Annotated in this window: 103 protein-coding genes and 2 pseudogenes (2 of these 105 running past the window's edge); 60 read left to right on the forward strand and 45 right to left on the reverse strand. The window is 44.7% G+C overall.

What is annotated here, in order from left to right; all coding sequences use genetic code 11:
- From HFV01_RS29405 to HFV01_RS29440, 9 genes and pseudogenes are all read right to left on the reverse strand, one after another.
- Nucleotides 1-336 carry the 5' portion of a Uma2 family endonuclease gene (locus HFV01_RS29405; protein WP_006670567.1) on the reverse strand. 303 nt of this gene lie to the left of the window's left edge, so the window shows 336 of its 639 coding nt (coding positions 1-336); it begins with the start codon at nucleotides 334-336; its stop codon lies off the left edge, out of view.
- Between the two features lie 118 nt (nucleotides 337-454).
- Complete coding sequence (locus HFV01_RS29410) at nucleotides 455-1,282, reverse strand: Uma2 family endonuclease (RefSeq protein WP_318286053.1); 828 nt, start codon at nucleotides 1,280-1,282, stop codon at nucleotides 455-457.
- A 118-nt stretch (nucleotides 1,283-1,400) separates the two neighbouring features.
- The gene (locus tag HFV01_RS29415) at nucleotides 1,401-2,144 is read right to left on the reverse strand and encodes a Uma2 family endonuclease (RefSeq protein ID WP_193520684.1); all 744 of its coding nucleotides are present in this window, start codon (nucleotides 2,142-2,144) and stop codon (nucleotides 1,401-1,403) included.
- Nucleotides 2,145-2,262: 118 nt separating this feature from the next.
- A pseudogene (locus HFV01_RS29420) lies at nucleotides 2,263-2,900 on the reverse strand (Uma2 family endonuclease).
- A 118-nt stretch (nucleotides 2,901-3,018) separates the two neighbouring features.
- The gene (locus tag HFV01_RS31540) at nucleotides 3,019-3,156 is read right to left on the reverse strand and encodes a hypothetical protein (protein WP_318286054.1); all 138 of its coding nucleotides are present in this window, start codon (nucleotides 3,154-3,156) and stop codon (nucleotides 3,019-3,021) included.
- Complete coding sequence (locus HFV01_RS29425; RefSeq protein WP_318286055.1) at nucleotides 3,119-3,820, reverse strand: Uma2 family endonuclease; 702 nt, start codon at nucleotides 3,818-3,820, stop codon at nucleotides 3,119-3,121. Before HFV01_RS29425 ends, HFV01_RS31540 begins: the two co-directional genes overlap by 38 nt.
- A gap of 118 nt (nucleotides 3,821-3,938) precedes the next feature.
- Nucleotides 3,939-4,598 (reverse strand): Uma2 family endonuclease, encoded by a 660-nt coding sequence (locus HFV01_RS29430; protein ID WP_108615192.1) that lies wholly within the window; start codon nucleotides 4,596-4,598, stop codon nucleotides 3,939-3,941.
- 118 nt (nucleotides 4,599-4,716) lie between these two features.
- Nucleotides 4,717-4,854 carry a hypothetical protein gene (locus tag HFV01_RS29435; protein WP_157234563.1) on the reverse strand — a complete coding sequence of 46 codons (138 nt, stop codon included), beginning with the start codon at nucleotides 4,852-4,854 and terminating at the stop codon, nucleotides 4,717-4,719.
- An 83-nt stretch (nucleotides 4,855-4,937) separates the two neighbouring features.
- Complete coding sequence (locus tag HFV01_RS29440) at nucleotides 4,938-5,336, reverse strand: response regulator transcription factor (protein ID WP_006622844.1); 399 nt, start codon at nucleotides 5,334-5,336, stop codon at nucleotides 4,938-4,940.
- Between the two features lie 504 nt (nucleotides 5,337-5,840).
- Between HFV01_RS29440 and HFV01_RS29445 the strand changes: the two genes are divergently transcribed.
- From HFV01_RS29445 to HFV01_RS29460, 4 genes and pseudogenes are all read left to right on the forward strand, one after another.
- The gene (locus HFV01_RS29445) at nucleotides 5,841-6,515 is read left to right on the forward strand and encodes a lecithin retinol acyltransferase family protein (protein WP_008056100.1); all 675 of its coding nucleotides are present in this window, start codon (nucleotides 5,841-5,843) and stop codon (nucleotides 6,513-6,515) included.
- A 22-nt stretch (nucleotides 6,516-6,537) separates the two neighbouring features.
- A complete protein-coding gene (locus HFV01_RS29450) occupies nucleotides 6,538-7,818 on the forward strand; it encodes an ABC transporter substrate-binding protein (RefSeq protein WP_006622847.1) in 1,281 nt (426 codons plus the stop codon).
- Nucleotides 7,819-7,899: 81 nt separating this feature from the next.
- Nucleotides 7,900-9,620, forward strand: a pseudogene (locus tag HFV01_RS32260) (GUN4 domain-containing protein).
- A 200-nt stretch (nucleotides 9,621-9,820) separates the two neighbouring features.
- A complete protein-coding gene (locus tag HFV01_RS29460) occupies nucleotides 9,821-9,994 on the forward strand; it encodes a CAB/ELIP/HLIP family chlorophyll-binding protein (protein WP_006622850.1) in 174 nt (57 codons plus the stop codon).
- Nucleotides 9,995-10,120: 126 nt separating this feature from the next.
- Here the strand turns inward: HFV01_RS29460 and HFV01_RS29465 are convergent, their stop codons facing one another.
- The 6 genes from HFV01_RS29465 to HFV01_RS29490 all read right to left on the reverse strand — a co-directional run bounded on the left by HFV01_RS29465 (nucleotide 10,121) and on the right by HFV01_RS29490 (nucleotide 15,254).
- Complete coding sequence (locus HFV01_RS29465; protein WP_006670563.1) at nucleotides 10,121-11,197, reverse strand: D-alanine--D-alanine ligase family protein; 1,077 nt, start codon at nucleotides 11,195-11,197, stop codon at nucleotides 10,121-10,123.
- Between the two features lie 193 nt (nucleotides 11,198-11,390).
- Nucleotides 11,391-11,798: a DUF309 domain-containing protein gene (locus HFV01_RS29470; RefSeq protein WP_006622852.1), complete on the reverse strand. Its 408-nt coding sequence runs from the start codon at nucleotides 11,796-11,798 to the stop codon at nucleotides 11,391-11,393.
- 139 nt (nucleotides 11,799-11,937) lie between these two features.
- The gene (locus tag HFV01_RS29475; protein ID WP_006617433.1) at nucleotides 11,938-12,303 is read right to left on the reverse strand and encodes a ferredoxin thioredoxin reductase catalytic beta subunit; all 366 of its coding nucleotides are present in this window, start codon (nucleotides 12,301-12,303) and stop codon (nucleotides 11,938-11,940) included.
- 114 nt (nucleotides 12,304-12,417) lie between these two features.
- A complete protein-coding gene (locus HFV01_RS29480; RefSeq protein ID WP_006622854.1) occupies nucleotides 12,418-12,960 on the reverse strand; it encodes a cyclic nucleotide-binding domain-containing protein in 543 nt (180 codons plus the stop codon).
- 150 nt (nucleotides 12,961-13,110) lie between these two features.
- Nucleotides 13,111-13,929, reverse strand: a complete 819-nt coding sequence (locus tag HFV01_RS29485; RefSeq protein WP_193520685.1) for a tetratricopeptide repeat protein — start codon at nucleotides 13,927-13,929, stop codon at nucleotides 13,111-13,113.
- A 53-nt stretch (nucleotides 13,930-13,982) separates the two neighbouring features.
- Nucleotides 13,983-15,254, reverse strand: a complete 1,272-nt coding sequence (locus tag HFV01_RS29490) for a glycosyltransferase family protein (RefSeq protein WP_006622856.1) — start codon at nucleotides 15,252-15,254, stop codon at nucleotides 13,983-13,985.
- Nucleotides 15,255-15,357: 103 nt separating this feature from the next.
- On the opposite strand from HFV01_RS29490, the gene HFV01_RS29495 reads away from it, so the two are divergent.
- The 4 genes from HFV01_RS29495 (at nucleotide 15,358) to HFV01_RS29510 (ending at nucleotide 17,945) form a co-directional block, all read left to right on the forward strand.
- Nucleotides 15,358-16,593, forward strand: coding sequence for a DUF4336 domain-containing protein (locus HFV01_RS29495; RefSeq protein WP_193520686.1), 1,236 nt, complete (start codon nucleotides 15,358-15,360; stop codon nucleotides 16,591-16,593).
- 312 nt (nucleotides 16,594-16,905) lie between these two features.
- Nucleotides 16,906-17,151 carry a type II toxin-antitoxin system RelN family antitoxin gene (locus tag HFV01_RS29500; protein WP_006622858.1) on the forward strand — a complete coding sequence of 82 codons (246 nt, stop codon included), beginning with the start codon at nucleotides 16,906-16,908 and terminating at the stop codon, nucleotides 17,149-17,151.
- Nucleotides 17,141-17,500, forward strand: a complete 360-nt coding sequence (locus HFV01_RS29505) for a type II toxin-antitoxin system RelE family toxin (protein WP_006622859.1) — start codon at nucleotides 17,141-17,143, stop codon at nucleotides 17,498-17,500. The genes HFV01_RS29500 and HFV01_RS29505 overlap by 11 nt, the downstream gene beginning before the upstream one ends.
- A 178-nt stretch (nucleotides 17,501-17,678) precedes the next feature.
- Nucleotides 17,679-17,945: a hypothetical protein gene (locus HFV01_RS29510; protein ID WP_193521349.1), complete on the forward strand. Its 267-nt coding sequence runs from the start codon at nucleotides 17,679-17,681 to the stop codon at nucleotides 17,943-17,945.
- Nucleotides 17,946-18,104: 159 nt separating this feature from the next.
- Here HFV01_RS29510 and HFV01_RS29515 read toward each other — a convergent pair whose 3' ends face one another.
- A complete protein-coding gene (locus tag HFV01_RS29515; RefSeq protein WP_193520687.1) occupies nucleotides 18,105-18,602 on the reverse strand; it encodes a hypothetical protein in 498 nt (165 codons plus the stop codon).
- A gap of 350 nt (nucleotides 18,603-18,952) precedes the next feature.
- Here HFV01_RS29515 and HFV01_RS31555 point away from each other — a divergent pair, with 350 nt between their 5' ends.
- The 15 genes from HFV01_RS31555 to HFV01_RS29585 all read left to right on the forward strand — a co-directional run bounded on the left by HFV01_RS31555 (nucleotide 18,953) and on the right by HFV01_RS29585 (nucleotide 30,917).
- Entirely contained in the window at nucleotides 18,953-19,081 is a 129-nt protein-coding gene (locus HFV01_RS31555) for a hypothetical protein (RefSeq protein ID WP_280949152.1), read from the forward strand.
- 2,594 nt (nucleotides 19,082-21,675) lie between these two features.
- Nucleotides 21,676-24,972, forward strand: coding sequence for a DNA-directed RNA polymerase subunit beta (gene rpoB / locus HFV01_RS29520; RefSeq protein WP_193521327.1), 3,297 nt, complete (start codon nucleotides 21,676-21,678; stop codon nucleotides 24,970-24,972).
- A 77-nt stretch (nucleotides 24,973-25,049) separates the two neighbouring features.
- On the forward strand, nucleotides 25,050-25,244 hold the full coding sequence (locus HFV01_RS29525; protein ID WP_193521350.1) for a hypothetical protein: 195 nt from the start codon (nucleotides 25,050-25,052) through the stop codon (nucleotides 25,242-25,244).
- Between the two features lie 337 nt (nucleotides 25,245-25,581).
- Complete coding sequence (locus HFV01_RS29530; RefSeq protein ID WP_160162578.1) at nucleotides 25,582-25,740, forward strand: hypothetical protein; 159 nt, start codon at nucleotides 25,582-25,584, stop codon at nucleotides 25,738-25,740.
- 217 nt (nucleotides 25,741-25,957) lie between these two features.
- Entirely contained in the window at nucleotides 25,958-26,269 is a 312-nt protein-coding gene (locus HFV01_RS29535; RefSeq protein ID WP_318286314.1) for a PIN domain-containing protein, read from the forward strand.
- Nucleotides 26,259-26,471: a hypothetical protein gene (locus HFV01_RS29540; RefSeq protein WP_193520688.1), complete on the forward strand. Its 213-nt coding sequence runs from the start codon at nucleotides 26,259-26,261 to the stop codon at nucleotides 26,469-26,471. The genes HFV01_RS29535 and HFV01_RS29540 overlap by 11 nt, the downstream gene beginning before the upstream one ends.
- A 243-nt stretch (nucleotides 26,472-26,714) precedes the next feature.
- Nucleotides 26,715-26,963, forward strand: a complete 249-nt coding sequence (locus HFV01_RS29545) for a UPF0175 family protein (protein WP_193520689.1) — start codon at nucleotides 26,715-26,717, stop codon at nucleotides 26,961-26,963.
- Nucleotides 26,956-27,453 carry a PIN domain-containing protein gene (locus HFV01_RS29550; RefSeq protein ID WP_193520690.1) on the forward strand — a complete coding sequence of 166 codons (498 nt, stop codon included), beginning with the start codon at nucleotides 26,956-26,958 and terminating at the stop codon, nucleotides 27,451-27,453. The genes HFV01_RS29545 and HFV01_RS29550 overlap by 8 nt, the downstream gene beginning before the upstream one ends.
- A gap of 361 nt (nucleotides 27,454-27,814) precedes the next feature.
- A complete protein-coding gene (locus HFV01_RS29555; RefSeq protein ID WP_193520691.1) occupies nucleotides 27,815-28,003 on the forward strand; it encodes a hypothetical protein in 189 nt (62 codons plus the stop codon).
- Between the two features lie 290 nt (nucleotides 28,004-28,293).
- The gene (locus tag HFV01_RS29560) at nucleotides 28,294-28,587 is read left to right on the forward strand and encodes a type II toxin-antitoxin system HigB family toxin (RefSeq protein ID WP_006622881.1); all 294 of its coding nucleotides are present in this window, start codon (nucleotides 28,294-28,296) and stop codon (nucleotides 28,585-28,587) included.
- Nucleotides 28,588-28,600: 13 nt separating this feature from the next.
- Entirely contained in the window at nucleotides 28,601-28,903 is a 303-nt protein-coding gene (locus tag HFV01_RS29565; protein ID WP_193520692.1) for a helix-turn-helix domain-containing protein, read from the forward strand.
- A gap of 577 nt (nucleotides 28,904-29,480) precedes the next feature.
- Nucleotides 29,481-29,849: a nucleotidyltransferase domain-containing protein gene (locus tag HFV01_RS29570; RefSeq protein WP_035760019.1), complete on the forward strand. Its 369-nt coding sequence runs from the start codon at nucleotides 29,481-29,483 to the stop codon at nucleotides 29,847-29,849.
- On the forward strand, nucleotides 29,849-30,178 hold the full coding sequence (locus HFV01_RS29575) for a HEPN domain-containing protein (RefSeq protein ID WP_318286062.1): 330 nt from the start codon (nucleotides 29,849-29,851) through the stop codon (nucleotides 30,176-30,178). Before HFV01_RS29570 ends, HFV01_RS29575 begins: the two co-directional genes overlap by 1 nt.
- A gap of 191 nt (nucleotides 30,179-30,369) precedes the next feature.
- On the forward strand, nucleotides 30,370-30,654 hold the full coding sequence (locus HFV01_RS29580) for a UPF0175 family protein (RefSeq protein ID WP_081587669.1): 285 nt from the start codon (nucleotides 30,370-30,372) through the stop codon (nucleotides 30,652-30,654).
- Between the two features lie 62 nt (nucleotides 30,655-30,716).
- Nucleotides 30,717-30,917, forward strand: a complete 201-nt coding sequence (locus HFV01_RS29585; RefSeq protein WP_318286063.1) for a PIN domain-containing protein — start codon at nucleotides 30,717-30,719, stop codon at nucleotides 30,915-30,917.
- 153 nt (nucleotides 30,918-31,070) lie between these two features.
- Here HFV01_RS29585 and HFV01_RS29590 read toward each other — a convergent pair whose 3' ends face one another.
- Nucleotides 31,071-31,457 (reverse strand): type II toxin-antitoxin system VapC family toxin, encoded by a 387-nt coding sequence (locus HFV01_RS29590; protein ID WP_193520694.1) that lies wholly within the window; start codon nucleotides 31,455-31,457, stop codon nucleotides 31,071-31,073.
- Nucleotides 31,457-31,681 carry a DUF2281 domain-containing protein gene (locus tag HFV01_RS29595; protein WP_318286064.1) on the reverse strand — a complete coding sequence of 75 codons (225 nt, stop codon included), beginning with the start codon at nucleotides 31,679-31,681 and terminating at the stop codon, nucleotides 31,457-31,459. The genes HFV01_RS29590 and HFV01_RS29595 overlap by 1 nt, the downstream gene beginning before the upstream one ends.
- 183 nt (nucleotides 31,682-31,864) lie before the next feature.
- Between HFV01_RS29595 and HFV01_RS29600 the strand changes: the two genes are divergently transcribed.
- The 6 genes from HFV01_RS29600 to HFV01_RS29625 all read left to right on the forward strand — a co-directional run bounded on the left by HFV01_RS29600 (nucleotide 31,865) and on the right by HFV01_RS29625 (nucleotide 41,040).
- The gene (locus HFV01_RS29600) at nucleotides 31,865-32,074 is read left to right on the forward strand and encodes a transcriptional regulator (RefSeq protein WP_193520695.1); all 210 of its coding nucleotides are present in this window, start codon (nucleotides 31,865-31,867) and stop codon (nucleotides 32,072-32,074) included.
- Nucleotides 32,071-32,475 (forward strand): type II toxin-antitoxin system VapC family toxin, encoded by a 405-nt coding sequence (locus tag HFV01_RS29605; protein WP_193520696.1) that lies wholly within the window; start codon nucleotides 32,071-32,073, stop codon nucleotides 32,473-32,475. Before HFV01_RS29600 ends, HFV01_RS29605 begins: the two co-directional genes overlap by 4 nt.
- Nucleotides 32,476-32,601: 126 nt before the next feature.
- The gene (locus HFV01_RS29610; RefSeq protein WP_193520697.1) at nucleotides 32,602-36,009 is read left to right on the forward strand and encodes a CHAT domain-containing protein; all 3,408 of its coding nucleotides are present in this window, start codon (nucleotides 32,602-32,604) and stop codon (nucleotides 36,007-36,009) included.
- A 32-nt stretch (nucleotides 36,010-36,041) separates the two neighbouring features.
- A complete protein-coding gene (locus HFV01_RS29615) occupies nucleotides 36,042-36,416 on the forward strand; it encodes a hypothetical protein (protein ID WP_318286065.1) in 375 nt (124 codons plus the stop codon).
- On the forward strand, nucleotides 36,413-38,056 hold the full coding sequence (locus HFV01_RS29620; RefSeq protein ID WP_193520698.1) for a hypothetical protein: 1,644 nt from the start codon (nucleotides 36,413-36,415) through the stop codon (nucleotides 38,054-38,056). The genes HFV01_RS29615 and HFV01_RS29620 overlap by 4 nt, the downstream gene beginning before the upstream one ends.
- 140 nt (nucleotides 38,057-38,196) lie before the next feature.
- Entirely contained in the window at nucleotides 38,197-41,040 is a 2,844-nt protein-coding gene (locus tag HFV01_RS29625; RefSeq protein ID WP_233497509.1) for a DEAD/DEAH box helicase, read from the forward strand.
- 181 nt (nucleotides 41,041-41,221) lie between these two features.
- Here HFV01_RS29625 and HFV01_RS29630 read toward each other — a convergent pair whose 3' ends face one another.
- Nucleotides 41,222-41,791, reverse strand: coding sequence for an REP-associated tyrosine transposase (locus HFV01_RS29630; RefSeq protein ID WP_046318755.1), 570 nt, complete (start codon nucleotides 41,789-41,791; stop codon nucleotides 41,222-41,224).
- A 621-nt stretch (nucleotides 41,792-42,412) separates the two neighbouring features.
- On the opposite strand from HFV01_RS29630, the gene HFV01_RS29635 reads away from it, so the two are divergent.
- The 7 genes from HFV01_RS29635 (at nucleotide 42,413) to HFV01_RS29665 (ending at nucleotide 61,848) form a co-directional block, all read left to right on the forward strand.
- Nucleotides 42,413-47,251, forward strand: a complete 4,839-nt coding sequence (locus tag HFV01_RS29635) for an Eco57I restriction-modification methylase domain-containing protein (protein WP_193520699.1) — start codon at nucleotides 42,413-42,415, stop codon at nucleotides 47,249-47,251.
- A gap of 607 nt (nucleotides 47,252-47,858) precedes the next feature.
- Nucleotides 47,859-54,161, forward strand: coding sequence for a DEAD/DEAH box helicase (locus HFV01_RS29640; RefSeq protein ID WP_193520700.1), 6,303 nt, complete (start codon nucleotides 47,859-47,861; stop codon nucleotides 54,159-54,161).
- A gap of 73 nt (nucleotides 54,162-54,234) precedes the next feature.
- Nucleotides 54,235-54,591, forward strand: coding sequence for a four helix bundle protein (locus tag HFV01_RS29645; RefSeq protein WP_006622930.1), 357 nt, complete (start codon nucleotides 54,235-54,237; stop codon nucleotides 54,589-54,591).
- A gap of 822 nt (nucleotides 54,592-55,413) precedes the next feature.
- Nucleotides 55,414-57,573 (forward strand): UvrD-helicase domain-containing protein, encoded by a 2,160-nt coding sequence (locus HFV01_RS29650; RefSeq protein WP_006668285.1) that lies wholly within the window; start codon nucleotides 55,414-55,416, stop codon nucleotides 57,571-57,573.
- A 306-nt stretch (nucleotides 57,574-57,879) separates the two neighbouring features.
- Complete coding sequence (locus HFV01_RS29655; RefSeq protein WP_046318747.1) at nucleotides 57,880-58,431, forward strand: hypothetical protein; 552 nt, start codon at nucleotides 57,880-57,882, stop codon at nucleotides 58,429-58,431.
- A gap of 519 nt (nucleotides 58,432-58,950) precedes the next feature.
- Entirely contained in the window at nucleotides 58,951-61,323 is a 2,373-nt protein-coding gene (locus tag HFV01_RS29660; RefSeq protein ID WP_187757651.1) for a CBS domain-containing protein, read from the forward strand.
- A 117-nt stretch (nucleotides 61,324-61,440) separates the two neighbouring features.
- Entirely contained in the window at nucleotides 61,441-61,848 is a 408-nt protein-coding gene (locus HFV01_RS29665; RefSeq protein ID WP_006622943.1) for a phosphomannose isomerase type II C-terminal cupin domain, read from the forward strand.
- Here HFV01_RS29665 and cdf31 read toward each other — a convergent pair.
- Nucleotides 61,845-62,792 carry a CDF family zinc efflux transporter Cdf31 gene (gene cdf31 / locus HFV01_RS29670; RefSeq protein ID WP_006622945.1) on the reverse strand — a complete coding sequence of 316 codons (948 nt, stop codon included), beginning with the start codon at nucleotides 62,790-62,792 and terminating at the stop codon, nucleotides 61,845-61,847. The genes HFV01_RS29665 and cdf31 overlap by 4 nt on opposite strands.
- Nucleotides 62,793-62,937: 145 nt before the next feature.
- On the opposite strand from cdf31, the gene HFV01_RS29675 reads away from it, so the two are divergent.
- Both HFV01_RS29675 and HFV01_RS29680 read left to right on the forward strand, forming a co-directional pair.
- Nucleotides 62,938-63,288, forward strand: coding sequence for a hypothetical protein (locus HFV01_RS29675; protein ID WP_006622947.1), 351 nt, complete (start codon nucleotides 62,938-62,940; stop codon nucleotides 63,286-63,288).
- A 123-nt stretch (nucleotides 63,289-63,411) separates the two neighbouring features.
- Nucleotides 63,412-63,810: a hypothetical protein gene (locus HFV01_RS29680; RefSeq protein ID WP_006622950.1), complete on the forward strand. Its 399-nt coding sequence runs from the start codon at nucleotides 63,412-63,414 to the stop codon at nucleotides 63,808-63,810.
- A 79-nt stretch (nucleotides 63,811-63,889) separates the two neighbouring features.
- Here the strand turns inward: HFV01_RS29680 and HFV01_RS29685 are convergent, their stop codons facing one another.
- Together HFV01_RS29685 and HFV01_RS29690 are read right to left on the reverse strand one after the other, a co-directional pair.
- Nucleotides 63,890-66,121 (reverse strand): GumC family protein, encoded by a 2,232-nt coding sequence (locus HFV01_RS29685; RefSeq protein ID WP_006622951.1) that lies wholly within the window; start codon nucleotides 66,119-66,121, stop codon nucleotides 63,890-63,892.
- A gap of 114 nt (nucleotides 66,122-66,235) precedes the next feature.
- Nucleotides 66,236-66,673: a Tery_1686 family protein gene (locus HFV01_RS29690; protein WP_006622953.1), complete on the reverse strand. Its 438-nt coding sequence runs from the start codon at nucleotides 66,671-66,673 to the stop codon at nucleotides 66,236-66,238.
- A 239-nt stretch (nucleotides 66,674-66,912) separates the two neighbouring features.
- On the opposite strand from HFV01_RS29690, the gene ccsB reads away from it, so the two are divergent.
- Both ccsB and HFV01_RS29700 read left to right on the forward strand, forming a co-directional pair.
- On the forward strand, nucleotides 66,913-67,962 hold the full coding sequence (gene ccsB / locus HFV01_RS29695; protein ID WP_008055904.1) for a c-type cytochrome biogenesis protein CcsB: 1,050 nt from the start codon (nucleotides 66,913-66,915) through the stop codon (nucleotides 67,960-67,962).
- A 149-nt stretch (nucleotides 67,963-68,111) separates the two neighbouring features.
- The gene (locus HFV01_RS29700; protein WP_006668289.1) at nucleotides 68,112-68,459 is read left to right on the forward strand and encodes a KGK family protein; all 348 of its coding nucleotides are present in this window, start codon (nucleotides 68,112-68,114) and stop codon (nucleotides 68,457-68,459) included.
- Nucleotides 68,460-68,541: 82 nt separating this feature from the next.
- Here the strand turns inward: HFV01_RS29700 and HFV01_RS29705 are convergent, their stop codons facing one another.
- Nucleotides 68,542-70,761: a S8 family serine peptidase gene (locus HFV01_RS29705; protein WP_035759016.1), complete on the reverse strand. Its 2,220-nt coding sequence runs from the start codon at nucleotides 70,759-70,761 to the stop codon at nucleotides 68,542-68,544.
- Nucleotides 70,762-70,979: 218 nt separating this feature from the next.
- Between HFV01_RS29705 and HFV01_RS29710 the strand changes: the two genes are divergently transcribed.
- Genes HFV01_RS29710 through grxD form a run of 3 tightly spaced genes read left to right on the forward strand, consistent with a single transcriptional unit; the run spans nucleotide 70,980 to nucleotide 72,308 of the window.
- A complete protein-coding gene (locus HFV01_RS29710; protein ID WP_006668291.1) occupies nucleotides 70,980-71,645 on the forward strand; it encodes a hypothetical protein in 666 nt (221 codons plus the stop codon).
- Nucleotides 71,646-71,684: 39 nt separating this feature from the next.
- Nucleotides 71,685-71,942 carry a BolA family protein gene (locus tag HFV01_RS29715; protein WP_006622964.1) on the forward strand — a complete coding sequence of 86 codons (258 nt, stop codon included), beginning with the start codon at nucleotides 71,685-71,687 and terminating at the stop codon, nucleotides 71,940-71,942.
- A 42-nt stretch (nucleotides 71,943-71,984) separates the two neighbouring features.
- The gene (grxD, locus tag HFV01_RS29720; RefSeq protein WP_006622965.1) at nucleotides 71,985-72,308 is read left to right on the forward strand and encodes a Grx4 family monothiol glutaredoxin; all 324 of its coding nucleotides are present in this window, start codon (nucleotides 71,985-71,987) and stop codon (nucleotides 72,306-72,308) included.
- Between the two features lie 60 nt (nucleotides 72,309-72,368).
- On the opposite strand, the gene HFV01_RS29725 is transcribed toward grxD, so the two are convergent.
- Entirely contained in the window at nucleotides 72,369-72,620 is a 252-nt protein-coding gene (locus HFV01_RS29725; RefSeq protein WP_006622967.1) for a DUF6761 family protein, read from the reverse strand.
- A gap of 418 nt (nucleotides 72,621-73,038) precedes the next feature.
- Here HFV01_RS29725 and HFV01_RS29730 point away from each other — a divergent pair, with 418 nt between their 5' ends.
- Nucleotides 73,039-73,794 carry a response regulator transcription factor gene (locus tag HFV01_RS29730; protein WP_006622969.1) on the forward strand — a complete coding sequence of 252 codons (756 nt, stop codon included), beginning with the start codon at nucleotides 73,039-73,041 and terminating at the stop codon, nucleotides 73,792-73,794.
- A gap of 210 nt (nucleotides 73,795-74,004) precedes the next feature.
- On the opposite strand, the gene HFV01_RS29735 is transcribed toward HFV01_RS29730, so the two are convergent.
- Complete coding sequence (locus HFV01_RS29735; protein WP_006622970.1) at nucleotides 74,005-75,384, reverse strand: aldehyde dehydrogenase; 1,380 nt, start codon at nucleotides 75,382-75,384, stop codon at nucleotides 74,005-74,007.
- 231 nt (nucleotides 75,385-75,615) lie between these two features.
- Between HFV01_RS29735 and HFV01_RS29740 the strand changes: the two genes are divergently transcribed.
- Nucleotides 75,616-77,652: an NAD(P)/FAD-dependent oxidoreductase gene (locus HFV01_RS29740; protein WP_039932214.1), complete on the forward strand. Its 2,037-nt coding sequence runs from the start codon at nucleotides 75,616-75,618 to the stop codon at nucleotides 77,650-77,652.
- Between the two features lie 10 nt (nucleotides 77,653-77,662).
- Here HFV01_RS29740 and HFV01_RS29745 read toward each other — a convergent pair whose 3' ends face one another.
- From HFV01_RS29745 to HFV01_RS31580, 12 genes are all read right to left on the reverse strand, one after another.
- On the reverse strand, nucleotides 77,663-78,607 hold the full coding sequence (locus HFV01_RS29745; RefSeq protein WP_318286067.1) for an SPFH domain-containing protein: 945 nt from the start codon (nucleotides 78,605-78,607) through the stop codon (nucleotides 77,663-77,665).
- Nucleotides 78,577-78,855 (reverse strand): hypothetical protein, encoded by a 279-nt coding sequence (locus tag HFV01_RS29750; RefSeq protein WP_193520701.1) that lies wholly within the window; start codon nucleotides 78,853-78,855, stop codon nucleotides 78,577-78,579. Before HFV01_RS29750 ends, HFV01_RS29745 begins: the two co-directional genes overlap by 31 nt.
- A 232-nt stretch (nucleotides 78,856-79,087) precedes the next feature.
- The gene (locus HFV01_RS29755) at nucleotides 79,088-80,290 is read right to left on the reverse strand and encodes a ShlB/FhaC/HecB family hemolysin secretion/activation protein (RefSeq protein WP_193520702.1); all 1,203 of its coding nucleotides are present in this window, start codon (nucleotides 80,288-80,290) and stop codon (nucleotides 79,088-79,090) included.
- A 71-nt stretch (nucleotides 80,291-80,361) separates the two neighbouring features.
- The gene (locus HFV01_RS29760; RefSeq protein WP_006622976.1) at nucleotides 80,362-80,832 is read right to left on the reverse strand and encodes a POTRA domain-containing protein; all 471 of its coding nucleotides are present in this window, start codon (nucleotides 80,830-80,832) and stop codon (nucleotides 80,362-80,364) included.
- A gap of 142 nt (nucleotides 80,833-80,974) precedes the next feature.
- Nucleotides 80,975-81,358, reverse strand: a complete 384-nt coding sequence (locus HFV01_RS29765) for a response regulator (RefSeq protein WP_006622978.1) — start codon at nucleotides 81,356-81,358, stop codon at nucleotides 80,975-80,977.
- A 510-nt stretch (nucleotides 81,359-81,868) separates the two neighbouring features.
- Nucleotides 81,869-84,901: a PAS domain S-box protein gene (locus tag HFV01_RS29770; RefSeq protein WP_193520703.1), complete on the reverse strand. Its 3,033-nt coding sequence runs from the start codon at nucleotides 84,899-84,901 to the stop codon at nucleotides 81,869-81,871.
- 107 nt (nucleotides 84,902-85,008) lie between these two features.
- Nucleotides 85,009-85,140, reverse strand: coding sequence for a hypothetical protein (locus tag HFV01_RS31560; protein WP_006622980.1), 132 nt, complete (start codon nucleotides 85,138-85,140; stop codon nucleotides 85,009-85,011).
- Nucleotides 85,141-85,280: 140 nt separating this feature from the next.
- Complete coding sequence (locus tag HFV01_RS31565) at nucleotides 85,281-85,412, reverse strand: hypothetical protein (protein ID WP_006622981.1); 132 nt, start codon at nucleotides 85,410-85,412, stop codon at nucleotides 85,281-85,283.
- Nucleotides 85,413-85,552: 140 nt separating this feature from the next.
- Entirely contained in the window at nucleotides 85,553-85,684 is a 132-nt protein-coding gene (locus HFV01_RS31570; protein WP_006622981.1) for a hypothetical protein, read from the reverse strand.
- A gap of 140 nt (nucleotides 85,685-85,824) precedes the next feature.
- Nucleotides 85,825-85,956, reverse strand: a complete 132-nt coding sequence (locus tag HFV01_RS31575) for a hypothetical protein (RefSeq protein ID WP_006622981.1) — start codon at nucleotides 85,954-85,956, stop codon at nucleotides 85,825-85,827.
- 112 nt (nucleotides 85,957-86,068) lie between these two features.
- A complete protein-coding gene (locus HFV01_RS29775; protein ID WP_193521351.1) occupies nucleotides 86,069-86,227 on the reverse strand; it encodes a hypothetical protein in 159 nt (52 codons plus the stop codon).
- 141 nt (nucleotides 86,228-86,368) lie between these two features.
- Nucleotides 86,369-86,500 carry a hypothetical protein gene (locus HFV01_RS31580; RefSeq protein ID WP_006622982.1) on the reverse strand — a complete coding sequence of 44 codons (132 nt, stop codon included), beginning with the start codon at nucleotides 86,498-86,500 and terminating at the stop codon, nucleotides 86,369-86,371.
- 62 nt (nucleotides 86,501-86,562) lie between these two features.
- Between HFV01_RS31580 and HFV01_RS29780 the strand changes: the two genes are divergently transcribed.
- A complete protein-coding gene (locus tag HFV01_RS29780; protein WP_187757655.1) occupies nucleotides 86,563-87,291 on the forward strand; it encodes a M15 family metallopeptidase in 729 nt (242 codons plus the stop codon).
- A gap of 94 nt (nucleotides 87,292-87,385) precedes the next feature.
- Here the strand turns inward: HFV01_RS29780 and HFV01_RS31585 are convergent, their stop codons facing one another.
- The gene (locus HFV01_RS31585; protein WP_318286068.1) at nucleotides 87,386-87,514 is read right to left on the reverse strand and encodes a hypothetical protein; all 129 of its coding nucleotides are present in this window, start codon (nucleotides 87,512-87,514) and stop codon (nucleotides 87,386-87,388) included.
- Nucleotides 87,515-87,785: 271 nt separating this feature from the next.
- Here HFV01_RS31585 and HFV01_RS29785 point away from each other — a divergent pair, with 271 nt between their 5' ends.
- From HFV01_RS29785 to HFV01_RS29800, 4 genes are all read left to right on the forward strand, one after another.
- Nucleotides 87,786-88,856 (forward strand): esterase-like activity of phytase family protein, encoded by a 1,071-nt coding sequence (locus HFV01_RS29785; protein ID WP_318286069.1) that lies wholly within the window; start codon nucleotides 87,786-87,788, stop codon nucleotides 88,854-88,856.
- Nucleotides 88,857-89,011: 155 nt separating this feature from the next.
- Nucleotides 89,012-89,608 (forward strand): chromophore lyase CpcT/CpeT, encoded by a 597-nt coding sequence (locus HFV01_RS29790; RefSeq protein WP_193520704.1) that lies wholly within the window; start codon nucleotides 89,012-89,014, stop codon nucleotides 89,606-89,608.
- A gap of 72 nt (nucleotides 89,609-89,680) precedes the next feature.
- Entirely contained in the window at nucleotides 89,681-90,856 is a 1,176-nt protein-coding gene (locus tag HFV01_RS29795) for an NAD-dependent epimerase/dehydratase family protein (protein ID WP_006622986.1), read from the forward strand.
- 93 nt (nucleotides 90,857-90,949) lie between these two features.
- Nucleotides 90,950-91,789, forward strand: coding sequence for a GUN4 domain-containing protein (locus HFV01_RS29800; protein WP_193520705.1), 840 nt, complete (start codon nucleotides 90,950-90,952; stop codon nucleotides 91,787-91,789).
- Here HFV01_RS29800 and HFV01_RS29805 read toward each other — a convergent pair.
- Nucleotides 91,760-92,038 (reverse strand): MoaD/ThiS family protein, encoded by a 279-nt coding sequence (locus tag HFV01_RS29805; protein ID WP_006622988.1) that lies wholly within the window; start codon nucleotides 92,036-92,038, stop codon nucleotides 91,760-91,762. The two genes, HFV01_RS29800 and HFV01_RS29805, sit on opposite strands and share 30 nt — an antisense overlap.
- 201 nt (nucleotides 92,039-92,239) lie before the next feature.
- Between HFV01_RS29805 and HFV01_RS29810 the strand changes: the two genes are divergently transcribed.
- The 3 genes from HFV01_RS29810 to HFV01_RS29820 are packed head-to-tail and all read left to right on the forward strand — an operon-like array spanning nucleotide 92,240 to nucleotide 96,948.
- Nucleotides 92,240-94,075: an NAD(P)H-quinone oxidoreductase subunit F gene (locus tag HFV01_RS29810; protein ID WP_006622990.1), complete on the forward strand. Its 1,836-nt coding sequence runs from the start codon at nucleotides 92,240-92,242 to the stop codon at nucleotides 94,073-94,075.
- A 21-nt stretch (nucleotides 94,076-94,096) separates the two neighbouring features.
- A complete protein-coding gene (locus tag HFV01_RS29815) occupies nucleotides 94,097-95,608 on the forward strand; it encodes an NADH-quinone oxidoreductase subunit M (protein ID WP_006668300.1) in 1,512 nt (503 codons plus the stop codon).
- A gap of 35 nt (nucleotides 95,609-95,643) precedes the next feature.
- On the forward strand, nucleotides 95,644-96,948 hold the full coding sequence (locus HFV01_RS29820) for a CO2 hydration protein (RefSeq protein WP_006668301.1): 1,305 nt from the start codon (nucleotides 95,644-95,646) through the stop codon (nucleotides 96,946-96,948).
- Between the two features lie 494 nt (nucleotides 96,949-97,442).
- On the opposite strand, the gene HFV01_RS29825 is transcribed toward HFV01_RS29820, so the two are convergent.
- Together HFV01_RS29825 and HFV01_RS29830 are read right to left on the reverse strand one after the other, a co-directional pair.
- Nucleotides 97,443-97,874 (reverse strand): universal stress protein, encoded by a 432-nt coding sequence (locus tag HFV01_RS29825; protein ID WP_006622993.1) that lies wholly within the window; start codon nucleotides 97,872-97,874, stop codon nucleotides 97,443-97,445.
- Nucleotides 97,875-97,880: 6 nt separating this feature from the next.
- On the reverse strand, nucleotides 97,881-99,044 hold the full coding sequence (locus tag HFV01_RS29830) for a YihY/virulence factor BrkB family protein (RefSeq protein ID WP_006622994.1): 1,164 nt from the start codon (nucleotides 99,042-99,044) through the stop codon (nucleotides 97,881-97,883).
- Nucleotides 99,045-99,299: 255 nt separating this feature from the next.
- On the opposite strand from HFV01_RS29830, the gene HFV01_RS29835 reads away from it, so the two are divergent.
- Nucleotides 99,300-99,779, forward strand: a complete 480-nt coding sequence (locus tag HFV01_RS29835; RefSeq protein WP_006622995.1) for a hypothetical protein — start codon at nucleotides 99,300-99,302, stop codon at nucleotides 99,777-99,779.
- 84 nt (nucleotides 99,780-99,863) lie between these two features.
- On the opposite strand, the gene thrC is transcribed toward HFV01_RS29835, so the two are convergent.
- Entirely contained in the window at nucleotides 99,864-100,955 is a 1,092-nt protein-coding gene (thrC, locus tag HFV01_RS29840) for a threonine synthase (RefSeq protein ID WP_006668302.1), read from the reverse strand.
- Nucleotides 100,956-101,063: 108 nt separating this feature from the next.
- Between thrC and HFV01_RS31590 the strand changes: the two genes are divergently transcribed.
- The 5 genes from HFV01_RS31590 to trpD all read left to right on the forward strand — a co-directional run bounded on the left by HFV01_RS31590 (nucleotide 101,064) and on the right by trpD (nucleotide 106,633).
- Nucleotides 101,064-101,243 carry a hypothetical protein gene (locus HFV01_RS31590; protein ID WP_071776771.1) on the forward strand — a complete coding sequence of 60 codons (180 nt, stop codon included), beginning with the start codon at nucleotides 101,064-101,066 and terminating at the stop codon, nucleotides 101,241-101,243.
- A 366-nt stretch (nucleotides 101,244-101,609) separates the two neighbouring features.
- Nucleotides 101,610-101,825 (forward strand): hypothetical protein, encoded by a 216-nt coding sequence (locus HFV01_RS29845; protein ID WP_008055771.1) that lies wholly within the window; start codon nucleotides 101,610-101,612, stop codon nucleotides 101,823-101,825.
- 325 nt (nucleotides 101,826-102,150) lie between these two features.
- Nucleotides 102,151-103,221, forward strand: a complete 1,071-nt coding sequence (locus tag HFV01_RS29850; protein ID WP_006623001.1) for a fatty acid desaturase — start codon at nucleotides 102,151-102,153, stop codon at nucleotides 103,219-103,221.
- A gap of 679 nt (nucleotides 103,222-103,900) precedes the next feature.
- Nucleotides 103,901-105,370 (forward strand): glycolate oxidase subunit GlcD, encoded by a 1,470-nt coding sequence (gene glcD, locus HFV01_RS29855; RefSeq protein ID WP_006623002.1) that lies wholly within the window; start codon nucleotides 103,901-103,903, stop codon nucleotides 105,368-105,370.
- 192 nt (nucleotides 105,371-105,562) lie between these two features.
- The gene (trpD, locus tag HFV01_RS29860; RefSeq protein WP_193520706.1) at nucleotides 105,563-106,633 is read left to right on the forward strand and encodes an anthranilate phosphoribosyltransferase; all 1,071 of its coding nucleotides are present in this window, start codon (nucleotides 105,563-105,565) and stop codon (nucleotides 106,631-106,633) included.
- A 178-nt stretch (nucleotides 106,634-106,811) separates the two neighbouring features.
- On the opposite strand, the gene HFV01_RS29865 is transcribed toward trpD, so the two are convergent.
- The gene (locus tag HFV01_RS29865; RefSeq protein ID WP_193520707.1) at nucleotides 106,812-110,612 is read right to left on the reverse strand and encodes a helicase-related protein; all 3,801 of its coding nucleotides are present in this window, start codon (nucleotides 110,610-110,612) and stop codon (nucleotides 106,812-106,814) included.
- Between the two features lie 489 nt (nucleotides 110,613-111,101).
- Here HFV01_RS29865 and HFV01_RS29870 point away from each other — a divergent pair, with 489 nt between their 5' ends.
- Nucleotides 111,102-111,260 (forward strand): hypothetical protein, encoded by a 159-nt coding sequence (locus HFV01_RS29870; RefSeq protein WP_006622681.1) that lies wholly within the window; start codon nucleotides 111,102-111,104, stop codon nucleotides 111,258-111,260.
- Between the two features lie 200 nt (nucleotides 111,261-111,460).
- Here HFV01_RS29870 and HFV01_RS29875 read toward each other — a convergent pair whose 3' ends face one another.
- Together HFV01_RS29875 and HFV01_RS29880 are read right to left on the reverse strand one after the other, a co-directional pair.
- Nucleotides 111,461-113,470 (reverse strand): DEAD/DEAH box helicase, encoded by a 2,010-nt coding sequence (locus HFV01_RS29875; RefSeq protein WP_193520708.1) that lies wholly within the window; start codon nucleotides 113,468-113,470, stop codon nucleotides 111,461-111,463.
- Nucleotides 113,471-113,533: 63 nt separating this feature from the next.
- Nucleotides 113,534-115,343, reverse strand: partial view of a hypothetical protein gene (locus HFV01_RS29880; protein ID WP_193520709.1) — the 3' portion only. The gene runs 1,301 nt beyond the window's last position; only the last 1,810 of its 3,111 coding nucleotides appear in the window; the start codon falls outside the window, past its right edge — the gene reads right to left on this strand; its stop codon occupies nucleotides 113,534-113,536.

Here is a 115,343-nt window from a genome sequence, read left to right on the forward strand (position 1 = left end):
CATTTCGCTCATGGTGTTACTGGGAGAGAGGATCTCAAACACCACTTGCGGCGGAATGTTGTCTTCTTCCCACTGTTTATAACTACCGCGCGCGCCATCAGGACGACCTAACACCACCATCGCATCAGGGGCTTGTCTGGGAGCGGGGGGACGTTCTACCTGGACGGGATACCAGAGTAAATCCCCCGCCACAAAAGCTACCTGTGACTTGAGAAGTTGTTTAAGGTTGCTGACTAGCCGGACAATCCAGCCATACTGGAGGGTATTTTCCGCCATCGGTTTACCATCAGAGTCGGGGTAGAGGATATGAGGGGGGATAGGAGTTTGAACCATCATTCAGTACCCGGATGAATCAATATTCACCTATTATATAGCGACCCTAGAACGGTTGTGGAATCAGCCCTCGCCCTCAATCTGAATCCCAGAGAGGGACAGGAACTTTTGCTCACAATTATCAGAGGGTTTCTGGATCGATACCCAATTCCCGGAGTTTCGCTAAGGCGCGATCGCGTTCTTGTTGTGCCTTATCCCGTTCTTGTTTTGCCTCATTGCGTTCTTGTTTTGCCTCATTGCGTTCTTGTTTTGCCTTATCCCGTTGTTGTTGTGCCTCATTGCGTTCTTGTTGTGCGCGATCGCGTTCTTGTTTTGCCTTATCCCGTTGTTGTTGTGCCTCATTGCGTTCTTGTTGTGCGCGATCGCGTTCATCAAACAAATCCCCCGGTTCTTTGAACAATTCCCCATTAGGATGATACACAGCTAAACCATCATCAAACAGTTCAAAGCGAATGTTCAACAGTGGGGAAGTCCAGGGGAAATCTAGGGGGGTAATTAACACCAAGCTATCTTCGGGGGTAGCCCGTTGAAAACCCCAAAAATTATGGGATTGGGGATTATAAAAATACATCTCCAGCACGCCATACTGTTGATAAAATTGTTGTTTGGCAGCCATTTCGCTCATGGTGTTACTGGGAGAGAGGATTTCAAACACCACTTGCGGCGGAATGTTGTCTTCTTCCCACTGTTTATAACTACCGCGCGCGCCATCAGGACGACCTAACACCACCATCGCATCAGGGGCTTGTCTGGGAGCGGGGGGACGTTCTACCTGGACGGGATACCAGAGTAAATCCCCCGCCACAAAAGCTACCTGTGACTTGAGAAGTTGTTTAAGGTTGCTGACTAGCCGCACAATCCAGCCATACTGGAGGGTATTTTCCGCCATCGGTTTACCATCAGAGTCGGGGTAGAGGATATGAGGGGGGATAGGAGTTTGAACCATCATTCAGTACCCGGATGAATCAATATTCACCTATTATATAGCGACCCTAGAACGGTTGTGGAATCAGCCCTCGCCCTCAATGTGAATCCCAGAGAGGGAGAGGAACTTTTGCTCACAATTATCAGAGGGTTTCTGGATCGATACCCAATTCCCGGAGTTTCGCTAAGGCGCGATCGCGTTCTTGTTTTGCCTCATTGCGTTCTTGTTGTGCGCGATCGCGTTCTTGTTTTGCCTTATCCCGTTGTTGTTGTGCCTCATTGCGTTCTTGTTGTGCGCGATCGCGTTCATCAAACAAATCCCCCGGTTCTTTGAACAATTCCCCATTAGGATGATACACAGCTAAACCATCATCAAACAGCTCAAAGCGAATGTTCAACAGTGGAGAAGTCCAGGGGAAATCTAGGGGGGTAATTAACACCAAGCTATCTTCGGGGGTAGCCCGTTGAAAACCCCAAAAATTATGGGATTGGGGATTATAAAAATACATCTCCAGCACGCCATACTGTTGATAAAATTGTTGTTTGGCAGCCATTTCGCTCATGGTGTTACTGGGAGAGAGGATCTCAAACACCACTTGCGGCGGAATGTTGTCTTCTTCCCACTGTTTATAACTACCGCGCGCGCCATCAGGACGACCTAACACCACCATCGCATCAGGGGCTTGTCTGGGGACGGGGGGACGTTCTACCTGGACGGGATACCAGAGTAAATCCCCCGCCACAAAAGCCACTTGTGACTTGAGAAGTTGTTTAAGGTTGCTGACTAGCCGCACAATCCAGCCATACTGGAGGGTATTTTCCGCCATCGGTTTACCATCAGAGTCGGGGTAGAGGATATGAGGGGGGATAGGAGTTTGAACCATCATTCAGTACCCGGATGAATCAATATTCACCTATTATATAGCGACCCTAGAACGGTTGTGGAATCAGCCCTCGCCCTCAATCTGAATCCCAGAGAGGGAGAGGAACTTTTGCTCACAATTATCAGAGGGTTTCTGGATCGATACCCAATTCCCGGAGTTTCGCAAAGGCGCGATCGCGTTCATCAAACAAATCCCCCGGTTCTTTGAACAATTCCCCATTAGGATGATACACAGCTAAACCATCATCAAACAGCTCAAAGCGAATGTTCAACAGTGGAGAAGTCCAGGGGAAATCTAGGGGGGTAATTAACACCAAGCTATCTTCGGGGGTAGCCCGTTGAAAACCCCAAAAATTATGGGATTGGGGATTATAAAAATACATCTCCAGCACGCCATACTGTTGATAAAATTGTTGTTTGGCAGCCATTTCGCTCATGGTGTTACTGGGAGAGAGGATCTCAAACACCACTTGCGGCGGAATGTTGTCTTCTTCCCACTGTTTATAACTACCGCGCGCGCCATCAGGACGACCTAACACCACCATCGCATCAGGGGCTTGTCTGGGAGCGGGGGACGTTCTACCTGGACGGGATACCAGAGTAAATCCCCCGCCACAAAAGCTACCTGTGACTTGAGAAGTTGTTTAAGGTTGCTGACTAGCCGGACAATCCAGCCATACTGGAGGGTATTTTCCGCCATCGGTTTACCATCAGAGTCGGGGTAGAGGATATGAGGGGGGATAGGAGTTTGAACCATCATTCAGTACCCGGATGAATCAATATTCACCTATTATATAGCGACCCTAGAACGGTTGTGGAATCAGCCCTCGCCCTCAATCTGAATCCCAGAGAGGGACAGGAACTTTTGCTCACAATTATCAGAGGGTTTCTGGATCGATACCCAATTCCCGGAGTTTCGCTAAGGCGCGATCGCGTTCTTGTTGTGCCTCCTCTTTTGCCTTGCGTTCTTGTTTTGCCTCATTGCGTTCTTGTTTTGCCTCCCTGTTGTGCCTCATTGCGTTCTTGTTGATCGCGTTCTTGTTTTGCCTTATCCCGTTGTTGTTGTGCCTCATTGCGTTCTTGTTGTGCGCGATCGCGTTCATCAAACAAATCCCCCGGTTCTTTGAACAATTCCCCATTAGGATGATACACAGCTAAACCATCATCAAACAGTTCAAAGCGAATGTTCAACAGTGGGGAAGTCCAGGGGAAATCTAGGGGGGTAATTAACACCAAGCTATCTTCGGGGGTAGCCCGTTGAAAACCCCAAAAATTATGGGATTGGGGATTATAAAAATACATCTCCAGCACGCCATACTGTTGATAAAATTGTTGTTTGGCAGCCATTTCGCTCATGGTGTTACTGGGAGAGAGGATCTCAAACACCACTTGCGGCGGAATGTTGTCTTCTTCCCACTGTTTATAACTACCGCGCGCGCCATCAGGACGACCTAACACCACCATCGCATCAGGGGCTTGTCTGGGAGCGGGGGGACGTTCTACCTGGACGGGATACCAGAGTAAATCCCCCGCCACAAAAGCTACCTGTGACTTGAGAAGTTGTTTAAGGTTGCTGACTAGCCGCACAATCCAGCCATACTGGAGGGTATTTTCCGCCATCGGTTTACCATCAGAGTCGGGGTAGAGGATATGAGGGGGGATAGGAGTTTGAACCATCATTCAGTACCCGGATGAATCAATATTCACCTATTATATAGCGACCCTAGAACGGTTGTGGAATCAGCCCTCGCCCTCAATGTGAATCCCAGAGAGGGAGAGGAACTTTTGCTCACAATTATCAGAGGGTTTCTGGATCGATACCCAATTCCCGGAGTTTCGCAAAGGCGCGATCGCGTTCTTGTTGTGCGCGATCGCGTTCATCAAACAAATCCCCCGGTTCTTTGAACAATTCCCCATTAGGATGATACACAGCTAAACCATCATCAAACAGTTCAAAGCGAATGTTCAACAGTGGGGAAGTCCAGGGGAAATCTAGGGGGGTAATTAACACCAAGCTATCTTCGGGGGTAGCCCGTTGAAAACCCCAAAAATTATGGGATTGGGGATTATAAAAATACATCTCCAGCACGCCATACTGTTGATAAAATTGTTGTTTGGCAGCCATTTCGCTCATGGTGTTACTGGGAGAGAGGATCTCAAACACCACTTGCGGCGGAATGTTGTCTTCTTCCCACTGTTTATAACTACCGCGCGCGCCATCAGGACGACCTAACACCACCATCGCATCAGGGGCTTGTCTGGGGACGGGGGGACGTTCTACCTGGACGGGATACCAGAGTAAATCCCCCGCCACAAAAGCCACTTGTGACTTGAGAAGTTGTTTAAGGTTGCTGACTAGCCGCACAATCCAGCCATACTGGAGGGTATTTTCCGCCATCGGTTTACCATCAGAGTCGGGGTAGAGGATATGAGGGGGGATAGGAGTTTGAACCATCATTCAGTACCCGGATGAATCAATATTCACCTATTATATAGCGACCCTAGAACGGTTGTGGAATCAGCCCTCGCCCTCAATCTGAATCCCAGAGAGGGAGAGGAACTTTTGCTCACAATTATCAGAGGGTTTCTGGATCGATACCCAATTCCCGGAGTTTCGCCAAGGCGCGATCGCGTTCTTTTTGGCAGGGGGATTTAGGGTAATGGATAATGATATGATGATGCGGGAGGCTAAAGCTGTTAATTACATTGACCACCTACCATATTAATCAACCCGCCTTAACCCCCATTTTGGGGGCGACTTATTACTTAGTATATATTGATAAGTATCTCTATGTAACTACTGCATTTGTCCGGCTACAGTCAGAATTTTATGCACAGTTATTTGTAGTTGTTCTGGGTCAAAAGGTTTAGTTAAATATTCAGTAGCGCCGGCTAAACGCCCTTCAATTTTATCGCAGACAGTATCCCTAGCAGTTAACATGATAATCGGTAACTTTTCTAAATGGGGAGTCCGCCTAATAATTCGACATAATTCTAAGCCATCTACACCCGGCATAGCAATATCTAACAACATTAAATCAATCGAATCATGATGTAATTGTCCCAAGGCTTCTAGGGTATTGCTGGCTACTAAAATTCGATAATTTTCCCCTAGGGTTTGTCGCACCATTTTTTGGATTACTAGACTATCATCCACTGCGAGAATGGTAGCTGGGGAGGTTTCATTAAGACACATAATTATTCTCCTTGATGCTTATTGAAATCTGGGTTAAATTCAATAATATAATAGAGTGAAATATTAGCTTTGTGCAGCCCAATTATGGCGATCGCCTATATACCAAAAAACTCTATGGACTGGCCAAAATTACCCGACTGGCTTACCTCATCAATTCACTGAGGGACTCGCGCCCTTTGATGGTTTGTCAATGGGCGTATTCAGCCCTTGACCTGTTCAAAAGTTTAAGTATAATGTCAAAAGCCTTTCCTCCCATTATATAACAATGATTCCCTGTCAAAACTAAAGATTTATTTAATGGTATAATCTTGTTAACCAAGTCTTGACGGTTAACCCTCGAATCTAAATCACCTCCCTGATAGTATATTGTTGAGGAAATCCCCCAGTAAATGAGGCGATCGCAGTTGACTGTTTTCACTGTTTGTGGTATAATCACCAATTCGCTGTCAACTCAACTAAATTATGTCAAACTATGAAGGATAATGGTTTGTTAGGTGGAGTCCTATGGCGCGAGGAGATCAGATTTATGTTTACCGGGAATTTCTGAATATGGATGGAGTCTACGAACATCACGGTATTGACTGTGGAGACGGGACAGTTATCCATTACCGCAAACCCAGCGAAACCATTGAACGAACATCCTTGAGAACTTTTAGCAAAGGTAAACCAGTTTATATTCGCAGTTATCCAGTCCGCTATATTCCCGAGACCACCATACAAAGGGGAGAAAGTAGGCTAGGGGAACGCAAATATAATCTACTATTTAATAACTGTGAACATTTTGCCACCTGGTGTGTAACCGGAGTGAGTGATAGCCGACAAATTCGTGATTTTATTCCAGTCATCAACCATATAAATGTTGACAGTTTAGAGGACCCGATCGCCAAAGCCTTACGAACAGCGCCCAACGATAATTTACCGCAGTTAATTAATAATGCCTTAACCGATATTAGAACCGCGTGGAATGATATTCAACCCCAATATCAAGAAGCCTTAGCCGAAATGAAATCCTGGCATCAAGTAGCAATTAACGCCATGAAGCAAAACCGGGAAGACCTAGCCAGGGAGGCACTAAAACGTAAACAAACCTATAAACAAAGGGCGCGGGAATTAGAAGCGGACTTAAAAAAACTAGCAACTCTGACTGAAGATTTAGTACAACAACAAACCCAACTGTAGCCCAAAAACGAGGCATAAAACCATGGCAAAATCTCCAGATAATCACCGTTCAAGTAGCCCGTTAAAATGGTGGAGTAAAATTGTCCTAATTTTAGGTTTATGTATATTAGTGGGTGGTTGTCAATTTCAACCCCCGACAACAGAGGGAGTGATTAACCTAACTTTGTGGCATGGAATTAATCCCCCACCCAACCGGGATGTTTTCCAAAAGTTAGTCGATCGCTTTAATCAAGACCATCCCCATATTCAGGTAGAAGCGCTTTATATAGGTCAACCTGATCAACAAATGCCGAAAATCTTAACCGCAGTAGTCGGAAATGCGCCGCCAGATATTTTATGGTATACACCAATTATTACAGGTCAACTGGTAGAACTAGATGCCATTAAACCGATTCAAGATTGGTTAAATAACTCCCCGGTAAAGGCAGAAATTGATCCGGCTTTATGGACAGGAATGGAATTAGAAAATCAGATTTGGTCTGTACCTATGGCAACTAATAATACAGCCATTTTTTATCGTCCGAGTTTATTTGCAGCCGCCGGAATTGAGACCATACCTTCCACTTGGTCAGAGTTCCGAGAAACCGCCGCCAAATTGACAGCAGCAGGGGAGAAGTATGGGATAGTATTACCCCTAGGTAAAGGGGAATGGACGGTATTTACCTGGCTACCATTTATGTATAGTGCGGGTGGAGAATTAGTCAGAAATGGTGAAGCCAATTTAGTTAATCCTGGGGCGATCGCCGCCTTAGAATTTTGGTCAAATTTGATAGAAGATGGTTCAGCAATTCTCTCCGCACCGGAAAGAGGTTATGAACAGGATAACTTTATTTCTGGTAGGGTAGCGATGCAAATTACCGGACCTTGGACTTTAGGTTATCTCGACCAAATTGGTATTGATTATGGAGTGTTTCCTATTCCGGCGGAAAATCAACAGGCGGCGGTAGTTGGGGGTGAAAATTTGTTTGTGATGAAAACCACCCCAGACCGAGAAAAAGCCGCCTTAGAGTTTCTCGAATATGTAGTCGGATCGGAATTTCAAACGGAGTGGAGTTTAGGAACCGGATATTTGCCGATTAATTTAACAACTCGCCTTGACCCCCGTTATCAAGAATATGTGGCTAAACAACCAGCTTTGAATGTCTTTTTACAGCAGATGAATTGGGCGGTATCTCGTCCGAATATTGCGGGATATAGTCGCATTTCCGAAAATTTGGGTAGAGCGATCGAGGCTACACTATTAGGACAATCGCCCCAGTCCGCCCTCAAAGCCTCTCAAAACCGCCTGAGACTAGCGTTATAACCGACAGCCGAAATTTTCCCGTCCCGCCGTAAATTTGGATAAATTGCCTGATTAGAAAATGCTGTTAACACCCACAAAAACATGAGTTATTGTATTAACCCCAAGTGTTTACAACCCCAAAATTCTGACCAGGAAAAATACTGTCAGAGTTGTGGATTTTCCCTGTTGTTACACAACCGTTATCGCCCCCTACAGCCCATTGGACAAGGAGGATTTGGTCGGACTTTTTTGGCGAGAGATGAAAGCAGACCATCCCATCCTCATTGTGTAATTAAAGAGTTTGATTTTCCCGAAAAAAATGCCAGCTATAATCATGCTGTCAAGTTATTTAATCAAGAGGCGGTGCGCTTAGATTGTTTGGGGGAACATCCTCAAATTCCCCGGCTATTAGCTTATTTTGAAGAACATCAACTTTTGCTATTAGTTCAAGAGTATATTCCGGGGAAAACGTTATTACAAGAATTTGAACACGATGGATTATTTGATGAACCCAAAATTTGGCAGATATTACGAGATTTATTACCAGTGCTTAAATTTGTTCACGATCGCGATATTATTCACCGAGACATCAAGCCAGCTAACCTCATTCGTCGCAGTCTTAGACACCCTTTACCACCCTCTCCCATAGGTTTTAATAACCCAGATACCATAGGGGAAACTCGCACCAGTGCAGCGATAGGTAATTTATCCTCAAAGTCAATTCGCGATCGCCCTGTACCATTACCGCCGCCACCCCCTCGACCCTCGGGAAAATCGATAAATTCGGAATCTCAAATAATCGAAAATGGTCTGATAGTATTAATTGATTTTGGCGTGGCTAAGTTACTAACAGCCACCACCATTAGTCGCACAGGAACTATTATCGGTAGCCCCGAATTTATGGCACCAGAACAAACTCGCGGGCGAGTATTTCCAGCTAGTGATTTATATAGTTTAGGCGCAACTTGTTTATATTTACTTACCGGAGTTTCCCCCTGGGATTTATATGATACCGTCCTCGAAAAATGGGTTTGGCGCGATTTTTTATCTCCCGAACGTATGGTTAGCGATAAATTAGGAAAAGTCCTTGATAAATTAGTCAATAATCAAATCCTACAGCGCTATAATTCGGCGGCATGGAAGTGTTAGCGGCTATCTCCACATCACCCCCCAAGACCTCCCCTCCCACCCAGAAAGTTCTCAAACCTCAGTCCCCACCTAAAACCGCCCATAAAGCCTCAAAAACTAGGAAGCATAAAACCTCCCCCCCATCATCGGAACCCGCGAATTTAACTGACAATTTAAAGGATAATTTTCAGGCAATGTTAGGGCGAATCATACCCGCCTTAACTCAACCCCCAGATGATGAATATTTGGCTTCCGAGAGGGGTGGAGACTATGGACAGTTACAGAAATTATTAGCGACCCATAGATGGCGAAAAGCTGACCGAGAAACCTGGATTATGTTATGTCGCGCGTTAGGTAAAGGCGGACGACCCTACTTACATTATAGCGATTTGAATAAGTTACCTTGTGAAGATTTGACCATCTTAGATAACTTATGGGTTAAGTATAGTAATCATCGCTTTGGGTTTAGTATTCAAGCCCAAATTTATCTACAGGAAGAGTCAGACTATGGGAAATTTTGCGATCGCGTCGGTTGGCTAAAGTCTATCGGACACGACCCCTCACTCGGCTTTCGCTATAATTTGAATATTCCTACAGGACACCTTCCCACCCGCATTTGGGTAATGAATGGGGGTAAATGGTGGCTACACTTGGAAACCATCACCCAACGACTAAAAGACTGTGGTTTAATTTAATCGGCTGCGGTGGGGGTGTGGTTGGCTCCCGATTTTTGTTTGATCACCTGATGGGATATAGTTAAATCTAATCATCCTAATAATGACTATCTATTGATGGGTTATTCTATCCTCCCCCTCTATGTTTGTCTGTTCTCTGTCGCCAAGACACAAATTATTATATTATAATTGAATGTGATGCTCTCAGGACTCAACATCTAATGACAGAAACCCCTCAACCAACTACAACCCCCAACTTACAAGAACCCAAATTTGGGTTTAACTCCTATTCGGAACGCCTCAATGGTCGCGCGGCGATGATTGGGTTTGTGATTACTTTGGCGATCGAATATTTCACCAAACAGGGACTACTAGCTTGGCTAGGGTTAAGCTAAATTGCGATTTTCCGCCCTGAATCCGGCGATTTAACGACCACTAACCCCCCCAGCTAAGGGGGGGGGATGATTACCACCTTACCAGGTCTTTCAAGGCAGATTTATGGGGGGTATTTGGGCAGTAAATTAGCGGGCTTCAGCGGCTTGGGTATGCCTTTCTAGGGCTAATTCAATGAGTTGATTTACCAATTCTGGAAAGCTGATTCCTGTGGCTGACCACAGTTGCGGATACATACTTAAAGCGGTAAAACCGGGGAGGGTGTTGATTTCATTCAGCAAGACTTCTCCGGTTTTTTCGATATAGAAGAAATCTACCCGCGCTAGTCCAGCAGCATCGACGGCGAGGAAGGCTTCGATCGCCATATCTCGGACTTTAGAAGCGATCGCTGTATCAATAGGCGCTGGAATCATCAGATTAGCTTTGCCATCAGTATACTTAGTTTCGTAGTCGTAGAAATCGCTGTTATAGCTAATTTCTCCCACCACGGACGCTTTCGGATAATCATTGCCTAAAACAGCACATTCTAGTTCTCTGGCTTCGACTCCTGCTTCCACAATAATTCGCCGATCATAGGTAGCCGCAGCATCTAAAGCCGCTTCGAGTTCCTGACGCGATCGCACTTTGGAAATGCCAACAGAAGACCCTAAATTAGCAGGTTTCACAAAGCAGGGATAACCCAAAGCCGCATCAAGGTCATCGCATAATTTCGGGAAAATACAGGGGTTAGACCATACTTGACTACGCCGCACTGCTTGATAACGCACTTGCGGAATTCCCGCCTGAGAAAAAGCCATTTTCATGGCGATTTTATCCATACCAACCGCAGAACCGAGAACTCCCGAACCCACATAAGGCACTTGCATTAAGGTTAACATACCCTGAACTGTGCCATCTTCCCCATTAGGACCGTGAAGAATGGGAAACCAAAGGTCTATATCCTTTACAGTGGCGGGGTCAGGAATGCGATCGCTTGGTATCACTTCCCCTGTCACTGTTAGGGGTTGACCCGACTCTAAAACCGCTTCCGCCTCGGTCCCTCTATGCCACACCCCATTTTTTTCTATATATATGGGGACTACCTCATATTTACTGGGGTTTGGGTCTATAGAGAGTGCATTGGCGATCGCCTTAGCCGAGGTAATGGACACCTCATGCTCTCCCGAACATCCACCAAATAACAGTGCAACCCGGAGTTTTGTCATATTACCCTACAACCTAATTTCCCGATTCACTTTGACACAATCTCTGGAAAAATCCAAGCTAATGGCGGGATATTTTCTGATTTTACCGTGTATGGCAACCAGTATTACGTCAGTTTCTTTCTGATAGTCAACAGAATCTTCCTGAGAGCAGCTTGCTGTTGTCCAAGTGGTTTTTCAATCCATTACGCTCAACCTATAAAGACGTAGTATCTAAAATTTCAATGGTTGGCAAAATCCCAGTTTTATGGTTTTCCAAACCTTCTCTAAAATCCTGCACATTTTCCTTACCTGATTCTTGCAAAGCCTTTAATAGGGTCGCCGTTTCCGTCACTAATTTCTCGACATTAATATCAAAATAACTCGGCTGATAGTAACCCAGGCGAGAAATTCCTTCCCCCATCAAAATAACTGCTCCTTGCCAATTATCATTACTGAGATGATACAGAGAAACAGCAATTTGTAAAATGCCTTGATAAAACCGCTTTTCGGGTTCTCCGGCTTCCATCCAGATAGCTTCTAAAGTATCATGGCAGGCGTAAAATTCCCTTTGATTAAACTCATTAATTCCTTGCCAAAACTCAGGAGGAATATCTTTAACCATTGTCTTATCCTTACCTATAGCACAACCCGCGACATTACATAAATAATATAATCCCCCTGTGAATAAGGGGGAGTTAGAGGGAGTTAGAGGGGGGTAAAATAACTTTTACCTGTTCCCTAGTTACTGGTGATATGGTAGCTCAAACCATGCTTTTTCTGGCTTCTTCTAACACTTCCATCTCAATGGTTTGCTGATCTCCGGCAAAATCATTATCTGGGGTTAAGAAAAGCATACAATGGCACTCTTTGCGTTCCCGCATAGGGATGCAAGGACAATTCCAGAAAGCATCTTTGACCTCTGCCTCTTTATCTTCATAGTGGCGGCAGGGACATAGGGGAGAACCTAAATCATCCTTATGCTTGGCAAGTCCTTCAATCACTACGGCTGTCACTGAAGGTTCCGCACAAAAATAGGTTCCAGTTCGTTTAGCATACTGTTCGGCGAATCGCTTCATCGCCTCTAGGCTTTTGGGAGTGGAGAGTTTTTCGTTGATCTGCTCTGTCATTATGGAAGCACTCTTGACTAAATCCGCTTTTAATATTTTAACCCAAAACCGGATCTTGTTCAAATTCTACCTAGGGCGATCGCCAAGTTTCTCCATGGGTCTTAGGCATCCCGTTTAGGTTGGCACTACATATTCACCTCGCAGACGTTGTATAATTTCCCGAAACCGATATCCGTCCTCATCGAGAGATTGCTCAATTTCTGTGGTAGAACTATTAGTTTCAGAAGGTAATGGTTTTTGTTGACCAAACTGGGTCACAGTATTTCGGAGACGATAGGACAAAAACTTACTTACTGCTCGATAAAATCTCAGAGAAAACAAAGCATCCCACTCCAATTTTTCTGATAATTTTTCACGAGGAACCGATAAGACTAAACAAGGTTCTTTGGCGCTAACTGTTGCTGAAGGCATACGACCATCAACAAAAGACATTTCTCCGATAACTTCTCCTATACCCAGTGTAGCCACTTCTCGATTTCCCAAGGCGGCTACTGATGCCACCAATGTACCATCAAGAACGATATAAAGGGCTTCAATTAGCTGACCTTCTGTAATTAAAACCATGCCAGACTCAAGTTGCTGTTGCTGACCATTAGCAATAATCCAGTCCAGGTCACGATCGCTCAATTCTCCCAGAATAGCTAGTGTTTTATTCATAGATCATCACGAAGGTAATTATTAACAATTTAGGATAGCTGCCTAACCAGTTACCACCTCACCCGTGAATCAATTAATTACTACTCCTCACTATTTGGCTATTTTTGGACACCCTGACTGCTTTAACTGTTGATAGCCTATCCAGCACCATCAATACAATTGTAGCATAAGCTGCTTACGATACTGAGGGATAAGTGGATGATCTGGTCCGAGAAGGTCAAACACTGCGATCATAGCTTTTCTAGCGCCATCTTCGCGATATTTACGACTAATGCCGACAATCTTTAGAAATAATGAAAGACCCGCATCATATTCCTCATTAATGATATGCTGGCAGGCTTGAGCATAAAGCTGTTCTATTTCGGTTTCTCCAGGGTTTTCAGCAGCGACTCGAAATTCAATCAATTTTTCGACAGCACGCGCCTTAGCATGAAACTCTCGGTTATCGGGTCTAATAGTTGCCAACATTTTTTGGGCGGCTTCAATTTCATTAACGGCAATGAAAAACTGAGCAGCTTTAATAATTAGTTCGGGATGATTGGGATATTTCTCAAACAAAAAATCAAACAAATTTTTAGCTTGTTTGAGATTACCGGAATGAGTAGCATTGTCAATAGCGGACAATCCATTTTCTAACTCTGATTTAAGGTTAAACCCCGCCAACAATTCCCGCAGTTGCGGTTCAGCGATCGCCCCCACAAAACCAGGTTTAACCTCTCCTTTGGTAACCATACGAACATCAGGAACTCCCTGAATACCATATTGACTAGCTAATTCAGGATTCTGATCTACATCGACCTTGGCTAAGATAAAATCGTATTCGGTGGTCAGTCGCTCTAGTATGGGTTTCATGATTTGACAAGGGCCGCACCAGGTAGCAAAAAAATCGACCATCACCAATGTTTCCCAAGACTTATCAATAACTTCTGCCTGAAAATTATCCTGATTAACGTCAATGGCATATCCCATATTAACCTATCTCCTGTTGCTGATATAGATACTAATTTATCCCAATTTACCAACTATTGTGACAAGGTTTCAAGTACCATATTAGCCAATTTTTGAGAGGCTCCAGGTTGTCCCCGGACTTGTCGCAAGCGATCGCGAATAGTTTGGAGACGGTGGGGGTTTTGCAAATATTCCAAAATGCGATCGCCAATAAATTCTGGTTGTAGCCTCCCCAAAAATTCCGGGACGATTTCGGAACCGGCCCAAATATTCGGCCAAGCCAATAATTTACCAGTACGTTGTATATACGATAGTGCTAGGCTATTAATTCCCTTAGCCAGGAAGCCACCAACACCAGGTAAATTGGCTAAAATCCCTGGGATACCATCCCACGCACGCATAGCATCAAGTTGATAACTAGGAAGCAAAACCACCATAGGTATAGCTAAAGCACCCAATTCCGCAGTATTAGCCCCCACGGTGGTGACAGCGAAACAGCAGCGGGAAAGTAGGGGATAAGCGGGGTTTTGAGTATACAGACTCACGTTTAAGCCAGTTTTGGTTTGTAGGATAAATTGATCACCTATCTGTTGGAGATCCGCCGCCACACCGGGGAAATAACTAAGGATGGGGTTATATTCAGGATTAGCCAGTTGTGCAATGGTAGAGACCTCGACCGTGGGAGCGACAGGAATGATAAATTGAGTTTGAGGGCGGCGCTGGTGGATATATTGAGCGATCGCCAAAGTCAAAGGCACACCCTGAACCAGTTTAGCCATTTTCGAGCCAGGAAGCAGAGCGATAAGTTCGGTCAGAGGTGGCTGTAGCAGCGAGTAAGGCTGGATTGGCTCCTGGGTGGGGGGGGAAACATCAGCCATCAAGTCGCCTATAACAGTGCATTTTGAGGCGTATAAGTGAGGTATACGGCTAATGGTTTCGGGTTTCATGACGGCAAATTTGTCAATCCATCGCCACCAACGGATATCCCATTCTGCGTAAACTATACTTTGATATGCCAGGCGGCGGGCAATAATCGGGGTAAAGGCTTGGTCGCCGCCCAAAAATAAGACTAAACCCTTTTCTCGCCAATCCCAATTTTGGGCAGTTTTTCCTGAGAGTAAAAATTTCCAGAAGTGTTGGGGACCCTGAATGCGGTCAATAGCTAAAAGCGATCGCCCGATTTCTACTTCGTTACCGGTAGCGTTAGGACAAGGTGATAGAATCAGGGAGGTTCTCAGATCCAGATGGCTATTTTGAGATCTAATAGCTTCTAGGACTGGTCGCACCCAGGTAGTTAGTTCTCCCGGACCGTTGGAGAGGATAAGGATATCGGCGGCTGTGGACATTGGTAGGGCGATCGCTTAGTTATCATGATTGAGTATTATCTAATTTTCCCCTAGAAACCAGGTTTCTGATAACCTCTAATAAGTGCTATGAACCGTAATACCAGTGGAAAGTCAACCGGAACACCCTAACCCCCTCAGTCACTCTTCAGACTGGCGTTGGCCATGGTGGCCCTTAGTCCCCCTCTACCCATTTAGTCAGCGTCGGACTATTCGCCGGGAAGTAGTCAGCGATCGCATTTGGACTTTTGAACAGGTCCAAGGTATTCTGTATGTGGTGGTTCCCATTCGCATGACCGTCATTCGGTTGGATATGGGGGGATTATTAGTTTATGCTCCTGTGGCTCCTACTCCTGAATGTATTAGACTGGTGAATGAGTTAGTAGCTGAATATGGAGAGGTGCGCTATATTATCCTCCCCACCACCTCCGGTCTTGAGCATAAAGTGTTTGTCGGTCCCTTTGCGCGGAAGTTTCCGAAAGCTCAGGTTTTTGTGGCTCCAGATCAATGGAGTTATCCGTTAAAATTACCCCTAAGTTGGTTAGGTTTACCCCCGAAACGTACCCATATTTTACCAGCAGATTGTTCTGAGACTCCGTTTTCCCGCGAGTTTAGTTATGCGATTTTAGGCCCGATTGATTTGGGATTAGGAACCTTTGAGGAAGTCGCCTTTTTCCATTGGCGATCGCAAACTTTATTACTGACAGATACGATAATTTCTATTCCCGAACAACCCCCAGCCATAGTGGAACTAGATGCCTATCCTCTGTTATTCCACGCGCGAGATAATGCCTTTCAAACCGTGGCAGATCACCCGACCACCCGCCAAAAAGGATGGCAGCGAATCACCCTATTTTCCCTGTATTTCCAACCAGATACATTAGAGCCAGTGCCATTCAAAGAAGCTCTCAGTGATGCTTTAAAAGCAAGCGATCGCTCTCGAAAAGCCTATTTTGGTTTATTTCCCTTCCAGTGGCGATCGGGCTGGGAAGAAGCCTTTAACACCCTCCGAAGAGACGGCAATATATTAGTGGCTCCCATTCTGCAAACCCTGATCTTGAATCGTTCGCCACAACTGACCCTCGCCTGGGCGGATCGTGTTTGCGAGTGGAATTTTAACCGGATTATTCCCTGCCATTTTGACGCACCGATAACAGCCACCCCCCCGGCTTTTCGGCAGGCTTTCAGCTTCCTAGAATCCCAGGAAGCGCCGCCAAATGGTTATTTAGGCAGTTCGAGTCATCCCCTCCCCGCCGGAGATTTTACCATCCTCCAAAATATAGATAAACGCCTAAACCAATGGGGAATTACTCCCCCACCAGCATCAGCCAAAATCCGTTAAATTTATCTAATAGCTAACCCTGATATTGGTCAAATCTCATCAGGATCTGAATGCCTAAGCATACCTATAACTCCGATATAACTCGGATGCGATCGCCACATCCCAGATTAATATATGACTGTGACATTCCCCGACCCCCAGAAACCCGGTTTCAGACTTGACTGAGTTTTGGGGAGGGTGGGGAGGGAAAAGGAGAGAACGGAACCGTATTTGTGAGTGATAAATGTGCTAAAATCAAATCATAACAGACATAAAAATGTTGGGTTACTTTTGCCCAGGTAGCATTGGTATGACATATTTTGAGGTAAGACAATGAAGGCATTTGAGGTATTGGGAAAAGTCAATCATCAGGGTCACATTTTGCTAGATGAACCTTTAGAAGTTAAACCTGATATTCGGGTCAAAGTTATCGTTTTGATATCTGATGAAGATGAATTGGATGCTGACGATACTCCGGTTGAGGAAATTCAAGCCAGTTTAATCCGAGCGTTGCAAGATGCTCAAGCCGGAAGAAGAATTCCCCTAGAACAAATGTGGGAGGGAATTGATGCCGAATAATCCTGAATTAGTGAACATTTATTTCACACCTGAATATCGTGATAACCTCAAAAAATTAGCCAAAAAATATCGAAATATTCGCTCTGATACTCAGGGGTTAATAGAGGAACTCCAAAAAGGCTCGGTGTTAGGCGATCGCCTTTCGGGTTTTGGTGATCATCTTTATGTTTACAAGGTCAGAGCTAAAAATAGTAATATCCAAAAAGGCAAAAGTGCTGGATATCGCATTATTTATTTACTGGAATCAGAAACCAGCATTTTGTTATTGACGATTTATAGTAAATCGGAGCAGGAAGATATTACTAAGGAGCAAATTAAAAGTATTTTAGATAATTTTCATCAAGCATAGTAAAGTGGGTGGGGTTCAAGAAATCGGTTTTCTTACAGCATCTATATCTGGTTCAATAAGATTTAAGCAATCAACCTATTTTCTGAGTCTCTGTGTAGTCAAGAAACAGGGTTGATAAAATCCCTTAAATTTATCTAATAGCTAACCCTGATATTGGTCAAATCTCATCAGGATCTGAATGCCTAAGAATACCTATAACTCGGATATAACTCGGATGCGATCGCCACATCCCAGATTAATATATGACTGTGACATTCCCCGACCCCCAGAAACCCGGTTTCTTTGGGGTAAAATGGGGATGGTATTCTCTACCCGGTGTGTGGCGATGGATGAAAAGCGATCGCAGTCTTATCTCTCGCGGATTCGAGAACTCCTTACCTGTGCCAATGGGATGGAGTTGTCTGGGAGGGGGGACTATCTCGGTAATGGTGGGAAACCCAAATAAAATCTCTATTGTTACCCAGGAAATCACCATGAATATTAGGCAATTGATTGATTTCGCCGACCCGGTTAATTCGTGAGGGGGAAACGTGATCAACGGGATTCAATGTGGGGGGGATAGGGTAAAATTGGGGTGCGATCGCTCTAACAATTTGAAATTCAGTCAATCCATCCCTTCAACTCGTAATGTTCCGATAAAACTTTTCCAGTCATCGACCTTTGAAACGGTAATATCTAAAATGGGGATATTAACGGTCGTAGTTACTCTGTAATAAGTGATTATGGTCGGTTCCGCTTGTCCTAAACCGTAGCGATTGGCAACCCTTCTCGCCTCTTGACAGTTAATGCTGTAGGCTCCCATTTTGATATTTCCGCCCCCCGCATAATATCGCCAAATAATTATGTCTAAAGGTCGCCTGCCGGAACTTAAACTTTGCAGACATTCATGGCGGGTAATTTCAAACATTTTGGCAATATGCACATCATAACGGCTCAACTGCCCTCCGTAAGCCGATGTTTCCCTGGGGCGGCGATCGGGAACAACAAAATCAGCGACACGGATTTCCTGTTCCGGAGAGGGAAAAAATACGATCCGGGTAATGGGAACCGCAGTAGACTGGGCGATCGCCTCTTGCAATATCCCCAAAGTTGAGCAGGTCACAGTTAAACTGACCCCTATCACTTTTTGTATGAATGCCATTATATCTATAGGTTTAACTTGAGTTGATTTGATTCTAGCCAACTCCCTATTCAGAGTCAATCCTACCCCCTCACCAAGGGAACGCCACCTCCAAGGTAGGGGATAAAATGGGGATGCGATCGCATTTTCACTGACCTGCTTATCTGTACTAATAGCTAACCCTGATGTTCGTCAAATCTCATCAGTATCTGAATGCCTAAGCATACCTATAACTCCGATATAACTCCGATGCGATCGCCACATCCCAGATTAATATATGACTGTGACATTCCCCCACCCCCAGAAAACCGGTTTTTTGGGGTATAATGGAGATGGTATACCCTACCCCGTGTGTGGCTATCGATGAAAAGCGTGTGCAGGCTTATCTCTTGCTGATTCAAAAACTCCTCGCCTGTCCGGGTGTGGAAGAACCGCAAATCCTCAAACGTCATCTGGAGTAGCTGGATAAGGGGTTTGTGCAGGTGTGCGAGTTGGTGGCGGCACAGTTGCAGGAGGTGAGACTGGAAATCTGAATTTTAACAGTTTCTCTGTTCCTCGGGGTAAACACATCAAAATATGGAATTTACTGGAATCTCTTAGATTCTTAACAGATATGGTACATTTATTTGGCTTCGACTCAAATATTCATTTTTTGATTTTCCTAAATCAGCTCGTTTATAGACCATTTTTATGGCTAAAAAATACTGTAGTATCATTATTTATAATGTTCGGGAAAATCGTATTATTTTTGGTATTATTCTCAATAGTAGTATGGCTAATAGGCTTTTTATTTAATAAGGTGAGGAAAGTTTTAGATCCGCCTCGCTTGAAAAAATTGAAGCTAAATGTTGAGCAATCGAAATTGTATGGTGGTGAGCGTGTGCCTTTGTCGGCTCAAGGGTACGATCAGTATGACGATAAGTTTCCTATTTATGAAGTCAATTGGCAGTGTTCTGAAGGATTAGGGCGAATTGAAAATAATGTTTTCATTGCCGGCTCAAGATGGGGAAAATGTACAATCACGGCATCAGTAGGAGATGTAAAGGAACAGGTGGTGGTTCAGGTTTTAGAGCCGCCTCGCTTGAAAAAATTGAAGCTAAATGTTGCTCAATCGAAATTGTATGGTGGTGAGCGTGTGCCGTTGTCGGCTCAAGGGTACGATCAGTATGACGATAAGTTTCCTATTTATGAAGTCAATTGGCAGTGTTCTGAAGGATTAGGGCGAATTGAAAATAATGTTTTCATTGCCGGCTCAAGATGGGGAAAATGTACAATCACGGCATCAGTAGGAGATGTAAAGGAACAGGTGGTGGTTCAGGTTTTAGAGCCGCCTCGCTTGGCAAAATTGAAGCTAAATGTTGCTCAATCGAAATTGTATGGTGGTGAGCGTGTGCCGTTGTCGGCTCAAGGGTACGATCAGTATGACGATAAGTTTCCTATTTATGAAGTAAATTGGCAGTGTTCTGAAGGATTAGGGCGAATTGAAAATAATGTTTTCATTGCCGGCCCAAGATGGGGAAAATGTACAATCACGGCATCAGTAGGAGATGTAAAGGAACAGGTGGTGGTTCAGGTTTTAGAGCCGCCTCGCTTGGCAAAATTGAAGCTAAATGTTGCTCAATCGAAATTGTATGGTGGTGAGCGTGTGCCTTTGTCGGCTCAAGGGTACGATCAGTATGGAAATTCAATTGCAGTTGACAATATAGAATGGTCAAGTTCATCGGGTCGCATTGTCAAAAATCAATTTGAAGCAGGAGAGCAGTCTGAAACAGTTGTGATCACGGCAAAATCTGGGAGTATTACTGATACAACTTCGCTACGAGTAACTGAGCGACCTAGGTTGGTTAAAGTGGCGATCGCCAAACCAAAATCAACAGAAATTGATTCAGGGGAAAGCTATACCTTTGAAGCCTACGGTTTAGATCAGTATGGCGATCGATATAAACTGGAGCAACTCCGCTGGTCAATTAAAGTTAATCCTCATCTCGGTTTAATCAATCAGGATGGTCACTTCCAAGCAAATAGCACAAGTTTTGGGCAGTGTACTATTCAAGCTCAAGTTGACCAGTTTGTGGCGACGCAAGAAAATGTTATTCCTCGAAGATTAACTGAGATCAAAATTCTCCCGGCTCACAGTCAGCTCCAACCCGAAGAGTATGAGTATTTTAGGGTTGAAGGTTATGATCAAAGTGGTCTTAATTTTGAATTAAGTGATGTGTCATGGAGTTGCGATCGCGGCGGGAAGATTAACCAGCAAGGTATTTTTCGCGCGGGTTACGATGCGCGTTTTGTCAAGGTAGAAGCAACGTTTGGGGAGTTGACTGATGCCATTCAAGTTGAATTATTACCCGTTTTACGGAGTTTAGAATTAAAACCTTCTTCTGTTACCTTGGCACCGGGGGCAAACAAACAATTTGAAGTGATAGGGCGCGACCAGTTTGGTGAGCGAATTGACCCGGGTTATCTAGTTTGGAATGCCGAAGTTGGGACGATTACTCAATCGGGTTTTTATCAAGCCGACCCAAGCGCTCAAGGTAAGTATTCCGTGGAGGTGGCATCGACAACTGCACCCAAGTGGACAAGAACACCAAGACATATTTTTCTCAGTATTTCAATCATCAGCAAAATTGCCTCTTTTCTTTTGAAAGTTGGGGATGGTGATATAAATCTACTCCTTGGTAATCAGGATACTGAAAAGATGTTGATGCCTGTTGATCAAGATGCCCAGGGGGAAACATCTGATTTGGCAAAGACAGAGCAGATTATTCGTGACTATGAAAGTTTTTTTTACAAGCAGTTGGCGCGATTATTTTCCACGGTGGGGCGTTTTTGTGAGGGGGAAGCTAATGCCAAGGTCAACTCAAAAGCTGTTGTTGTCATTGAAATCAACTCCCCAATTTACCCAATGGCCCGACCAGCCATTGATGAGCAATTGCCCAGCAGAGCTGTAAAAACCACGACCAACACAACCCAAGACAAAAAAGACAAACTCAAAACCCAAGACAAAAAAGACAAAGACAAAGACAAAAAATTTGAACTTCCTGATTTCAGTGAAATTCAGCGATCGGGATTTGAACTTCCTGATTTAATTGAAATTCAGCGATCGAGTTTTCGTTGGTTTTTAGAAACCGGGCTAATTGAAGAATTAGAAAGTTTCTCGCCCATCAGTGATTATACAGGGAAACTAGAACTGCATTTCTTAGCCAGAGATTACAAGCTGAAACAGCCCAAATATGACGTAGACGATGCCAAACGGCGGGATAGTACATACTCCGTGCAGATGTACGTCCCTACCCGACTAATTAACAAAGAAACCGGGGAGATTAAGGAGCAGGAAGTTTTTATCGGAGACCTGCCCTTAATGACCGAACGTGGCACGTTTATTATTAACGGAGCCGAGCGAGTTATTGTTAACCAAATTGTGCGGAGTCCGGGGGTATACTACAAATCGGAAATCGATAAAAATAAACGACGTACCTATAGCGCCTCCCTCATCCCGAACCGAGGCGCTTGGTTGAAATTTGAAACCGATAAAAATGATCTAGTTTGGGTAAGAATTGACAAAACTCGCAAACTGTCGGCTCAGATACTTCTGAAAGCCCTAGGATTGACGAATAACGAAATATTTGACGCATTGCGGCACCCAGACTACTTCCAAAAAACCATCGAAAAAGAAGGGGAATTTAGCGAAGAAGATGCCCTGATGGAGTTGTATCGAAAACTGCGACCAGGGGAACCTCCCACCATCACCGGGGGAGAACAACTTTTGCAGAATCGCTTCTTTGACCCGAAACGCTATGATTTGGGTCGGGTAGGACGGCATAAACTGAACCGGAAACTAAGGCTAAGTGTGCCAGATAGCACCAGAGTCCTAACTCCCACTGATATTCTATCGGCGATCGACTACCTGATTAACCTAGAATACGACATCGGCGAAACCGATGACATTGACCACCTGGGTAATCGTCGGGTGCGTTCAGTAGGGGAACTATTGCAAAACCAAATCCGAGTAGGTTTAAACCGTTTAGAAAGAATTATTCGGGAACGGATGACCGTTGGCGATGCCGAAACCCTAACCCCCGCCTCCCTAGTGAACCCGAAACCTTTGGTAGCAGCCATCAAAGAATTTTTCGGGTCTAGCCAACTGTCCCAATTTATGGATCAAACTAACCCCCTAGCGGAATTAACCCATAAACGGCGTTTATCTGCCCCTAGTCCCGGTGGCTTAACACGAGAACGGGCTGGCTTTGCTGTGCGTGATATTCACCCAAGCCACTATGGTCGTATCTGTCCCATCGAAACCCCAGAAGGACCGAACGCGGGTCTAATTGGCTCCCTGGCTACCCACGCCCGGGTTAACCCCTACGGCTTCATCGAAACCCCTTACTATCCCGTAGAAAATGGACGAGTGCGCCGAGATTTGTCTCCGGTGTATATGACGGCTGACGAGGAAGACGATTTACGGGTAGCACCAGGAGACATTAGCTATGACTCCGAGGGATATATCCTCGGCGACCTAGTTCCGGTGCGTTATCGTCAGGACTTCACCAAAACCAGCCCCGACCAAGTGGACTATGTAGCGGTTTCCCCGGTGCAAATTGTCTCGGTAGCTACCTCCCTAATTCCCTTCCTAGAACACGATGACGCTAACCGTGCGCTGATGGGTTCCAATATGCAGCGCCAAGCAGTTCCGCTGCTGCGTCCTGAACGTCCGTTTGTAGGAACGGGACTAGAAGCCCAGGCGGCGCGGGACTCAGGTATGGTGATTGTATCTCGTACTGATGGAGAAGTCAGTTATGTGGATGGCGCGAAAATTCGGGTGATTGACCCGGAAGGTTGGGAAATCGAATATGAACTGCAAAAATACCAACGGTCTAACCAAGATACCTGCTTAAACCAGCGCCCCTTAGTCTATGAAGGCGACCAAGTAGTGGCAGGTCAGGTGTTAGCTGATGGTTCCTCGACGGAAGGGGCAGAATTGGCTCTGGGTCATAACGTTTTAGTGGCCTATATGCCCTGGGAAGGCTACAACTATGAAGACGCAATCCTAATTAGTGAACGTCTGGTTTATGACGATGTTTATACGTCAATCCATATCGAAAAATTTGAGATTGAGGCGCGACAAACCAAACTAGGACCCGAAGAAATTACCCGCGAAATACCCAACGTCGGGGAAGACTCCCTGCGACAACTGGACGCTTCCGGGATTATTCGCATTGGCGCTTGGGTAGAGTCGGGAGATATTCTGGTAGGAAAAGTTACCCCGAAAGGAGAGTCGGACCAACCCCCAGAAGAAAAACTGCTGCGGGCTATCTTTGGAGAAAAAGCCAGGGATGTGCGGGATAACTCGCTGCGGGTTCCTAATGGTGAAAAAGGGCGGGTGGTCGATGTGCGGGTGTTTACCCGAGAACAAGGCGATGAACTGCCCCCAGGAGCTAATATGGTGGTGCGGGTCTATGTGGCACAAAAACGTAAAATTCAGGTGGGAGACAAAATGGCGGGCCGCCACGGTAATAAGGGGATTGTCTCGCGTATTCTTCCCATTGAAGATATGCCCTATCTCCCTGATGGTCGGCCAATGGATATCGTCCTGAATCCCCTGGGTGTGCCTAGTCGTATGAATGTAGGTCAAATCTTTGAGTGTTTGATGGGATGGGCGGGAGAAAACCTGAAACGGCGGTTTAAGGTGATCCCGTTTGATGAAATGTTTGGTCAAGAAATGTCCCGTGAGACAGTCCACAGTAAACTTAAAGAAGCCCGCGAAAAACTCAAAAAGGATTGGTTATTTAGTGAGGAATACCCAGGCAAAACTATTGTTTATGACGGCCGCACGGGAGAAGCCTTTGACCAACCGGTAACGGTGGGTATCGCTTATATCCTCAAGTTGGTTCACTTGGTGGATGATAAGATTCACGCCCGGTCTACTGGTCCATATTCTTTGGTGACTCAACAGCCGTTGGGTGGAAAGGCACAACAGGGCGGTCAGCGGTTCGGAGAAATGGAGGTGTGGGCATTGGAAGCGTTTGGGGCAGCTTATACTTTGCAAGAGTTGCTAACGGTTAAGTCTGATGATATGGCAGGCCGTAATGAAGCTCTAAATGCGATCGTTAAAGGCAAAGCTATCCCTCGACCAGGTACGCCAGAATCGTTTAAAGTGCTGATGCGGGAGTTGCAATCTTTGTGTTTGGATATTGCAGTCCATAAGGTGGAAACTAACAAAAAGGATGGTGCTAGTAAAGATGTGGAGGTGGACTTGATGGCTGATGAGCCTCACCGGGTCAGACCACCTTCTAAGCCTACATACGATTTGAGCGTCATTGATGACGACGACGAGCAGGGTAGCTGGTTGTAGGTCAATTTATCTGCTGGGGCGGGTTCATACAAGCACCTGCCCCTCTCCGCGCACCGGCGACGATGGAACGGTTTTTTGTGTTAGCATTCAATGCAATGGATGGGTTGTTCTGTGAGCGCATTTTGGGACGGGCTAAGGACTGGGAATGTCACGGTGGTAAATATAAACGAGTCCGACATCGGGGGATTGTTTGCGAACGTTGCGGGGTAGAAGTTACAGAATCGCGGGTGCGACGACATCCCATGGGCTTTATTAAGCTGGCGGTTCCTTGACCAGGAGAGTTCGAGAAGATAAGGAGGGGAACATGATTTCCCAATATGTGCGGACAACGGCTGGTCGAATTATCTTCAATAAAACTGTGCTAGATGCTCTAGTTTAACAATACAAGGCGGCTTGGGGAGAGATTTACTCAGTAGATAATATCCGAAAACCCGCCGATGCCTGAAAATTTTAACTTTGACTGTGAACTGCTCCCTGGTCAGATAATCGAGGTGATAATGTGCATCCTTTTACTATTGCTGTCTTGCTCAGTATGCTGGATGGGGTGCGGTAAAAAAAGGCGATCGCCTTAAAGCCAGAAACCGCCTTTCTGTCAACATCTGTGTTTCTGTGGCAAAAATTTGGTCAAGAAACCCGGTTTTTGCGGTGCGGGGATGGGGTAAAATGGGGATGGTATTCTCTACCCGGTGTGTGGCTATGGATGAAAAGCGATCGCAGTCTTATCTCTCGCTGATTCAAGAACGCCTCAACGTTCAGGGCAGGGACTAAAATACTAGGGTGTGTAGGAACACTCAGTCGTCAGTAGAAACTGAGACTCTAAACTTGCCCACCAATCCTTGACTGGAGATAGATGTCTGGTATGCGTATTTACCTAGACACAAGCGTTTTAAATCGTCCCTTTGACGATCAATCACAGGTCTAAATATTTTTAGAAACCCAGGCGTTTCTTCTAATTCTAACCCTGATTGAAAGTCAGAAAATTGCTCTGGTCAGTTCCAGTGTTTTAGACTATGAAAATAGTCGTAACTCTCGTCTTGACCGTGCCAATGCTGTCAAGATCTGGCTTAGTTTGTCCAAGACCTATCAGAAACTGACACCTGAGATTCGCCTTCGAGCAAAAGCACTGGAAGAGATGGGTGTTAAGTCTTTAGATGCTTTACACATTGCCAGCGCGGAAGCGTCTGGGAGTGATTATTTTCTCACCTGCGATAAACGTCTGATTAATCGCTGCCAAGCCCTAGATTTACCAGTTATGAATCCCACCTATTTTATCACGGAGGTTGATTATGAAGGTTAATTTACCAACAGAACAACAAGTTATCGAAGAGGCGCTAAAAATTCTATCCGCCCACATGGAACCTGTCAAATTTGCTAGATTTGTTGTGGCTTGTCAACTGGGGGCAGGCGATTATTTGTTGAGTAAAGATGACACCTTTGCGGATGAAACAGTGGATAGTTTATATGATAAAATTCGGGATTTTGAGCAGAAAAAAACTTGAGTTAGCCTTTACAAATGGGTGTTAACTATCCAGTTTCTGGGACAAGTTTTGTGAAAGATGAGTCGGTGGAAGCAACCCGGTTTCTGGATTGTGGTGTAAAATGGGGATGGTATTCTCTACCCCCTGTGTGGCGATGGATGAACCATGAGTGCAGTCTTATCTCTCGCGGATTCAAGAACTCCTTACCTTTGCCAAGCGGCTGCTGGGGAATGAATGTCTTTTGAAATGATGAGGTGATGGTAGATGCAAGCAATTAACATACAAATTCCCATAGAATTAATTGAGCAAGGTGAGACGGCAGTTTTAGAACAAATTGCCATGCAGCTTTACGAAAATAAGGTGTTTACCTTTAGTCAAGCCCGTCGGTTGTTGAATTATTCCGTGTGGGAGTTTCAAAAACTGTTGGGAGAAAATCATGTTGTTCGGCAATACGACCAAGATGATTTAGCAGAGGATATCGAAGCGATTAAATCAGGATTGTGGGATGGTTAAAGTCATTTGCAATGCTACGCCTTTGATTAATTTTGCAAGTATTAATCACTTAGATATATTAAAATACCTGTTTGCCGAGATAGTCATTCCCCAAGCGGTTTACTCGGAAACCGTTGAATCAGGATTTCCTAACTCGGAAACCATTGTTAATGGAATTGAAGCGGCTTGGCTTAAAGTTAAGTCGGTGCAGGAGATGCCAGAATCCATCCCTTTAGAATTAGATGCTGGGGAAAGGGAGGTGATTGCTTTAGCACTGAGCGAACAAACAACCAGGGTTGTATTGGATGAAAAAAGAGCTAGAAAAGTGGCTCAATCTTTAAAATTGAATGTGATTGGCACGTTAGGGATTTTGATGTTAGCCAAACAAAACCAGATTATCCCCAAGGTGAGACCCCTATTGGATGCAATGATGACAGAAGCCCAATACTGGGTTAATGAATCTCTGTATGACAATGTTTTGCAAGCTGTTTCTGAGGATGAAATCGAGTAGGGTGGGCGACTCTCCCGATTACTCTCGGTGGGGGAAAAGAAACCCGGCTTCTAGCAGCATCTGGTGTTTCTTCACAAAAATTCAACAAAGAAACCCGGTTTCTCAGTCGCAGGGATGGGGTAAAATCGGGATGGTATCCCCTACCCCGTGTGTGGCGATGGATGAACATAGAGTGCAGTCTTATCTCTCCCTGATTCAAGAACTCCTTACCTGTGCCAATGGGATGGAGTTGTCTGGGAGGGGGGACTATCTCCGTCATGGTGGGAAACCCAAATAAAATCTCTATTGTTACCCAGGAAATCACCATGAATATTAGGCAATTGATTGATTTCGCTGGGTTAATTTATGAGGAAAAATAGTCATGAAAGGAATTAAATTTGTGGTGAATGAAGCCGGAGAAAAACAGGCGGTATTAATTGATTTGGCTGAGTGGGGTGAGTTATGGGAAGATTTCTATGATGTGTTGGTGGCTCATGCTCGTGAGCAGGAGGAGGAGGTGTCTTGGGAGGAGTTAAAACAAGACATCCAGGCAGAAGCGAATCGCAAATGAAGGGTATGCTGTCCGGTTTAAGAAGTCGGCGGCTGGGGTGGTTCGGATTGTGCGCGTGAGGCATCGTCGGGATGTCTATCGGAGTTGATTTAAGGATGCCGATTAGTCTCCAGTCACAAGGGGATGGCAGGCGGGAAAAGAAACCGGGTTTCTAGCAGCATCTGGTGTTTCTTCACAAATATTTAAGAAAAAAATTGGGTTTCTCAGTCGCGGGGATGGTGTAAAATGGGGGTGCTATCCTGAGCTATTGCGTTGCAATTGATGATTAATGATTGAGGGAAAACGTTGTTGTGAGGATTATTGCTCGCAGTACATTACGAGAGTTTTGGCAGTTGCACGCCGATGCTGAACAACCATTAAAGGCTTGGTTTCAGGATGTCCGTAGCATGAACTGGACAAGCCCAGCAGATATTAAAGCGATTTATGGTAATGCCAGTATTCTTCCTAATAATCGGGTGGTTTTTAATATAAAAGGAAACAATTACCGGATAATTGTTCATGTTCGTTATGATTTGGGGATTGTCTTTATTCGCTTTATTGGTACTCATAAGGACTATGATAATATTGATGCAACCACGATTTAAAGAGGTGAAACCCATGAAATTAAAACCCATTAAAACTGAGGCGGATTATCGTGAAGCTTTAGCAGAGGTTGAACGGTTATTTGATGCGCCTATAAATACGGATGATGGGGATAGGCTTGAGGTTCTGACAGCCCTGATTGAAGTCTATGAAGAACAACATCATCCCATTGAGTTACCATCACCTTATGAGGCTATTTTATACTATCTGGAAAGTCGCCAGCCACCTGTTTTAAGTTTTATTGATGGATTGAAGCGGCGCGGGGTAAGTGAGCAGGTGATTCAAGAGGCTTTAAATGAATCGATAATGGAGAATTGAGGAAAAGGAGCAAATTTAAGGGCTAGTCTGCGGGGAAAAGCCACGGGTCTTCTATAGGGTGGGATTGGTTGCAGGGAATACAAAATTGTAGAGGCGAAAAATTTTTCGCCCCTACCGCAACGGGTGTAATCTGCTATCAATTTTACTTATCATCTTGAACCCAGAACACCCTTGATTACTTAGATTAGGGCAAAGAAACCGGGTTTCTAGTAGCATCTCTGTTCTTTAACAAAGGTTTAGGAAAGAAACCCGGTTTCTGGGTGGTTTATGGGAGGTTTGTGAGTCTCGGTGGGGGAAAAGAAACCGGGTTTCTAGCAGTATCTCTGTTTATTCACAAAAATTTAACAAAGAAACCCGGTTTCTCAGTGGCGGGGATGGGGTAAAATGGTGATGGTATTCTCTACCCCATGTGTGGCTATGGATGAAAAGCGATCGCAGTCTTATCTCTCGCGGATTCGAGAACTCCTTACCTAGATACTTGGCGGATGATGCGGTTAAGCTACCATCGATCAGCTTTGGGAGAGCGGTTAATCATTGTTCTCGATCAACCTTTTGGGCTAGGGATGAATATTGTGTAATGAAACATCAAAATTTATCGGAAATTATCGAGTTAATTAAAAGTTGGTTTGGGGTACATTATGGCGATCGCGTGAGTCAAATTGTCTTATATGGTTCTCAGGCGAGAGGGGAAGCCAAACCTGATTCTGATATTGATATATTGATTGTTCTGAGGCAGGGTTTTGATTATGCTCAAGAAATTGAGAGGACGAGTGAGTTTATTCAGGAATTATCTTTAAGGTATGATACGGTTATTTCCCGTGCTTTTATTTCGGATTTTCGGTTTAATCATGAAAAAAGTCCTTTTTTACTGAATGTTCATCGAGAGGGAATTGATTTATCAAGGATGAACAGCGGTTATTGTGGGAGAAGGCGCGGCGGAGTTTAGTGGGGGCAAGTTTATTGTTAGAAAATAACCTGTCTGAACTGTCAATGTCTCGTGCCTATTATGCGATGTTTTATGTGGCTTGTGCATTTTGGCTCCGTAAGGATTTAAGTTTTTCGAGCCATTCTGCTGTCATCAGTGCTTTTGGTCGGGAATTTGCCAAGGATAATCAAAGGTTTCGAGAATTTCACAGATATTTGATTGATGCCCAGGATTTGCGAAACCGTAGTGATTATGATTTAGATGTTGGCATTGGTGCATCTGAGGTGAGGGTACAGATTCAAATAGCTGAAAGTTTCATGGATTTTTTTGAGAATTATCAGGAGGGTTAAAGGGCAAGAAACTGGGTTTTTGAGATAATTTAGGGGTAAAATGAGAGAATGAGCGCAACCAGGTTTCTCCGTTAGGGGGGGAGAAGTGAGGGATGCAAGAAACCCTGTTTCAAGATGGTAAGGAAAAATTTAACAAAGAAACCGGATTTCTCAGTGGCGGGGATGGGGTAAAATGGGGGTAATATCCTGAAATGCACCATGCTAACCACGGAAGAGGTAAAATCAAGATTATGAGTCTAGTGATTTCCGCAGACATTGTTAAGGCTAGTGGACTTTCTGAACAAGAGTTAATTATCGAGTTGGTATTATTGCTGTTTCAGCAGGAAAAAATCAGCTTGGGTAAGGCAGCCGAGTTACTGAATATCTCGCAGGTTAGATTCCAACAGATTCTCTCAGAGAGGGGCATTAATATTCATTACGATGTCGAGGAATTGCAGGAGGATATCCAGCATTTAACGGCTAAGGGATGGCTATGATTGTTGTGAGTGATACTTCTCCGTTAAGTGGGTTGGCATTGGAAGTGAAAGCAGAAGAATGATTGATTAATGAACGGTTAGGACGAAGGGAAGCAATCAATTTGGGGTTGTCGATTACCGGATTATTAGGAATTTTGCTAGTAGCAAAGCGTCGGGGTTTGATTCCTCAGATTAGACCGATTATGGATAGTTTAATCTGGGAGGCTAATTTTCGGATTGGCTCAAATTTATATAGAGAGGTTTTAGCGGCTGCTGGGGAATGATAAAGTGATAAAATTCTGCGTTTGGGGTGGGGGAAAAGAAAACGGGTTTCTAGCCAAGTCTCTGTTCTTTTACAAATATTTTCTAAAGAAACCCGGTTTATGGGAGGTCTCTGGGAGGTTTGTGAGTCTCGGTGGAGGGTGGTATGAGATGAACTAAGAAAGTATTTTTACTTCATATTGCTCAAACATACCATCTTCTGATACCAAGGTTAAACCTTCAGATTTGGCTTGGGAAATCAATAATCGGTCGAACGGATCTCGATGATGGAAGGGTAACGTTTGTAATATCAATAAGTGCGAAAGCTGAATGGGGAGAATTTGAATACCGCTGGGAAGGATAAAATTGATTACAATTTGTTCTAGTGGGATTGCCAGTTCGAGTTTACCGAGGCTGGTTTTAATGGTTATTTCCCAGAGGCTAACAATACTTAGGTGCAAAGTGTTGCTTTCATCCTCGATCGCTTCCCTTGCGGTTTGGCTAAGATTTGGGTTGCCTTCTATCAGCCAAATCAAGATATGTGTATCTAGTAATAATTTCATTACATATACTCAGCAAAATCATCAAGGGGGGCGTCAAAGTCTTCGGCAATCTTGATTTTGCCCTGCATACAACCAAATAAATTTTTACGGCTGATTTTTGGATCTACAAATAGGTTTGGCTGTTGTTGCCACTGGGTAATTAAGTAGGAGACGAGTTGCAACTGCTCTTGGCGATCGAGTTGGGTGACTTCTGCTAAGACTTTTTCTAGGAGGGGACTCATCATTTACCTCAACTTGGGTATTTCTTTGATTATACTATTTTGGGAGGGGAAAGGGGAAAAGTCTGGGAAAAGAAACCGGATTTCTCGCCAAGTATCTGTTTCTTAACAAATATTTAACAAGGAAACCCGGTTTTTCAGTTATGGGGATGGGGTAAAATGGAGATACTATCCTGAAGCTGTTGCATCATGGTAACCACCGAAACTGAAATCTTAGCGATTCTGCGTAACCTCCCCCAACCCGCCCTGGAAGAAGCTAAACTATTCTTAGACTTTTTAGCTTGGCGGTATCAAAACACCTCACCCAAAGGAGCAACGTTAATCGCAAATCTGCGGGGAAAAGCCACAGGGGATATGACTACTGATGAGATTCTGAATTTAACGCGGGGTGAAGAATGACGGATTTCCTCGTAGATAGTAATGTGATTCTGGATGTATTAACTGAAGATTCCCATTGGTTTGACTGGTCAGCCGCGCAACTAGCTGATTGCGCTGAAACTGGAACACTGCATATCAACCCTATTATTTATGCAGAAGTATCCATTGGTTTTAAAGATGTAACGGAAGTGGAATCGGTATTATCTTATAGCTTTTTTCAGAGAGACGGATTACCTTATGAGGCGGCATTTTTAGCGGGTCAAGCCTTTTGGCAATATCGTCGCCGAGGTGGAGTGAGGCGATCGCCTTTACCGGATTTCTATATCGGCGCTCATGGGCTTGTGTGTGGGTACACCCTGCTAACTCGTGATACCACCCGTTATCAAACTTATTTCCCTGAACTTCTCCTCATCAGTCCCTAAGTTAAGCGGTGTTCTGAGACTGGGTTGAGGGGAAAGAAACCGGGTTTCTAGCAGCATCTCTGGTTCTTAACAAAAATTTAACAAAGAAACCCGGTTTCTCAGTCGCGGGGATGGTGTAAAATCGGGATGGTATCCCCTACCCGGTGTGTGGCTATGGATGAACAGCGATTCCAGGCTTATTTCTCCCTGATTCAACAACTCCTCGACTGTCCGAGTGGGGAGGAATTGCAAATCCTCGACGATCATCTGGAGTTGCTGGATGAGGGATTTGTGCGAGTGTGCGAGGTGCTGGCGGAACGGTTACAGGAGGAGGGGGAGGAAAGTACGGCGGCGTTTTTACGGGATGTGGTTCAAGAGGTGGAGGAATATCTCAATTCAGATGAAGATGGCGATGAATTTATGGAAATCCGAAGTTCCCCCACGCCGGAAGACTATTTCAAGTTTTTAATAGAAGTATTGCAAGCTACTCAAGATAGTCATGGCAATCCCACGGTGGTTTATCCGGTGCTTCAACATAACCTCGATAAATTGAATGAAAATTTGTATGATATTTTGCCAATTTTGGCGAGTCAAATTTTGAAAAAACATAACAACAATCAATTGATTAAATTTGCCGCAATAATTGGTGAATTTGCTAATTTAATTCAGCAGTTTCCATTGGGAAGTCGAGCGGATAATCTGGAAATTGGAATTATAAGCTATGAAATCAGCTTAACTGTTTTCACACAAGAAAGACACGAAAAAATATGGGCAAAACTTCAAAACAATCTAGGGACTGCCTACTCAGACCGCATTAAAGGAGAGCGGGCGAACAATCTTGAGCAGGCTATTGTTGCCTATAAAGAGGCATTAGCAGTCCATACTCGTGAATCATTTCCAAAAGATTGGGCATTGACTCAAAATAACTTGGGTAATTCCTATAGAGAACGGATCAGAGGAGAGCGAATAGACAACTTAGAACAGGCTATTATTGCTTATAATGCGGCATTAGAAATACTTACCCGCGAAGACTATTCAACCGATTGGGCGACGACCCAAAATAATCTGGGGCTTGCCTATAGAAACCGCATAAAAGGAGAACAATCAGATAACTTAGAATATGCTATTGCCGCTTTTCAATCTGCTTTAGATGTTTATGACTTTACTTCTTTTCCTGAAGATTGGGCAATGACTCAAAATAACTTGGGTACGGCCTACTATTACCGGATTAAAGGAGAGCGCGTGGACAACTTAGAATATGCTATTGCCGCCTTTCAATCTGCTTTAAAAATTTATACCTGTACTACCTTTCCTGAAAAATGGGCAATTGCTAAAATTGGTTTGGGTGCAGCATACTCAGACCGCATTAAAGGAGAGCGTGCGAATAATCTTGAGCAGGCTATTATTGCCTATAAAGAGGCATTAAAAGTCCATACCCGTGAAGCCTTTCCTTACGAATGGGCATTGATTCAAAATAACTTGGGGCTTGCTTACAGTAACTTAATGGGCGAAGATCAAGCGGACAGCTTAGAACAGGCAATTGCTTTCTATACATCGGCATTAGTAGTTCGTACTCGTATCTCTTTTCCTTACGAATGGGCACAGACTCAAAATAATTTAGGCAACGCCTATTGTGACCGCATTAAGGGAACAACTGTGGGTAATATAGAACAGGCAATAGCTGCTTTTGAATCTGCATTAGACATCTATAACCAGAATGCATTTCCCTATGAATGGGCAACGACTCAAAATAACTTGGCCAATGCCTATGTGGAAATAGATAAAGTCGAAGCTGCTACGATCTGTTACAGAGCCGCCTTACAAATCTATACTCCTTCTTCCTTCCCCATCAACTGCCTCGGAACCGGAAGCAACCTCGGCAACCTCGGCTACGACCTCCAAAACTGGGAAATCGCCATCGAAGGCTACAACCAAGCCATCCTAGCCATCGAACAAAGCCGCTACTGGGCCACCTCCGAAGCCACCAAACGGGAACTCATCGCCAACTCCCTCGATATCTATCAAAAAATGGTGCAAGCCTGCATCAACCACCAAGACTACGCCCAAGCCTTGCTCACTGTCGAACGCAGTAAATCCCGCACCCTGATCGAACTCCTCGACAGCGCCCACCTCTACCCCAAAAACGCCACCGACGCACAAAAACAACGCATCAGCGACTTGCGCCGTCAAATCGCCATCTACCAACAACAACTCGCCTACCCCTCCAGCAACACCCCCACCACCGAGAAGCACCCCAACCAACCCTCACCGGAAACCCTCATCCGCCAACAACTCCAAGCCGCTAACCAGCAATTCCAAGACTTGCTCACGGAACTCGACGACCCCAACTTTACCCTCACCCAACAAGTCCCCCCGCAACTCCCCGACTTGCGCCGCCTCCTCCCCCCTCAAACCGCCCTCATCGAGTGGTATCTCCCCACCGAAGCCGACTCCGGGTTTTACGCCTTCCTCGTCACCCGCGAAAACGACCAAATCCAGATTACCCCCCACCCCTTCAACGCCACAGACCGCCAACACCTCGACGAAGCCATCAGCGACTACCGCAGCGACTACGGACAACCCTCCTGGAATCAGCAACTCCCCCAACGCCTGGAAACCCTCAGCGCCGCCTTGCAACTCCCCCGCCTTCTGGGTGACTTATCCCAGATTAAACAGCTTATCCTGATTCCCCACCGGGAACTGCACCTCATCCCCCTCCACGCGCTCCCCGTCCCCTCTTCTCCCCTCTCCCGCGCTGGGAGAGGGGCTGGGGGTGAGGGCAAACCCCTACAAGACGGGTTCCCCGTGCAATATGCCCCCAGTTGTCAAATTCTCAACACCCTCCAGCAGCGTCCCCCCCTCAACCGGGAAACCGTCCCCTTTTTCGCGATTCAAAACCCGACGGAAGACCTGAACTATGCCGAGTGGGAGGTGGAACTATTATTGCGCCAATTCAGCCCCCATCAAGTCTTGCGTCGCCACAAAGCTACCCAGGAGAATTTAAGCCAACCCCAGACCCAAACCTTCCTGGAACAGAGTCACGCGGTCCACTTTGGCTGTCACGGGGAATTTGACGAAAACAACCCCCTCAACGCCTATCTGAGACTGGCAAATCAGGAAAAGCTGACCTTTCTGGATATTTTCAACCGTCTTAATATTCCCCTCTGTCGCCTGCTGGTGCTGTCGGCTTGCAAAACTGGCTTGGTGGAAACTTCCCACACTGATGATTATGTGGGATTATCCAGTGCGTTTTTCTACGCCGGAGCGCGAACGGTGGTCGCCAGTCTCTGGAATGTGGATGAACTGGCGGCGACTCTGGTGACGCTGCGCCTCTATCAAATTTTACCGGATTATCCCTCGGTGACAGTGGCTTTGCAAGCGGCTCAAACTTGGTTGCGGGGGGTATCTTGTGATGATATTCTCGACTGGCTAAAACATGAGCAGAAGGCGACCCCGGAGGAAGTGGAAGAAGTGGAAGACCGTTTGATTTTATTTGATGACCCCCCGTTTGCGGAGGCTTGTTATTGGTCTGCGTTTACGGCAACGGGTTTATAATGGGGAGAATTGAGCCATGATGAGGTCGAACCATGATGCCAACATCTGAAAATGAACGGATTGTGCGGGCTTTTTTACTGCTTCTGCATCGAGAAAGTAAAAAACCCGAGAGTGCGATTATTCCCCCCACGGCTTGGGAAACTTTGGAGGAACTGAAAGCCAACCTCGCCTCAGCTAATGATGATATTAAAACTATAGCACGAGCGATCGCAAAATGGTGTAAAAACCACCAATATCGTGAAATCCTCCAAGCACTCCGCCCCGTCCAAGCTGATGCGATCGATGAGTATGAAGACCCAGATGATGTGGCAACGGAGGAAGAAATTAAATTGACTAACTTATCAACTCGATTTGTGCAGGAAACTATCGATAAATCTCAACAGCAGCACCAGCAGCAATCATCATGAAAGATAAGGTTATTTATGCCCCAGAAATCCGCTTGTTTACCTATCATTTAAAAATCCTAAGTACCACCAACCTACAAGACACGGATCAGGATTTGCCTCTCAGGTCAATGATTGTTTATTATCTCCAGTTATTGGCAGATTATGGGTTGGTGGATTCTCTGGTGAAAAACTTACAAAAAGAGATTTTATCCCCGTGGGCAATTCTTGATAATTGGTTTCAGTATATTCAGACAATTAGGGGACTTGTATGGTGGATTAAACTGAGAATAATTGTCCTGGAAATTCTGATTGATTGGCATAATTATCTGAGTGGAAAGACCCTAGAAGATGTCATCCAGGAATATCTATTTAGGTCGGATTTTGATTATTTAACTAATGGCAATAATCTATTTTTTCAAATCATAAATAATCCGGGCAAGATAGGGATTCAACGAGTTAATTTACCGCCCAAATATCGGGGATTTTTCTATCCTCAATATCTGAATGATAGCTATAGTTTTTTATTGCACATCTTCCATCCCCAAAAACTGGGAAAAGATGGGGTAAAATTCTCAGATATTGCGAAATTAAGCCCCCCAAAGTCATTTTTTGCGGGAACGTCAACAAGCCTAGATGAACCGCTGCAAACTCATCTCAAACACGCCTCTTGGGGAACAACGATGCTGTTTAGTGGTTTTATTGACTCTCGCCCAGGGACTTTGGAGGAGGGGAAAAAATTAGCCGATGAACTATTACAAAACCTGTTAAAACCAGACCCGAAAAAACCAGCGCCGCCTTTCTGGGCTAGTCGAGAGTTTTTGGGGGGATTTCTGTATGAATATCAGGATATTTATAGTCCCCATCCCTACGGAAAGATTATGATTTTGCTGCTATTTTCGGAGGAGAGTAAAGAGAAAATTAATGGGGTTCAGTGGTGGTTACCGGAGTTGTTTTTTTATGAGCGCAAGATTTGCCAAAATTACATAGACAGTCGGGGGGAATATAGTAAGGCTAATCAGGATATTAAAACGATAGAAAAGACGATTCGGACTTTTCCGCCTAATATTGCGACGGATGTTCCGCCGGATTTGTCGGAGGAAGAGTTAAGGTCTTTGAAAAAGGAAATTAAGAATTTGTTGGATTTATCGTTGCGGTATTCTCAACGAATGCGGAGTTTGGTGACGTTTGAGAATACGATCGCCATTAATCGGAATAATTATCTTAATACTCTCACCCGCATGGAGGTCAAAAGTAACAGTGATTTGACGGGTTGGCGGGATAAAGCCAATCATATTTTTGGCACATTTCAGGAACAAATAAAAGCGGATTTGGTTTATCTGCAACAAGGAGAACGCCTGTTAGATACCGCAATTAACACGATTCGCGGTTTGGTGGAAATTGACCAAGCGGAACGCGATCGCCTTTTGGAACATCAAATCCAAATCGCTGGCTGGGGTATTGGGGTGGGGGCGATTGTAGCTTCGACTTCGGCGTTAATTTTTCAGGAGAAAATGACGTTTCCCTGGTCTGATAATCGAGGTGATAATGTGCATCCTTTTACTATTGCTGTCTTGCTGAGTTTCGCCTGTGCTGGGTTAGGGGTACTCTTGGCGATCGCATTGATTAAGTTTGGGAAAAAAAGGCGATCGTCTTCCAATTAAACAGCGGGAGTCAAAAAATTCGGTTTCTGGGAGGGTTTTATGCTAAACTAATTTTCGGAAAATATGGTGTAATAATAAGCTAAAATATGTTAACAGATATTGCTCCAGGGGCACGAATTCTTTGCCGGGATGCTGAATGGTTGGTTAAATCTGTGGCCCTGTCTTCTGATGGCGATCGCATTATTGAAGCAGTGGGAGTGTCGGAATTTCTCCGGGGTCGTCGTATTCGCTTCCTGGAAGAGTTGGAAAAAAAAGACAGGAAACGGGGTTTACAAGTGTTGAAACCCGAAGAGACTCATTTGGTTATTGATGAAACTTCTGGTTATGTCCGTAGTTTATTATTTGTTGAGGCGAATTTAAAGCAAACTATCCCGGAAGATGGGCGGATTTATTGGGGACATAAAGCCGCTATGGATGCCCTGAATTATCAGCTTATTCCGGCGACTAAAGCCCTACAAATGCCTCGCCAACGCTTGTTAATTGCTGATGCGGTGGGGTTGGGTAAAACTCTGGAATGTGGTATCCTGGTAACTGAGTTAATTGGGAGGGGGAAAGGTCGCCGGATTTTAGTGGTTACTACTAAGTCAATGATGGGGCAGTTTCAAAAGGAGTTTTGGCTGCGGTTTACTATTCCTTTGGTGCGTTTGGACTCTGGGGAAATTCAACGAGTGCGATCGCGACTTCCGGGAAATCATAACCCTTTTCACTATTATGACCGGACAATTATTTCTATTGATACCCTCAAACAAGACCGGGAATATCGCAGTTATTTGGAACAGGCTCACTGGGATATTATTATAATTGATGAAGCCCATAATGTCGCCCGCAGAGGTAAGGGTCAGTCGGCTTCGCAGCGGGCGAAATTGGCTGAACGTTTAGCTACTCGTTCGGATACTTTGATTTTGCTTTCCGCTACTCCCCATGACGGGAAACCGGAGAGTTTTGCTAGTTTGATGAATATGCTAGATCCGACGGCGATCGCTAATGAAAGTAACTACACTAAAAATGATATCCATGACCTCTATTTGCGGCGGTTTAAAAAAGATGTTTTGCGGGATTTAAACCAAAGTATCCCTGAACGGAATGTGGAACCTGTAGAAGCGATCGCCTCCCCCCCAGAAGAGGCGGTTTTTCGGAAACTCCACGATTTGCAATTGGTCAGTATTGACCGAGGCAAAAGTGCCGGACAGCTATTTAAAACTACTCTCCTAAAGGCATTCTTATCTAGTCCGGCTGCGGGTCTGGAAACCGTGCAAAATCGCCTGAAAACTTTACAGAAAAAGCTGGATATCTCCACGGAATTAGACCAGGCAGAATTGACTGATTTGGCGGCAGGTTTGGCGGCAATAGATCAGGGGAGTTTTTCTAAGTATCAGCGACTTATCCAACTGATTAAAACTGAGTTTCAGTGGACTGGAAAAGACCCCAAAGACCGCTTGGTTATTTTTACCGGACGTTTGGAAACTTTGCGGTTTCTGGAGGCGGAACTACCCCAAGACTTGCGCTTAAAACCAGAGGCGATCGCTCGTTTAGATGGGGGTATGGCAGATATTGACCAAGTGGAAATTGTCGAGAAATTTGGCTATGAAAATTCCCCGGTGAGGATTTTAATTGCTACGGAAGTGGCATCAGAAGGGTTAAACCTGCACTATCTTAGCCATAAATTGATTCACTTTGATATCCCTTGGTCGTTGATGACTTTACAGCAGCGAAACGGACGGATCGACCGCTACGGACAAACTCGAAAACCGGAAATTCGCTATCTGCTGACTCGCTCCCAGGTTGAACGTATGGATGAGGTGGAGCGTATTATTAAAGTACTTTTAACTAAGGATGAACAGGCGATTAAAAATATTGGCGATCCTTCCGTATTTATGGGGGTATTTGACCCGGAAAAAGAAGAAAATTTGACCGCTGCTGCTATTGAAAGCGGAGTGTCGGCGGCGGATTTTGCCGAGGAGTTAGACCGCAACGCCAAGGGAGAGGGAGATGTCGATATTTTTAGCTGGTTTGAGTCGGAGTCTGGGGATACTGATGAGGGGGTTTCCATGGACTCTAGCCAGGGTGAACCTCTGGTGGAAACGGGGAGTTTGTTAAGTCTATTTCCGTCGATTTTTCAGTTTACCGCTACGGCTTTAAGGTTCATTAATTCCCAGACCAGTCCGGTTCATAATCTCCAAATTAACGAAGATGAAGGGTTTATTGAATTGCAACTTCCTCAAGAGCTAAAAAGCCGTTACGATCGCCTTCCTAAAGAAATACAACCCCAGGATAATCGGTTATTATATCTTAGCGATCGCCCCGAAGATATGATGCGGGCCATGGAACAAGCGCGAACCGAAGACGCGGACTGGTCGGCTGTTCAATACCTTTGGGAATTGCATCCTTTGGTAGAATGGATTAGCGATCGCTGTTTATTTTATTTTGGCAGACATCAAGCACCTGTGATACAATTATCTCAGGGATTAGAATCCGATGAGGTGATTTTTATCTGCTTTGGTAGTTTCCCCAACCGCCGAGGAACTTCCGTCCTAAATCGCTGGGTTTCGGTTATCTTTAAACAAGGGAAATTTCAGCGGGTTGAACCCTTTGCGGAAACTCAGAAACGCACGGAATTAGGACTGCATGAGTTGCCCAATTCCGGGACGGTTAATATTGATGATTTACTCCCTTTACGGAGTCCGGCTATTCAGCAAGCGCGGCAATATCTTCAGCAGGAAAGGCAACGGTTTCAAGACCAGTTAAATCCTCAGTTAGAGGCACAACGGGAACGCCTGGAAAGGCTGCAAGGCTATCATGTGGAACAGTTAGAGTTGCGGTGGGAAAGTGATAATATTTCGGCTAATCTGAAGCAGGATAAACAGCAGAAAGAACGCCATAAAATTGACAAGATATTCCAAGATTATCGCGATTGGGTAGAGTTGTCAATGACTACGGAAAGCGAACCTTATCTCAAGTTAATTTTTGTGATTCAGCAAGCATAGAAACCCGGTTTCTTTGTCGAGAAGTCTAGAAACCCGGTTTCTTTGAGAAACCGGGTTTCTTATCCTTGAGAAGCCGAGAAACCCGGTTTCTTTGAGAAACCGGGTTTCTTATCCTTGAGAAGCCGAGAAACCCGGTTTCTTTGAGAAACCGGGTTTCTTATCCCTGGGTTTCTTTTAGCTTCTATTCATCAAGTAGTAAGTGCTGAATTGATGAGGTTTGGATATGACTTTCGACAAAAGACTGATAATCATTCACCGAATTAAAAAGCGATCGCACCCCATCAATTTTCGGCAAAGTTCCCCCACGCAATTGGAGATATTCGGGATAGCTAGAAAACTCCCAATCTTCGGGTTTTTTAACCAAATTAGCCTTAACTGGGTTTAAATGAATATATCGTGTTAAATGGAATAAATATTCATCATTATCAACAGCGATCGCTTGAAATCTACCTTGAAATAAACCGCCAACCCTGTCATACTGCTTGTTAATTGCTTTCACATAAGACAAGCTAAATTTTTGCATCACCTCAGAAAAACAATTCTGTTTCAAATATACCAATAAATGATAATGATTAGGCATCAAACAATAAGCAATAATATCAGCCACATTAGATTCAACCAAATATTTTCTAATCAGGCGCAAAAAATGAATATAGTTGTCTTGGGTAAAAAAGATAATTTGATGATTATTACCTCGATTATAAATATGGTAGTAATGACCCGTTTCAAAAACAATTTTGCGACGTGGCATTTCCAATCAACTCCCACAACTTCAACTTTTATAACTCCGTTAAATTTTAGCGCAAGAGAGGTCTAGAAACCCGGTTTCTTTTTCGAGAGGTCTAGAAACCCGGTTTCTTCGAGAAACCGGGTTTCTTGGTAGAGAGGTCTAGAAACCCGGTTTCTTTGAGAAACCGGGTTTCTTGGTGGAGAAGTCTAGAAACCCGGTTTCTTTGAGAAACCGGGTTTCTTGTTGGAGAGGTCTAGAAACCCGGTTTCTTCGAGAAACCGGGTTTCTTGTTGGAGAGGTCTAGAAACCCGGTTTCTTCGAGAAACCGGGTTTCTTGGTGGAGAGGTCTAGAAACCCGGTTTCTTTGAGAAACCGGGTTTCTTGGTGGAGAGGTCTAGAAACCCGGTTTCTTTGAGAAACCGGGTTTCTTGGTGGAGAGGTCTAGAAACCCGGTTTCTTTGAGAAACCGGGTTTCTTGGTAGAGAAGTCTAGAAACCCGGTTTCTTTGAGAAACCGGGTTTCTTTGTGGAGAGGTCTAGAAACCCGGTTTCTTTGAGAAACCGGGTTTCTTGTTGGTCGTGAGTAGTGTAAAATGAAAATTTACAGGGTTTCTTTGACTATAAGCCGGGGTTATCGAATATTATGTTAATCGGAATTGCTAACGAAAATGAATTTTATGCCGCCTATTATTTGGATGCAATTTTAACCGAAGACCTAAAGACGATCGCCTCCGAGGTGGGGACCAATCAAGAGCCGCCGTCCCAGGCTTTGGGGAGGCTGCGGGGAGATTATTTTCGCCTCAAAACTCGCACCCAAACTATTAATATAGATAAAACTGAAATTCTCGGTCAGCAACGGCAGTTTTTTCGGCAGGTTTTGGAGGTTTTGGGGTATCAGTGGGAACCGGGGTTAAAGTGGTTGGATAATGATACCTTGCTCCCGATTTTGGCGGAAGTTAGACAGAGTTCTGGAATGCCAAATTTGTGGGTTTTGGAAGGGTTTAATCCTACCGGAGAACCTCTCGATATTCTCTCCCTGGAATTTGACCCTATTCAAGGTCAAGATTTCCCGGAATTTCGGGTCGATCGCTCTCCAGAAAACTGGCTAAATTCTACCCTGGAAGATATCGTAACTGATGTGGTTTTTGGTCAAAATGAACCCCCCCGCTGGGTGCTATTAATTAGTGTAGACCAGATAGCTTTAATTGACCGTTATAAATGGAATGCTTCCCGGTTGTTAAGGTTTGATTTAGAGCAGATTTTAGCCGATCGCGATCGCCATTCTTTGTTCGCTATCGCTACCCTGTTACACCGCGATCGCATTTGTCCAGCCGAAGGAATGGCGTTGTTAGATACCCTTGATGAAAATAGTCACCGCCATACTTATAGCGTTTCCGAAGACTTGAAATTTGCCTTACGGGAGGCGATCGAACTTTTGGGAAACGAGTTTATTTATTATCGGCGGACAGTCGGTAAAAAGGGGGTGTATTCCACCCAGGAACAAACCCAAAAGGGAGAACAGGAAATTGACCCCAACCTGTTAAAAATCCAGTGTTTGCGGTGGGTTTATCGACTGCTATTTATCTTTTATATTGAAGCGCGACCCGAGTTAGGTTATGCTCCCATGGGTTCTGATGTTTATCGGGAGGGATATAGTTTAGAAACCCTGCGAGACTTGGAACAGGTGGAGTTACTTTCTTCGGAGGACTCGGAAGGCTATTATATAGATACCTCTATTCGTCGTTTATTTAAATTGTTGTGGTTTGGATATCCTGAAGAAGACCATAAACAAGCCGAACTTTTGCAGAAGAAAACAGCCATTTATAATACCTTCCGTTTACCCGCCTTAAAAAGTCATCTGTTTGACCCCGAATATACCTCCATGTTAGAGGGAGTCAGGTTTCGCAATTCCGTCCTACAGAAAGTCTTGGAATTGATGTCTTTGTCGCGGTCAGGACAAGGACGACGGGGACGCATTAGCTACGCGCAATTGGGGGTTAACCAGTTAGGGGAAGTTTACGAGGGTTTATTGAGTTTATCGGCTTTTTTCGCCGAGGAAAACCTCTACGAAGTTCAACCCGCCGCCAAAAAAACCTCTACCAAGACAGACACCGAAGACGACGACGAAGACCAACCCACAGTTAAACCCAAAGCCGCGAAAGGTTCCCAACCACGCAGTGAATTAGAGGTGGCTTATTTTGTTCCCGCTGACCGTTTGGAGGAGTTAAAAACGGAGGAGTTGGTGACAGACCCCCAGACGGGAAAAACTCCCCGCAAACATGAGAAAGGGAAATTTTTGTTTCGGTTAGCGGGAAGAGACCGCCAAAAAAGTGCCAGTTATTACACTCCCCAAACCTTAACCAAATGTTTGGTCAAATATGCTCTCCAAGAACTTTTAGCGGACAAGACCGCTGACGATATTTTAAAGTTAACCGTCTGCGAACCAGCTATGGGAAGTGCGGCTTTTTTGAATGAAGCTATAACTCAATTAGCCGAGGCTTATTTACAGAAAAAAGAGAAGAAACTTAATCAACGGATACCCCATGAAAACATCACCTTAGAGAAGCAGAAAGTCAAAATGCTGCTGGCTGACCGCAATGTATTTGGCATTGATAAAAACCCCATAGCCATGGAATTAGCCGAGGTTTCCCTGTGGTTAAATTGTATCTATGGGGAAAAAGACAGCGACCAAATATTCGTCCCCTGGTTTGGCTTGCAATTGCATTGTGGTAACTCCCTGGTGGGTGCGAGACGACAAATATACCCCCGCCAAAAGGTGAGTCAAGGCAAAAAAAACCTCTCCTGGTGGGAAATGCCGCCGTCACGGATACCCCTGGGAGAAACCTTCCCCGCAGACGGTATTTTTCACTTTTTGTTAGGGGACCCAGGTATGGCTAATTATACGGATAAAGTGATTAAAAAACTCACCCCCGAAGCCATAAAACAGATTAACCAATGGCAGAAAGAATTTATCAAAACTCCCCTAAATGCCGACCAAGCGGACTATGGAACATACCTATCAACTCGCATTGATGAACTGTGGCATACTTACGCGAAGGAATTAGCCAAAATTCGCCAACGGACTACGGACAGCTTGACGGTGTGGGGACAACCGGAACAGGAGAAACGGGAAGTTCCCCTAGCACAAAAAGATAAAATCTACGAACAGGAGAAACTCTCGCGGGGGGTGAGTAATTCATCGGCTTATCGGCGGCTAAAGTTGGTGATGGACTATTGGTGCAGTTTATGGTTTTGGCCGCTAGAGGAGGCGGAAAACTTACCGAGTCGGGAGGAGTTTTTCAGCGACATAACGATGATTTTAGGGGTGACGGAAATGGTACCCTCCCAACAGTTATCTTTATTCCCGGAAACTCAAACACCCCAGCAAGCGGAGGATTTTATTAATAAATTTGGTTTTGTGGACTTGGAGAAGTTCAAGGGTTTTTCGCCTCGGTTGCAGTTGGTGGAAACTTTGGCGGAAACTTATAAGTTTTTCCATTGGGAGTTGGAATTTGCGGATATTTTCCTAGAGAGAGGCGGGTTTGATTTAATGATTGGTAACCCTCCCTGGGTGAAGATAGAATGGGAAGAAGGGGATATATTGGGGGACTATGACCCGTTGACGGTGATTAGAAAGTTATCGGCGAGTGAGTTGGCGAAACGGCGGGAAGATTTATTTAGTAAATACCCAAAGTTACAAGCGGCATATCTTCAGGAGTATGAAGAGTTACACGGAACCCAGAATTTCCTCAACGCGGTGCAAAATTATCATTTATTACAGGGTCAGAAAGCCAACTCATTTAAGTGTTTCCTTCCCCAAGCATGGAATTTTGGCAAGTCTGGCGGGGTGTCGGGTTTCTTACACCCAGAAGGGGTTTATGATGACCCCAAAGGGGGAACTTTGCGCCGGGAATTATATCGGCACTTAATAGGACATTTTCAGTTTCAAAATGAATTTAAACTTTTTTCTGATATTGGAAATCGAGTTAAATTTAGCATCAACATTTATCAAAATCCATCTAGCCACAACACAAAAAATATTCGCTTTGTCAATATTGCTAATGTTTTTAGTCCTAATACCATTTTTGAATGTTTTGAGTCTCCGGGAATTGGTTTGATTCCAGGGATTAAAAATGATAACGGCAAATGGGAAACCAAAGGTCATCCTAGCCGAATTATTAGCGTTGAGTCCGAGACCTTACAGCTATTTGCGAGATTATATGATGCCGAAGGAACCCCCGCTGAGGAAGCGCGACTCCCGGCTTTACATTCGCAAAACTTAGTCAGTGTATTAGAAAAGTTGGCTACCCAAGAAAAGCATTTAACTGATGTTATTTACTATTCAACTCCATCAACCTGTTGGAATGAAGTTAATGCTCAACAAGATAAGACAATTCGCCGAGATACTCAGTTTGCGAAGTCTCCCCAAGACCTGATTTTATCAGGACCCCATTTCTTTGTGGGAACACCACTTTATCAAACTCCGAGAAAAGTTTGTAATACTAATCGGTCTTATGATATTATTGATTTAAGGGCAATTCCCGACGACTATCTACCGCGCACTAACTACGTCCCGGACTGTTCCCCTGCTGAATACCGTCGTCGCACTCCCTGCGTTCCCTGGGATGACCAAAAACCCGTCACTGAGTTTTATCGGGTTGCTTATAGAAAAATGATTGGAGCATCAGCAGAACGCACTTTAATTCCGGCAATTGCGCCGAAAAAATCAGCGCATATTGATGGCTGCTATTCTATGGCGTTTAGAGATATTAAAACTCTTGTTAAGATAACGGCATTATCATCATCATTACCTTATGACTTTTTTATCAAGACAACAGGTAAAGCTAACTTCAGACAAGAGTTATCATCTCTTTTTGCTTGTCCAGAGGTAATGTTATCAGCATATATTCGCACTCTAGCGTTAAATTGCCTAACAGTGTATTATGGTGAATTATGGGAAGAATGCTGGGAGGAAGGATACCGTGAAGAGAGATGGACAAAAGGGGAAGACCGGCGACTGAATCAAAACTTTTTCCGTCATTTAACCCCAGAATGGCAAAGAAATAACGCCTTGCGGAGTGACTACGAACGTCGTCAAGCGTTAGTAGAAATAGACGTATTAGCAGCGATGTCGTTAGGGTTAACCCTAGAGGAACTCATCACGTTATACAGGGTACAATTCCCGGTGATGCAGCAATATGAAAAGGAAACCTATTATGATATGAATGGTAGAATAGTGTTCACGAGCAGCAAAGGGTTAACGGGGGTAGGTTTACCGCGCAAAGGGAACGCGAAAAAGGAAATCATCGGTTGGGAAGACATCAAAGACCTGGAAAGTGGTATCATAGAAGTAACGGTTACCGACGACACCCTCCCCCAGGGTCCAACGACTCGGAAAATCGCCTACGAAGCGCCTTTTATATTATGCGATCGTATTGAGGACTACCGCACGGCGTGGAAACAATTAACAATTAATAATTGATTTAGAGGAGATTCGATTATGGACACCATAACACACTATCGGCAAATTGTCAAAGACCCTTTATTCCAGCAGCCTATAAACCGGGTTTCTTTGAGAAACGGGGTTTCTTTATCCCTCCACCAGCCACCCCGGAAACCTCCTTTCTTACTCCAGCAGCCTATAAACCGGGTTTCTTTGAGAAACGGGGTTTCTTTACCCCCCCACCAGCCACCCCGGAAACCTCCTTTCTTACTCCAGCAGCCTATAAACCGGGTTTCTTTGAGAAACGGGGTTTCTTTATCCCTCCACCAGCCACCCCGGAAACCTCCTTTCTTACTCCAGCAGCCTATAAACCGGGTTTCTTTGAGAAACCGGGTTTCTTTTTCGTCCTTGGAGAAACGGGGTTTCTTATCCCCCCAGGAGCCGATAAACCCGGTTTCTTCCCCCCAATTGTTAATTATTGGTTATTAATTAAGACCACCCGGAAACCGGGTTTCTTTTTCGAGAAGCCGAGAAACCGGGTTTCTTTGAGAAACCGGGTTTCTTATCCTCGAGAAGCCGAGAAACCGGGTTTCTTATCCCCCAATTGTTAATTGTTAATTATTAATTATTAATTAAGAGAAGAGAGATGTTTCCTTCAGTTGTAGCTGCCCAAATTAGGAACTGTGTTTCTGACTATTTGATAACCACCTTTCGACCGACAACGCCAGGGTTTAATGGGTTGATTGAACGATTCCTGAAAACGGCTAATAACCTCTATCGCGGACCTTATGTTTCGGTGGGTTTACCGTTTCGACAGGGTACAATTGGCGGGGACTATTTCCCGGAAATTCCCCTGGGTTTTATCCCGTTTTTGCACCAAGAACGCGCTTTTAATCGCCTCAGTCCCCCTAACTATCAGTCAACTATAATCGCCACGGGGACGGGTTCGGGGAAAACGGAATGTTTCTTAATTCCCCTCCTAGAACATTGTCGCCAACAGGGGAATAAACCGGGGATAAAAGCGATTTTAATTTATCCTATGAACGCTTTAGCGACGGACCAAAGTAAACGTATCGCCCAAATAATTGAGCAAACTCCCTCGCTAAAAGGTCAGGTTACGGCTGGGTTATATGTAGGGGAAAAAGACGAAAAACCTACGCGGGTGATGACCCCAGAAAAGGTGATTACTGATAAAGAGATGTTGCGAAAGTCTCCCCCAGATATCCTGCTGACTAACTATAAAATGTTGGACTATCTGCTAATTCGACCAGACCTTCAAACTTTATGGACAAATAATGAACCGGAAACTTTGCGCTATTTGGTAGTTGATGAATTCCATACTTTTGATGGCGCACAGGGGACGGACTTGGCTTGTTTGTTGCGTCGCCTAAAACACCGCCTCCAAACTCCCCCAGGACATTTGGCTTGTGTGGGAACTTCGGCGACTTTGGGGAACAAAAGTGATAAAACGGAAATCTTAGCCTATAGTAAAACTATCTTTAAAGAAGAGTTTGAGGCGGCGGCTTTAATTGAAGAAGACCGCCTAAGTGATGGGGAATTTTTGGGGAATGCTTTATTAAACGTCCTCCCCCTACCGAGGTTAGAGGACTGGGAAAAACTGCAACCGGACAACTACACCGACCCGGAAAACTATCTACAAACTCAAGCGCAACTTTGGTTAAACCCGACTACAGAAACGGATACTTTTATTAATAAACCCATAGACGACCAGTGGCGGGTAGAATTAGGGAAGGAACTAAAAAGCCTCCCAATTATCCATAATTTAATCAGGGTTTTAAAGGAAAAATCCTGCACCTACGAGGAAATTCTCGATCGCATTGGTAGCCGTCTCCACTTCCCGGTCAAACAACACCCAGAATATTGCTATCTTCTCCTGGATAGCATTTTCGCGTTAATTAGCGCGGCACGTTGCCAAATTGACAACCCCAATGGTACAATAATCATAGCCCCTTGGGTGACATTACGGGTACAGGTCTGGTTTCGGGAACTCAAGCGTATGGTGGCTTCTGTGGAGTCGCAGCCGGAACTTGCTTTCTCGGACGACCTCACCCCAGAGTTACGCCAAAATCAGAAAACCTTACCGGTCATGCACTGTCGCGACTGTGGGGCGACGGGTTGGGGTGGTGTGCGCCATTCCACGATTAATAATAAACTTATCCCCAACGACCTGCGTGGCTTCTATCAAGCGTTTTTCAGCCAGAAGCCGTTAGTGTCCTTCCTGTTTCCCTGCGACGAGTCTCACGAGGAAACTCAACTCCTCTGTCGTCACTGTCTCACGGTTAACCCAACTTCGGTGGAATTCTGTAAGGGTTGTCATAAGGAAAACAACGCGGATAATTTCATCCGGGTGTTAGTCCCGGAGGTGACGCAAACAGTAACCCGAAACGGACAGGAACAGTTAATATCTAACCATGACTGCCCTTTCTGTGGCAACTCGAACGGCTTATCAATTTTGGGCGCACAAGCAGCCAGCCTGACGAGCGCTAGTATTGGCATCTTGTACACGACACCGTTCAATCAGGACAAGAAACTACTCACCTTTTCGGACTCGGTACAAGATGCTGCTCACAGGGCTGGATTTTACAACGCCCGCACCTATCGTAGCACATTACGCACGTCAATTTTCCAATTAGTGCGAGAATCTCAACATCCCCTGACTTTGCAGGAATTATGCGATCGCTTTGCGGACTATTGGCGGGAAAAAATCCCCATCCCAGAAAATTATATCGCGACTTTCCTACCGACAGACCTGCAATGGTTGCGGGAGTGGGACGACTTCCTAAATGGCGATCGGTCTAAATTAGACCCCCACACGGCTTTACCGGACTTACTGGAGTTAGTCGAAAAGCGCCTGGTGTGGGAAATTGTGACGCAATTCGGACACCGAGGGGCGATCGGTCCGTCTTTGGAACGCAGCGGGGTCGCTAGTGTCAGCTTTAACCCCCAATTCCTGACGGCTGCGACTAAGACGCTACACCAAAAGCTGAGTAATGAAATAGAAGCGCTGCGGACAGTGAGTGAGGACCGGGTAAGGGAGTTAATCGTGGGTTTATTGCATCATCTCCGCCACCGGGGAGGGATTGTGCAACCTGTCACCCAAGGCAATTATATCAGCAGTGGCGGCGAAACATATCTTTTGTCTAAATTAGTTTATATGCCAGGGGTGGGTCCTTCTGTCCCCGCGCCGAAATTTCTGGTAAATGCGGCGGCGAAAACTAAGCAGTTTGAAAGGGTGATCTCTGGGAAAAACAGAGACAGTTGGTGCGAAGATTGGACTATGCGAGTATTTGCTCCCCACACGCTGCTACTGAAGGAACAACTGATTGATATATTACACTTCACCCTAGAGACTTTGGTGGGGGCGAAGTTGCTAGAGTCTCATTTTTGCGGTCAAGGTCGCGCTTGGGGTATCCCCATGGCTGCGATTATAATTAACCCAGGGGGAAAGGTTCTTACTTGCGATCGCTGTTATCATCAAATCACCCATTCTCGGACTTCTTCCCACTTACCGGACACTTGTCGCAGCTTAGGCTGTCAGGGACATTACCACGAAGACGACCAACGCCCCGGTTTAGTCTACTATCGCCAAATGTATCAACAGGGAGAAGTTCGTCGCATTGTGGCGGCGGAACATACGGGACTTTTAAGCCGCACTACCCGCGAACGTTTAGAACACCGTTTTATCCAGAGCGATCGCTATTGTGATCCTAACTTAATTTCGGCGACTTCGACGTTAGAAATGGGGATTAATATTGGCGACCTCTCCAGTGTTTTCCTGTGTTCTCTCCCCCCCAACGTTGCCAACTACCAGCAGCGAATTGGTCGCGCGGGACGACGAGACGGTAATGCGTTAGTGGGAGTAATTGCCAACGCCAAACCTCACGATTTATTCTTCTACAGCGACCCCGCCCAAATGCTAGAAGGGGGGATAGAGGCTTCGGGATGCTATCTAAACGCGGCGGCGATTTTAGAGAGACAACTGACGGCGTTTTGCCTAGATAATTGGGTGGCAAGTGGGTTAGACTCGGAAGGATTCTCTCCCCAACTTAATGATATCCTAAACCATCTGCAAAATCAAGCCCAAAATCGATTTCCTTACAATTGGCTAAGGTTCATTGACAGCCAGCAAGGGGAATTACTGAGGGAATTTATAGATTTATTCGCGGATACCATTACGCCAGAAACTCAAGCCCAAATTGAGGAGTTCATGCACCAGGGACAAGGGGAAATCGGCGGACTAGGCTGGCGCATTTTGAACCGCCTAGAAGGAATGAAAAAAGAACGACATCGTTTTAATAATGCGATCGTCAACCTCACCAAAAAAATCAAAGCCCAAAAAGGGGAACCCACCCACCTGCAAGACCCGGACAAGCTGGCAGAAATGGAACAAGAAAAAGAGGGACTCCGGGAAATTATCCGAGATATCAACAACAAAAATATCTTTAACTTTCTGACGGACGAGGGACTGCTCCCCAACTATGCTTTCCCGGAAGCGGGAGTAACTTTACGGTCAATGGTTTTGCGGAAACTGCGGCCAAAACAAGGGGCGAATGGTAAGCGTTATGAGGTGCTAACCATGACCTATGAACGCCCCAGCCAGGTGGCGATTAGAGAATTAGTACCCAGCGGGGTTTTCTATGCGGAAGGAAGACGAGTAAAGGTTGACCAAATAGACCTCAAATTATCGGAGCCGCAAGAGTGGCGAATTTGTCGAAGTTGTAGTTATGCAACGGAGAGTTTTCAACCAGAAGCCCATCAAAAAACCTGCCCGCGATGTAATGATACCCTATGGAGTGATAAAGGCAGGTTGCGGACTATGCTGCGGTTACGGCAAGTTATGGCAACTACTGCCGACCAGACAAGTCGCCTAACTGATGATAGTGAAGACCGCAAAATCGAATTTTTCGAGAAACAGTTATTAGTGGATTTTTTGCCGGAATTCCGCGAACAAACTTTTTTGATTAATCACCCAGAGTTTCCCTTTGGGTTCGAGTATATTTCCCGCACGAAGTTCCGCGAAATCAACCTAGGCGAGTCTTTGTCCACGGGGGAAACGGTGGAAATTGCGGGTAAAAAATTTACGACAAAAGGGTTTACAGTTTGCCGCAGTTGTGGTAAAGTAATAGATAGGAATAAGGACCACGCCCAAAATCACGCGATTAGCTGTCAGTGGCGGGACAAACCCGACCAGGTAAAAACTATCGAGGTGCTGTATCTTTACCGGGAATTTGAATCAGAATCAATCCGGTTTTTAATGCCGGATGAAAGTTTCTGGACTCCGGAAGGTTTGCACTCGTTTATTGCAGCGCTCCAATTAGGCTTAAAAGAGAAGTTTCGGGGGAAAGTAGACCACCTCCGCACGACCATTAGCGAAGAACCGCAACCGGAAAGCAACCTCCGCAAATCGTTTTTATATCTGTTCGATAGCATACCGGGAGGGACGGGATATCTGCGGCAATTAATTCGCCAGCCGCAGGAATTACAAGAGGTATTTCTGCAAGCCTTGGAAAAGATGAGAACCTGTAGTTGCAAAGAAAGGCATCAAGACGGGTGCTATCAATGTATTTTTGCTTATCGGAATAGTTTTTATAAAGACTATACCAGCCGGAAAAAGGCGGAGAGTTTACTGGGAAAATTACTGAATCATTGGAGTGAATTAAAAGACCATTCGGAAGGTTTATCAGCGATTCGAGTTAATAGCAATTTAGAGAGTGAACTAGAGAGGAACTTTATCAAGGCGCTATCAATGCGAACTGATTTAGTGCTGAAACCAGAGATTATTGATGGTAAAACAGCCTATTTTATCAAACTAAAAAATAGTGCTTGGATTGTGGAAACTCAAGTAACGCTGGACGAAAAAGATGGTGTAACCATTCCCTGTCGGGCGGATTTTATCATGCGTCCGGCTTCGAGTCGGGTGGAGAGTTTACCAGTGGTGGTATTTACAGACGGTTGGGAATATCATCGCGATCGCATTAAGGAAGACTTCCAACAACGTCAGGCGATCGTCCGTAGTGGTCGATTTTGGTGTTGGTCGTTAACGTGGGATGATGTGATGAAACAGGTTAACCGCAGCCACCGCACCACAAACCCGCCGCCGGACAGTTTCCGTCAGGACTTAAATAACGATAAATTCCGGAAATGCGGGGGCTCATTTTATAAGCGATATGACTGCGAGGGAATGCAACTCCTGGAAAGCCAGGATAGTTTTGCATGGCTAATGAGTTATTTAGACCAACCCCAGGCGCAAAATTGGCAAAGGTGGGCGTTATTGCGAACTCTAGCCCAAGGGAGTCCCGCCAATAATAAGTCACCAGAATTTCTAGGGAGGATGGAAACTCGCCTATCTCCAGAAGCGATCGCCCTTTGGGAAGTTCCGCCCACATACGTCATTGGGGAGGTATGTATTTCGGAGTCATTACAGATTTTTACGCTAGTAGACCTGAAGCGTAACCACGAAAAAAACGCGACAGGTAGCCTCGTCTGCTTAGAGTTAGACGACCAACAGGAAGACCCCGGAAGTTGGCGGGAAGCATTGCGATCGCTGAATTTATACCAATTCCTCCCCCATTTTTACGCCATTACGACCAACGCCGCCCCAGAGATATCCCTAGCTACTCCAGGGTCTATAGTCCAGTCTCCCCTAGAAAACACTGACCCCCGTTGGGAGGAGTTAAGGGAATTAGTGATCGAAGAAAGTCTTTTTCCCGCCATTGATCGCATGAGTCAGGAAAACTGGCCCCTCCCCCAAGCGGGATATGAACTATTAAGCGATCGTGGTAGCGTCAAAGCGATCGGGGAACTCGCCTGGGAGGAGACCAAAACCGTGGTCACCCTCACCCCCGAAGACAACGAAGCCTTTATCGCCGCCGGTTGGCGGTCTTATCTAGTCGAAGACTTCTTAAAAAAATTAACAATTAATAATTAATAATTAATAATTAATAATTAATAATTAAACGATTTGCTGATTTGCCGATTTGCTAATTCACGAATTAATAATTATGAGTGAGAATGTTGTTAAGGATAAGTCATTTGTTTTTGCACTGAGAATTGTCAAATTATACCAATATCTTACCACAGAAAAACACGAGTATGTCCTCTCTAAACAAGTTTTGCGGAGTGGTACGGCAATTGGGGCATTAGTTCGGGAAGCAGAATATGGCGAAAGTCGTGCCGATTTTGCTCATAAATTGGCGATCGCCCTCAAAGAAGCCAACGAAACCCAATATTGGCTAGAATTAATATACAGAGGCGGTTACATAGACTTCCATGGCTTCCACTCCATCAATCAAGATTGCCTGGAACTGTTAAGGCTGTTAACCTCAATCATAAATTCAACCAAAGGCAGTTCAAAATAATTAATAATTAATAATTAATAATTAATAATGATGGGTGAGAGAGGGCTGATTTATGGTGTCCGCTGAAATTTAGTCTTGACAATTAATAATTAATAATTAATAATTAATAATTAATAATTAATAATGATGGGTGAGAGAGGGCTGATTTATGGTGTCCGCTGAAATTTAGTCTTGACAATTAATAATTAATAATTAATAATTAATAATTAATAATTAATAATGATGGGTGAGAGAGGGCTGATTTATGGTGTCCGCTGAAATTTAGTCTTGACAATTAATAATTAATAATTAATAATTAATAATTAATAATTAATAATTAATAATGATGGGTGAGAGAGGGCTGATTTATGGTGTCCGCTGAAATTTAGTCTTGACAATTAATAATTAATAATTAATAATTAATAATTAATAATGATGGGTGAGAGAGGGCTGATTTATGGTGTCCGCTGAAATTTAGTCTTGACAATTGACAATTGATAGTTGATAATGGGGTGTGAGAGGGGGTTGATTTATGGTGGTCGGCTGAAATTTAGTCTTGACAATTGACAATTGATAGTTGATAATGGGGTGTGAGAGGGGGTTGATTTATGGTGTCCGCTGAAATTCAGCACTAACAGCAGAGCCAGCTCCCACCCCAATTAATAATTGTCAGTCTTAAATTATTAATTGTTAATTGTTAATTGTTAATTATTAATTATTAATTGTTAATTATTAATTGTTAATTGTTAATTGTTAATTATTAATTGTTAATTATTAATTGTTAATTATTAATTGTTAATTATTAATTGTTAATTATTAATTGTTAATTATTAATTGTTAATTATGAACTTAGATCATGGGATTCGCCTAGCCATTGCTGATGACTTTTTTAGTAGTCACAATCAATTGCCACGCAAAATCCAAAACAAAGTATCTGAATTTATCAATCGCTTTCGCCAAAGCCCTACCCGGTCGGGGTTAAATTATGAATCGATTAAAGGGAGTCGAGACAAACGACTAAAATCTGTGCGGGTGGATTTAGATTATCGGGCGATCGTACTGAAACCGGAAACGGGGAATACCTATCTATTGCTATGGGTTGATCAACATGACGATGCTTATCAATGGGCGCGGCGAAAAGTCTGCCAAATTAACCAGGTTTCTGGGTCGGTGCAAATTATCGATGTTGAACAAGTAGAAGCGACTACGGAAAAACTCAAGCAAAGTCACCAGCAACCAGAAGCCCAACCTAAACGCTTTGATGCGATCGCCGATCGGGATTTAATGCGTTTGGGGGTTCCTGAAATTTTACTCCCAGCAGTGCGGGAAATTGTGAGCGATCGCGATGTGGAAGAACTTTTGCCCCATCTCCCCAAGGAAGCCAGCGACGGGATTTTTATGTTAGCTGCTGGCTATCCCCTCCCGGATATTTTCCAACAATTGGAAAGACCAGAACCCAAAGATAATATCGACCCGGATAACCTGGAAGCAGCCCTAGACAATGAGGACAGCCGTTCTCGGTTTATGGTAGTCACCGATGACACAGAATTAGAGGAAATGTTAGCAGCCCCCCTGGAAAAATGGCGGGTTTTCCTTCATCCTACCCAACGGAAATTAGTTGAAAGAGACTGGAATGGGGCGGTGAGGGTACTCGGTGGGGCGGGGACTGGTAAAACTGTGGTGGCGATGCACCGGGCAAAATGGTTGGCAGAAAATCGCTTGACGAAAACGAGCGATCGCCTTTTGTTTACGACGTTTACCCGAAATTTAGCGATCGATATTGAAAACAACCTGAAAACCATTTGCACCCCGGAAGTAATGAAACGCATTCGGGTAATTAACCTAGACTCTTGGGTGACAAGTTTTCTCAAAGAGGAGGGCATCGAAAACCGGATCGTGTACAATAACGAAACGGATGACCTCTGGCAACAAGCCTATACTTTAGCGCCGCCAGAATTAGGATTTCCCCTAAGTTTTTATCGGGAAGAATGGCAGGAAGTGCTACAACAAAACCGCTGCCAAACTCTCAGAGATTATCTAGGTTCCCGTCGCATTGGTCGGGGAACCCGTTTGAGTCGTCAACAGCGACAAGGAATATGGCTGGTTTTTGAGGAGTATCGCAACCTGCTACGAGAAGCGGGATACCGCGAGGCTAATGACGCGATGTATGATGCTATTTCGATTATTCGCGCCAAAGGTCGAGAAATTCTCCCCTATAAAGCGGTAATTGTGGATGAAGCCCAGGATATGAGTAAAGGGGCATTTGAGTTAATTAGGGCGATCGCGGGTCCCCCAACAGCCAATGATATATTCTTGGTCGGAGATGCCCACCAACGCATCTATGGGCAAACTGTCATCCTCAGCCACTGCCATATTGATATTCGCGGACGGTCTAAGAAGTTGCGCCTCAATTATCGCACTACGGACGAAACTCGCAAATGGGCGACAGCGGTTCTGGAAAATTTGGCGATCGATGATTTAGATGGCGGCGTAGATTCTTTACAAGACTACCGTTCAATCATGCACGGCGATGCCCCCATTGTCAAGGGGTTCAAGACTTTTGAGCAGGAAATTTCCTATTTACAAGAGTTATTAACAACCTTGCAAAATCAGGGGAATACTGGCGATCGCAATTCATCGCGAGTTTGCATGGTGTTTCGCACACAATCTCTCATGGAACAGTACGAGTCAGCGTTAGGCAATTATCCAATCAAGATGCAACGAATTAAACGAAATCAACCGGACAATCTCTTAGATGAAGGCATCCGCATCGGCACAATGCACCGAGTAAAAGGTTTACAATTTGATTGGATTGTGCTACCGGGATTAAATGATGATATTTTACCCCTAAAAACCGGTTTAAACGACTGTCCAGACGATGTTTCCAAAGACCGCTTTATCACAGCAGAGCGCTGTTTATTGCACGTCGCCGCCACCCGCGCCAAGCAGCAAGTCCTGATTAGCTATTATGGGAAACCCAGCCCATTTATGGAAAAAAAATAAACCCGATTTCTTAAAAAAAAATAAACCCGGTTTCTTTGAGAAACCGGGTTTCTAAGAGTCTGGTGAGAAACCGGGTTTCTAAGAGTCTGGTGAGAAACCGGGTTTCTGGCTTACGGCCAATTACCGGCACCGGCACTGGTCATGTAAAGGAGCGATCGCTATTTTCGATTTTTGGGCCAAAAACAGCGAAAAAAAAGAAATTAAAAAAATAAATTCAGAAATTGGTAGAGAGCATCGTCTTCTAGTAGAAGGGAGAAAAGAATCAAACAAATCTCTACTTCGACAAACTAATCAAAGGAAAAATGTATGACTCGTATCAGGATTGAATTAATTGATGTGTATTGTGCCGATACCGAAGATATTACGGGAGCCGATGATTTTTATCTTGTCGGTGCCCTAGTCGGTGGTGACGTCACCAAAGCAATTTTGACCCGTCCTATCAAAATCAATGACAAGCAAAGAAAGCAATTTAATCCCCAAGATTCCGTTTTATTTGACGGCAATCTTCTTCCAGGACAAGTCATCAAAGGTGGACTGAAAGCTTATGATGAAGATGCTGGAAAAGACTGGTCTAAGTACGGTGATACGATCACAGCAATTAGCAGTATGGTTTCCAGTGCTATATCTGCTGCCGGACCCTACGGAGTCCTTGCTGGGACGATTCTTTCAGCCGCAACAACTGGCGTTGGCATTCTCGCAAGTCTTGACAAAGATGATTTGCTCGGTGCTTGCGAATTGGAAATTTCTGCCGTAGGACCGGCTAATGAAGTGCGGGAGTGGAAGATGTCTAAGAAAAACACCTTTGTGGGTTGGTCTACCTGGGATTACACGGTTCGATTTATGATTAGTCGTTCCTAAAAAATCGCCATATTTGTAGGCGATATTGCCCGGTGGGGAAAGAATCCCTACCAGACCACCACTCGTGGCGGGGATTCTCAAAACCCCCCAAGTCTTGATTTCCGGCTGTTAAATTAGAGGCGATCGCGTCGGTTATCTATTGATGCGATGTTTCCAAAGACCGCTTTATTACTGCGGAACGCTGTTTATTGCACGTCGCCGCCACCCGCGCCAAGCAGCAAGCCATGATTAGCTATTATGGGAAACCCAGCCCATTTGTGAGCAAAAAATAAACCGGGTTTCTTTGAGTCTGGTGAGTGAAAGAAACCCGGTTTCTCAAAGAAACCGGGTTTCTTTGAGTCTGGCGAGAAACCGGGTTTCTGGCTTACAGCCAATTACCGATTAAAACAAACGCCGCCCAATAGTAGGGATCTCGGTTGCTGGAGTAGGGATAATTGGGCTTGACCCAACCAGAAATTAGCAGCCAATTGCCGATGAAATAGTCCATAATGAATAATCGTCGGTGCAATTGTATCAGTTATGCTTTACCCTGCGCCCCATTACTCCTCAGCCCTTGAACAAGCGGTAGACCGCTATCCGGTTGCAGTCACTCCCGATACGTCGGTAGCAGAGGCGATCGCATTGATAAGCCAATTACAAAATCACTGTCCCTTCCCCCAGGATCTCAGACTAGAACCAGACAGATCTGATTCTAGAACATTAATCCAGCCTACGGGGATACGAGCAAACTGTATATTGGTGGTTGATAAACCCACGCCCTTATGTACAGAATTGGTGGCTCAACCACCAGAACAATCAACGTTATTAGGGATTTTTACGCCCCGTAATTTATTACAACTAATTGCTACGGGAATTTTAGATCATCCCGAAGAAGCCACCCTGGATCACATCAGAATTGGGGAGGTTATGTCAATTCCAATATGTCAACTAACGGAGTCGGAAGATCAGGATATCTTTACGGCGTTGTCTATGTTTCGACAACATCAAATTTTGCATCTACCAGTTGTGAATAGTCAAGGTCATTTAGTGGGAGTAGTCACGCCGGCAAGAATTCGTCAAGTCTTGCAACCTTCTAATATTTTGCGGACTAGACGGGTAGCTGATGAGATAATTACGGACGTTCTTACCGCGCCGGTCAACACTTCTGTATTGACGTTGGCGCAAATGATGGCTACTCATCCAATTGGTTGCGTTGTTATTCATAATCAATTAGCTACCCATAAATTAGAACCTGTGGGTATTGTCACGGCTGAGGATATAGTTTTAGCGCAATTTCTTCAGCTAAATTTAGCGGAAACTACGGCAGCCACTATTATGGGGATTCCTCAATTTTCGTTAAAAGTTCAAGATTCATTATGGCTGGCTCATCAGGAAATGCAAGCCAGACAACTCCAGCGTTTATTGGTTAGTAATAACCAAGGACAATTGCAGGGAATTATTACCCAAATGAGTCTGTTGCGAATGCTCGATCCTACGGAGATGTATCGGGTGATTAGACAGCTTAAGCAGTCTGTATATAAACTGCAAGCGGAGAAAATGGAACTGCTGAGAAGTCGTAATATTAAACTAGAAAAACAGGTGCAAGAACGCACGGCGCAACTCCAGGAGCAATTGCAAAGAGAACGGCTACTAGCTAAAATATCTCTGCAAATTCATCAATCTTTGAACTTAGATGAAATTCTAAATACGACAGTAGCAGAGTTGCGAGATTTTTTGAGTTCCGACCGGGTGGTTATTTACCAAATACTTAATAGTGGTGTGGGGGAATTGGTGGCGGAGTCTGTAGGAGAAGGATGGCGATCGCTCTCGGAAAATAGATTAAATGAATCGGTGATTAATTATTATAAATATACCTTTTTTGACCAGAATATTTATATAGTGGAAGATATCGAAAAAGCGCGAATATCTAAGGAAAAATTGCAGATTTTATCGGATAAAAAAATTCTCGCTTATTTGGTAGTTCCAATTATCCAGGATGGACAACTTTGGGGAACCATTGAAGTTCATCACTGCCAAAAATCTCGTCATTGGCTACCCTCGGAAACTAACCTACTTCAACAATTAGCCACCCAATTGGCGATCGCTATCTATCAAGCCCAACTATATCAGCAAGTTCAAGCCTTGAATACTGACCTAGAAAAACAAGTTCTTGACCGCACGGCAGAATTACAGCGAAAAGTGCAGGAACTCCAACAATTAAACATCCTGAAAGATGAATTTCTCAGCACAGTTCCCCATGAACTTAGGACTCCTTTATCTAATATGAAAATGGCGATTTATATGCTAAAATTGGCTCCGACAGCACAACGTCAACAAGTTTATTTTGACATCCTAGAAAATGAATGTGTCCGGGAAACTAACCTGATTAATGACCTCCTAAATTTACAGAAGCTAGAAGCAGAAAATATTCCCATCAGCTTAGACCTGTTAAATCTAGTGAATTGGATACCCCGAATCACTCAACCCTTTTATTCTAGGGCTAATTCAAGAAAGCTGGTTTTGAATGTGGAATTGCCGCCAGACTTACCCTCTGTACGCACTAATACTAGCAGCCTAGAAAGGATTATTGCAGAACTACTTAATAATGCTTGCAAGTACACGATAGAAGGGGGTGAGATTAATTTAAAATTAGAAACGCTCCCCATTAAATCGGATTTACAAGTATCCCATAAACTCCGGTTGCAAATTGCTAACCAAGCGCAAATACCGGAACAGGAATTACCCCGCATTTTTGATAAATTCTATCGAGTCCAAAATGCTGACCCATGGAAACAAGGGGGAACTGGTTTGGGGTTAGCATTAGTGGAAAAGTTGATCGAACAACTTGAGGGTAAAATTGAAGTTACCAGTCAAAATGGTTGGACTACATTTACTATCGACTTTCCCATCTAATGGGTAGATGTTAAGTTCTGTAAAGCAAAATTGACGGTTTACGGGAGGCAATGGGAGCGAAATTGTTGGGAAAATATGAGTTAAAATGAAGTTTGTATTTTGGGCGTGACGTGGAAAATGGGAAAAGCCAAAACGGACAAACCAACAGAAACTCAAACACCGATAATGACCCGGACACCCCCCTGGGGTAAGGTAATGTTGTTAGAACAGGGGGAACGTTATCGGATCAATCGGATTGTGATTAATCCGGGGTATCATATCAGTACCCAAATGCACTATCATCGTAGTGAACACTGGATTGTAGTGGCGGGAACAGCGAAGGTGAAATGTGGTGATGAAGAAATTATCCTCACGGCGAAGCAGTCTACATACGTCCCGATGAATACCCCCCACCGGGTAGATAATCCGGGAGTGATTCCCCTAGTAATGATTGAAGTACAGAATGGGGAATATTTGGGAGAGGACGACATTATCAGGTTTCCGGAAGTTGATGAGAATATCGATCAATCGGATATTTCCCGTTAATTATCGTCTTGGTCCTCTGTCGGCGATCGCTCCTCGTAGGTAATCACATCTGATTTATATTCGGGTGGTTCCACATGAATTAAAATACGAGCCGGACCATAGCGCTTTTCTAATTGTGCTTCGACGGCTTCAGTAATGTCATGGGCTGTTTCTACATCCTTAGCCCGGACAACCATGTGCATTTCGATAAAAACCTGCCGTCCGATGATACCGCGAGAGGCGATCGCATGACAATTAACGACACCGGGAACAGACATAGCAATCAGCTTAATTTGTTCAGGTGCGATCACCATTCTATCCACCAACCAAGGTAAATTATCGCTAATCACCTCCCACCCGCTGCGAAACACCAAAATAGCGACCGGAAACGCTAACACCACATCCAAAAATTGTAATTGTGGTAAACCCCAAGCATTACCCTGCCACACCCCAATTAATCCGGCGATCACCACAATTGTCGTCCAAATATCACTCATAGTATGTTTAGCGTCCGCCACGAGGAAAGCACTTCCTAGACGCTTACCCACCCGCCGCTCATAATAAGCGATAAAAATATTAATACCCAAGACCACCAACAAAATCCATAAATGTTCAACAGAGACGATCACGGGGTCATTTTCACTGTCTAGCAGACGTTCCACAGCACGGGTGAGGATTTCAAAACAGGCAATTCCCAAAAAAGCGGCAATTCCCAAAGCACCCACCGCATCAAATTTTTGGTGTCCGTAGGGATGTTCGCGATCGGGATGTGGGGAAGCAAAATGATTAGCAACCAATCCTAGCACATTATTCGCCGCGTCGGTGACACTATGCACAGCATCAGCCAACAAACTCAAAGACCCAGTGATCACCCCTAGGGCTACCTTAATCCCGATTACTAATAAATTCAAAGCCAAGGTGATAATCAGAACCCGGCGCACTTGGGAACGGTGATCCACACTCATGATGATACCCTGCTATTTTCCTCAAATTCGCTCTCGAAACTTTCCGGTAAACATCAATCCCCCCCAAACCTCGACATCGGATAATTAAGAGGCGATCGCTAATCGGTACAATTGTTAAGGTAATCATTATTCTACCATTAAAATTATGTCTGCTGCTCCTCTAACTCTCAATTTAATACAGGGCTCAGTAGCCTTGCGCTTCACCCCGCACGCCGCCACCAACTTACAAACAGCCCTAAATGAGTTAACCAAGCTAATAGCAGTGGCTGCTCAATCTACCGCTGGTGGAGGTAGACCCACCCCCCAGAAGTCGATGGAATACCAGTATACCGGAGATGTCTTTCTGGAAGTCTTCTGTAATCCCAACATCTGGCCAAGTCTCTTTGCTGCTAAAGTCTTGATTACCCTCCGCGACGATCGCATTAAACTTACCACGGAGGCTGAATTAACCCAAATCCTTAATGATGTGCAACAATACCTCGAACAGGTTGGCTAAATTCGCGCTATTCACTCCAGTTTTGGCGTAAGTCCCCCCAGACTAGAGCCAAATGCTAGAATATATCCTAGATCCGCGCTAATTAGCCACTTGTTTCTTGTCGTGACGAGTTTTCTGCTACTTATGAATGTCGATAACCTAACCCAAATGCTACACCAAGGATTTCGTGTCACCCTAGGCGCAACATCCTCACTGATTGAAATTCTCCAAGACCCTCAAAAGCGGGAAGCCAACCTGGAAACTATCCAGTCACAGTTAAATGAACTCGCCCAAGAATGGGCGGAAAAAGGCGCTATCACCGAAGAGGAAGCCCGCAGCTTTGTCGATACACTCCTTTCTCAATCAGAATCCACCCAGTCCAGTGAAGTCGATAGTTCAAACATAACTACTCCTACAGATTCCACAGAGTCTGAAGTATCTAGCCCCCAAACCAATGAAATCACCGAAATCCAAAATCTCACCTCTCAAATTGCTAAGTTAAGGGAAGAGTTGGAACGCTTGCGGGAGTCTGATGCTTCCTAATCAACAAAACCAGCCCGTTAGTTAATTAAAGCCAATCCCCCCCACCCGTAGAGACAAGCCTCCCTTGTCTCTACACTTGCTATGATTTTCTGGCATTTGTTCTCGGAACTGTTCCTACAATTGATGATGAACTATTCACCTTTTGAGGAGTCCAATTTCGGGGATTTTGCCGGAATTGAGGATTACTGAAACTATAACTATAAGAACTGAGGGGAACTTCAGGAGAACGGTTCGCAACTACTCCTAAAATGGGGGCGCTCATGTTCGGGTGTTCTTTTAATTGAGCGATCGCATTTTCCAGAACCGAACGATTAATTCGACCCAAACTGGCTACTAACACCATACCACTGGTTTCCGAAGCCAGCAAGTTAGCATCTGCTAATCCTAACATAGGCGGTGCATCATAAATCACCAAATCAAAATCCTGCTCAAGTTTTCGGATTAAATTAATCATCCTATGAGATGATAAAATCCTAATCGGGTCAGGGGGAGTTGAACCTGATGTTAAAACAAACAGATTACTCTCCAAAAAATAGGGCTGAATTACACGCTCTATATCTATATCGAGAGCATCACTAGAAATTAAATCAGTCAACCCCTGCATATTAATTAATCCCAACTGCTGATGGAGACTCGGACATCGCAAGTCACTATCTACCAAAAGCACCTTTCTACCTTGTTCCGCCGCCGCCAAAGCCAGATAAATAGCAGTTGTAGATTTACCTTCCCCAGGGACAGAAGAACTAATCACCATAGACCGAATTTGTTGATCTGGACTCAACAGCCGAATGCTAGTATAAAGGCTTCTAAACGACTCATAAAATGCCGACATGACATTTCCTTGTGACTGATTACTTGACCCAACTCCCAAATCCAAATCTTCGCTATTTTCTAGTGCATAACCATCGGGATTAATATTCTGTGAAACTGTAGACTTCAAATGGCGGTCAAACGGAATAACTCCCAAAATCGGTAACCTTGTCGCCTCCTTAACCTCCTTAACCGTGTAAATCATATTGCTAAGTTGGTCTACCAACAGCGCCAAACCTAATCCTAATAGCAAACCCAAAGCCGTCCCTAAAACTAAATTTTTCTTGAGACTTGCAGAAGAGGGTTTAGGTTCACCCGGAGGAGTTAATAACTCCCAGGGAGCATCCCTTTGAGCCATATCAATTTTAAAAGCCTCCCGTTTTGCCAAAAACTGATTTAAGTTATCCGTAGCAATCAATAACTCTCGCTGAATATCCGTATATTCTCGACTCACTACCGAAAGCTGTTTAACTTCTGCATTAATCCTATCTATGGTATCTTGCAGAATCAGATTTCGTTCTTCTAGGTCTTGAATTTTACTAGCCCACTCTTGACTAACTCGGTTGGTTTCTCTTTGTAAAAGTGGCAATAAACTTTCCCGTTGTTCTTGCAGAATGCTGATTTCTGGACTTTCTTCTAAATAAAGAACCGACTCTTTAGCTATCTGATTATCTATAGCCCGCAGTTGATTCATAATTTCTTGATAACGGGGACTTTCCATCAGTACAGAAGCCACCGCATATTCCGGGGATTGATTAGCGAGTTCCCTTTGTAGGTTCGCATACAAGGCTTTAGCTTGACCCAGTTGCAGCTGATTTTCTAAAAGTTGTTGTTCAATTGACGTTACCTGAGTTGAGAGTTTACTACCCTCAGTTTCCGGGTTTAACAGATTATTGGTTTGGCGGAGAGTCTGTAGTCTTTCTTGCTGATTATCAACTCTTTGTTGTAATTGTGGTATTTGCTCACCCACAAACTCAATACCTTTGAGAATATCTTGTTGTCTGGTTTCTAAGCTATAGTTTAAAAATGCTTGTGAAACCAAATCTAAAACCGACTTAACCAAATTTTTATTAGGGTGCTGATATCCTACTATTAAAATATTTTCAGGAGTCGGCTTGATTCTCAGATTACTGGCAATAAATTTATAAGTAATACCCGGATATTGAGACTGAAGTTCCTCTACAATCGGAACAATAACCCTGGGGCTAGTCAGTAGTTTAAGTTGTACTGCGTCCAGGGTCACAGCTACGATTTCTTCTCGATGACTAAGAGTTTGGGGATTAGCAGAGGAAATTACCTGAGTAGAAATAGCGACTGGCTGAGTTAATATTTCCAACTCAGCTTGATAGATGGGTGTATCAGTAATAGCCTTGTAGACAGCCGCCCCAGCTACCACAATTGTCACTCCACTAATCAGTAAAAGTTTCCGACGAACAGCCCCCAACAGCCGCCCCAAGTCTAAGCCGCCTTCATCATCATCAAGGTGAGTATTGTAAGTCATGGCTATGAATTTGGTGATTGCTTAGGTGCGATCGCCTTATATTCAGCGATAGCACTACATTCTATCTCTCAGTATACTCGGTTGAGTTATGGATCAACTGAGTACATCCAGCCATCAAGCCGCCCCGGAATTAGCTCCATTGAACAACTCGAAGATTTGCCTACAGAATAATTTTAACTTATCGGCTCCCTCATCGGCAGGTTGACACTCACCCCAAAATTGCCAATTGTCTACGGTGGAGACTTTCCACTGTTGTCCACGGTGATCATATCCAGCGGCTTCGACTCCGATCGCCCTAAGTCTAGTCTCATAAGGATCATCATACAGTCGGATCTGAATCAAAATACAGCGACTTTGCATCAACCGACTTCTACCGGGAAAGTTAAAACCAATGTCGATGGAGTCTGGGTCAACTAATTCCCTAGTCTCTGGGTCATTCATCCAGGGCTTGAGGTCTACCCGCACATCGGGAAACTGTGCTTTAAATAGATTAACGACAGAAGCAATTTTGCTGGCAACTTCGAGATTATTAGCTTGTTCGGCTGCATTCACTTTGTGCTGGTCCTCCGAAAAACAGTCCTATCAAAAATCAGATGATGGTGGATTTTTGCATCGTAACCGAGATTTATGAAAAAATCAGGTTATGGTCGAACATAAACCCATTACAGGGTATCTCTGACCGGGTGTGGTGGCAGGTTATTTAATTGCTGTTGGTCCGTAAATAGTCAAAATGCTGCAAAAATCGGTAGGATCGAAAAAGTGATCGAAAAAATTTGACAGGAGAACATAACATGGATCTGGTGGTACTCCAGAATCAGTTAGATAACATTTCATTTGCCATTCTGCTAATCACAATGTTGATTTACTGGGTAGGGGCTGCATTTCCTCAAATACCCACCTTGCAGGGCTTAGGAACGGCTGGTATGGCGATCGCCAACCTGTCCATAGCAGCCCTATTAGGGGCTAGATGGATGGAAGCGGGATATTTTCCCATTAGTAACCTCTACGAGTCCCTATTTTTCCTGGCTTGGGGGATTACCGCCATGCACTTAGTGGCGGAAAACATGAGTGGTAGCCGTTTGGTCGGTGTGGTAACAGCCCCGGTAGCTATGGCGATCGCCGCCTTTGCAGCCCTCAAGCTACCCGCCCCCATGCAACTATCAGAACCTTTAGTCCCAGCCCTAAAGTCCAACTGGTTAATGATGCACGTTAGCGTCATGATGATCAGTTATGCCACCCTGATGGTGGGTTCCCTATTGGCGATCGCCTTTTTAATTCTAACTCGCGGCCAAGCCGTCCAACTTAGTGGCAGTTCCCTGGGGACCAGAATTTCCCGGAATCATAAATCATCCCTTCTGGAAGTACAAACCATTACCACTTCCCCTAATGCTCTGCTATCGACCTCCAAACCTTCAGAATTGGCTGCTGCTACCAACGGTCAAGGTTCTACCGCCCTTCTCGAGTTAGTTACCCCTTCAACAGGCCAACCAACCAGCACCGCCACCCTATCACCCCAACGTCTCAGCCTAGTAGAAACCATTGATAACATCAGCTATCGGATCATCGGTTTAGGTTTTCCCCTACTCACCATTGGCATTATTGCTGGTGCAGTTTGGGCTAATGAGGCTTGGGGTTCTTACTGGAGTTGGGACCCCAAAGAAACCTGGGCTTTAATCACCTGGTTAGTTTTCGCCGCCTATCTCCACGCCCGCATTACCCGAGGATGGCAAGGCAGGAAACCCGCCATTCTAGCTTCTGTAGGATTTTTGGTAGTTTGGGTGTGCTACTTAGGAGTTAACCTATTAGGCAAGGGTCTCCACTCCTATGGTTGGTTCTTCTAACAAATAGTGCGGCACAAAGGGCGAGTTCTGCAATCATCTCTATTTTCCCCAGACTTTTGAGAACCCGCCCGTACATATTCTACAGGGTGGAAACAAGGGCTAATACCTGATTACTGCCCTGATCCCAAATTCACTAAAAAGGAAATTTCATGAACAACCTAACTCGTATTTTGGATGATAACGACGTACTCCATACCGGTTCGAGTACCCTCATGTTTCAATGCACCTTCAAGGTCAGCGAATTTCTGACTATGATGCAGTCTAAGTTGGAAGAGGAAAATCTTTTTGGGGAAGGCATTGAGTGCGAACTACTTACCCCCGGCGGCCCCTGGGAAAAGGGTCGGTTTCAAATCTGTTTAGAGTTCGTCAGTGATAATGTTACCAGCGCGAACGCTATCCCATCTGTTGACTATGGCATGATGGGCGGCAGCGATACTCCTGAAGTTTTGCCAGCCCATATTCGACGACAAACCCAAAGAATTGGTATGTGGAGTTAGCAGGACGTAACTCTCATCTCAGGATTGATTCTGGGAAGCAGCCACCGATTCACGAGGGTCGGTGGCCGGAGGGTGTCAGATATTACAAACCTAAATCCAATTTCCACCCGTTCAATTTACCAGTGTGATGGGGCGCTAAATCCGCGACAACTAAGCGCCAAGTCCCCTGTGGTGAGTGATTTAGTAACTCTCTCATGTAGGGAGTCGTCTGGAGATTATAGGTAGTTTTCAAAACCTTATTGCCTCCCAAAGTGCGACCTTGGAGCAGAACCTCCTCCCCGTGTGGAGGAATTAACCGCACTTCCAAATCACCCAAAAATTGATGCTCGATATCGACAGTCACCTGGATATCTAAAATCGGGCTAGTATTAGCAACAGAAATAGTGCTAGTCACCCCCTGGGGGTTATGATCGGGGATATTTAAAACCCGGTTATTAGATTGCTCCACCCGCCTTTGCACCTGTTGGCGGCTTACTCGTTGACTTTGAGCCATTTTCACGGCTTTTTCGGCATTAACTCGACCGTAGCCAAACCATTGGGAATATCCATTACCATCATAGGTTCCCATACTGATACCCAACTGAGGATCAGCATCAGGGTCTACAATCTTATCGGCGGTTTGTTCAATGATGCGGCGCACTTCCCTAGCACTGAGATCAGGATTAACAGATAAGACCAGAGCAGCTACTCCAGCCACGAGAGGAGTGGCGGCGGAAGTTCCTCCAAAATGGGATGTAAAGTCACCCTGATCATAGCCGGCTGCACCTACGCGATCGGTGGTAAAAACTCCTAAACCACGCAGAGCGGTTCTAATCGCTGGAGGGGTTCCAATATAGCCAGTTTCTTGGAGCCACATTCCGGGGGGGGCATTGTTACTGGGCGCACAGACGGTGATTCCGGTTCCCCAATTGCTGTAGGCGGCTTTTTTATTAAGACTGGTACAGGCGGATACGGAAATTACATCAGGATGAACCGCAAATCCAGATAACCATCTGACTCGGCCTGATATGACATTATTAGGCCAGCCACTTTCATTAATGGTTCCGTTGATGGGGCGATTGGCGTTTCCGGCCGCAAATAATACGACGCAGCCTCGACCGTTGCGCCCTACGGTGGCGGCTTTGGTAATTACTGCTTGCTGTCGTATGGACAAGGGGAAAGAAACGGCACTAGCCCCCCAACTACAGGAGATGACAGAGGCTCGGTTATTGATAGCCCAATCAAAAATCCTTTCGACTGATTCATCATCGAGATATCCAGTGGTACGAATGGGCATTAAGGCACAACCTGGCGCAACTCCGACGATACCTTTGCCATTTTCTTCGGCGATCGCTAATCCGGCGCAGGCGGTTCCGTGGTTATCTGAAGGAGATTGTGGTGAGGGGAGACGATTTTGGCCTTTCAGGTCAATGGGGGCGACAATTTTTCCTATACCCTGAAAATCCGGGTGATTCAGGTCGATCGCATCATCGGTAATAGCAACCACTATAGATCTGGTTCCTCGGGTAATATCCCAAGCTGGTTCTACCGAGATATGAGCATCAGGAGCTACGTCAGCACCTCCGGTATTATGGAGATACCACTGACGCGGGTAGAGAGGATCACTAGGTCGATAATACTTTTGGCTTTTGACCACAATATTCGGTTCTGCTACTAGAACTTCTGGGTTCCAGGTCAGGCGGTTAGCAATTTTAATCGGATTTTCTTTAGCTTGGCGGATGACTTCATAAACAAAGGTGTTGGGAACACCATAGACGGATTTTAATAGTCTCAAACCTTGGCTGTTGGCGATCGCATTGCGGTTGGACTCCTCAACATCTTCGTTAAACTGAATGGTGATTTGATTGGTCAGATACATAACCATTCCCGGATTATTATCAGCCTGATAGACATGACTCGCAAAAGCCACCCGATCTGACTGACGAGCCAGTTCCATCGCCTGATCTAGTTCTGTGTCTTTTACCTTAACCTCTTGGAGTTCTGGTGGTACTGAGGAAGTTTCCTCAATGTGGATAGGCAAATTTTCCAAGTTTTCTGCCTCAGATACAACCGGGGTAAACTGAGGGCCACTATCCGTGACTGGTTGTTTTGGCGTGAGTCCATCAGCCTGACCCGGTAGGGGGCTGACTCCAGCACCGCCTACTGGGGGTGTGGAAACCAGGCGAACCGTAAACCGCCCAGGAACTTTAGTAATTGCCAGTTCCTCACCTCCCCGTTGTAGAATGCTGCCAAGACTTTCTTCGGGAACACCTATGCCCTGATATTGTTGATCGTTAATCTCGTAGGGGTTAGCTGATGTCATTTTGTTATAATCCTCAAAACTGCTCACTATTATTGGCTCAATAGATTAAGTCCGATGTTAATGGTTGACCGAATCAAGCTGGTTGGGATGGATGGTCATCCTATAAAGACTATAACCCTTGGCTGGTCAGGATCTACAACAGTTTTGCTCAACTCCCACAATTTGGCCAGAAAATGATAAGATCCGTAAACATAAATAACCTTTCATTTCGCGATCGCATGATGCTGTCCCGTTTCATAGTCCGCTATCCGCAAGTTTGTCTGAGTATATTGGCATCAGTCTTAACTGTTTTCACCGTCTCAGGCAGTGCTACAACGGTTATGGCTCAAGATCCTTCTGTGTATGATGAGCCCACAGGTGAAGGGTCCGGCTCTGAATTTCCTCGAGATTTAAGTCCGACTCCAGTACCTATGAATCCTCAAGATATGCGCCCATTGAGCCTTGATAGTAGTTTTTTAAGTGTTCAAGGGGGGGAGCGCTTGTTAGCCGAAGCCGGGGAAGCCATTAGTAACGAGAATTACGCCCAGGCGGCGAGGAAACTCCAGGAGGCGCGGCAAATTTTCAATCAGCTTTCCAATTTTCATCAACAGTTAGCCAGCAGTTTCTCAGGGGTTGACAACCGCATTGCTGACCAACATCGCAATGAGGCCAGAGATACCGCTCAAATGAGGGATACAGCCACTTATCAATTGGCTTTAGTCCATCGCGCCCAAAATCAACCCGAGTTAGCGGTTCCCCTGCTGGTGCAAATTATTCGTTCTCAAGCCCCAACCCGGGATTTAGGCCAAAAAGCATATCAACAATTACTTGAATTAGGATTTGTCAGCAGTCCCGCCAGGGGTAGTGCTTCTTCTAACCCGGCGACCACTTCCAATGCTCAATAATTCATCTACAATCAAACATAGTCGTTTCATAGGAATCCCATGATCACCCTTTCCCAAGTTGAGGCAATGATTAAGTCTGAGTTGCCTGATGCTGTTGTTAAAGTTGAAGACCTCGGCGGCGGCGACCATTTACAGGCTGTAGTGGTTTCGCCTCTGTTTGAGGGCAAAACCCTGGTGAAACAACATCAGATGGTTTATAAAGCTGTTAAGCAAGCTATGGCAACAGAGGCCATTCATGCCCTGGCCCTGAAAACTTATACCCCCCAAGAGTGGTCAAAAGTCAACCAGGCTGCTTAATTTGTTGATCTAAGTTGTCAATAACTGAATTGAATAATCACTATGAATCCTGAAGTAGAAGCCAGAATTGAAAACCTGATTAACCAGCACAAGGTTTTTGTGTTTATGAAGGGTACCAAGTTGATGCCCATGTGCGGTTTTTCCAATAACGTGGTACAAATTCTCAATAGTTTAGGGGTTCCCTTTGAAACCCTCGATGTTTTGGAAGATGGAGAAATTCGCCAAGGCATTAAGGAATATTCAAACTGGCCGACCATTCCCCAAGTTTACGTCAATGGCGAATTTGTCGGCGGTTCCGATGTGATGATTGAGCTATATCAGAAGGGCGAACTACAAGAGATGCTAGAGGTGGCTTTGGCATCATAGTCGGACTTACTAATTAACTCCCAGACCCAGCCTTCGAGTGGCTGGGTTTGGTAACAATATCTAGTAGTAGTCTACTTCTGGTTGCGGTAGGGGAGTCATTTCCAAGTTAGACGGGTCGTTGATGTACCTAAAGGTTTCTTCCTCTAGGCGGTGAATTTGATAAGGTTCGAGGACGTTTGTATTTCTCAGGGCGGCAATGTAGCCATCTACAAACATTCTAAGCTCATCATAACGATAGCCTCGATTCCACATTTCGACGAGGGAATCGGTGATTTTTTGGTAGTGCCGGATGGTCTGAGCATTCTGTAACATGGTGGAAACCTCAAGTTATAATCTATATGTTGGGGGTATGGTTAAGGGATTAGTCTCTACCTTGATTCAGTTTTATACACCTCACCGATATGGATTTCTGGCATTCTAGCTGAATCGGACTATGATTGAAAAGACTTGGACCTCTAGTTATAGGTTTCCCTGGACTGATGGCAATTGTTTCAACTTCTTACTGATTCCCCTCATTGTGATCATAATGCACCCCGGAAAATTACGGGGGTTGTGGGCTGATGGCCGCTTTAAGGTTGATGCCTCTCTCCCTCTGTGATTTTTATATTAACCTAATTCTGATCATAGATATAGGGTGGATTGCCGATCGCAAGGGTAGCAGGAGTTACAAAATGATGATTTAGACTCTGTTAACCTTGTGTGCAATTATTGATAAAGGAAGCTGGCACCAGTGGGATCTGCTTATATTTCAATTATTGAAGGAAATCCGCACCTGCGATCGCTGTTAGGTTGGCATCTTCAGCACGTTGGTTATTCGGTGTGTCAATCTGCGGACTTTCATCATGCTAGAGAGGTGTTTTACACTACTCAGCCTAGTTTAGTAGTTCTTGATGCAGAATTACCAGGCGGCAATAGTCTAGAATTCTGCCAGTGGCTACTACAGCAACGACAGTCTTTAATCCTGATGCTTTCGGCTCGGAATACGGAATCTGATATTGTCCGTGGTTTGAGAGCCGGAGCCGATGATTATCTAACTAAACCTTTTGGAATGCAGGAGTTTTTGGCGAGAGCTGAAGCACTTATGCGTCGCACCCGCAATGTTGCTCCTCCTACCAGTTTAGATTATGGGGATTTGAAAATTGATTTGGTACAGCGTCGGGTTTATCTTCTGGGTCAACTGATAGAACTGACTCCCCAAGAGTATAGTCTTCTTTATGTTTTGGCTCAAAATGATGGGGAGCCTCTCAGTCGTTCGGAACTTTTACGGCGCGCTTGGCCAGATTATATTGATAATCCCCGCACGATTGATACTCATGTTCTATCATTACGCAAAAAGATGGAAACTGACCCTCGACAGCCTAGTTTAATTCAAACGGTTCGTAATATTGGTTATCGATTGAATTTGGATGTTCTTAAACCTGATCCAAGTTGGTATCCTAGTGTTAATGGTCAATTACCACCAATTCAGGCTAAAACTGGTAGCTAATTGTGAGGATTCGGTAGGGTGCGTCAGCACCAGTATATCAATGGCATTGTTAACCAGAACATTCACAACTGACGCACCCAATAAAAGGCTTTTACTCGGTTTGTATGATTCCCTATATAGGGAATAGAGTTGAGAAAAAGCCGTTTTTAGTTATGGGCAATGATGGTAAATTTATTAATCAGATAAATCCACCATATTGCAGATAATAAATCAGCCGTTTTTGATGGAAAATCTCATCAGGTTAAATTTGGGTTTATAGGGTGCGTATCGCAGGGGAATATCGAAAAGCAGAGATTGCTTTAAAAGGCTTTTGTAATGGCAAAAAGTGTCAAAGGTTGCTTGACCGTGATATTTACCGATACCGCTTTCTCCTACGCCTCCAAAAGGCAAAGATTGACCCCCAACTTGCATAATAGTTTCATTGAAACAAATACCCCCAGATGAGGTTTCTTGAAGAACGCGCTGTTGTGACTGTTTATTACGCGAAAATAGGTAAAGTGCGAGAGGTTTGGGTCTGGCGTTAATTTGACTAATCGCATCTCCTAAATCATTATATGTCAAGATAGGTAAAATCGGCCCAAAGATTTCGTCTTGCATGATGGGGTCTTCCCAGGAAACCTCATCAATTAGGGTGGGAGAAATATAGCGATCGCTTTCATCAAATTTCCCACCAGCGACAATCTTACCATCATGTATTAACTCAGTTAACCGATGAAAATGATAGTGATTAATAATCCTCCCATAGTCGGGACTTTGCTGCGGTTCGGAGCCATAAAAACTCTCAATACAGCCAATCATAGCTGTAATTAAGTCCGATTTAATGCGGCGGTCTACCAATAAATAATCGGGAGCTATACAAGTTTGACCAGCATTAATAAACTTACCCCAAACTATCCTTTTGGCGGTATAATCTAACTGAGTATCAGCATCGACAATACAGGGACTTTTGCCACCCAATTCTAAGGTAACGGGAGTCAGATGTTTGGCGGCGGCGGTCATGACAATTTTACCGATACGCTTCCCTCCGGTAAAAAAGATGTGGTCGAAGGGTTCATCTAATAGTTGTTGGCTAACTTCTACCCCCCCTTGAACAGTGGCAATATAGTTAGGTGAAAAAGTTTTGCTAATCAGATCAGCTACGACTTGGGAAGTGTGAACAGCTAGTTCAGAGGGTTTGAGGATAGCACAATTCCCGGCAGCGATCGCACCAACTAGGGGAGAAATGACCAATTGAAACGGATAATTCCAAGGTCCGATAATTAAGACAACTCCCAAAGGTTCAGGATAGATATAGCTAGAAGCCGGAAAGGCGGTGACGTGGGTCTTGACCCGGCGAGGTTTGACCCAGGACTTTAGATTTTTGAGAGCATATTTAATTTCTCCGAGGGTGGACAGTTCAAACAACCCTTCTAACTCAGGACGGCCTAAGTCAGCTTTGACTGCTTCTAGGATAGGTTGTTCAAAATCGGCGATCGCCTGTTGGAGTCGTCGCAGTTGCGAGAGTCGGAAGTCTACCTGTTTAGTCTGTCCGGTGGCAAAAAATTGTCGCTGTTGGCTGATAATTTCCGAGATATTCAAGTTTTCTGTCATTATTGAGAATTTCCTTATGGTTAGAAGTTCCCCTGTTATAGACCAGGGTACTGACAGTCTGCTATATCTGGTTATGGTGGCATAACAGACTATTGTTACCTGTTCTACTGCCCTCTGGATAGTTACTGCTGGCGCAGTTTCCCCTATCCTTAGTGTAATAGTGCGATCGCTAATTTCGTTAACAGTGAAGCGGTAAGCCTCAACTCAGGTACCAAAGAAATTGACATGGACATGAAAGAGATTCTATATCTGGAAATTCCTAACCCCGATACACACAGCGTTTGTACCTGGTTGCAGCAAACGTTTAATCCGGGGGTGGGCGAGAAAATGATCACCCCAGACGGGTTTCGCCTGAAATTTCCTCAACAGGGGTCTGGGGAATTGTCGGTGTTTACTTGGTCAGTCCAACGCACAACCTATCTCAAGGTTTTTCGGGTGGGGACTGTGGGAAGTTCTCAAGAAAAACAGGTACTCAACAGCCTGGAAACTGGGTTAAGACAGGAGTTTCCCTATCAGTATCCTGAACCTCCAGCCATTGATTTGTCGAAGGAGTCGATTTTTGAGGCTTTGGCTGCCTATTATCCCCAAACGGTCAAATATTTTCAGAAAATCCCTAATGGGGAATATGACTTAAAACGGGTGTACTGGTGGGAAAAACGCTGGCGGGAGGGGGTGAGAAATCCACAAACTCCTAAACAGGTCATTTTTACTGAGGCGAGAACCGACTCTGATGGCGAGTTGCCTAGTTATGACCTAATTTATGTTGGTGGGGCTTTAGGGGTCATTCATGCGGCGGTAATGGCACGTTTAGGGTATCGGGTGCTATTGATGGAACGTCTCCCCTTTGGTCGGATGAACCGGGAATGGAATATTTCTCGGAGTGAATTACAGAGTTTAATTGACCTGGGATTGTTCACCGGGGCGGAAGTAGAGAGTTTTATCGCTAGGGAGTATAAGGACGGTTTCCACAAGTTTTTTGATGCTAATAATCCCCCCATCGCTAAGGGGGAAGTTTTGCATACTCCTCGGGTGTTGAATGTAGCCATAAATACCGATAAATTGCTGTCTTTGTGTGGTGAAAAACTGCGACAGGCGGGGGGAGAAATTTGGGATCAAACCGAGTTTATTCGGGCGGATATTGGGGGCGATCGCGTTAAGGTTACCGCTACTGATTTGACTACTAATTCCGAACGCATAGCTACGGGAAGGTTATTGGTTGATGCTATGGGGACCGCTTCCCCTATTGCTTGGCAACTTAATGGCGATCGCACTTTTGATAGTGTTTGTCCTACCGTCGGGGCTGTGATTAATGGTGGGTTTGAACCTGGAGTTTGGGATTCTAATTATGGGGATGTTCTCCACAGTCATGGGGATATTTCCAAGGGTCGCCAATTGATTTGGGAGTTGTTCCCCGGCGAAGGTGATGAGTTGACTATTTATCTGTTTCACTATCATCAGGTTAATCAGATTAACCCCGGTTCTCTGTTGGAAATGTACGAGGATTTCTTTACCATTTTACCAGAATATCGTCGTTGTAATCTGGATAATTTGGTGTGGAAAAAGGCGACTTTTGGCTATATTCCCGGTTATTTCAGTCTGGGAGGAAGCGATCGCACTGTCGCCTATGACCGTTTAATTGCTATTGGAGATGCTGCTTGTCTTCAGTCTCCTTTAGTGTTTACAGGTTTTGGTTCTTTGGTGCGGAATTTATCCCGTTTAACCGATTTATTAAATACCGCACTCAAGCATGATTTACTAACCAAATACTACCTGAATAAAATTCGCGCCTACCAAAGCAATATCGCCGTTACTTGGTTATTTTCTAAGGGAATGATGGTTCCCACCGGGCGTTATCTTCCTCCTCAAAGAATCAACTCCATTTTGAATACTTTTTTTGGGCTTTTGGCTACAGAACCCGAAGAAGTGGCTAATACATTTATTAAGGATAGGACAGACTGGTGGACCTTTAACCGTCTGGCTTTGAAAGCCGCGCGCATGAACCCCCAGTTGCTGATTTGGATTTTAGATTTTGTCAATACTGGGGAAGTTATCCGCTGGATGATTAGTTATTTTACCTTCACCTGGTTGGCGTTCATCAGTTGGCTATTTAGTTGGGTTCCCCCCCTCGCGCGTCGCCTTCAACCCTGGTTAGAACCTCGTTATCCGGGGCTATGGCTGTTATTATTATCCACCAGTTATGTACTGACAGATGGTTTGGGACAGCATCAACCACCACTTCTCAGGAAGTTACAACCCAGGACTTCTTAATCATTCATGATTAATTATTAGCAGAAGTCGCCGGTTTAGGGTCAAAGCTGGGAAATGGGGCGACACCCCCTTGATATAGGGGAAGTACACCGTTCCATTTCTGAATCATCTTTTCCTGAAGTTCTAATTCCCTGAGTCTGATAGTCATGGGGTTGACTGTGGATGCACCAATTCTGGCTGCTTCTGCGTCCGCTTGGGCTTTCGCTAGTTGACGTTCTGCTTCCGCTTGGGCGACTTGTAGTTGTGCTTGAGCGGCGATCGCCTGTTGTTCAGCTTGAAAACGGGCGGTCATTTGCGCTTCAATGGCGCTATCAAAACGGGGCTTACTGACAAACCCAATCGAATCAAATTCCACCCCCACGCCGACAAATTTTTGGTTTAAGCAGTTTTGAACCGAGGTCAATAGTTCTCGCTGTTTAGTTCCGACAATATCTTCCGGTCTTAATCCGGCTGCTTCTTGGTTAAAGCAGTTGCGGAGTTCACTGCGGACTAAAGTCGCTTTAAACTCATCAGGGTCTTTCAGATATTTACCATAAAAATCCTTGATTTGGTTCGTATTGAAAAAGTAGGATAGAGAAATATCTGCATTGACGCTAGTTCCCCCAACTCCGAAAGAGATGCTTTCATCGATAGGTGAACCTTCATCTCTCGCCGCTGAGAGGATGTAATATTGAACGTGATCGGGAAAAACGATAATTTCCTCGCTGTAAGCATTATACCATACTTTTCCGGTGCTAATAGTGGCATTCTGTACACCGCGATTGCTTCCGTACATTTGCACTCTCAGTCCTACATAACCAGGGGGAATGCGTTTAACACTGGTTCCCGGAATTACGCCACAGGAAGAGATACTCATACTTACTAAAATGGCGCATCCTGTTAACCCTAGTAAATTGGGGATTTGCGCGGTTTTCATCATCATAATTACCTCTGGGAGTCTAACAGTTTTAACCAAGATGTTTCATCTTCGGGAAATGTTGCTTGTAGCTGTTTTTGTTCGACTTTGGCGCGATGAATTTTGCGGGTAACATGAGAAACCGATAAGCCTGGAATTATTACTAATCCAGTTAAGTAGCCAAATACTCCTAACCAGACTTTCAGGTTACTGGGGGAACTAACTAAGTTGGCGGAAGTTCCTAAAATCCAAAAGCAAAGGATGAGTTCAAAACAACCAACTACTAGCCATTTAAGCAGGGTTTTCATGACTGGGGAATAGAATCGAGTTATAGCCCGGGGGTTAACTCGATGGGGTGAATATGCGCGATCTATTTAGCTCCTGTGTACTATTATAGGCGATCGCTTTAGGACTCAACAGATATCAAAGATTTTTTTAAGATTGTCTGGCGAACCTCAACAGCAGATAGGTTTAGTCATTAGTAACTGTTACCTAAAGTTTTGGAAAACCCCGTTGATGAGGCTATGAACTAGGAAATATTTACCTAAACGGACTCCATTCCACCGAAAAATATAACCCATGTTCTTGGAGAGTTCGTTTATTGGAACTAAGTTCTATCAGGGGAATTCCCCAATCAAACCTGGCGCGGAAATTATCACCATACTGCCAACGCAAGCCTAAACCTAAAGACATTAAAGTTTCCGCAGATAATTGCAATTCGTCAGCGTTGCTACTCCAGGCTGTACCGAAATCGACAAAGGGGGTAACTTGTAAAATTCCCTTATTGTTATCTACTCGGAGAATGGGATAGCGTAACTCCGCCGAAGCAAATATAAAATTATCGCGCAATAAGGCATCCTGACGGTATCCCCGAAGATTGTCTAATCCCCCTAATCCTACTTGTTCTAGGGGTACTAATTCCTGTGTAGATAATTGGATATCCGATCGCCATAATACGGGGGTATTTGGGGCTAATAATCGCAGCCACTGTGCTTGACCTCGCCATGCTATATATTGGCTATCAGGACCATCATCATTAATCGTCGAGTTCAACAGATTTAAGCCTATACTAAATTGCGATCGCGCCGCCAAAACCTGTTGAGTTCCTCGCCTGGTATATTCCTGAGATAAGCGCAAAATTGATAGGCGGGTTTGACCATCCGAGTCCGCACCTCTAGCTAAGGGAAAACCTATGCCTAAAATAGATGTCTCGCTTTGGCGACGAGCGAAACTAACACCCAAAGCAAACTCTTCTGTAGGTGTCTGAATAATAGGTTGGCGATATCGCAATTCAAAGGTCGTGCTTTTCGCCTCAATATCCAGTTCATTAAAAGGTCGTTCTACAATATTACTATCCGTATAATTAAAGTAAAATCCGACCGTACCGTTGCGGGCATTAATCGGAAAATCATAGAATATATCTACTACATTACTGCCATCCGTATTACTATAATATATCCCTAAACCATCTCCTTGTCCGAGAAGATTCGCCTCTGTCAGTTCAATGCCTCGTTGAAACGTGCTAACACTGGGGGGGCGATAGTTATTAGCAAATAAATTAATATCGAAGGTTTTAGCCGTCGCAAATTCTACGTCTAAGATACTCTGACCAGGACAAGTTCCCGTAGATAATTCCGCTTGTATCGTATCAATTAGGGGGTTTAATTGTAATAGTTGTAACGCCGCCAGTAGACGATTTTGATTGAGGGTTTTTGCCGTAGCCACAGCTAGACTACTACGCACATAATTGGGGTTTAGTCGTCCTGTAGCGCTGACGTTAATATCAGTTACTTCGCCTTATAAAATTTGGATATTTACCGTTCCCTGTTGCAGTTCCTGGGGGGGATAAAAGCGCCCGAAGTGATGTAACCTTCGCTGATATAAAGATTGGTAATCGCCGAACGTGCTTGCAAAAGTTCCGCCAACGTAATCGGACGGTTTAGAAAAGATTGCGTAACTTCTGCTAGTTGTTGATTACTAAAGGCTGTGTTTCCTTCAAAGCTGAATTGTTCGACAATAATAGTAATAGATACATCTGGAGTTTCTTCGATATTTTCTGGTGTCGGTAAAGGGGAAGGAAATAACTGATCAGGTGTGGGTAACTGCGGGGGAAGTTCGGGTTCTGGTTGGGGACGTTCTGGTAGTGATGGAATGGTGTTGGGAACCTCTGGAAAATTTACAGGTAAGACCGGGGAGAGGCTTTCGGCTAGGGTAGCACAAGGGTAAGTGATAGCTACAATCTTAATAGTGGTATTTAGTAGCAACTTCAATAGGTTATTGAACATAGGTTTTGGAGTTCAGATGCCCATATTTACTCCTCAATGTGTAACTGCCAGCTATATTGAGATTTTCATCATTTTAGCCTGGTTTTTTGTGTCTGACACGGTTAAATATTTCCCAGAGGTTGCCGTTAGTTTCAATGGCTGATTAATCAGAATTGGTCGCTAACAGGTCCCTGACTTGTTGGGCTAAGGTCAAGGGGTTGAATGGTTTGGTAATCACTCCGGTGATGTCCATTTGTTCAAAGCGATCGCGATCTTGTTTTAGCACTTTGGCTGTCAGCAGAATTACCGGAATTTCTCGACAGCTTGGTGTTTGTTGGAATTGCCTGGCCAACTCGAAACCATCGAGATCTGGCATGGATACATCTAACAAAATCGCATCAGGATGTTCCGTTTTGGCTTTCTGTAACCCCTCTTGACCAGACTTGGCTGTAATTACATCCCAACCTCCCAGATCGGTCAGACAAACCCGGACAATTTCCCGGATACGTTCTTCATCATCAATTACTAAAATTTGGGGTTTTGACATAGGTCACAATTTAGGCCACAATTTACGATGTAAGCAATATAAAACTACTCTGGCTTATTAGATTCAAATAGACAAGCATTTTTCCGGTCTACGAATACAGAAAGTTATATAGATAATTATCAATTTTTACCTGTTACTTCTGTGGTCTGTCCCTGATGGCATTTGAGTTAAGCCATACTTATATATCTGGCAAAATGATTTTAATATTTAAAAAATTGTAAATATTTATGACATTTTTATTGAGAATATTTCCCACAAATTTGACGAGAGAATGGGGGTTATGGTAGGGTGGAAAAAATTAAAAATGAGCGCTGTTTGTGTGCGTATAGCAAAAATGAGGCTAAAACCCTGATTATGTCGTCAGTTTAAATGTCAGTGGGCGGAAAATGGCTAATCCCGAGACACCAATTTTGCCGAAAAAATGGACGGCCAAAAATCGGGGGGTTGACAAAAATCACATTTTGTGCATCATGACTGTTAAATGGGGAAATTGAGTTTTTAAAAACAAGTTTAATGGTCAGTACGGTTGGTATGTATAACCATAGGAATAGTGAAATAAAAAGTGCTGCCTTTAGCCAATTGACTTTCGACCCAAATTTTGCCGCCGTGTTGCTGAATAATACTTTGACAGATAGATAAACCTAAGCCAGTCCCACCCTTTTGGCGAGAGTCCGAGGCATCGACTTGCTGAAAGCGACTAAAGATAGTTTCTAGTTGTTCGGGAGGAATGCCACGTCCCTGGTCGCGGACTTGAAAAAGCACCATATCATCCTGTGGATAAGCTGAGAGAGTGACGGTGGTATGGGGAGGGGAAAACTTAATAGCATTACCGACCAAATTAGTCAGAGTTTGTAGCATAGCATCTCGTTCCGCCCAGAGTTGAAGGGAGGTGGGTAAAATTTCGAGGGTAATGGAGTCTTGATGAGCGATCGCTTGTAAACTCTTAACCACTTGTGTCATCAAGTCCTGAGCGGAACAAGCCTCCATTTGAAATTCAACCTGACCCGAGTTTAACCGTTCAATATCAAGAATATCATTCACCAGTCGCACGAGTCTTTCTGTCTCTAATAAAGCAATTTGAATAAATTTATGAAACTCCTGGGGTTTGTGATCATACAAGCCAGAAGATAACAGTCCTAAAGAACCTTGAATAGCGGTGAGTGGCGTTCTCAGTTCATGGCTAACCACAGAAATAAACTCATTTTTCATCTGTTCTACAGCTCGCCGTTCACTGATATTCTGAGCTTGAGCAATAAAATAGAGAGGAACCCCGTCAATATTTCGGACTACGGACATACTGAACAATACCCAAATCACATATCCTTGCTTATGAAGGTAACGTTTTTCTACATAGTAATATTGAACTTGACCATCGAGCAATTTTTTAATGGATTTTACCTCCTGCTCATAATCTTCTGGGTGGGTGATATCTTTACATTGAAGTTGGAGTAGTTCTGCTTCCTGGTAGCCTAACATTTCACATATACAGCGATTAACTTTTAAGCAGTTTCCTTGGGGGGATAACAATGCCATACCGATCGCTGCATCTTCAAAAGCAGTGCGGAAGAGTTCCTCACTATCTCGGAGTTTTTGTTCGGCTTGTTTATAGTGGGTGATATCAAAGGTTAAACCTAAAATTTGGCTAAGTTTACCCTGTTTGTCTAACAATGGTAAATATTTAACAATCAGGGTTTTTGGGGGTTGATTTGGAAGCGTAATAGTAGCTTCGCCCATTTGTATGCTTAGGGTTTGGATCGTTTTTTCTAGCAAGGGTAAATAGTGGGAAGTTGCCTCTGGGAGAAATAGCTCTTCATCTCGGCGACCCATAAATGTTTCTTCTGACCAGCCTGTTAGTTCTAATGCTCGTTGGTTGACGAATTTTAAACGGCGATCGCTGTCATAAATTACAAAAACATCAGGAGCATGGTTTACCGCTATGCGTAGGAGTTCTTCGCTTTCTGCTAAGGCTATTTCTGCTTCTTTGCGATCGCTAATATCTTCCGCAAATCCTATATAACGCAGGGGAGAACCATCGTCATTATAAATAATGTTGACTTCTTCATAAACCCACCTAATTACACCATCATTTCTAATAATCCGATATTCTCGTTTAACCAAATTATTTTGATGCTGTTTTTCCTGATAATTAATTACTGCTCCTCGGTCTTCTGGGTAGATGGTATTTAACCAAGAATCAGGATTTTGATAGAGACTCTCACAGGTGCGTCCCCAAATTTTTTCATAGGCTGGGCTTAAATAAATATATTGTCCTGAATGGGCGCATTTTACAAAGAAAAACTGACTGATAGTAGAGGCAATTTCTTGAAAGCGTTTTTCACTTTTGATTAAGGCGACTTCAGTTTTTTTACGATAGTTAATATCTGTGATAATCGCACAACATCCAGCATATTTACCATCATCAAATATAGGATTAGTTGATAGTATAGTCCAGAGAATATCTCCGTTTTTCCGCTTCCATTTAAACTCATGTTGTTCCGCAATACCTTCACGACGACGTTGCAGATAATTTTCGACTATTGGATAATCCTGTTCATCCACAAACTTAAATAGGGAAGATTGAGTTATTTCTTCTTGGGTATAACCCAGCATATCTGCCATTTGCTGATTGACACAAGTGGTCATATTGTCACTGTCAATCATCCAAACTCCTTCGAGGGTCGTTTCAATGATAGTCCGAAATTTAGCCTCGCTTTTTATTAAAGCTGCTTCCGTCTTTTGGCGATCGCTAATATCTTGAACCCAAGACAGCAACATATTCAGTTTTCCTGATTCATCGTAAAAATTGGAATTGTACCACTCACAATAAATAACTGAGCCATCTTTGCGGTAATTACGATTTATGCAAATCCTCCTTTTTTCTTGATTAGCAAAAATGGTCTGAGTTTCTCGATTAATGCGATCGCTATCTTCCTCAAAGATTAATTTCCATTCATTCATCGACTTACCCAACACTTCCGACTCAGACCAACCAAATATCTCTTCTGCTTGCTTAGACCATTGGATAACCCGCAATTTTCGATCCCAAATAATAGTTCCCATGGGAGAATTATCAATCAGTGTTTTTAATTGATGATTCACCGATTGTAATTGCTGTGTAATTCCTGAATGATGGGTGAAATCATCCCCTCTGTGGGAGGATAGCAGTTGCATTTCAATGCGACCTTGTGCTTCTTCCAAATCTAAGGGATAAATCAGAACATCTGCTACTCGCAAGTTCAACCGGCGAACTTCCCGAAATATGGTTGTAGACTCAGCTAGTAGCATAATGGGAATGTTGGCGGTTACCGTGTGCGCTTGTAATTGTTTGGCGATCGCATATCCATCAGTATCCGGTAATTTCACATCTAAAAGAATGAGGTCAGGTGGAATATGTTTCGCTACCCCCAGACCTTCATATCCATCACCAATAACCTGAACTTGATAATTATTGATAGTTAATAGGTTAGCCAGTTCCCCGCGACTCGGAGACTCGCCTGCAATCACTAAAAGCCGAACCGGAAAATTGATATCGGTGGAAGCCATAATCTGCTATCAGTGCAAGAAAATATACTTATAGTTTTGATAGTAGCGCTTTTGATATTAAAGTCATAGCGACTTGACAAATTTTTTTCTTGAACCTTATAAGTTTCTTATATTTCACTGCTATAGTTAATTCCAGACCCTGATTGATTCTCAGTCCACCCATAAACGAAAATCACTGTTGATTTTTCCGTGGCGATCGCCTTCCCACTAGCTATGCTGGCTAGGAAGGTGTTAGCCACTTACCCCTATCACAACTCAGAAACTCTCTCCGAGGGCTGATGCTGTTTACATAGATAGGGTATATGGGGGGCTGAGTTTTTTTATGGCGCATACCTCCCCAAATAAATTTGGCTAACTCACCCGCCGTCTTATAAGTTTCTTATATTTCACTGCTATAGTTAATCCTGGACCCTGATTGATTCTCAGTCCACCCATAAACGAAAATCACTGTTGATTTTTCCGTGGCGATCGCCTTCCCACTAGCTATGCTGGCTAGGAAGGTGTTAGCCACTTACCCCTATCACAACTCAGAAACTCTCTCCGAGGGCTGATGCTGTTTACATAGATAGGGTATATGGGGGGCTGAGTTTTTTTATGGCGCATACCTCCCCAAATAAATTTGGCTAACTCACCCGCCGTCTTATAAGTTTCTTATATTTCACTGCTATAGTTAATCCTGGACCCTGATTGATTCTCAGTCCACCCATAAACGAAAATCACTGTTGATTTTTCCGTGGCGATCGCCTTCCCACTAGCTATGCTGGCTAGGAAGGTGTTAGCCACTTACCCCTATCACAACTCAGAAACTCTCTCCGAGGGCTGATGCTGTTTACATAGATAGGGTATATGGGGGGCTGAGTTTTTTTATGGCGCATACCTCCCCAAATAAATTTGGCTAACTCACCCGCCGTCTTATAAGTTTCTTATATTTCACTGCTATAGTTAATCCTGGACCCTGATTGATTCTCAGTCCACCCATAAACGAAAATCACTGTTGATTTTTCGGTGGCGATCGCCTTCCCACTAGCTATGCTGGCTAGGAAGGTATTAGCCACTTACCCCTATCACAACTCAGAAACTCTCTCCGAGGGCTGATGCTGTTTACATAGATAGGGTATATGGGGGGCTGAGTTTTTTTATGGCGCATACCTCCCCAAATAAATTTGGCTAACTCACCCGCCGTCTTATAAGTTTCTTATATTTCACTGCTATAGTTAATTCCGACCCTGATTGATTCTCAGTCCACCCATAAACGAAAATCGGCACTGATTTTTGAGTGGCGATCGCTTTCCCACTAGCTATGCTGGCTAGGAAGGTGTTAGCCACTTACCCCTATCACAACTCAGAAACTCTCTCCGAGGGCTGATGCTGTTTACATAGATAGGGTATATGGGGGGCCTGAGTTTTTTTTTCGCGCATACCTCCCCAAATAAATTTGGCTAACTCACCCGCCGCCTTATAAGTTTCTTATATTTCATTGCTATAGTTAATTCCGGACCCTAGTTTATTCTCAGTCCACCCATAAACGAAAATCGGCACTGATTTTTGAGTGGCGATCGCCTTCCCACTAGCTATGCTGGCTAGGAAGATATTAGCCACTTACCCTTAATAAAATGATAGGGTATATGGGGGGGGCTGAGTTTTTTTTGGTACATTAATCTATGACATCTACTGACAAACCTTATCAAAAAATTCCGATTCAAGATTGTGGGGAATTGTTGATTCCCATTCCCGCAGAATTGTTTATTTTTGAGTCTCCTCACCCCTATCATAAATTGGGTGCGCCTTATCAACTCTCTCCCGTTAGTTCCCCCTATTACCTGCGAGAGAATGTTGGCGATCGCTTAATTACCGCTAACCAATATTTACAAGCTGAATATCCCCATTTGCGGATTTTGGTTTTTGATGCTTATCGACCCATTGAAGTACAACAGTTTATGGTTGATCATGCTTTTCAACAACAACTTAAAGCCACAGGATTAACCCTAGAATTGCTATCCGAACAACAGCGACAACAATTGTGGGAGGAAGTTTATAAATTTTGGGCTAGTCCTAGCCATGACCCTGCTACCCCTCCCCCCCATAGCACTGGGGCTGCTGTCGATGTTACTTTATTTGATATCGTGACCGTCAGTGCGCTTAATATGGGTTCTGATATTGATGAGATTTCTCCTCGGTCTCAACCAGATTATTTTGCCGAAAGTTCCGATCCTACCGAACTAGAATATCATCGAAATCGACAAATCTTAAAGCAGGTCATGACCCGGGCTGGGTTCCTACAACACTTACATGAATGGTGGCATTTTTCCTATGGTGACCAAATGTGGGCTTGGCTGCATAATCGTCAGAGTACAAAAGGCGCGATCGCTTGTTATGGTCGGTATAGTTAAAATCACCATATATATGCCGCCACATTTTCCCATGATACAAGTATAGGTCAAGTCGCCGAGTTTGTCAAGCCCAAAACCCTAGTTAATTTCATGTTTAATCGTTGAGTGTTTGTGTGGCTGTGTCTAACCCTGTAGCCCTGAGAGACAGACAACATTTCCGCCAGAAGCGATCGCTCTCCAGGCTGGCTATTATGTAGAAATTAGCATATATATGCCGCCACATTTTCCCACAATACAAGTATAGGTCAAGTCGCCGAATTTGTCAAGCCTAAATCTGTGCGTGTCTAACTCGGTCCGAGTGAGAGAGAGCCATAGGAATTGTGGAACGATGGCGGGGTAATAATTGAGAGATGATCAGAGATTCTAAGGATAGTTAAAATCGGGAAAATCTGTTAACTTCATATTAGGAATTAGTGGCTAGGAGTGATTTAATCTTGACACATTTAGAAAATTCTGATAAATTCAGGGTAGAACATGGTAGATTCCCTATCCCCGTGGCTATACGAACCGTTATGGCTGTAATCACCCTGTCTGTGGCGATATTGCTGACATCATGTAGCCTGCCACAGGTATCAGCCGCGAACCGGATGTTCTTAGATTTATCCCTAGAGTTTGTGGGTGAGTACGAACTACCAGAGTCTCAAAGGCTGTCAGATTTGACCTATGAGATTACCGGATATGGTGAACCCACCGACAGTGGTATTCGCTTCTATGGCCTAGGAGAGTCCGAAGGCGAAAGCGACCCGACAGAATTATATACCCTAGGGTGGGAGTTTGCTGACGGTAACAAGTCGCCAGTTCCTGGCAAAATTACGATAGAGGAGAGCATCAAATTAAGCGATCGCCCTAGGGAAGCGCGCAGCATAGCCTTTTCCCCGCGCAAGTCGCTGTTTATCGCTACAGATAACTCCCACATTGGGGAATATGACCTAGAAACGGGGGACCTAAAAAATACCGTCCCACTACCTCCCAGCTATGTATTGAATGAGGATGAGACCAAACCCCCCCAAGGCTTACAACCCGAGTTAGGCATAAAGTCTCTAGCCATAGCGCCTGATGGTTTTAGTGCGGGTGGGATGGACCCATTTAGGTTGTTTGTCGCACCATACGCACCACTAAAGCAGGATATAGATAGCGGTGCGGGGAAAGTGCGAATATTGCATTATGTGATAGCCGATCGCGCTTCGTTTTTAGTGTCGGAAAATCTGTATAATTTGGATGAAGATGCCCAGGGAAGGGAGTTAGCCGGACTGGTGGCTCTAAACCGGGGAGGTTCATTTCTGAGTTTAGAGCGATCGGCAAGTGGTATCGGTGCCGGAATTTATCAAGTTTTTAGTGGAGACGCAACAGATACCTCCCGCATTGCCAGTTTACGCGGTAAATTAACCAAAGTTCAACCCTTGCGAAAACAACTGCTTTTAAACCTCCCAGAATTAGGAGTTAATGCCCAAGTTACTGGTATGACTTTGGGACCCCGGCTTCCTGACGGTGGACAGAGTTTAGTCGTCATTAAAGATAACCCTCCCGGTTTATTGATTTTTCGCCTGACCGGAATTAAGGGATAATCGATGATGGGCAATTTAGTCAATCATTGGCGTTGGGGGTGCTACTGCGCCCCCATGGTGATCCAGCTTGGTGCCGCCTAGAACTGTGTACCCAATTGTTGTATCCTACAGAATCGAGAAAAAATTGTTAGGAAATCATATTTATTGGCGCTATTATGACACACGCTACAGATATTCTGACCCTAGGGCGTTGGTTGGCTGCGGACTTCAGCAACCAAGCCCAAGCCTTTGAAAATCCGCCATTTTTCGCTCATATTCGGGTCTGTATGCGTCCATTACCGTGGGAACTTCTCAATGGGTTGAGTTTGTATCTGGAACAGGCCTATGATATTAACCTGAAACAGCCTTACCGGGTGCGGGTGCTGAAATTAATCGCTGTAGATGATCATATCGAAATCGAGAATTATGAGATTGATGGTCAAGAGGAGTTTTTTGGGGCTTCTAGGGAAGTCTCGCGCCTGAAAGCCTTAAAGCCGGAACAACTGAACAAACGGTGCGGCTGTACTTTTATCACCCACTGGACCGGAAAGGAATTTAAGGGAGTCGTCGAACCCGGGAAAAGCTGTATGGTAGAACGGAAGGGAAAACTGACTTATTTGGATAGTAGTTTTGAGATAGACGGCGATCGCTTTATTAGCCATGATCGTGGTATGGACCCAGAAACCGATGAGCATATCTGGGGCGCGGTAGCTGGACCTTTTGAGTTTGTGCGCTGGGCGAGTTTTGCTGATGAGGTGAAGTTAGGGCAATAATGGTTTATAGGGGGACCAATTGCTGATAAATTAACCTAAGTATCAACAAATACAAAATTTCACTGAAAGTTTATGAGAGTTCTGGTTACTGGTGGTGACGGCTACTGCGGTTGGGCGACGGCGCTGTATCTTTCCAACCGTGGGTATGAAGTGGGTATTCTGGATAACTTGGTGCGGCGACACTGGGATCAACAGCTAGGTATTGAGACCTTGACACCCATAGCCCCTATTCAACAAAGGATTCAGCGCTGGCGCGATTTAACGGGTAAGTCTATTGACCTGTTTATGGGCGATATCAATAACTATAGTTTTCTGATCAATAGCTTGCGGGAGTTTCAGCCAGATTCTATTGTTCATTTTGGTGAACAGCGATCGGCTCCCTTTTCAATGATAGATCGTGAACACGCAGTTCTCACCCAAAGCAATAATGTAATGGGGAATTTGAATATCCTGTATGCTATGCGGGAAGAATTCCCTGATGCACATTTGGTCAAGTTGGGGACTATGGGTGAATATGGTACACCCAATATTGATATCGAAGAGGGCTATATTACCATTGAGCATAATGGCCGTAAGGATACTGTCCCGTATCCGAAACAGCCCGGAAGTTTCTATCACCTTTCTAAGGTTCATGACAGCCATAATATCCACTTTGCTTGTAAAATATGGGGTCTGAGGGCTACCGATTTAAACCAGGGTGTGGTTTATGGGGTTCTCACCGAAGAGACGGGAATGGATGAGTTGTTGATCAACCGTCTGGATTATGATGGGATTTTTGGGACGGCTTTAAATCGTTTCTGTATTCAGGCTGCCATTAATCACCCCCTGACGGTTTATGGTAAGGGAGGACAAACTAGGGCTTTCCTGGATATCCGCGATACCGTGCGATGTGTTGAGTTGGCGATCGCTAATCCCGCTGAACCTGGTCATTTCCGCGTGTTTAACCAATTTACCGAAATGTTTAGCGTTGGCGACCTGGCGATGATGGTTAAAAAGGCAGGTGTGACCCTGGGGTTCGATGTGGAGATTCAGAATATCGAAAATCCTCGGGTTGAATTGGAAGACCATTATTTCAACGCTAAAAACACTAATCTGTTAGACCTCGGTTTGCAGCCTCATTATCTCTCGGATTCACTCTTGGATTCTTTGCTGAATTTCGCCATTAAATACAAACATCGGGTAGACAAAAATGAAATTCTACCCAAGGTTTCCTGGCGTAATCCGGGTTCCGTTTACGCGAAAAGCTAATCTCTTTTCCCCCCTATGTCTCCCCAGAGAGATAGGCGGGGAATCTGATAATTGACCATGGATAATGGATAATTAAATCCCGGAAATTATAATATGTTTATATGTCCGGTTTGTGGATATAAATATTTGCAAAAAATTCCGAGAAATTGTGAGGTTTGTAACTGGAATTTAGAGTTAACCGAAATTCATCCAGAACAACTAGGTTGGGCGATAGAAACATGGAAAAACCTAGATAGTTTGCAGGGAAAACGCAAGAAAAAGCGAGTGACGGTAGCGGATTTGTTACCCAGAATAAATGCCATTGAGTCCGAACTGACAGCAGCGAAAATTGAGCGAGAGAATCTGAGAAATCAACTAGATTGGGTTCTCTATCATATCGAAACCATTAACCCTGAACAGGTGACAGAAACCCTGTCAAAAATGCGGATCTGGTTAGAAGATAATCAAGCCGAAAATCCCCCCATGTCTGAGGTGGGTATGGACTATACAGGATTAATGGAATTATTGGCAGCCGGAGAGTGGAAAACTGCTGATGAGTATACTTGGAAGATTATCTTATATCTGACCGGAAGGGAACAAATGGGATGGTTAAATGTGGAAGATATTGATAATTTTCCCCTCACCGATTTACGGACAATTGATTATTTATGGGATTATTATAGTAGTGGATTGTTTGGGTTAACAATTCAACAGCAAATCTGGGAAACTGTAGAATCAGATTATAGTAAATTTTGCGATCGCATTGGATGGCGAGAGGGTAGTTGGAAATATTATGATGAACTAATCTTTAACCTAAACGCCCCCAAGGGACATTTACCAGTAATTCCTTGGCGGCGGCGGTCCTGCTACGGCGTAGGAATAGCCACCGCCTCCGAGATTTTATCGTCATTTATCGAGAGACTCTTAGCAGCCACCACTGACGGGAGGAATTAAAACCACCTCATCTCCGTCTTTTAGGTAGGTGTCTGGATTGACAAACTCCAGGTTAACCCCAAACCGGGTTAAATCCCGCCATTGTTGCAATTGGGGATATTCGCTAATCGCTACATCAAGGATATGAGATACAGGAGTTTCGGGTGCGAGTTGCAATACCAACTCAGGGACTCCATAGGCTTCCTGAAAAGCCGCGAATAGTTTAACCGTCACTGTAACCGAGGGATGGGACATCAAATCTTCAATCATGAAAAACCCGTCAAAACCAAGCTATCAGGAGTTTACAGCCTTATTGATAAGCTGAGATTAGCATATTGATTGCAAATTTCTCAAGCAGATGATAATTGACCTACACATCATAGATTATAATCTATAGCAAATCTAAAGAGAAAATAAAATCTCCCTTATAGTGGAGAACGGATTTTAGCAATTTATCCCAATCTTTCAGTTATGACTGAATTTTTCCTGCAAAACATTTGGTGGATTCCCTGCTATCCCTTTTTGGGGACGCTACTATCAATTCCCTGGTCTCCGGGAATTATCCGCAAAACTGGACCGAGACCCGCAGGATATATAAATATCCTGATGACCCTGATGGCTTTTGTACATGGCTTAATCGCCTTGGGCGGAATGTGGGGTCAACCTGGCTATGAGATGGTTATTCCCTGGCTACAGGTGGCGGATCTGGATTTTTCGATTCCCTTAGAAGTCTCAGTCACAACTATCGGCGCTACTTTGGTAATTACTGGGCTGAATTTCCTAGCCCAAGTTTACGCTGTCGGCTATCTGGAAATGGATTGGGGTTGGGCGAGGTTTTATTGTCTAATGGCATTATTTGAAGCCGGACTCGCCACCCTGGTATTGTGCAATTCCCTGTTTTTCAGTTATATCATTTTGGAAATTCTCACTCTGGGAACTTATCTATTGGTGGGTTTCTGGTTTAATCAGTCCCTAGTGGTAACTGGGGCGCGAGATGCGTTTCTGACTAAACGGGTGGGGGATTTATTCCTGTTGATGGGGGTGGTTTCCCTGTATCCCATGGCGGGAACTTGGAATTTTTCCGAATTAGCAACATGGGCGGAAACTGCAACGGTTAACCCTACTGTTGCGACTCTGTTAGGGTTGGCTTTGTTGGCGGGTCCTTTGGGTAAGTGCGCCCAGTTTCCTCTGCATTTATGGCTTGATGAAGCTATGGAAGGCCCCCTTCCTAGTACCATCCTACGAAATGCGGTAGTTGTCTGTTGCGGGGCTTGGGTATTAATTAAGGTGTTTCCGGTGATTTCCCTGTCTCCGGTGGCGGTGTCTGTAGCAGTGTTTATCGGTTTGGCTACCGCTGTGGGTGCAAGTGCGATCGCTATTGCTCAAATTGATGTCAAACGGGCGATTTCCTATTCGGTTAGTTCCTATATGGGGATAACTTTTATTGCTGTAGTCAATGGACAAACTCAGGCGGCGTTATTACTCCTGTTGACCTACTCCATGGCTATGGCATTATTAGTCATGACCAGCGGCGGAATTATCCTCAATAATATTACCCAAGATTTGACTCAATATGGGGGGCTGTGGTCGCGCCGCCCCATTTCGGGTATTTGTTTTATTGTCGGGATTATCGCTTTGGTCGCCGTGCCGCCTTTTGGTGGCTTTTGGACGATGTTGGAGTTGACACAAAATCTGTGGATAAGTCAACCGGCGATCGCCATTACCCTATTGGTAATCAACGCTTTAACTGCTTTTAGTCTCACCCGTGAGTTGGGCTTGATTTTTGCGGGACCTCCTAAACAGATGACTATTAGATCACCGGAGGGACTCTGGGCTTTAGTGCTACCGATGACCGTTTTAATGGGTTTGTGTCTACATATTCCCCTGTTGTTGAAGGCTTGGGGAGTCCTACCCAGTTGGGAAAATATTAACCTAACTATAGCCACATTACTCGTGGCTTCTAGTGCGATCGGTGGTGGACTAGCTACCTGGATTTATGTATTTAACGGCATTGAGAAACCCGTTAAATTATGGTCTCCATCAGTTCAGGACTTTTTCGCCTACGATTTCTATACCGCTAAACTGTATCGATTGACCATCATTTCCGCTGTCGCCCTCATCTCCAAAATTATTGATTGGATAGATAGATTTATTGTCGATGGCTTCGTGAATTTAGTCGGTCTAGCCACAGTCTTTAGTGGACAAAGCCTCAAATATAACGTTTCGGGACAAACTCAATTTTATGCCCTCACTATTGTGATAGGCATTACTCTCCTGTTAAGTTTGTTATCCCTTGGTTTGTTCTAACTCCCTCAAAAATGCTCAATCATGCTTAGTTTGTTAATTGCAATTCCCCTAGTTGGTAGCCTGTTAATCGGCTTGCTACCCTCTTCCTTTACCTCCCAACGGATTCGCTCGATCGCCCTAGCTTTCATGGCAGTAACCGGGCTGTTGACCCTGAAATTAACCCTAGATTTCGACCTAGATAATCCCGGTTTTCAGTGGGAAGAATATCTGCCCTGGATTCCCCAATTAGGGTTATCCTATAGTTTGGCAATGGATGGCTTATCTTTACCTCTGGTAGGGTTAAGCGCCATTTTGACCCCTATGGCGATCGCCAGTAGTCGCCCCGACATGAATCGCCCCCGTCTTTACTACTCCATGATTTTGTTAGTAAATGCGGCGATCGCTGGTGCTTTTCTCTCCCAAAATCTCCTGCTGTTTGTGCTGTTTTATGAATTGGAACTCATCCCCATTTATCTATTAATTAGCATTTGGGGCGGCGAAAAACGCGGCTATGCAGCGATGAAGTTCCTCATTTATACCGCCATCTCAGGAATTTTAATTTTGGCAGGTTTCCTAGGGATAGCTTGGTTAAGTGGGTCAGGAAGTTTTGATTTTAATGCCATTAATACTCAGAATTTATCATCAATTAGCCAACTGCTTTTGATGACCATTCTCCTAATTGGATTTGGGATTAAAATCCCTCTAGTCCCCCTCCATACCTGGCTACCTGATGCTTATGTAGAATCTTCCGCCCCCGTCACCATTTTACTGGGAGGTCTATTAGCAAAACTGGGAACCTATGGATTAATTAGATTTGGCTTACAACTATTCCCAGAAACCTGGCAAATCATCGCCCCCGGATTATCCATTGTCGCCGTCTTTAGCGTCATGTATGGGGCTTTAACCGCTATTTCCCAACAAGATATCAAGCGCATGGTTGCCTATAGTTCCATCGGTCACATGGGTTATATTATTGTCGCTATGGCTGCGGGAACTGAAGTTAGTCTGATTGGCGCTATTTCCCAAATGGTCGCCCATGGGTTGATTTTAGCTATTCTATTCCACTTAGTTGGCATAGTTGAAGTCAAAGTGGGAACTAGGGATTTAAAACTCTTAAATGGCTTAATGAACCCCCTTCGTGGTCTACCTCTCACCAGCGCCTTATTAATTATGGCAGGAATGGCGAGTGCGGGTATTCCTGGCTTGGTGGGATTTGTGGCAGAATTTCTGGTTTTTCAAGGAACTTTTGCCGTTTTCCCCATTCAGAGTTTACTCTGTATTATTGCCTCTGGTTTAACCGCTGTTTATTTTGTCATTTTGCTGAACCGCACTTGTTTTGGTAAGCTAGACAATGAGTTAGCCTATTATCCCCAAGTTTCCTTTTCTGAACAAGCACCAGCTTTGATTTTAGCCCTGTTAATTCTGTTCCTAGGCGTGCAACCTAGTTGGTTATTACGCTGGTGTGAACCTACAGCCAAACAAATGGCGATCGAGTTAAGTATTCATCCCGTGCAACAGGTAGCAATTCAACCCGAAAATCCTTCGAGTTTATGATGTTTTCCCCGCAGTTCACTTAATTACTGTTGATTATGACAACCAGTTTCATGCAAGCAGAAAAAACCCCCACTAAATTACCGCCCTCTCAACATGAGTTTGCGGAGATTATTCATCGCTTAGAGGCGGGAGGCGCTATGCTACCCGATACACCCGAAAATTTGATGCAAATTATCGGCATTTATAAGGCTTATGCCGTCCCTATGGATTTCTATTGGCGCGATTTGTTGTATATTGCTGAACGGGTGTTCCTCAATCCGTTGCCGTTTTTTAAATACTTTTTACCCCAGGAATATTTAGACCTGCATAACCATTATGCCGGGGATGATGCCGATTTAAGGATTTGGCGCGGAGAAGCGATCGCTCACCCGGAATTATTGGCATTTATGCAGAAAGGGGAAACCCGAAAAATGCCCAAACTCCTCCATCATTTATGGCACGATCGCGTTAATATGGAGTTCGCCGAAGCCTGTATGCAAGCCATGTTTTGGCATCGAGAAATGGGCGGCAGATTTGACAGTTATTTAGACACAGACGAATATAAAGCCAATGCTGACCGCGCTATCCGCGCTTATTTCCGCAAAAATCCGGTCATGCTGGGTTTATATAAACTGTTCCCCGATATGTTCTTAGAACAGGTCAGGCAACTTTCCTATTATAGCAATTTAGGGCTATTTTGGGAAGTTATGGCTCCCGTATTTTTTGAAATGAGCGATCGCTATGATGAGGGGACAATGACCACCGTACCCGAGGCGATGAATTTCCTGGTTAATGGCATTTTTGCGATCGCAGGTCGCCCTATTTATCATCATGTTTATATTGATGGCGAATGTTATGAAATCGTCCCCAAATCCAAGGGTTTTATGTGGCTCTATGAAGCCGCCTTACCCTATGTAGAAGCCGTTTTTTATCGCACCGCACCTTTCCGGGGTACTAAGTCCTACAACGCCCAAGCTAAAGAAGTTCCTGATGACCAGAAGGATTTTCATTATGGTATTCTTTACGCCGATATTTTCCCAGTTGGTACCGCTGGAATACCACCGACTTTATTAATGCAGGATATGTATCACTTCTTACCCCCCTACTTGGTGGATTATTACCAGAAATATTGCCGAGGTGAGGATGATATGTTGATTCAGTTGGCTAACACTTTTCAGCGTTCCATGTATTGCGTCACATCAGCCGTTATTCAGGCTCTAAGGACTGCTTTACTATATCCCCTTGATGACCCCAACCCCCGCCACCTAGAAGCCAACAGAGCCTTTTTTGAGGCGCAAATGGATCGATTTAAACGCCCCGAAGCACGGTTAAGGAATATTCAAACTCCCAATTACCGTTAAGCTAAATTCCCCGTAGGGTGCGTCATACCCAGGCTATAGAAATCCCAACCCGATAATTTGGGGATGACGCACCATAGAGGTTATATGAATCCCAACCCGATAATTTGGGGATGACGCACCATAGAGGCTATAGAAATCCCAACCCGATAATTTGGGGATGACGCACCATAGAGGTTATATGAATCCCAACCCGATAATTTGGGGATGACGCACCATAGAGGTTATATGAATCCCAACCCGATAATTTGGGGATGACGCACCATAGAGGTTATAGAAATCCCAACCCGATAATTTGGGGATGACGCACCATAGAGGTTATAGAAATCCCAACCCGATAATTTAGGGATGACCCACCATAGAGGCTATATGAATCCCAACCCGATAATTTGGGGATGACGCACCATAGAGGTTATATGAATCCCAACCCGATAATTTGGGGATGACCCACCATGGAAGCCCTAGCGCAGCATTACCGAGGGGTGGTAGATATGGTATTAGGTTTCATGAAGTAATAAAACCGCACATTCAGCCAACCTAGCGACTTGTTCTGCGACCGACCCCATTAACACCCGTTTAACGCCAGTATAGCCGTGGGTAGGCATAACAATTAACTCTATGTTTTGAGCTTTAGCATAATCGACAATTTCATGGCTAGGCGTACCAATTAAAACCGTGACCTTTGCGCCATCAAATCCTCTTTTAATCAACTCATTGTTCAAAGCGTCTTCTGCGTGTTGTTGTCGAGACTGAGGACTAACTGATTGCCACATAGAGCCAGGTTCTGCGGGGTGTAATTTAGGCAAAATATGGATAACATGGAGTTGAGATATATGGGGGACAAACTCTCGGGCTGGGGATAAAGCGGCAAAAGAAAGTTCAGAGAAATCGATAGGGACTAATACCGCATTTTTATTAAACCAACTCATCAGTTACTATCCTTTACTATCCTCTTGTGTTTTTCTACGACGAATTTCATCTCCTACTGTGGAATTTAATTGCGCCCCCAGAAGCACTACTAGGGAACTAATATTTAACCATAACAGCAGAACAATAAAAGTGCCGAGCGCACCATAGAGAACATTATAATACTCAGACTGGTAAACATACCAGCGAAATAAATTAGAGATTAAAGCCCAAAAAATCGCGGCCAGAATTGAGCCAGGAATTAAGGGAGTTTTAGGCTTTCGGTAACTAGGGCCATAGCGATATATCAGAGCAAAGTTAGTGGAGACAATGCCGAGGGTAATTGGCCATTGTAGACGATTCCAAGTATCCAATAATGTTGATTGAAGCAAACAATCTTGGACAGGTTCTTGAGCTAAACACATATCAATTTTATCGAGGGGACAATTACCCACTGTTTCTAAGATGCAACTTTTGCGGGCAAGAATTTCCACCAAAAAATCACTAATAAAGACCGCCCCTGATGCCATAATCAACAGCAATAATGTACCCAAAGTCAAAGCGATCGCAATTAATTTTGACTTCCAAACAGGTCTAATTTTGTCTGGTGGCACTTGATGAATTCTATTAAGGGCTTCCATCGCGGAACTAATCACCCCAGAAAACAGCCAAATAGAAATAATAAAACTAAACGAAAATAGTCTAGGGCTAAGACTTCTTCCCGATTGGCTCATAGTTGCCCCAATCAATTTTTGCACTTGTTCTGGTACGACTTCCCCTAACAAATTCGCCATTTCCAATAGGGTTGATTGTAGAGATGGATTGGAACTAATAGCGGCTAACAGAGCAAAAAGAGCGGGAACCAGTGCTAAGGTAGAGTGATAAGCCATTTCGGCAGACAAACCGTATAACCGTTGTTGAACAGTACGAACTCCTAAACTATGAATAGTCTGCCAATTGAGGTAGGTAAAGAATAGAACAAAATCCACCACGCGCTTTTTGATTTGACGACCTAGCCACCATAGGCATTTGAAAAGGATAATCAGCAGATCGGCGGTTTTGGCTGCTACCCACTCAAACCCCAGATACCATGCTTTACGGTTGAGTATCCATAGGGTTTTCAATCCCTGTAGCAGGGTTAACAGCAGCTTCCATAGCAGGTGTAGGATGATTAATAACAGGTTAACTACCATTTCAGCAGCACAGTCTATTATCTGGTTGAAACTTGGCAGCTTGAACCGACAGTGCAATATTGCCCTATTTAGGTGATATAAAAATTGGCAGGGCAATGCGAGTAGCATTTTGCGGGTTGGGGGAGATTTAATCAGGGCTACTTTATAGTATGACCTGTTGTGGAAGGTTTAACACAGAAACAGGGTGTTACTGATGGTTTAAACTTCCCCAGGGATTCAATGTTTCCGGTTGCTTATGGATTTTTAGGTTGAGTTATGAACCAGGATATTAGACAATGGTTGGATGAAATTAAGCGATTGCAAGAGCAGTTAGGACAACTGCGATCCGATCGCGATCAGGCTTTAGCTAGTGCCGACCAGTGGCGAGAGCGTTATAATACGGAAGCCCAGCAGCGCCGAGAAGAGGTGCGCCGCCATCAAGATGCGATCGCTCAACTGCGCCAAGAACTTGAACAACTACAGAATAAATTTGGTATTGCTAAAAATGAGATTCTGACGCGAGTACAAACCGAGCGGGAGGTTGAGAGCTTGGAAACCGTGGAGGAGTTGAAAAATAAGATTGTCCAGATTACCCTAGAACGCGATCGCGCTAGGGAACAGGTCTACCAAATAACGGCAGCCTTAGAGAAAGAGAAAGCCGATCACCTAGAAACCCGCAACAGTCTCACTACCGCTTTAGGGGACACCATGGACCTGCTCACCAAGGCTCAAAATGCCGGAAAGTCCAATAGTTAATAGTCCGGTATGGGAAACTCGGCGCTACAGGAGGGCTACAGGAGGGGGGGGTGGCACTGGAGTTGAGCAACCCCCTCCCATTGGCTAAAATCCCATAGCTTTAGCTACTGCGTCCAAATTAGCAGCAATACCCTCTTTAGTGGGGTTATTACTGTGTTTGATAGCCACGTCGGGGTCTTTTAAGCCATTACCTGTTAAGACACAAACTACAGTGGCTCCTGCTGGTACTTGGTCTTTGACTTTCAGCAGTCCAGCTACGGAGGAGGCGCTGGCGGGTTCACAGAAGATGCCTTCTTGGGAGGCTATAAGGCGATAGGCGTTGAGGATTTCTTCGTCAGTAACGGCGCTAAAACTGCCTTGGCTGGCTGATTGGGCTGCTATAGCCATATCCCAACTGGCGGGGTTGCCGATACGAATGGCGGTGGCGATAGTTTCGGGATGGGTGATTGGGTGACCATTAACTATGGGGGCGGCTCCGGCTGCTTGAAATCCCATCATCCTAGGGAGGCGATCGCATTTTCCTTCTGAATGATACTGACAAAATCCCATCCAGTAGGCGGTGATATTTCCGGCATTTCCCACAGGGATACACAACCAATCGGGTGCATCACCTAAAGCGTCTACCACTTCAAAGGCGGCGGTTTTTTGTCCTTCCAAGCGATAGGGGTTCACCGAGTTAACTAGGGTGACAGGATATTGGCGGGAAACCTCCCGCACAATGGTTAGGGCTTCGTCAAAGTTTCCTTCGATAGCTAAGACTTCCGCACCATAAAGGAGAGCTTGGGCTAGTTTCCCCAGGGCTACATAACCCAATGGAATCAGGACAAATGCTTTTAATCCGGCACGACGCGCATAGGCTGCCGCTGATGCTGAGGTGTTACCTGTACTGGCACAAATGACGGCTTTGGCTCCCTCTTCTTTCGCTTTGGATATAGCCATAGTCATCCCCCGGTCTTTAAATGACCCAGTGGGGTTCAATCCGTCATATTTCACATATACCTGCACCTGTTTTCCGATTTCGGCGGCAATGGTGGGGACTGGAATTAGGGGGGTATTACCTTCTTGCAGGGTGACAACGGGGGTGGCTGAGGTAACAGGTAGATAGTCCCGGTATGCTTCAATCAGACCGGGCCAGATATTGAGTTTTCTTTCAGTTGCGGGCAAAGTCAGGGTCATTTCAATGTTACAGTTTGTTGTTTTGGGCTAAATTTACTTGACTTTTCAAGGTTGCCATGCTATATAACTTGGGGCTAATGGGTTAATCAGCCCTTGAGTCTTACTCAGGTGAAAACGGTTTCGCGCCTGTCACGTAAAACTCCTGGGAAGGTTGGAAGCTCCGTGATTGATCACGGAGAGGAAAACCGACTCAAGCGGCTGACCGCCGCCAGCACCCCCTTGCGGGGTAGAGGGGTATGGTTGCCCCTCCATGGAGCTATGGTTGGCTCCGACTCCCTTGCGGGGTAATGTTTGCTTCGCCAATGTTCAGAGTCGGTACTATCCAAATCGCACGTCCTTAACCCCTTAGAGATGTTTAACGATTCGGTTCTAGGGCCTGGAACTAGCACGCATTCCAGGGTAGGAACTTTAACTCTTGCTCTGAACGTAGCCAGTTAAGGCTTAGGCTGGTCAGCTACCTGAAAGGGGGGCACGAAGCCCCTGTGCTTCAGCCGGGGGTGCTGACCCTTAACTCAGTTTACTCCTGATGTAAACATCCAGCCACTTGCCTTGGGGGGCGATGATGTTTTTCTTAAAAAGAGTTTAACATGGAGTGAAAATATAGTTAAGATTTGTTGATGTGCCAGTTAAGTTTATAAATCCAACTAATTACTGATGCCAACTCCTTCATCGACTTTATCGCGTCCACAAAATCTGTCATCCTTGCCGTTGTCTTCAGCTTCCGGTAAAATCGACAAGATGCCGTCTATATATAGTGTTGATCAGCAAGTGAAGTTTTTGCATCTTCAGGCTGAGGTGGACACTCTGCTGCTAGAATTACAAACTCTCAAGCAAATGCGATCGCTTGGTCCCACCGACCCGAAAAATTAGGCCCAATCCCGCCAGGGGGCCAATAATCAGCAATCAGAAATTAGCGATCGCGATCGCAGACGGTGTGCTATAAATGATCAGACTACACTTAACCGTCTGAGGGGTTGATTCAACTATTTGGAATCAGCCAGTCTTGGTTGAGGATTGCTCTCAATCTCAGGGTCAGGTAACTCCATCAAAAAAGACCGCTTAGGCGGGTTAATTGGCTGAGATACCATTACTGTAGGTTGGGAAAGTTGTCGGCTACCTTAGCAGTTAAAAAAGCACATTCATTCAGAAGCCAGGCACCAGTAATGGTGGCTTGGTTTTCCCTTAAAATTCATCTATGACCCTATCAATTGTAAAGTCTGAAGATTCATCGTCACGCCCCTCCGCAGTTCCCTCGGATTTGCGCTTGAGAGATATTATTAACACCCTTCCTAGTGATGTGTTTGTCCAGGACCGATACAAAGCTTGGATGACAGTAATCATTAACGTTGTCATGGTGGGTTTAGGATGGCTAGGAATAGCGATCGCTCCCTGGTTTCTCCTTCCGGTGTTGTGGGTATTTACAGGGACCGCCCTCACCGGATTTTTTGTGATCGGACATGACTGCGGACACCGCTCATTTTCTCGGAATGTTTGGGTAAATGATTGGGTAGGTCATATCCTGTTTCTGCCGATTATATATCCCTTTCACAGTTGGCGTATTGGTCACAACCAACACCATAAATACACTAACAGAATGGAGTTAGATAATGCTTGGCAACCCTGGCGTAAAGAAGAATACCAAAACGCTGGTAAATTCATGCAGGTGACTTATGACCTTTTCCGAGGTCGCGCCTGGTGGATTGGTTCCATTCTACACTGGGCAAGCATTCACTTTGACTGGACAAAATTTGAAGGTAAGCAGCGCCAACAGGTTAAGTTTTCCTCTCTGTTGGTCATCGGCGCGGCGGCGATCGCATTTCCGACTATGATTTTAACCATCGGAGTTTGGGGATTTGTCAAGTTTTGGGTCATTCCTTGGTTAGTCTTCCACTTCTGGATGAGTACCTTTACCCTACTTCATCACACCATCGCCGACATTCCCTTTAGAGAACCCGAACAATGGCACGAAGCCGAATCCCAACTATCAGGGACTGTTCACTGCAATTATCCCCGCTGGGTTGAGTTTCTCTGTCACGATATCAACGTTCATATTCCCCACCACGTCACCACCGCAATTCCCTGGTATAACCTCCGTACAGCCTACGCCAGTTTACAGGAAAATTGGGGTGAATATCTCTATCCTGAGTGTGATTTTTCCTGGGGTTTAATGAAGCAAGTTGTTGACCACTGCCATTTGTATGATGAGAATAACAATTATCAGTCAATCTCTGACTACAAAAAGAGTTTAGCGGTCATTGATAATTAATAATTAATAATTAATAATTAATAATTATTAATTGTAGGTGCGGGTTCTGGTGTAAGTTTCTTGACCTCCGCCTGAGAAACCCGGTTTCTTTGAGAAACCGGGTTTCTTGACTTCTTGACCTCTGTAAATCATCAACTCCCCAGGAGGATATGAATAAACCCGCCCCACCCTTTCGGCTGAGAAACGAGAAACCGGGTTTCTTGACCTCCGCCTGAGAAACCCGGTTTCTTTGAGAAACCGGGTTTCTTGACTTCTTGACCTCTGTAAATCATCAACTCCCCAGGAGGATATGAATAAACCCGCCCCACCCTTTCGGCTGAGAAACGAGAAACCGGGTTTCTTGACCTCCGCCTGAGAAACCCGGTTTCTTTGAGAAACCGGGTTTCTTGACTTCTTGACCTCTGTAAATCATCAACTCCCCAGGAGGATATGAATAAACCCGCCCCACCCTTTCGGCTGAGAAACGAGAAACCGGGTTTTTTGACCTCCGCCTGAGAAACCCGGTTTCTTTGAGAAACCGGGTTTCTTGACCTCCGCGATAATAATTAATTATTAATTATTAATTATTAATTATTAATTGTAGAGGTTGGTCGTGATTGACAGAAATATCGAATTATGTTATGGCTATAGGGAGATAGATGTATAACCTCATAGCAATACCAGCTAAAGACATTCACTTATGTCAAGCCCCACCGTCAGCCGGAACTGGAAACCGATAATCAAAGAATTTGCCGCCGTTGTAGGTAAGCGGGGGGTGATTCAGCGACGGGAAGAACTCCTAGTTTATGAATGTGATGGACTAACCAGTTATCGCCAACGTCCCGCTTTGGTGGTCCTTCCCCGCACTACAGAAGAAGTCGCAGCAGCAGTGAAAATATGCGATCGCCATAATATACCCTGGGTAGCGCGAGGGGCGGGAACTGGACTATCAGGAGGTGCATTACCTGTAACTGATTGCGTGATGATTGTCACCGCCTTAATGCGCCAAATTCTGAAAGTAGACCTGGAAAACCAGCAGGTCGTCGTACAACCTGGCGTGATTAATAACTGGGTAACTCAAACCGTCAGCGGTTCAGGATTTTACTACGCCCCCGACCCCTCCAGCCAGATTATCTGTTCCATTGGTGGTAATGTCGCTGAAAATTCCGGTGGTGTTCACTGCTTGAAATATGGAGTCACCACTAACCACGTCCTCGGCTTAAAAATCGTTACCCCTGACGGGTCTATCGTCGATATAGGCGGTTCAATTCCCGAAATGCCAGGATATGACCTGACGGGTTTATTTGTGGGGTCAGAAGGGACCCTAGGCGTGGCTACCGAAATCACCCTCAGAATTCTTAAAGCCCCCGAATCGATTTGTGTGCTGTTGGCAGACTTTGCTACCATTGAAGAAGCTGGGCAATCCGTCTCTGATATTATCGGGGCGGGGATTATTCCTGGTGGTATGGAAATTATGGATAATCTCAGTATTAATGCCGTGGAAGATGTCGTTAATACCGGATTATATCCCCGAGATGCTGGGGCGATTTTATTGGTGGAATTAGATGGTTTGCAGGTGGAGGTAGACCGCAATAAACAGCGGGTGGCAGAGATTTGTAAACAAAATGGCGCGCGGAATATTACTACCGCCAATGAACCCGAAAAACGCTTGAAAATGTGGAAGGGTCGGAAGGCGGCATTTGCGGCGGCGGGTCATATTAGCCCCGATTATTATGTCCAAGATGGGGTGATTCCTCGGACTCAGATGGCTTATGTATTGAAAGAAATTGCCGCTTTGAGCGAAAAGTATGGCTATCGCATTGCCAATGTCTTTCATGCGGGAGATGGGAATTTACATCCTTTGATTCTCTATGATAATTCGGTGGAAGGTGCGTTAGAAACCGTCGAAGAAATTGGCGGCGAAATTTTGAAAATCTGTGTTGATGTGGGGGGGAGTTTGTCCGGGGAACACGGTATTGGGGAAGATAAAAAGTGTTATATGAATCAGATGTTTAATGAACAGGATTTGGAAACTATGCAATGGGTGCGATCGGTTTTTAATTCTAAGGGTTTGGCTAATCCTGGTAAAATGTTCCCTACACCTCGCACCTGTGGAGAATCCGCTAAAGTTCAGAATGTTAAGAAGTTTGATGGGGCTGAGGTTTTTTAAGACCTAACATAACCTGGTTACTGTGTCAAGGCAACTTAACAAATCTTAACTATCGGCAAGGGTGGGACTCAACCGACCCGGATAATCATCTTCCCACCTATAGCTAATCTGGGAGGTTGCGCGATCGCCTGATCTGACCTAGGATAAAATCAGAATGCCCAACCTAGATAATCTCAATTAATTGCCTTTACCATGACTCATTCTGCCCCTGATGCTGATATCTGGCCGCAACTTCTCCAACAACTCCTAGATCATCAGTCCCTTTCCACCGACCAAGCCTCAATGTTAATGGAAGGATGGCTCAGTGAGTCTATCCCCCCTGTCTTATCCGGGGCGATTTTAGTGGCTCTGCAAACCAAAGGAGTATCTGGGGAAGAATTGGCGGGAATGGCGAAAGTATTACAAGCGCAGTCCCAATCAGGAAATTTACCCACCCCCGGCGCAGATGGTTTGAAATCTAAATTTTCCCTAATCGATACCTGTGGAACCGGGGGAGATGGGGCATCGACGTTTAATATTTCTACTGCTGTGGCGTTTGTGTGCGCCGCCGCTGGGGTTCCGGTAGCTAAACATGGGAATCGTTCGGCTTCGAGTAAAGTTGGCTCTGCGGACGTATTAGAGGGGTTAGGAGTGAATTTAGGAGCGCCCCTAGAAAAGGTGAGGGCGGCGGTTGAACAGGTGGGGATTACTTTCCTATTTGCACCGGGTTGGCATCCGGCTATGAAGGCGGTAGCGCCCTTACGTCGAACTCTGAAGGTGCGGACGGTATTTAATCTTTTGGGACCTTTGGTTAATCCTCTGCGTCCGGTAGGGCAAGTTATTGGGGTGTTTGATCCGAGTGTTTTGGATGCGATCGCCGAAGCCCTAGGACATCTTAACATAGAAAGGGCTATTGTCCTCCATGGACGGGAGGGTTTAGACGAGGCGGGTTTAGCGGATGGTACGGATTTAGCTATTCTATCTGAGGGTAAGGTAATGCGATCGCTCCTGAACCCAGAAGATTTAGGCATCAACGCCGCCCCTATTAGCGCCCTGAAGGGGGGAGAACTTGCCGACAATATGGAAATTTTAACCCAGGTGCTACAAGGGAAAGGAACGACCCCCCAACAAGATGCTGTGGCGCTCAATAGTTCCCTAGCTTTACAGGTGGCTGGAGTAGTTCCACTCCAGGAACATCACCAAGGCTATAGCCTGGCGCTGGATATCCTCCAAAGTGGGGCGGCGTGGTCGAAATTACAGGAGTTGATCAAGTTCCTGAACTAGCTTTAAATAAGGCGATCGCTCCTAAATGGTAGGTTTAAATGGTGCGATCGCTCCTAAATGGTAGGTTTAAATGGTGCGATCGCTCCTAAATGGTAGGTTTAAATGGTGCGATCGCTCCTCAATGGTAGGTTTAAATGGTGCGATCGCTCAAATTTATCAACTCCCAACAAGAGTTATTTCAATCTCCGTTCAGCGATTGATAACACCAGCTAGGACGGCGTAAAAGATTGAAGGTATCCAAATATTTAATCTCCCGATCTTCTTCGATAGAGTCAACCGCTTCTTTCAAGATATTCATCGGATTGTTAACATTCCACAATGGATGAATGATTACTAAGCTCTTAGAACCCAAATTAAAGCCAGGTAAAGTACCGAACACTTTAGGGGAAAAACTGCCAAAGGATGAACTAAAACTATCTCGCAATTTTGTAGCTTGGTCTTGCCAATTTTCTAAGTCTGGAGTCGAAAATTTGCCGTTTAAGCCACAAGGAAAATTCTCGTCAGCTAGAATTCGCAGCAAGGACAATCCTAATCGCCAATCGAGCAAGCCGTGGTAGTTCATATTACGGTATTGCCGCAAGCAGTCATAACAGGACGAGTCACAATTATGACGATGTTCTGAAGATATCAGAGAACCAGCAAAGGTGTTGGCATTTGGGTCAGCATTGACTATTTGAGCGAGGATTTCTTGCCAGTGATTAGCAAGCCAGTAAGTAAAGCCGGAACCATTGGGAAGGCGATCGCTAATTACGAGTTCTCCAATGTTCTCCCCAGTGGTTTCTAATGTCACCTGCCGTAAACCACTGATATCTATTTCTTCTGGATCGATGTCTAATTTTTCTGCTGTCACCGCACGAACGATAAAAGCGGCTGAGTAGAAAGCAGCTTTCACCCCAGAACCGGGTGCCAGAGGATCCAGACATAAACCAGACGGAACAGTTGCCGGTTTAATTCGTAAAACCCCAGTAGTTTTTGGGGCGACAATTGCGATCGACTCTGATGGCTCTTGGGGTTGAAATTGTACTCCCTCTTCACCACCTTTTTGGAAATTAGCATGTATCCACTGATTTGGTAATTTCCTTAGATTCTTGCCGGATAGAGAAGCAGTTCCGATTGCTCCTTTAAATAAATCACCTGCATTGTCATTAACACGGAAAACACGACCTGAGTTTGCAAATGCAGTTAACGTATTCGTATTAGTTATTTGCTTAAACTCTTGAGGCCGTGATTCGGCAACACTTCCGGCACCTGTTAACCTCAAGTCATCTCCGTCTTTAGCATCTGAACCTCGGTTGAAACTGGTACGAAAAGCCAAAGGTACAGCCCATTGGAAAATTCTGAGTCCTTGTTCTACCGTTGCTCCACAATTCGGGCATTCTGCATATTCAAGTTGTTGATGAGACGTTTCCGTATATTGACAGCGAGTACATCTCAACATCCACTGACGCTGAGAAAGTGGTTCATCCGAAGCGGGAACGAGACTCTTTTTCCACAGCAAAGGCGCAGTAAAGCCGATCGCAGTATAAATTCGTTTATCTTTAGTTTTCTGAGAACCGGGGGCAAATTCTGTAATGGCTAAATCTAAGTCGCGATCGATGCTGTAAGTCATCTTGCGAGTTCTGTTCGCACCGTGGTACAAGTTACGCACTCTTGAGGGCATCCCATACATCGGCATAATTCCAGCCTCAGCAAGACGTTCGGCTAATCCTTCCCCGGCTAATTCGCGATTATTGGCGCAACTGTCAATCTGTTGAAAGAGTTCTTCACGCGCGTAATTTTCTAACTGCACTGGATCGATATTTTCAACGCGGACTGCCAAATCATGGACAATATCAGCTACTTCCGGTGAAGTCTCTAGCCATTCGCGGACTGATTCTTGGCGATTTTTTTGACTCAGCCAATCTTCTGTTGTGCCAAATTCTCCATGACTGTCTGGAGGTGTTGGCGCTTCCCACCACCGAACACCAGCGGAGAGAAAGGCGCGTCGCAGGCATTCTTTAGCCAGGAGACGACGGATAATTTCAACTTGCGACATCGACAAAAAGGGAACTGGAGGCGGATCCCCTGTGATTCTTTCGGGATACTGGTAATAAAACTCATCGTGACTGCGACCTCGACAGAGGGTGACAACAATCGCAAAAGCCTGACCGCGACGACCCGCACGACCCGCTCGTTGTTGGTAATTAAAGCGCATTGGCGGCATATTTGCCATGACTACAGCCATTAAGCTGCCGATGTCGATGCCAACTTCCATTGTTGTGGTGACGCTCAAAATATCGATCGTGTCCACAACCGGAATAAACTCTCGTTCTTGTTCGCCAATATTGACCACAATGTTACGAAAATGTCGCTGTCTTTCCGCCTGATTGTCAGTTTGTCCCGTCAATTCCTCGCAGTGCAGTCGAATGGGTTTACGCTTATTCACTGCTTCTGTCGCATAATAATTTCGTGCGTGCAAGTCGGCACAAGTTTGATTAGGTTCGGTGGGCAATTCTTTCTGGCAATTCGTACAGATTCCCCCTGCATGGTGAAGATGTGGGCGTCCACAGGATTGGCATTGCCATACTGGGTCATCAGGAACCGCAACGCGCACCCATAAATGCCGAGGGTCGAGGATTAAGTAATGGTGCTTACCTTCCTTACAAATCGCTGACCATAAAGCGTCAAATACTTTTTGTTCTGAAAGTTTATTTTGACTTGCACATTTCTTCACATAATCTCGTAATTTAGCCCGGGCATCTTTCCATTTACGATCCTCCGACCATGGCTCGATCGAATATGGTGAATCAACCTGTTCATAACGATACAAATCACCCATGACTCGCAGACAGCCATCACAGATATTCTGAAAAACTTGTGGGGCAACACCGCATTCAGTCGCCAAATTTTCTATGGTTGCTGAGGGTAAATTAAGCCGAACGTAGCCTAACCCAGCCGCTTCAATCCCAAAGTAAAGACGACCAAAAAGTGGATCGCAAACCTCTGATTGGACTTTAGGACGAAGGGTATTTTCACGCCTTTCCTGTGCTTGAGGGGATAAATCCGATTTCCATCCTGGATTTTCACTGTTCAAGTCAAACAATTGTGTCCAATGATTCCACCGATCCTCGTAGGAATAATCCTGATAAAGTACATCATTACCAGCCGGATTTACACCTAAACTTGCCAATCGTTCAATCAGCAGCCCAGGGGCTTGATTTTCTCCTTCAAATAAAACTCGAATAGGAACTGTTTGCGTTTCACCTCTTTGCTGAATCGCCTGTAATGCTGCTTGGGATTTTTCTTGTTGTTCTTGAAATTGTTTTAATAGAATAGATTGCAGTCCAGACGGCAAGGATGTGTTGGCTAATTCAATCTGCTCCTTTAAGTTATTAACAGAATTAGGGTTTCGCTGGGCAAATTGAATCGCTTCAGGACGGATTGGTTTTCCCTGTTCTTGTAAGTCTTCCAAAAGTTGTGATTCACCAATAGCTAATTGTCCGAGTTCATCAAAGATTGCCTCGCGAACCAAGTCATCGTAGTGAGCTCTTTCAATGCCATTAGAGATAGAAGCGGCATCTTCACGACTATCAGAAAATACCACCAGTTTGCGGGAATCTTCTGTGTCAGGCAACTGATAAAACAGTTCTTTAGAAAGCAATTGGCTAACTTTGGAAAAGCCGGTACGGAATCCTCTAATCGGTGATTTGCGATATTTTCGGTTTGTATGGTCTGCACCGCAACTCGGACAAATAGAGGGTAATGCACTTATTGCTGCCTGTTTGTCTGGTAAGGCTTTTCGCAGGTGAAAGACATAACCCTGAATCCATTCTTCAGGTGTATCGGAGTCCGGTTCTCCAAGAAGCACTCGACCGCTGCGAGTATCCAGAGATGCTTGGTCCCAGGAAGCTTCTTCTTTCTGTTTACTGCCACTTTGTTTTGATGGCTGCTTCCATGACTGGTAGGGGTCGAAAGGAAAGTCACCTTTCCCAACTCCCATTCAAAACCGTGCTTGATACTTTCACATCACACGGCTCCTGATGTGGATACCCTATTTTGTCAGTAGGAACAGGGTTACTACCCCCTGCTTTATGACTTCAACTTTAGGAGCTATATACACCACGTAGTCTTTAAACTCGCTCACGGTCGTAAGCACTCTTACATCATCGCAGTCTCTATATCCACACCGTGACTAGTGGGCATATCCCAACCATTACAGTTAGGCATTAGCTTTCAGTCACATCCTTTCCCCTTATGGGCATACGCTTACACTTTTCACTACTCCAGTGAGTAATATTGCTCACTTTCTTATATGGAGAGCCTAACAGGGGTTTCAACGTTCCGTATATATGGGCATTCCATCTTTAGATTTGTCCTATCCACCGGGGTACTTTTAAAGGTCTGTGAAGATGGCTAGTCAAGTCCTCTTCTTTTCCCCTTGTTCTTTTGAACGCAGCGTGTCAACCTATTTCGCTACCTCGATATTACGATGGTTCAAGCCAGACATTCGGTTTCCCTAATCATGGATGGTTGGCAGTGGTCGGATTTTGGGAATGGGTTTTCCCTCACGCCTTCCGTTCCCCGCTTCAATCCCAGATTTGTGATTTCTGAAACTGGGGGTGGCTATCGCCTTTACTCTTTCCCATAATCACCCCAAGTGGGTTGAAATACTCCTCCTAAGTATACTTGGACGGTATTTTGTGATTTCTTAAAATGGGATTGACCTTGAGTTCCCTGCCTTGCTTAGTGCAACAACTCACTAAACGTCGGGACATATATACAGTTAAGGGGTTAGACTGGTTGAAGGTCTAATTTTCCCTCTAGGAGGTTATTTCAGGCATTGCAGCCTTATTTCACTCCTAAACGTCTCGCACTAACATCTTTATCGATATCTCTTGAAGGCCAAAAAACTGCATATTCTGGGTAGGTTCGGCGCTCCACAAGCTTGGCTGCTTGGCGGTCTGGGATGCCTTCGATATCTGGTTCTGTTGGTAAAAGTTCCCAACCCTCATTATTTGGTAAAGTCAAACGATTTCCACCCAAGAATACAGTGCCACATTGTTCGCATCGGAGTAGCTCTAAGACTCGATATCGATCGCAGAGAATGGGTGGATTTTCGACATAAAGTCTGCCAATCGGTCGATTTTCGCTGCATTCATTTTCATGACAATCATAATTTGGCTTAACGCAAGCCCACAATCCCTCGATATTTCTGAAAAACCAGTGCAGTCTGAAAGATGGCAAAGATATTGAGCCATTATATAGACCTCGCGCCATCAGCAAACCTCTTGCCGCTTGTCGCCGCATCTGTGGGTCTAAATGGTTGCCGAAAATACCTTGAGCAAAGCAATCTATAGAAACAGCGCGGGTTTGTTCTGACTTGGTGCAGCCATGAAGCATTCTCGCTCGGACAGAGGTACTCTCAGATTCTATAATTGAGCGGCACTGTTCGTATTCAGGGAATTGACGTATTTCTTCTTCAATAGTGTTATCTATATTGTTGCTCTTGGAAGATTCAGCTAAAGCGATAAAAGGTTCGGGACAAAGAAGATAGTCCCCTTCGATGGTTGGAATTTCTTCCAGACTTCCGGGGATGATTTGTTCGGAATGCCATTCAGTGCCAAAAAATTGCGATAGGAATTCTAAACTTTCTGGATCGTTGGGTTCCAGAGAGGCGCTAGAAGCTAAAATTCTCAGTTTGGGGTGTCCGGGATGAAGTCCTAAGCGTTGTAGCAGCAAACGCAGCAAATAGGCAACTTCCGTCCCAGACGTTCCCCGGTAAAGGTGCAACTCATCAACGATTAAATGAAAAACGCTGTCATCCTTTTTTAACCATTCTTTAGTTTTCTCGAATATATCTTTATCTACATCCCGCATCAGCATGATACTGAGCATACTGTAGTTGGTAATCAGGATGTCAGGCGGCTCGTCTTGCATATCCCAACGGCAGCGCATTTCTGCCCCATCTAATCGAGGAAAAAAGAAGCGAACTTCACCGTTGCCCGTTTCGCGATCGTGTTCATCTGCAGCCTTCGCAGATAACTCGAGCTGCTTCATTTCATCTACCAGCTTGTCGATTTTGTCTTTGTTTGGGTTGCCCTTTTCCTTGAGTTCATGTCCCGGTACTGGCGTAACGCCGTTGTATCTGCCAAAGTAAATCCGATTGCCATTTCTATGTTGTTTGAGCCATTCTCTAGCCGATTCGGAATCGAGGGCGCGGCGAAGTCGAGTAAGCTGGTCCTCCACCAGGGCATTCATGGGATATAAAATCAACGCCCGTACTGCTGCATCGCGGGTTTCATGGCTTCTTTGAGGAACGCGATAAGAACGCTGCATTCGCTGTCGTTTGGTGACTTTTGGATTGCATTGATTTTGCCAATCTTCATTTTTCCACCAGTCATTGAGATGAGGAGGTTCTGAATTGGGAGCGTCCCAGTTTCTTGACTCTCGGACAAGGTAAGCAAATAAGGGCAAAAGAAAAGATTCAGTTTTCCCGGAACCCGTCCCCGCTGTAACCACAGCGTTTTGTCCTTGTAAAGCTCTGCGGAGCATTTCAACTTGGTGGCTGTAGAGTTGATAATCGCCAACCAGTCCACAACCTGCTAGTTGTTTAAATTCTGCTAAGGTCGTCTCGTCTAAGCCTGGAACGTCTTCTAAGTGTAGCTGATGGATCGTCTGACCAGAACGCTGGTATTGAGGCAGTGGCTCTAGCCAGGGTTCCTGATAAAATACACCAGGTTCCCCCAGAAGCCTTTCTCGCTCCTGTTCGATTTCAGGAAACTTAGTACCGAACGCGGTTTTAATGTAGAGTAAGAAGTTATCGCGGATTTTATCGAAAGCTCCAATGGGATCGTGCATGGGTGTTTACCTCATCATTAACTGGGTGAATGTTGGTGGCTTTTCGGTTAGATGTGATTCCAACTAAACCTTCAGATTTTGAATAGACAACTGCTGGCTCAATTTTTGTGCAATCATTTCGGCGATTTGGGGTGGGATATCTCGGAATAATTTAAACTTTTTCGTTTGAAGATTGTCGAGTTTTAAGTTTTTTATATTTTCTGCTACATATCCAGAGCAGAGAGTCAAACTCCGTTCGATGAGGCGCGGTAGAGTCGCCCCCATAGGAACCGCCACGATCCATCGTTGCGGGTCATAGACCAAAACATTCAACCCCAATGCCTTCAAAACGGCGTAGCGTCCCCAGCACTGATCTATTTCTGTAGATTTTACCTCTTTCCACAAATGATAAGTGTAAATTTTTCTTACAGGATTTTTGTATTTACACAGACGGACATAGCGATCGCTATTTGGGCTCGGATCAAAACCACAGTAAGCCGGATCGAAGGTTTCGCGCTCCCAGTTTAACTCGGGTGCGTCAGACCATTCGAGGGTCGCCAGGTAATCATCGAGGGAACCCGAAAAATGCAGCAACGACCAAGGGAGGGGAGTCTCGCTGAAGGTGATGCCAAGAGAATCGGCGATCGCCTTTAGTTCCATAATTTCACGAGCTTGAATTGCAATGCGTTGTGGCACTAATGATAACTTGCTGGTTTGGTCTGTCACCTCTAGCTTGATATGATTGCCAATAGACTGACAAATCTGATAAATTTCCTCAATAGTTTGGGGCGATCGCGCTCCTGTTAATATGGCTTGAGGAATCCCAGGTAATGGTAATCGCACCAACGCAGGAGGAGCCACATAGACCCAACTACTATTATCCCCAAATTCAAAATTACAATGTCCAAGCGCATCGAGAGCGCGAACTGTTTCCCATCGAGTTGTTTTGAATTGCTGTTCCGCAGCTTCCAATTGTCCTGGTTGTTTCAGATTTTCAGTGAGTTGGTAAAGGTTAGAAAAGACATCTTTAAAAGAAGACCCCCAAGCCATTTTCTGTTTGGCAGATACCACATACAATAAGCGATCGCCACTGGCATTGTTAACCGGGGATGAGCGCGATGTTTCCTGCGCCTTAGCTTGGATTTTTAGTCGTTTGGCAGTTTTTTGATACTGTTTCCATAAAGAGCGAATATCAGAATGTCGTTCGACCAGTAAAATTTGTTTGCGATCGCGCCACAGCATTTTTTGCCATTGGACTAAATCTCGTGGATCGGGATCCTGTGATTCTATGGGCTGAGAGGTCGCTATATTGACTCCGCAAAATTGGGCTTCATGGTACTTATCACCGACGTAGATAGTCCAGACAGGAGACCAATCAGACGGTGGATATTTGGAGTTTTTAATTTGACCCGATTCTTTGCCAATCCAAAAAATATTTGCAGTCTTCCGAATTGATGATTGAGGTTTAATGGAGGGATGAGATTCCCATGGTGGCAAATCTTCTGTGGCGGTGATAATCGCCCCTTGATTTCCCGAATCCTTAGTGGGATGCTGCAGTTGACCAAAGCGATCAAACTGTTGCTGTTCCCGAACGTCTTTCCAGGTAAAATTTTTGATTAAAGATAGCGATATCCGTCTGATTACCCTTTCCTCTTCACGAGCTTCAACAGTTGTTTTATCTTCGGAGAGTAGCTCGGTGGGTAACGTATAAAGTCCGGTTTGGCGATCGCGAATTAAAAGGCGATTTTGGCAATACACTTGCACCGTATCATCAACACCATCTAACCAAACTTGAGGCACGGCAAAATCAAAAAATTGATTACCCTTATCAAGTCGGATTCCTCCGGCAAAATTTAGCTGAATATTGTTGGGAAAGGCTAGTATGGGATATCGA

Origin of the sequence: Limnospira fusiformis SAG 85.79, assembly GCF_012516315.1 — a bacterium.
GTDB classification, from domain to species: domain Bacteria; phylum Cyanobacteriota; class Cyanobacteriia; order Cyanobacteriales; family Microcoleaceae; genus Limnospira; species Limnospira fusiformis.

Coding starts and splice junctions, on each gene's coding strand:
- HFV01_RS29875 (WP_193520708.1), bottom strand. CDS start 113,470: ATGCACGATCCCATTGGAGCTTTCGATAAAATCCGCGATAACTTCTTA.
- HFV01_RS29605 (WP_193520696.1), top strand. CDS start 32,071: ATGACGGATTTCCTCGTAGATAGTAATGTGATTCTGGATGTATTAACT.
- HFV01_RS29725 (WP_006622967.1), bottom strand. CDS start 72,620: ATGTTACAGAATGCTCAGACCATCCGGCACTACCAAAAAATCACCGAT.
- HFV01_RS29810 (WP_006622990.1), top strand. CDS start 92,240: ATGACTGAATTTTTCCTGCAAAACATTTGGTGGATTCCCTGCTATCCC.
- cdf31 (WP_006622945.1), bottom strand. CDS start 62,792: ATGAGTGTGGATCACCGTTCCCAAGTGCGCCGGGTTCTGATTATCACC.
- HFV01_RS29665 (WP_006622943.1), top strand. CDS start 61,441: ATGGGAAAAGCCAAAACGGACAAACCAACAGAAACTCAAACACCGATA.
- HFV01_RS29795 (WP_006622986.1), top strand. CDS start 89,681: ATGAGAGTTCTGGTTACTGGTGGTGACGGCTACTGCGGTTGGGCGACG.
- HFV01_RS29550 (WP_193520690.1), top strand. CDS start 26,956: ATGGTTAAAGTCATTTGCAATGCTACGCCTTTGATTAATTTTGCAAGT.
- HFV01_RS29660 (WP_187757651.1), top strand. CDS start 58,951: ATGCTTTACCCTGCGCCCCATTACTCCTCAGCCCTTGAACAAGCGGTA.
- HFV01_RS31585 (WP_318286068.1), bottom strand. CDS start 87,514: ATGTGGCGGCATATATATGCTAATTTCTACATAATAGCCAGCCTGGAG.
- grxD (WP_006622965.1), top strand. CDS start 71,985: ATGAATCCTGAAGTAGAAGCCAGAATTGAAAACCTGATTAACCAGCAC.
- HFV01_RS29715 (WP_006622964.1), top strand. CDS start 71,685: ATGATCACCCTTTCCCAAGTTGAGGCAATGATTAAGTCTGAGTTGCCT.
- HFV01_RS29465 (WP_006670563.1), bottom strand. CDS start 11,197: ATGACAAAACTCCGGGTTGCACTGTTATTTGGTGGATGTTCGGGAGAG.
- HFV01_RS29650 (WP_006668285.1), top strand. CDS start 55,414: ATGAACTTAGATCATGGGATTCGCCTAGCCATTGCTGATGACTTTTTT.
- HFV01_RS29425 (WP_318286055.1), bottom strand. CDS start 3,820: ATGATGGTTCAAACTCCTATCCCCCCTCATATCCTCTACCCCGACTCT.
- HFV01_RS29705 (WP_035759016.1), bottom strand. CDS start 70,761: ATGACATCAGCTAACCCCTACGAGATTAACGATCAACAATATCAGGGC.
- HFV01_RS29410 (WP_318286053.1), bottom strand. CDS start 1,282: ATGATGGTTCAAACTCCTATCCCCCCTCATATCCTCTACCCCGACTCT.
- HFV01_RS29430 (WP_108615192.1), bottom strand. CDS start 4,598: ATGATGGTTCAAACTCCTATCCCCCCTCATATCCTCTACCCCGACTCT.
- HFV01_RS29865 (WP_193520707.1), bottom strand. CDS start 110,612: ATGGGAGTTGGGAAAGGTGACTTTCCTTTCGACCCCTACCAGTCATGG.
- HFV01_RS29600 (WP_193520695.1), top strand. CDS start 31,865: ATGGTAACCACCGAAACTGAAATCTTAGCGATTCTGCGTAACCTCCCC.
- HFV01_RS29830 (WP_006622994.1), bottom strand. CDS start 99,044: ATGGTAGTTAACCTGTTATTAATCATCCTACACCTGCTATGGAAGCTG.
- HFV01_RS29610 (WP_193520697.1), top strand. CDS start 32,602: ATGGTATCCCCTACCCGGTGTGTGGCTATGGATGAACAGCGATTCCAG.
- HFV01_RS29825 (WP_006622993.1), bottom strand. CDS start 97,874: ATGAGTTGGTTTAATAAAAATGCGGTATTAGTCCCTATCGATTTCTCT.
- HFV01_RS29440 (WP_006622844.1), bottom strand. CDS start 5,336: ATGTGTCTTAATGAAACCTCCCCAGCTACCATTCTCGCAGTGGATGAT.
- HFV01_RS29635 (WP_193520699.1), top strand. CDS start 42,413: ATGTTAATCGGAATTGCTAACGAAAATGAATTTTATGCCGCCTATTAT.
- thrC (WP_006668302.1), bottom strand. CDS start 100,955: ATGACCCTGACTTTGCCCGCAACTGAAAGAAAACTCAATATCTGGCCC.
- HFV01_RS29640 (WP_193520700.1), top strand. CDS start 47,859: ATGTTTCCTTCAGTTGTAGCTGCCCAAATTAGGAACTGTGTTTCTGAC.
- HFV01_RS29570 (WP_035760019.1), top strand. CDS start 29,481: ATGAAACATCAAAATTTATCGGAAATTATCGAGTTAATTAAAAGTTGG.
- HFV01_RS29655 (WP_046318747.1), top strand. CDS start 57,880: ATGACTCGTATCAGGATTGAATTAATTGATGTGTATTGTGCCGATACC.
- HFV01_RS29710 (WP_006668291.1), top strand. CDS start 70,980: ATGATGCTGTCCCGTTTCATAGTCCGCTATCCGCAAGTTTGTCTGAGT.
- HFV01_RS31540 (WP_318286054.1), bottom strand. CDS start 3,156: ATGAGGCACAACAGGGAGGCAAAACAAGAACGCAATGAGGCAAAACAA.
- HFV01_RS29415 (WP_193520684.1), bottom strand. CDS start 2,144: ATGATGGTTCAAACTCCTATCCCCCCTCATATCCTCTACCCCGACTCT.
- HFV01_RS29500 (WP_006622858.1), top strand. CDS start 16,906: ATGAAGGCATTTGAGGTATTGGGAAAAGTCAATCATCAGGGTCACATT.
- HFV01_RS29780 (WP_187757655.1), top strand. CDS start 86,563: ATGACATCTACTGACAAACCTTATCAAAAAATTCCGATTCAAGATTGT.
- HFV01_RS29770 (WP_193520703.1), bottom strand. CDS start 84,901: ATGGCTTCCACCGATATCAATTTTCCGGTTCGGCTTTTAGTGATTGCA.
- HFV01_RS29790 (WP_193520704.1), top strand. CDS start 89,012: ATGACACACGCTACAGATATTCTGACCCTAGGGCGTTGGTTGGCTGCG.
- HFV01_RS29565 (WP_193520692.1), top strand. CDS start 28,601: ATGAAATTAAAACCCATTAAAACTGAGGCGGATTATCGTGAAGCTTTA.
- HFV01_RS29760 (WP_006622976.1), bottom strand. CDS start 80,832: ATGTTCAATAACCTATTGAAGTTGCTACTAAATACCACTATTAAGATT.
- HFV01_RS29800 (WP_193520705.1), top strand. CDS start 90,950: ATGTTTATATGTCCGGTTTGTGGATATAAATATTTGCAAAAAATTCCG.
- HFV01_RS29870 (WP_006622681.1), top strand. CDS start 111,102: ATGGTTCAAGCCAGACATTCGGTTTCCCTAATCATGGATGGTTGGCAG.
- HFV01_RS29470 (WP_006622852.1), bottom strand. CDS start 11,798: ATGGTTAAAGATATTCCTCCTGAGTTTTGGCAAGGAATTAATGAGTTT.
- glcD (WP_006623002.1), top strand. CDS start 103,901: ATGTCAAGCCCCACCGTCAGCCGGAACTGGAAACCGATAATCAAAGAA.
- HFV01_RS29580 (WP_081587669.1), top strand. CDS start 30,370: ATGCACCATGCTAACCACGGAAGAGGTAAAATCAAGATTATGAGTCTA.
- HFV01_RS29445 (WP_008056100.1), top strand. CDS start 5,841: ATGGCGCGAGGAGATCAGATTTATGTTTACCGGGAATTTCTGAATATG.
- HFV01_RS29685 (WP_006622951.1), bottom strand. CDS start 66,121: ATGACTTACAATACTCACCTTGATGATGATGAAGGCGGCTTAGACTTG.
- HFV01_RS29620 (WP_193520698.1), top strand. CDS start 36,413: ATGAAAGATAAGGTTATTTATGCCCCAGAAATCCGCTTGTTTACCTAT.
- HFV01_RS29505 (WP_006622859.1), top strand. CDS start 17,141: ATGCCGAATAATCCTGAATTAGTGAACATTTATTTCACACCTGAATAT.
- HFV01_RS29510 (WP_193521349.1), top strand. CDS start 17,679: ATGCCTAAGAATACCTATAACTCGGATATAACTCGGATGCGATCGCCA.
- HFV01_RS29555 (WP_193520691.1), top strand. CDS start 27,815: ATGAAAGGAATTAAATTTGTGGTGAATGAAGCCGGAGAAAAACAGGCG.
- HFV01_RS29545 (WP_193520689.1), top strand. CDS start 26,715: ATGCAAGCAATTAACATACAAATTCCCATAGAATTAATTGAGCAAGGT.
- HFV01_RS29645 (WP_006622930.1), top strand. CDS start 54,235: ATGAGTGAGAATGTTGTTAAGGATAAGTCATTTGTTTTTGCACTGAGA.
- trpD (WP_193520706.1), top strand. CDS start 105,563: ATGACTCATTCTGCCCCTGATGCTGATATCTGGCCGCAACTTCTCCAA.
- HFV01_RS29485 (WP_193520685.1), bottom strand. CDS start 13,929: ATGGGATATGCCATTGACGTTAATCAGGATAATTTTCAGGCAGAAGTT.
- HFV01_RS29820 (WP_006668301.1), top strand. CDS start 95,644: ATGACAACCAGTTTCATGCAAGCAGAAAAAACCCCCACTAAATTACCG.
- ccsB (WP_008055904.1), top strand. CDS start 66,913: ATGGATCTGGTGGTACTCCAGAATCAGTTAGATAACATTTCATTTGCC.
- HFV01_RS29595 (WP_318286064.1), bottom strand. CDS start 31,681: ATGATGAGTCCCCTCCTAGAAAAAGTCTTAGCAGAAGTCACCCAACTC.
- HFV01_RS29835 (WP_006622995.1), top strand. CDS start 99,300: ATGAACCAGGATATTAGACAATGGTTGGATGAAATTAAGCGATTGCAA.
- HFV01_RS31555 (WP_280949152.1), top strand. CDS start 18,953: ATGGTATACCCTACCCCGTGTGTGGCTATCGATGAAAAGCGTGTGCAG.
- HFV01_RS29850 (WP_006623001.1), top strand. CDS start 102,151: ATGACCCTATCAATTGTAAAGTCTGAAGATTCATCGTCACGCCCCTCC.
- HFV01_RS29480 (WP_006622854.1), bottom strand. CDS start 12,960: ATGAATAAAACACTAGCTATTCTGGGAGAATTGAGCGATCGTGACCTG.
- HFV01_RS29805 (WP_006622988.1), bottom strand. CDS start 92,038: ATGATTGAAGATTTGATGTCCCATCCCTCGGTTACAGTGACGGTTAAA.
- HFV01_RS29475 (WP_006617433.1), bottom strand. CDS start 12,303: ATGACAGAGCAGATCAACGAAAAACTCTCCACTCCCAAAAGCCTAGAG.
- HFV01_RS29460 (WP_006622850.1), top strand. CDS start 9,821: ATGACAGAAACCCCTCAACCAACTACAACCCCCAACTTACAAGAACCC.
- HFV01_RS29815 (WP_006668300.1), top strand. CDS start 94,097: ATGCTTAGTTTGTTAATTGCAATTCCCCTAGTTGGTAGCCTGTTAATC.
- HFV01_RS29680 (WP_006622950.1), top strand. CDS start 63,412: ATGAATGTCGATAACCTAACCCAAATGCTACACCAAGGATTTCGTGTC.
- HFV01_RS29765 (WP_006622978.1), bottom strand. CDS start 81,358: ATGTCAAAACCCCAAATTTTAGTAATTGATGATGAAGAACGTATCCGG.
- HFV01_RS29540 (WP_193520688.1), top strand. CDS start 26,259: ATGAAGGTTAATTTACCAACAGAACAACAAGTTATCGAAGAGGCGCTA.
- HFV01_RS29735 (WP_006622970.1), bottom strand. CDS start 75,384: ATGACAGAAAACTTGAATATCTCGGAAATTATCAGCCAACAGCGACAA.
- HFV01_RS29450 (WP_006622847.1), top strand. CDS start 6,538: ATGGCAAAATCTCCAGATAATCACCGTTCAAGTAGCCCGTTAAAATGG.
- HFV01_RS29700 (WP_006668289.1), top strand. CDS start 68,112: ATGAACAACCTAACTCGTATTTTGGATGATAACGACGTACTCCATACC.
- HFV01_RS29615 (WP_318286065.1), top strand. CDS start 36,042: ATGATGCCAACATCTGAAAATGAACGGATTGTGCGGGCTTTTTTACTG.
- HFV01_RS29845 (WP_008055771.1), top strand. CDS start 101,610: ATGCCAACTCCTTCATCGACTTTATCGCGTCCACAAAATCTGTCATCC.
- HFV01_RS29630 (WP_046318755.1), bottom strand. CDS start 41,791: ATGCCACGTCGCAAAATTGTTTTTGAAACGGGTCATTACTACCATATT.
- HFV01_RS29740 (WP_039932214.1), top strand. CDS start 75,616: ATGAAAGAGATTCTATATCTGGAAATTCCTAACCCCGATACACACAGC.
- HFV01_RS29675 (WP_006622947.1), top strand. CDS start 62,938: ATGTCTGCTGCTCCTCTAACTCTCAATTTAATACAGGGCTCAGTAGCC.
- HFV01_RS29490 (WP_006622856.1), bottom strand. CDS start 15,254: ATGTCCACAGCCGCCGATATCCTTATCCTCTCCAACGGTCCGGGAGAA.
- HFV01_RS29750 (WP_193520701.1), bottom strand. CDS start 78,855: ATGAAAACCCTGCTTAAATGGCTAGTAGTTGGTTGTTTTGAACTCATC.
- HFV01_RS29590 (WP_193520694.1), bottom strand. CDS start 31,457: ATGAAATTATTACTAGATACACATATCTTGATTTGGCTGATAGAAGGC.